At 41.6% G+C, this 115,343-nt stretch carries 81 protein-coding genes and 1 tRNA gene (2 of these 82 only partly in view); 32 read left to right on the top strand and 50 right to left on the bottom strand.

Annotated features, from left to right (window positions below):
• The 6 genes from QJ048_RS06040 to QJ048_RS06015 all read right to left on the bottom strand — a co-directional run.
• Window positions 1–1,236, bottom strand: the 5' portion of a protein-coding gene (locus QJ048_RS06040; protein ID WP_282333436.1) for an ABC transporter ATP-binding protein. It extends 519 nt beyond the left edge of the window; the window shows 1,236 of its 1,755 coding nt (coding positions 1–1,236); the start codon lies at window positions 1,234–1,236; its stop codon lies off the left edge, out of view.
• A gap of 380 nt (window positions 1,237–1,616) precedes the next feature.
• Window positions 1,617–2,324: a DsbA family oxidoreductase gene (locus tag QJ048_RS06035; protein ID WP_282333435.1), complete on the bottom strand. Its 708-nt coding sequence runs from the start codon at window positions 2,322–2,324 to the stop codon at window positions 1,617–1,619.
• A 194-nt stretch (window positions 2,325–2,518) separates the two neighbouring features.
• A complete protein-coding gene (locus QJ048_RS06030) occupies window positions 2,519–3,091 on the bottom strand; it encodes a YceI family protein (RefSeq protein WP_282333434.1) in 573 nt (190 codons plus the stop codon).
• A gap of 161 nt (window positions 3,092–3,252) precedes the next feature.
• Window positions 3,253–3,792, bottom strand: a complete 540-nt coding sequence (locus QJ048_RS06025) for a YceI family protein (protein ID WP_282333433.1) — start codon at window positions 3,790–3,792, stop codon at window positions 3,253–3,255.
• 97 nt (window positions 3,793–3,889) lie between these two features.
• Entirely contained in the window at window positions 3,890–4,492 is a 603-nt protein-coding gene (locus QJ048_RS06020) for a TetR/AcrR family transcriptional regulator (RefSeq protein ID WP_282333432.1), read from the bottom strand.
• A gap of 209 nt (window positions 4,493–4,701) precedes the next feature.
• Window positions 4,702–5,199, bottom strand: a complete 498-nt coding sequence (locus QJ048_RS06015; RefSeq protein WP_282333431.1) for a DinB family protein — start codon at window positions 5,197–5,199, stop codon at window positions 4,702–4,704.
• Window positions 5,200–5,375: 176 nt separating this feature from the next.
• On the opposite strand from QJ048_RS06015, the gene QJ048_RS06010 reads away from it, so the two are divergent.
• Window positions 5,376–5,600, top strand: coding sequence for a hypothetical protein (locus QJ048_RS06010; RefSeq protein ID WP_282333430.1), 225 nt, complete (start codon window positions 5,376–5,378; stop codon window positions 5,598–5,600).
• A 109-nt stretch (window positions 5,601–5,709) separates the two neighbouring features.
• Here QJ048_RS06010 and QJ048_RS06005 read toward each other — a convergent pair whose 3' ends face one another.
• Complete coding sequence (locus QJ048_RS06005) at window positions 5,710–6,837, bottom strand: LBF_2804 family protein (protein ID WP_282333429.1); 1,128 nt, start codon at window positions 6,835–6,837, stop codon at window positions 5,710–5,712.
• A 119-nt stretch (window positions 6,838–6,956) separates the two neighbouring features.
• A complete protein-coding gene (locus tag QJ048_RS06000; RefSeq protein ID WP_282333428.1) occupies window positions 6,957–7,553 on the bottom strand; it encodes a diheme cytochrome c-553 in 597 nt (198 codons plus the stop codon).
• A 197-nt stretch (window positions 7,554–7,750) separates the two neighbouring features.
• Between QJ048_RS06000 and QJ048_RS05995 the strand changes: the two genes are divergently transcribed.
• Window positions 7,751–10,813, top strand: a complete 3,063-nt coding sequence (locus QJ048_RS05995; RefSeq protein ID WP_282333427.1) for a sensor histidine kinase — start codon at window positions 7,751–7,753, stop codon at window positions 10,811–10,813.
• A 281-nt stretch (window positions 10,814–11,094) separates the two neighbouring features.
• Here QJ048_RS05995 and QJ048_RS05990 read toward each other — a convergent pair whose 3' ends face one another.
• The 3 genes from QJ048_RS05990 to QJ048_RS05980 all read right to left on the bottom strand — a co-directional run bounded on the left by QJ048_RS05990 (window position 11,095) and on the right by QJ048_RS05980 (window position 14,194).
• A complete protein-coding gene (locus tag QJ048_RS05990; RefSeq protein WP_282333426.1) occupies window positions 11,095–11,874 on the bottom strand; it encodes a LytR/AlgR family response regulator transcription factor in 780 nt (259 codons plus the stop codon).
• Between the two features lie 140 nt (window positions 11,875–12,014).
• On the bottom strand, window positions 12,015–13,049 hold the full coding sequence (locus QJ048_RS05985) for a sensor histidine kinase (RefSeq protein ID WP_282333425.1): 1,035 nt from the start codon (window positions 13,047–13,049) through the stop codon (window positions 12,015–12,017).
• 218 nt (window positions 13,050–13,267) lie between these two features.
• Window positions 13,268–14,194 (bottom strand): NmrA/HSCARG family protein, encoded by a 927-nt coding sequence (locus QJ048_RS05980; RefSeq protein ID WP_282333424.1) that lies wholly within the window; start codon window positions 14,192–14,194, stop codon window positions 13,268–13,270.
• 239 nt (window positions 14,195–14,433) lie between these two features.
• On the opposite strand from QJ048_RS05980, the gene QJ048_RS05975 reads away from it, so the two are divergent.
• Together QJ048_RS05975 and QJ048_RS05970 are read left to right on the top strand one after the other, a co-directional pair.
• Window positions 14,434–14,865: an SRPBCC family protein gene (locus QJ048_RS05975; protein WP_282333423.1), complete on the top strand. Its 432-nt coding sequence runs from the start codon at window positions 14,434–14,436 to the stop codon at window positions 14,863–14,865.
• Window positions 14,866–14,978: 113 nt separating this feature from the next.
• A complete protein-coding gene (locus tag QJ048_RS05970; RefSeq protein ID WP_282333422.1) occupies window positions 14,979–15,881 on the top strand; it encodes a helix-turn-helix domain-containing protein in 903 nt (300 codons plus the stop codon).
• 283 nt (window positions 15,882–16,164) lie between these two features.
• Here the strand turns inward: QJ048_RS05970 and QJ048_RS05965 are convergent, their stop codons facing one another.
• The 4 genes from QJ048_RS05965 to QJ048_RS05950 form a co-directional block, all read right to left on the bottom strand.
• Window positions 16,165–18,342: a beta-glucosidase gene (locus tag QJ048_RS05965; RefSeq protein WP_282333421.1), complete on the bottom strand. Its 2,178-nt coding sequence runs from the start codon at window positions 18,340–18,342 to the stop codon at window positions 16,165–16,167.
• A 720-nt stretch (window positions 18,343–19,062) separates the two neighbouring features.
• Complete coding sequence (locus tag QJ048_RS05960) at window positions 19,063–20,790, bottom strand: glycoside hydrolase family 9 protein (protein WP_282333420.1); 1,728 nt, start codon at window positions 20,788–20,790, stop codon at window positions 19,063–19,065.
• Between the two features lie 109 nt (window positions 20,791–20,899).
• On the bottom strand, window positions 20,900–21,892 hold the full coding sequence (gene mgrA, locus QJ048_RS05955) for an L-glyceraldehyde 3-phosphate reductase (RefSeq protein ID WP_282333419.1): 993 nt from the start codon (window positions 21,890–21,892) through the stop codon (window positions 20,900–20,902).
• A gap of 156 nt (window positions 21,893–22,048) precedes the next feature.
• Window positions 22,049–23,791: an alpha-L-arabinofuranosidase gene (locus QJ048_RS05950; protein WP_282333418.1), complete on the bottom strand. Its 1,743-nt coding sequence runs from the start codon at window positions 23,789–23,791 to the stop codon at window positions 22,049–22,051.
• A 696-nt stretch (window positions 23,792–24,487) separates the two neighbouring features.
• On the opposite strand from QJ048_RS05950, the gene QJ048_RS05945 reads away from it, so the two are divergent.
• The 3 genes from QJ048_RS05945 (at window position 24,488) to QJ048_RS05935 (ending at window position 29,590) form a co-directional block, all read left to right on the top strand.
• Window positions 24,488–25,327, top strand: coding sequence for a glutaminyl-peptide cyclotransferase (locus tag QJ048_RS05945; RefSeq protein ID WP_282333417.1), 840 nt, complete (start codon window positions 24,488–24,490; stop codon window positions 25,325–25,327).
• Window positions 25,328–25,732: 405 nt separating this feature from the next.
• The gene (gene gcvP / locus QJ048_RS05940) at window positions 25,733–28,639 is read left to right on the top strand and encodes an aminomethyl-transferring glycine dehydrogenase (RefSeq protein ID WP_282333416.1); all 2,907 of its coding nucleotides are present in this window, start codon (window positions 25,733–25,735) and stop codon (window positions 28,637–28,639) included.
• Window positions 28,640–28,948: 309 nt separating this feature from the next.
• The gene (locus QJ048_RS05935; protein WP_282333415.1) at window positions 28,949–29,590 is read left to right on the top strand and encodes a hypothetical protein; all 642 of its coding nucleotides are present in this window, start codon (window positions 28,949–28,951) and stop codon (window positions 29,588–29,590) included.
• A 95-nt stretch (window positions 29,591–29,685) separates the two neighbouring features.
• Here QJ048_RS05935 and QJ048_RS05930 read toward each other — a convergent pair whose 3' ends face one another.
• The 4 genes from QJ048_RS05930 to QJ048_RS05915 all read right to left on the bottom strand — a co-directional run bounded on the left by QJ048_RS05930 (window position 29,686) and on the right by QJ048_RS05915 (window position 34,110).
• Window positions 29,686–30,120: a hypothetical protein gene (locus tag QJ048_RS05930; protein ID WP_282333414.1), complete on the bottom strand. Its 435-nt coding sequence runs from the start codon at window positions 30,118–30,120 to the stop codon at window positions 29,686–29,688.
• A 354-nt stretch (window positions 30,121–30,474) separates the two neighbouring features.
• Complete coding sequence (locus tag QJ048_RS05925) at window positions 30,475–31,233, bottom strand: class I SAM-dependent methyltransferase (protein WP_282333413.1); 759 nt, start codon at window positions 31,231–31,233, stop codon at window positions 30,475–30,477.
• Between the two features lie 165 nt (window positions 31,234–31,398).
• Window positions 31,399–33,531 (bottom strand): elongation factor G, encoded by a 2,133-nt coding sequence (locus QJ048_RS05920; protein ID WP_282333412.1) that lies wholly within the window; start codon window positions 33,529–33,531, stop codon window positions 31,399–31,401.
• A 195-nt stretch (window positions 33,532–33,726) separates the two neighbouring features.
• Entirely contained in the window at window positions 33,727–34,110 is a 384-nt protein-coding gene (locus QJ048_RS05915; RefSeq protein ID WP_282333411.1) for a hypothetical protein, read from the bottom strand.
• A 285-nt stretch (window positions 34,111–34,395) separates the two neighbouring features.
• On the opposite strand from QJ048_RS05915, the gene QJ048_RS05910 reads away from it, so the two are divergent.
• From QJ048_RS05910 to QJ048_RS05900, 3 genes are all read left to right on the top strand, one after another.
• On the top strand, window positions 34,396–35,637 hold the full coding sequence (locus QJ048_RS05910) for an ABC transporter permease (protein ID WP_282333410.1): 1,242 nt from the start codon (window positions 34,396–34,398) through the stop codon (window positions 35,635–35,637).
• Window positions 35,638–35,769: 132 nt separating this feature from the next.
• Window positions 35,770–36,774, top strand: coding sequence for a tRNA (adenosine(37)-N6)-threonylcarbamoyltransferase complex transferase subunit TsaD (tsaD, locus tag QJ048_RS05905; RefSeq protein ID WP_282333409.1), 1,005 nt, complete (start codon window positions 35,770–35,772; stop codon window positions 36,772–36,774).
• A 165-nt stretch (window positions 36,775–36,939) separates the two neighbouring features.
• Window positions 36,940–37,659, top strand: a complete 720-nt coding sequence (locus QJ048_RS05900; RefSeq protein WP_282333408.1) for a tRNA1(Val) (adenine(37)-N6)-methyltransferase — start codon at window positions 36,940–36,942, stop codon at window positions 37,657–37,659.
• Window positions 37,660–37,772: 113 nt separating this feature from the next.
• On the opposite strand, the gene QJ048_RS05895 is transcribed toward QJ048_RS05900, so the two are convergent.
• Entirely contained in the window at window positions 37,773–38,855 is a 1,083-nt protein-coding gene (locus tag QJ048_RS05895) for an alpha/beta hydrolase (protein WP_282333407.1), read from the bottom strand.
• 272 nt (window positions 38,856–39,127) lie between these two features.
• On the opposite strand from QJ048_RS05895, the gene QJ048_RS05890 reads away from it, so the two are divergent.
• A complete protein-coding gene (locus QJ048_RS05890) occupies window positions 39,128–40,609 on the top strand; it encodes a DUF1254 domain-containing protein (RefSeq protein WP_282333406.1) in 1,482 nt (493 codons plus the stop codon).
• 91 nt (window positions 40,610–40,700) lie between these two features.
• Here QJ048_RS05890 and QJ048_RS05885 read toward each other — a convergent pair whose 3' ends face one another.
• Window positions 40,701–41,873, bottom strand: coding sequence for an acyltransferase family protein (locus tag QJ048_RS05885; protein WP_282333405.1), 1,173 nt, complete (start codon window positions 41,871–41,873; stop codon window positions 40,701–40,703).
• Between the two features lie 844 nt (window positions 41,874–42,717).
• On the opposite strand from QJ048_RS05885, the gene QJ048_RS05880 reads away from it, so the two are divergent.
• The 5 genes from QJ048_RS05880 (at window position 42,718) to QJ048_RS05860 (ending at window position 46,147) form a co-directional block, all read left to right on the top strand.
• A complete protein-coding gene (locus QJ048_RS05880) occupies window positions 42,718–43,062 on the top strand; it encodes a hypothetical protein (protein ID WP_282333404.1) in 345 nt (114 codons plus the stop codon).
• Between the two features lie 281 nt (window positions 43,063–43,343).
• Window positions 43,344–43,427, top strand: a tRNA-Leu gene (locus tag QJ048_RS05875).
• 420 nt (window positions 43,428–43,847) lie between these two features.
• Entirely contained in the window at window positions 43,848–44,795 is a 948-nt protein-coding gene (locus tag QJ048_RS05870; protein WP_282333403.1) for a hypothetical protein, read from the top strand.
• Between the two features lie 185 nt (window positions 44,796–44,980).
• A complete protein-coding gene (locus tag QJ048_RS05865; protein WP_282333402.1) occupies window positions 44,981–45,715 on the top strand; it encodes an energy transducer TonB in 735 nt (244 codons plus the stop codon).
• A gap of 114 nt (window positions 45,716–45,829) precedes the next feature.
• Window positions 45,830–46,147, top strand: a complete 318-nt coding sequence (locus tag QJ048_RS05860) for a hypothetical protein (protein ID WP_282333401.1) — start codon at window positions 45,830–45,832, stop codon at window positions 46,145–46,147.
• 797 nt (window positions 46,148–46,944) lie between these two features.
• Here QJ048_RS05860 and QJ048_RS05855 read toward each other — a convergent pair.
• The 8 genes from QJ048_RS05855 to QJ048_RS05820 form a co-directional block, all read right to left on the bottom strand.
• Window positions 46,945–48,723 (bottom strand): RagB/SusD family nutrient uptake outer membrane protein, encoded by a 1,779-nt coding sequence (locus tag QJ048_RS05855; protein WP_282333400.1) that lies wholly within the window; start codon window positions 48,721–48,723, stop codon window positions 46,945–46,947.
• A 42-nt stretch (window positions 48,724–48,765) separates the two neighbouring features.
• Complete coding sequence (locus tag QJ048_RS05850) at window positions 48,766–51,936, bottom strand: SusC/RagA family TonB-linked outer membrane protein (RefSeq protein WP_282333399.1); 3,171 nt, start codon at window positions 51,934–51,936, stop codon at window positions 48,766–48,768.
• A gap of 27 nt (window positions 51,937–51,963) precedes the next feature.
• The gene (locus tag QJ048_RS05845; RefSeq protein ID WP_282333398.1) at window positions 51,964–53,448 is read right to left on the bottom strand and encodes a fasciclin domain-containing protein; all 1,485 of its coding nucleotides are present in this window, start codon (window positions 53,446–53,448) and stop codon (window positions 51,964–51,966) included.
• A 35-nt stretch (window positions 53,449–53,483) separates the two neighbouring features.
• On the bottom strand, window positions 53,484–55,217 hold the full coding sequence (locus QJ048_RS05840; RefSeq protein ID WP_282333397.1) for a fasciclin domain-containing protein: 1,734 nt from the start codon (window positions 55,215–55,217) through the stop codon (window positions 53,484–53,486).
• A 6-nt stretch (window positions 55,218–55,223) separates the two neighbouring features.
• A complete protein-coding gene (locus QJ048_RS05835) occupies window positions 55,224–56,726 on the bottom strand; it encodes a RagB/SusD family nutrient uptake outer membrane protein (RefSeq protein ID WP_282333396.1) in 1,503 nt (500 codons plus the stop codon).
• Window positions 56,727–56,741: 15 nt separating this feature from the next.
• The gene (locus tag QJ048_RS05830; RefSeq protein WP_282333395.1) at window positions 56,742–60,029 is read right to left on the bottom strand and encodes a SusC/RagA family TonB-linked outer membrane protein; all 3,288 of its coding nucleotides are present in this window, start codon (window positions 60,027–60,029) and stop codon (window positions 56,742–56,744) included.
• A 20-nt stretch (window positions 60,030–60,049) separates the two neighbouring features.
• Complete coding sequence (locus QJ048_RS05825; protein WP_282333394.1) at window positions 60,050–62,266, bottom strand: fasciclin domain-containing protein; 2,217 nt, start codon at window positions 62,264–62,266, stop codon at window positions 60,050–60,052.
• A gap of 546 nt (window positions 62,267–62,812) precedes the next feature.
• Complete coding sequence (locus tag QJ048_RS05820) at window positions 62,813–63,025, bottom strand: hypothetical protein (protein WP_282333393.1); 213 nt, start codon at window positions 63,023–63,025, stop codon at window positions 62,813–62,815.
• 128 nt (window positions 63,026–63,153) lie between these two features.
• Between QJ048_RS05820 and QJ048_RS05815 the strand changes: the two genes are divergently transcribed.
• Together QJ048_RS05815 and QJ048_RS05810 are read left to right on the top strand one after the other, a co-directional pair.
• Window positions 63,154–65,046 carry a rhamnogalacturonan lyase gene (locus QJ048_RS05815; protein WP_282333392.1) on the top strand — a complete coding sequence of 631 codons (1,893 nt, stop codon included), beginning with the start codon at window positions 63,154–63,156 and terminating at the stop codon, window positions 65,044–65,046.
• Window positions 65,047–65,058: 12 nt separating this feature from the next.
• Window positions 65,059–65,850, top strand: coding sequence for a rhamnogalacturonan acetylesterase (locus tag QJ048_RS05810; protein ID WP_282333391.1), 792 nt, complete (start codon window positions 65,059–65,061; stop codon window positions 65,848–65,850).
• A gap of 430 nt (window positions 65,851–66,280) precedes the next feature.
• Here QJ048_RS05810 and QJ048_RS05805 read toward each other — a convergent pair whose 3' ends face one another.
• From QJ048_RS05805 to QJ048_RS05795, 3 genes are all read right to left on the bottom strand, one after another.
• Window positions 66,281–67,615, bottom strand: a complete 1,335-nt coding sequence (locus QJ048_RS05805; protein WP_282333390.1) for a glycoside hydrolase family 88/105 protein — start codon at window positions 67,613–67,615, stop codon at window positions 66,281–66,283.
• Window positions 67,616–67,852: 237 nt separating this feature from the next.
• Entirely contained in the window at window positions 67,853–70,843 is a 2,991-nt protein-coding gene (locus QJ048_RS05800; RefSeq protein WP_282333389.1) for a DUF4982 domain-containing protein, read from the bottom strand.
• A 113-nt stretch (window positions 70,844–70,956) separates the two neighbouring features.
• Window positions 70,957–73,851 carry a glycosyl hydrolase 115 family protein gene (locus QJ048_RS05795; RefSeq protein ID WP_282333388.1) on the bottom strand — a complete coding sequence of 965 codons (2,895 nt, stop codon included), beginning with the start codon at window positions 73,849–73,851 and terminating at the stop codon, window positions 70,957–70,959.
• Between the two features lie 402 nt (window positions 73,852–74,253).
• Between QJ048_RS05795 and QJ048_RS05790 the strand changes: the two genes are divergently transcribed.
• Both QJ048_RS05790 and QJ048_RS05785 read left to right on the top strand, forming a co-directional pair.
• Window positions 74,254–75,363, top strand: coding sequence for a tyrosine-type recombinase/integrase (locus QJ048_RS05790; RefSeq protein WP_282333387.1), 1,110 nt, complete (start codon window positions 74,254–74,256; stop codon window positions 75,361–75,363).
• Between the two features lie 181 nt (window positions 75,364–75,544).
• On the top strand, window positions 75,545–75,934 hold the full coding sequence (locus QJ048_RS05785) for a hypothetical protein (RefSeq protein WP_282333386.1): 390 nt from the start codon (window positions 75,545–75,547) through the stop codon (window positions 75,932–75,934).
• Between the two features lie 100 nt (window positions 75,935–76,034).
• On the opposite strand, the gene QJ048_RS05780 is transcribed toward QJ048_RS05785, so the two are convergent.
• Window positions 76,035–76,223: a hypothetical protein gene (locus QJ048_RS05780; protein ID WP_282333385.1), complete on the bottom strand. Its 189-nt coding sequence runs from the start codon at window positions 76,221–76,223 to the stop codon at window positions 76,035–76,037.
• A 156-nt stretch (window positions 76,224–76,379) separates the two neighbouring features.
• Between QJ048_RS05780 and QJ048_RS05775 the strand changes: the two genes are divergently transcribed.
• The 6 genes from QJ048_RS05775 to QJ048_RS05750 all read left to right on the top strand — a co-directional run bounded on the left by QJ048_RS05775 (window position 76,380) and on the right by QJ048_RS05750 (window position 83,080).
• Window positions 76,380–76,949 carry a hypothetical protein gene (locus tag QJ048_RS05775; protein WP_282333384.1) on the top strand — a complete coding sequence of 190 codons (570 nt, stop codon included), beginning with the start codon at window positions 76,380–76,382 and terminating at the stop codon, window positions 76,947–76,949.
• A gap of 191 nt (window positions 76,950–77,140) precedes the next feature.
• A complete protein-coding gene (locus tag QJ048_RS05770) occupies window positions 77,141–77,689 on the top strand; it encodes a hypothetical protein (protein ID WP_282333383.1) in 549 nt (182 codons plus the stop codon).
• A gap of 232 nt (window positions 77,690–77,921) precedes the next feature.
• Window positions 77,922–78,407, top strand: a complete 486-nt coding sequence (locus QJ048_RS05765) for a hypothetical protein (RefSeq protein ID WP_282333382.1) — start codon at window positions 77,922–77,924, stop codon at window positions 78,405–78,407.
• 246 nt (window positions 78,408–78,653) lie between these two features.
• A complete protein-coding gene (locus QJ048_RS05760; RefSeq protein ID WP_282333381.1) occupies window positions 78,654–79,283 on the top strand; it encodes a hypothetical protein in 630 nt (209 codons plus the stop codon).
• A 375-nt stretch (window positions 79,284–79,658) separates the two neighbouring features.
• Complete coding sequence (locus QJ048_RS05755) at window positions 79,659–80,735, top strand: fatty acid desaturase family protein (RefSeq protein ID WP_282333380.1); 1,077 nt, start codon at window positions 79,659–79,661, stop codon at window positions 80,733–80,735.
• 1,064 nt (window positions 80,736–81,799) lie between these two features.
• Window positions 81,800–83,080: a carboxymuconolactone decarboxylase family protein gene (locus tag QJ048_RS05750; RefSeq protein WP_282333379.1), complete on the top strand. Its 1,281-nt coding sequence runs from the start codon at window positions 81,800–81,802 to the stop codon at window positions 83,078–83,080.
• A gap of 237 nt (window positions 83,081–83,317) precedes the next feature.
• On the opposite strand, the gene QJ048_RS05745 is transcribed toward QJ048_RS05750, so the two are convergent.
• The 6 genes from QJ048_RS05745 to QJ048_RS05720 all read right to left on the bottom strand — a co-directional run bounded on the left by QJ048_RS05745 (window position 83,318) and on the right by QJ048_RS05720 (window position 92,549).
• Window positions 83,318–84,220 carry a DMT family transporter gene (locus QJ048_RS05745; RefSeq protein ID WP_282333378.1) on the bottom strand — a complete coding sequence of 301 codons (903 nt, stop codon included), beginning with the start codon at window positions 84,218–84,220 and terminating at the stop codon, window positions 83,318–83,320.
• 61 nt (window positions 84,221–84,281) lie between these two features.
• On the bottom strand, window positions 84,282–85,412 hold the full coding sequence (gene nagA / locus QJ048_RS05740; protein WP_282333377.1) for an N-acetylglucosamine-6-phosphate deacetylase: 1,131 nt from the start codon (window positions 85,410–85,412) through the stop codon (window positions 84,282–84,284).
• Window positions 85,390–86,586, bottom strand: a complete 1,197-nt coding sequence (locus QJ048_RS05735; RefSeq protein ID WP_282333376.1) for an AGE family epimerase/isomerase — start codon at window positions 86,584–86,586, stop codon at window positions 85,390–85,392. Before QJ048_RS05735 ends, nagA begins: the two co-directional genes overlap by 23 nt.
• Before the next feature lie 19 nt (window positions 86,587–86,605).
• The gene (locus QJ048_RS05730; protein ID WP_282333375.1) at window positions 86,606–88,684 is read right to left on the bottom strand and encodes a GDSL-type esterase/lipase family protein; all 2,079 of its coding nucleotides are present in this window, start codon (window positions 88,682–88,684) and stop codon (window positions 86,606–86,608) included.
• Window positions 88,685–88,864: 180 nt separating this feature from the next.
• Complete coding sequence (locus tag QJ048_RS05725; RefSeq protein WP_282333374.1) at window positions 88,865–89,605, bottom strand: sialidase family protein; 741 nt, start codon at window positions 89,603–89,605, stop codon at window positions 88,865–88,867.
• Window positions 89,532–92,549 (bottom strand): SusC/RagA family TonB-linked outer membrane protein, encoded by a 3,018-nt coding sequence (locus tag QJ048_RS05720; protein WP_282333373.1) that lies wholly within the window; start codon window positions 92,547–92,549, stop codon window positions 89,532–89,534. The genes QJ048_RS05725 and QJ048_RS05720 overlap by 74 nt, the downstream gene beginning before the upstream one ends.
• Window positions 92,550–92,825: 276 nt before the next feature.
• Here QJ048_RS05720 and QJ048_RS05715 point away from each other — a divergent pair, with 276 nt between their 5' ends.
• Window positions 92,826–93,533: a FadR/GntR family transcriptional regulator gene (locus QJ048_RS05715; RefSeq protein ID WP_282333372.1), complete on the top strand. Its 708-nt coding sequence runs from the start codon at window positions 92,826–92,828 to the stop codon at window positions 93,531–93,533.
• A 43-nt stretch (window positions 93,534–93,576) separates the two neighbouring features.
• Window positions 93,577–94,131: a hypothetical protein gene (locus QJ048_RS05710; protein WP_282333371.1), complete on the top strand. Its 555-nt coding sequence runs from the start codon at window positions 93,577–93,579 to the stop codon at window positions 94,129–94,131.
• A gap of 171 nt (window positions 94,132–94,302) precedes the next feature.
• Here QJ048_RS05710 and QJ048_RS05705 read toward each other — a convergent pair whose 3' ends face one another.
• Complete coding sequence (locus QJ048_RS05705; protein ID WP_282333370.1) at window positions 94,303–95,730, bottom strand: arylsulfatase; 1,428 nt, start codon at window positions 95,728–95,730, stop codon at window positions 94,303–94,305.
• 101 nt (window positions 95,731–95,831) lie between these two features.
• Window positions 95,832–97,001 (bottom strand): glycoside hydrolase family 27 protein, encoded by a 1,170-nt coding sequence (locus QJ048_RS05700; RefSeq protein WP_282333369.1) that lies wholly within the window; start codon window positions 96,999–97,001, stop codon window positions 95,832–95,834.
• Window positions 97,002–97,356: 355 nt separating this feature from the next.
• On the opposite strand from QJ048_RS05700, the gene QJ048_RS05695 reads away from it, so the two are divergent.
• From QJ048_RS05695 to QJ048_RS05685, 3 genes are all read left to right on the top strand, one after another.
• Window positions 97,357–97,899, top strand: coding sequence for a hypothetical protein (locus tag QJ048_RS05695; protein WP_282333368.1), 543 nt, complete (start codon window positions 97,357–97,359; stop codon window positions 97,897–97,899).
• Between the two features lie 90 nt (window positions 97,900–97,989).
• A complete protein-coding gene (locus QJ048_RS05690; protein ID WP_282333367.1) occupies window positions 97,990–98,598 on the top strand; it encodes a DUF502 domain-containing protein in 609 nt (202 codons plus the stop codon).
• 92 nt (window positions 98,599–98,690) lie between these two features.
• Complete coding sequence (locus QJ048_RS05685) at window positions 98,691–99,617, top strand: alpha/beta fold hydrolase (protein WP_282333366.1); 927 nt, start codon at window positions 98,691–98,693, stop codon at window positions 99,615–99,617.
• 128 nt (window positions 99,618–99,745) lie between these two features.
• Here QJ048_RS05685 and QJ048_RS05680 read toward each other — a convergent pair whose 3' ends face one another.
• Window positions 99,746–100,081 carry a LytR/AlgR family response regulator transcription factor gene (locus QJ048_RS05680; protein WP_217789506.1) on the bottom strand — a complete coding sequence of 112 codons (336 nt, stop codon included), beginning with the start codon at window positions 100,079–100,081 and terminating at the stop codon, window positions 99,746–99,748.
• Between the two features lie 180 nt (window positions 100,082–100,261).
• Here QJ048_RS05680 and QJ048_RS05675 point away from each other — a divergent pair, with 180 nt between their 5' ends.
• Window positions 100,262–100,723: an Lrp/AsnC family transcriptional regulator gene (locus QJ048_RS05675; RefSeq protein WP_282333365.1), complete on the top strand. Its 462-nt coding sequence runs from the start codon at window positions 100,262–100,264 to the stop codon at window positions 100,721–100,723.
• Between the two features lie 442 nt (window positions 100,724–101,165).
• Here the strand turns inward: QJ048_RS05675 and QJ048_RS05670 are convergent, their stop codons facing one another.
• The 8 genes from QJ048_RS05670 to QJ048_RS05635 all read right to left on the bottom strand — a co-directional run.
• Window positions 101,166–103,478 (bottom strand): GH92 family glycosyl hydrolase, encoded by a 2,313-nt coding sequence (locus QJ048_RS05670; protein WP_282333364.1) that lies wholly within the window; start codon window positions 103,476–103,478, stop codon window positions 101,166–101,168.
• A 50-nt stretch (window positions 103,479–103,528) separates the two neighbouring features.
• Complete coding sequence (locus QJ048_RS05665; RefSeq protein WP_282333363.1) at window positions 103,529–105,856, bottom strand: family 20 glycosylhydrolase; 2,328 nt, start codon at window positions 105,854–105,856, stop codon at window positions 103,529–103,531.
• Between the two features lie 50 nt (window positions 105,857–105,906).
• Entirely contained in the window at window positions 105,907–108,135 is a 2,229-nt protein-coding gene (locus QJ048_RS05660) for an alpha-L-fucosidase (protein WP_282333362.1), read from the bottom strand.
• A 67-nt stretch (window positions 108,136–108,202) separates the two neighbouring features.
• Entirely contained in the window at window positions 108,203–110,200 is a 1,998-nt protein-coding gene (locus QJ048_RS05655; RefSeq protein WP_282333361.1) for a glycoside hydrolase family 2 protein, read from the bottom strand.
• A 63-nt stretch (window positions 110,201–110,263) separates the two neighbouring features.
• Window positions 110,264–112,441, bottom strand: coding sequence for a glycoside hydrolase family 3 C-terminal domain-containing protein (locus tag QJ048_RS05650; protein WP_282333360.1), 2,178 nt, complete (start codon window positions 112,439–112,441; stop codon window positions 110,264–110,266).
• Window positions 112,442–112,569: 128 nt separating this feature from the next.
• Entirely contained in the window at window positions 112,570–113,697 is a 1,128-nt protein-coding gene (locus QJ048_RS05645) for a glycoside hydrolase family 18 protein (protein WP_282333359.1), read from the bottom strand.
• Between the two features lie 141 nt (window positions 113,698–113,838).
• Window positions 113,839–115,275: an alpha-L-fucosidase gene (locus QJ048_RS05640; protein ID WP_282333358.1), complete on the bottom strand. Its 1,437-nt coding sequence runs from the start codon at window positions 115,273–115,275 to the stop codon at window positions 113,839–113,841.
• A 9-nt stretch (window positions 115,276–115,284) separates the two neighbouring features.
• A protein-coding gene (locus QJ048_RS05635; protein WP_282333357.1) for an ROK family protein crosses the window boundary here: on the bottom strand, window positions 115,285–115,343 show its final stretch. It continues 1,189 nt past the right edge of the window; the window shows 59 of its 1,248 coding nt (coding positions 1,190–1,248); the start codon falls outside the window, past its right edge; its stop codon occupies window positions 115,285–115,287.

Here is a 115,343-nt window from a genome sequence, read left to right as displayed (position 1 = left end):
AGGCTTCTTATCAACATTCAACTCAACCGACCTTGGCAAATACAAACCCCGCAAAAGCGCCAGCAGCGTGCTTTTTCCGCTACCACTCTCTCCTATCAAGGCAATCTTTTTACCACGTTCTATATTCAAATGAAGGTTGTGCAAACTCTGCGGCACATAATCGTTATCGTAAACAAAACGATGAGAGAAATCCAGGTTCTTTATTTCGACACATCGCCAGTCCGCAGGCAATTCTCCGGGCTCCTCCGCACGTTGCAGTTCTGCATAAGAAGTGTTGATGTTTGAAGCCGTCCTAATGGCCGTATCGAATTGTACAATTTCAGTGTATTGAAAAGCGATCGTTTGAAACACACTTGTGAACTGGTTAATATAGCCGAGCAGCATCACCAAACCCGCTACATTGAAGACTTTGCCCGGTTCATAATGCTGATACACATAACCTCCTGCAACAATGCAATAGATCAATGTTATCAACATTTCTGAAGCGAACCATTTCCATTCGTTTACGGTTGCATTCTTGCGAAATGGAGGCAATATTCTGCTTACTTTTTGCAACAAACCAGACTCCATACTTTTCTCCAAACGCAGAGCAATTACCGTCATGATGTTTGACAGGCTATCAAACAAAGTTGCAGACACAACATGCTCTCTTTCATTAACCTCTGACAAGGTTTTGATGAATGGCTTGTCAAACCGCGTGATTGTCCACACCACCAAACATCCCATCAACACTGCGATGCAACCGAATATGGGCGAGAAATAAATGATCGCGGTAACAGAGAAAACAAACTTGGTAATGGCATATAAATAAATAAACCCTCTGTCAAAAAAATCACGCAGCGCTTCATAGGCTTTGCGGATTCTGTTGATCGTGGAACCGCTGTGGTGGTCCTGGTGCCATTTTACCGGAAGGTGCAGTACCTGGTGATAGCGTTCCATCAAAAAATTTCTGCTCAGGTAAAAGGCCAGCGTCCGTTCCATTACACGGGCGGGCCCATGAAAGCACCATTCGAAAAGCTTTAATAAAAAATATCCCGCAACAAACATGGCCGTATAACGCAACACGTTATGTGCATCATTTTGCAATTTGCCCACAAACCACCCCAACAATAACGGATTCAAGGAAAAAATAAGATTGGCACAGATGAACATAAAATACACGAGAATGTATTTCTTTCGTTGCTCTCTGGCATACTTCCATCCGGTGGTTAAGAGCGATATGTATGGGTGAGACATGGAGCTAAGTTAATTAGGAATTAGGAGTTAGAAATTAGGAATTCTTCATGGCTGTAGTTTCCGTTGTTATCTGCAGCAATCCTTGTTCCGTATTCAGTGCCGTTTAAGTAAGCATTTTTCCAAGCCAGCGATTGCCGCAACCCATACACAAATACGCTTGTCATCCCGACGAAGGAGGGATCTGCGTGCATACCTTCGGAGAGTGTTCGCAAGCGCTAAACCCAGATCCCTCCTTCGTCGGGATGACAAGCAACATTCTTTCAATTTGTCGAACAGCCTGACTATGCGACCTTAAATTACTAATCCAAGGCTTCTAAAAACAAAAAAACAGAAGCACGACTACTTCTGTTTTCCATTTCTAAAACCGTAAAAAATAAACCCTATATGCACTCACCATCGGCGCTGCACACAGTTCCTTCGCTATTGTTATTAGATATAATTTCTATTGCAGGCTGTGTTTCTTTCCAGCTTGTTTCCAACGCTTCGAGAAACAATTCAGATGGTTGCGCACCTGAAATGCCGTATTTATTTTCGATCACAAAGAATGGAACGCCATTGACACCTATTCTTTGCGCTACTTGTCCGTCAGCTTTTACTTCTTTGGTAAATGCTGTGCCTGCAAGCACTTCAGCAGTTTCCTGTTTATCCAGACCGATCGATTCACCCAGTGCAATCAGCACGGCATGATCGGCAATATTTTTCCCTTCGGTGAAATAGGCTTTGAATAGAACTTCTTCCGACTCATCACCTAGTCCTTTTGTTTTGGCAAACTGGATAAGCCTGTGTGCATCAAATGAATTGGCAATTATGGCTTTATCAAAATCGTAATGCAAGCCAACCTCCGCTGCAGACTTCGTAACATGCTCGTGCATTTTTACTGACCACTCACGACTCTGCCCTTTGATCTCTGCAAGATAATCGTACACATTTTTATCAGTGTCCGTTACCACCGTTGGATCCAGCTCGAAGCTGTGCCATTCTATTTCCACCTTATCCTTATGTGCAAATTTCTCCAGGGCATTTTCAAACTTGCGTTTACCTATGTAGCAAAAAGGACATCGTACATCTGACCAGATATCTATTTTCATAATTATTTTTTTATAGTTGAGAGTTGAGAATGGAGAGTTGAGAGTTATTCTTTGTCGCAGATTACAGGATGCATGTACTCATATGTTACATTTCTTTCGAAGGCCGAATGTCCAAAATCGTTAATTATTTCCAATCTTTAGCGCCTGCGATTTGCAACCAACTCTCAACTCTCCATTTTCAATTTTCAACTTCATTAGTCTTGCGCGAACTCGCCGTCCGCAGTAATCGTCACTTCTTCACTCAACATTGCCGCAGGAAACTTGCCGCCAACTTCGAAATCAGAACGCTTCAAAGTACCTGTCAGTTTGAAACCAGCATCTGGTTTTTTAGTCATAGGGTGAGAAATTGTACCACGGTACCAAAGATCCATTGTTACTGGTTTTGTAACACCATGAATAGTAAGATTACCGGTTAATTTATATTTTCCTTCACTTACTTTTTTAATGCCAGTGCTTTTAAAAGTAATGGTTGGATATGTTGCCACATCAAAGAAATCAGCAGATTTCAGGTGCGTGTCTCTTTGTTGAATACCAGTGTTGATTGACTCAGCTTTGATGCTCAGATTAAATACGGCATCGCTGAAGTCTGCTTTAGCAGAAGTAATGTTTACATCAAAATCTGTGTAAGCACCAGAAACGGTAGAAACGCCAAGGTGCGTAATGTCGAATTTAATTTGCGTGTGCGCTTTATCAGCTTTCCATACGTTTTGAGAGAAACCTGCAAATGATGCAGCTACAAAAAGAAAAAATAATGAAATCTTTTTCATGACGAGTTTTGTATAATATTTATTAGTTAGACTTTGGGAAGAGTGAAGTCAAAAGTAAAAATTCAAAAGTCAAAAGCTCGTATTGCAGTCAGCTCGATGAATAGCGAGCTGACGAACAACCAAACATTTTTTGAATTTTTACTTTTGACTTTTACTTTTTCTTAGTTTGCTTGTGCTTCAGACAACTGGATATTCGCTACCAGTTTGATGTCTTCACCAAGAGCAAGGCCGCCTGTTTCTGTAAGTGCGTTGTAAGTCAAACCAAATTCTTTACGGTTGATCTTACCTGTTACTTCGAAACCATATTTCATGTTGCCATAAGCGTCTTTCTCAGCACCACCGAACTCAGCTTCAACTTCCACTGGTTTGGTTACACCTTTCATTGTAAGCTCACCAGCAAGACGATACACGTCATCTTTAACCTTTGTGAAAGAAGTTGATTTGAAAGTGATCGCAGGATAGTTAGCTGTATCAAAGAAATCAGCAGATTTCAGGTGACCATCTCTTGCTTCCTGGTTTGTGTGGATGCTGTTTACGTCGATGTTGAAGTTGATTTCAGCATTTTCGAAACCGTCTCCGTTGGTAACTGCATCGCCTTCAAATTTGTTAAAAGCACCTGTTACGGTAGAAATTACAAGGTGTTTTACTTTAAAATGTACTTCTGAATGCAGGGGGTCGATAACCCATTTTTTAGTTGACATATGTGATGTTTTTTATTGTTTTTTAAAAATTTATTTACATTAAATTAACATTGATATAAAATATAACAGTGTTAGATATTAGATAAAAAAAGAACTTTTAACCGCCTATTCCTCTGACGAATCCTTCGATTGCGTCTTGTAAAACTTTCTGTTTAAACTCATCGGGATACGCGTTTTTTTCAATCATCTGGATGGCTACGAGGCCATGAAGAATTGACCAGTACGCGTGATATTTCATAAATACCTCAGCATCAGGGTTCTTGCTCTGTGCAATTGCAGCCGAGATACTTGAGATCATTACCTCTGTAAAGGTTTTCATTTCGGGTACGGTGTTTACCATTTCACAGGCCGGCATTCCAAGACCAAACATTAACTGGTAATACTCTTTGTTTACAAACGCGAAGTTCCAGTAAGCTTTGGCCATTTTCACCAACTGACATCCGTGCTCTTGTTCGCTTTCCTTTACTTTCAATAATTCCTGTGTCAACAGGGTAAAGCCCTCTTTGGTGAATTCGAGCAGGATTGCTTCCTTGTTTTCAAAGTGACTGTAGATTACGGGCACGCTGTACTCGATCGCGTCTGCTATCTTGCGTATGGAAAGTGTTTGCCAGCCCTCTTCGGTGGCAATTTTCCAGGCAGATTGCAGGATCGCTCCCCTCACTTGCTCTTTGTGTCTTATTTTTCTTTCAGCTACTCCCATTTTGTTACTCCTTATTTTCTATCAGCGTCTGCTATTATTCCTAACAGCGTTAGCAAAGATACAGTTACAACATTGATATTTCCAAATAAATCACCGTTTAAACATTAAATATTTTGTGAAAAAAATTACCGCATTGATAATCAATGCGGTAATAGCATGATGATTGTGCCCGTACAGACAAGGCAATGCCTTGTCTGTACCGAATATCATTACAGTCCCAATTCATCTGCACTAGGCCCATAGCTTCCGGGAATTGGCACGTTCAGCAAACGCAGGAACACGCCCAATTGTGCACGGTGGTGAATCGTCTGGCTCAGCGACGCCCTAACCGTTCCCCCTTTTGTTCCTTCATCATAGATCTGCTCGCCATTTCTCAAAACCCATGGTATATCCAGAATTTCATCGTCCGCGTCTGCCAGGTACTGACGGCTATCTGCAAACGTTTTTTCGAAATATTCCAACAACTCTTTCGTGTTGCCGATTGCCTCCTGTTGGTAAGGATTCGCAGCAAAGTCCAACCCTTCTGTGGTGAAGCCAAGTTTTACCCAACCCGGTAACTCGGCGATATGTGTCGCAAGTTCACGAACTGACATACTTTTTCGATGAGGTTTCCAATCGTATTTATCATCGGGAACTCTTGAAAGCATTTTGCGTGTGATAGCTGCTTCCTCATCAAACTCTTTCAGGAAAATGTCTACTCGTGTCATAATGTGTTGTTTTATGAATACAAAGTAAATTAGTGGTTGTGCCAACCCTATGTCAGTAAGTTTGCAGTACATCAAAAAAGATTTATTGATAGAGACAGGGCAATGCCTTGTCTGTAAATAATTGATGATACATTACATTTGCCACTTTACCCCATCAACAAACTACGACTATATATATGGAAGATTATGTGATTTCAGTTAATAAGATCGAGGATCTTCAAATGACAAAAGATACAGTAGCACTGGATATTATTTTTCAGCGTGCAAAATCCGCTATTGTGGGCGGTTGTGCGATGATTCTCGTTCGCGAAAACCGTGACGGCAGCAAGGATAAATTTGAAGAGTTTACTTCGCTGGAAGATTTGGAGGCGTATAAGAAAAGAGTGTACAAATTTTTGTAGAGAGTTGTTAGTTTAGTTGTTGGTTGTTAGGCTTCAGTTTTGAATATTCGTCATTAAAGCCCAACAACTATCAACGAACAACTATCAACTGATTTCCCTCTGTCACAACCTATGCAACATTCGCCTTATACTCCTCTCCCAAATATTTTGTCAATAATTCATCCAACCCCTTCCCATACAAAAAGTCGTGTGCCCATTTCGAAATATTCCTTTCCGTTTCCACAAACACACCGAGCCTGTTCATTTCGCGAATGGTCTGTTTTTCACGGAAGGAAATTTTTCCATCAAGTAAAAAACCCGTGATGATCAAAAGCAGGACAATATTCTTCTCCTTTGCTTCCAATGATTTCACACGATCAAGATAATCGTCTGTTAAAAGATGCGCATCTTTTGCTGTTATGTTGTACAAAGCAAAAAGGTTCTTTGCAAGCAAAAAATGATTTTCGTGAAAATCGCGTTTGCTGATAGCGATGAATTGCAACGTATCGTACAAAATCGTTTTAAACTCATGCGTTTCGGGCTGCACTTTATAGATCGATTGTGAAATGCCTTCAATAAAATTTTGCCCCATGATAATGATCTTCGCTTTGTTCAAAATGACGTGCGTTCCGTACGCGTTCCAGAATGCGAAAATGGGAATGCCGGCCATGTCCTTCACCATCTGTATTATATATCGGCCAAACACACGCTGAATGAATAATTTAAACACAAAGTTGGAGAGCGTTGCTTTCAGCATGAACATGAGGTTCCATACAAGGATCACCTGACGGTTTGCTTTCTGCAAAGGATCGATACCATATTGAAGCACTTGCTTGTTTTTTTTCTCAAGCCCAATGTCAAGCATCAGGTTGCGCTTATGTTCTGCGCTTTTATTTGAATAGTTTAAAAAACCAGTAGCAACGGCAATTTCGTGGGCTACCCAAATATTTAGTAGCGTAAGTAAAAGCAATTCGATATACACAAGCACGATGCTGTATATCCAAAAGACTAGTGGGAGTGCAAATGTTTTGCCGAACAATGTAATATTTGTAGCCGGAAAAAATTGCGGAAACAAATGCTGCGGAATTACCAATAATACAACGCCCATCGCTCCGAAAAACGCAGCCGCAATGATGGCGGTTCGTTCACGCTTCTTGATCAACGCTACTTCTGCATCGTTTAACAGATAGAGTTCATCATCTGTCTGTACATTTTTTATGGGTAGGATGTTATAAAATAAGCCGTATACTTTCCGCATACATAGAAATTATTGCGGCAAAAATAGGGTTTAATGCCTAACGCCTAACGTCCAATGCTTAACGCTTAACGCCTAACGCAGGATGCAGCGTTAGGCGTTAAGCGTTCAACGTTTAGCCTCTATTGAAAATTAGTTGGTGGAATATGCGATGGCACCACATTGTGCACGGGCTTAGTAGATTTAAGAAAAGCGAAAATATCTCTCAGGTCTTCGTCTTTTAGGTGCACATAATTTTGCCATGGCATTGGTGGCAAAATGGAACGATTACTATCCAGTCCTTTAAACTTGCCCTTGGTCAAGGCTGTTTTGAATTGATTAAAACTCCAGTAACCAATTCCTGTTGGATCGGATGTGAGATTGCCGGTGAATGAAACACCCCACGGTCCTGCGATTGCGGTATTTGTGTGATTAAACATTACCCAGTCTTTCAATGCGTTGGCATCTACATGAGGCACCGGCACTTGCATCGGGTGACCGCTTAAAAACCTTGAAGTATCTGGCTCCGGTCCCATCGGTCCCATTTTTAACGGCGTGTGGCAATCGCTGCAACCCATTGCCATCACAAGATATTTTCCGTGCTCTGCCTGCTCCTTTGTGTAATGAAAAGCCGGCCCATTATCATCGCTTACTGTTTTTGCTGTACTGCTATTACACGCCACTATTGCTCCTGCCACCGCTACGGCAATGAATGTAATTGCCAATGTAATTTTTTTCATCGTAAATTTTGGTTATCCCTTAGGGGTTTGTGTTATTGTTTAAATCTGTTGCAAAACAACAACAGATTCTTTCCGCTTTGAAGCGGTAAAGACATGAACTGCATTTTTTGCTGACTGAATTGTTGGTGTGAAAGACACCTTCAATTCATTACTGAAAATCTACAATACATACAAGGGAACACTAGTATTTTCAACCATTGCATATTATATTTGAGCAAAGCAACCCATCACCCAAAGACGTGCGCACTTTTCTATTACTTTTACTTACCAGCTTCCAATTGATTGCCTCCGCGCAGGAGCCCGAGCAATACATATTTTCCCACATTGGTATTATGAATGGTCTCATCTCAGACGAGGTAACACATGTACAGCAGGACACCCTTGGGTTTGTCTGGATCGGAACACTCAACGGCATACAACGGTACGATGGCAAGCGTTTCGTGTATTTCAGGCATGCGGACAACAATCCATTTTCTCTCCCTAATGACAAGATCCTGTGTATGCGGCTCGACAACAAAAACAGGTTGTGGGTTTTGTGTGCCGAAAACAAAATTGGTTATATCAATGTGACCGATCTTAAATTTCACGAAGTGGCCATACGTCTTCCTGATTTTGTGGTGAAGAAGACGCCGGGCAGTATTTTCATTGACAAACAGGGAAATGTCATTTTCATTTTAACAGGCAGTGGTTTATTCGCTTACAGTGAAAGCAAGAATGAATTTGCAGACCATAATAATTTTGTCCAGTTGCCGCCACACTGGAAGCCCTTATGCATCACGCAAGATAAGATTGACAATAACTATTGGATCGGCTGCGATTCAGGCTTAGTAAAATACAATAGCGAAAAACATATACTCTCTTACGCTTTGAACAATCCTGGCAAAGACGCGGCCATCATTGGTTTGAAAGATGTCCATAACATTACACACATTCTTGTTGACAGAAAACAAAGAAGTTGGCTCATTGCCGAAAACAAACAACTTTTCAGTTTCGATGGGTCTTCACATATTGTTCATTCATGGAACAGATCCATTACTGATATTGTAAAAAATGCGGTCTACGAAATTCAAACATTAAATGAATTGAGCGACGGATCCATATGGATCGGTGGAACAAATGTTTTCGCAAAATTCGAGACTGTGGCTAAAAAATTTGAAAACATTCCCAGCGACCTGCCAGGTGAATACAGCATACGCTATGATGTGGTGAGAAATATTTCTGAAGACAAGGAAAACAATGTGTGGACTTGTACCAACAAAGGATTGTACCGTTTCAACACGATGGCACAACTGTTTCACGCAGTTAGCAATCGCAAACCGGGCAACGACAAAAAATATACCGCAGGCGTTTCTTCTATTACACAATTGAGAGATGGCTCCATTATCGCCGCTACACTCGGCGACGGTGCTTTTTCTTACGACAGCAATTTCAAACCAAGACACTCATCGTTGCTTCCATCTCCGCGTGCATTGCAGGCGTGGTGCATATTTCAGCAAAGCAGTGGAGATGTTTGGGAAAGCAATTCTGACGGGTCTTTGCTCATTCGTCATGTCGCTAACAGCCGAGAAGAAATGGTTCCGGCTTCTACTTTTGAAGGAAGCGCCGTGCGGCAAATGGTGGAAGATAAAAATGGTAACGTTTGGCTGGGCACACAAAACGGGGCGCTTGTGCAATGGAACAAAGCTTCAAAAAAATTCATATTGAAGCACAGGCTAAATAGTATGGTCCAGCGACTATTCGCCGACAGTGCAGGGACAGTGTGGGCAGGAACCGCTACCAGTGGTGTTTACAAAATAAACAGTGCTGGTGATATTGAGGACAACTATACTTCATCCGGCAAAGCGAATAAAACGCTGACGTCTTCTAACATTACGGATATCCTGCAATACAATGACAGCCTGTATATTTTTGCAGGAGACGGACTTAATATTTTCAACATCAAAGCAAACAGCGTTCAACATTATAATATTGAAAACGATCTTCCCAGCAAATCCATTATCAATATTGTAAAAGATAAAGCGGGTTATTTATGGCTAACCACGCAAAGCATGTTGTGCAGTATCAATTTTCAAAAACAGGTTGTTACTACTTACTCTCCCTCCGATGGCGTTTATACAAGCGCCTTCAACATGGGCTCTGCTTGTTTGCTGAGAGATGGGCGCATAGCCATTGGCACGGCACACGACATGATGGTGTTTGACCCCGGTGCCATCGCAAGAAATGGTTACGCCGCAGCACCAGACATTTCTATTACAGGCTTTTCTGTGATGAACAAGCCGATGGATCTTGATTCGCTTTTTAAACGTCCGGTTATTGAACTGAATAGCGATGAAAACTCTGTTACAATTGAATTCTCCACACTTACTTACCTCAATATTTACGGCGTCTTTTATAAGCTGGAAGGGCTTGATAAAAACTGGCAGCTTACGGGAAGAACGCACCAGGCAGTGTACAGTTATTTACCTCCGGGCAATTATACTTTCAAAGCTTATTGTGTAAACGGTGATGGCATTCCTTCCAAACACACGACAGAGCTTACCATAAAAATCAAGGCGCCTTTCTGGAAAACCTGGTGGTTCCTGAGTTTCATGGCTTTTGTGGTAATAACTATTTTATATTGGCTGGATAAATTTCGCATGCAAAAAATACGAGCCACTGAGAGTATCCGATCACGTATTGCAACAAGCCTGACAGATGATTTGAGCAGTTCTTTAAGCAGTATCAACATTATTAGTGAACTGGCGAAGAACAAAGTATCAACTGACATCGATCGCACAAAAGAATACATTGCGCAAATCAGCGACACCAGCAATCGCATGATCGATTCGATGTATGATGTGGTGTGGAGTGTAGATCCAAACAATGATTCAATGGAACAAACAATCAACCGCATGAAAAATTTCACGGCGGAGATGGAGTCTTTGTATCCCGTTGATATTGTTTTCGAAATTGATAAAGCGATCTACAAATTGCAGCCGGATATGGAGAACCGCTACGAACTGCTTTCTATTTTTAAGGAGGCAGTCTGGAACGCCTGCAAGCATTCAAGAGCGAAACACATTTTCGTAAATATTTCTTATAAAAAACAAGTGCTGTTAATTACTGTGCAGGACGACGGTATTGGCTTTGAAACCGAAGCTGTCAAACTCGGCAGAGGAATCAATGAAATGCGTCGCCGCTCTAACACGATCGATGCATCGTTTACTATGCAGTCAGAGATTAATACGGGGACAGTGATCAGAGTGCAGAAGAGATTCTGAGGAGCGCCTTGCGGCGCTTGAGTTTCACCACTAAGGCACTTAGAATACACTAAGTTTCACTAAGAATTTTTCTAACCACAGAGTCAAGGAGATTTTTTTCACAGAGGAAAGGAGAAGTTAGTTGCGGAACAAATAGATTGCTGCAAAACAAAGTGGGAAAAGAGTTGAACTTTATTATTTCTGGACGTTGCCGAAAGCTACAATTCATTTAATAACCATCCTTTCCTCTGTGAAAAAAACTCCTTTCCTCTGTGGTAAAAAATAAGCGCCAACGGCGCTTTCTATTTTCCCATCCATTTCTTGAATTCCGTTACTTTTTCTCTGCTTACAAGGCTTTCTTTGTCTACTACCGGAGTCAGTTGAAGAATGAGGCGATTGCCAAAATAATCATCAATCTTTTCAATGCTTTCGATGGATACAAAGAAGGATCTGCTGATGCGGAAATATTTTTCGGGATCGAGCATTTCTTCCAGTTCATCCATGGTATAATCGACCACGAATCTTTTGTTATCCTTAGTTTTAAAGAAGTTCAATCGACCATCGCTGTAGAAGTATGCGATATCGTCTGTTTCAATACTTATCAATTTCTGTCCGAGCTTTACGAGGAAGCGCTTGCGATATTCTTTAGGTTGCAATTTCTGTTGAAGCTCCTTCACAAGGTTTTCTACATTCAATACCGTCATGCTGCCGGCATTGTTATACAGGGCTTTCATCTTGCTAAACTTGTCCAGCGCTGATTGCAGGTCTTCTTTCTGGATGGGCTTCAGTAAGTAATCAACGCTGTTTACTTTAAAAGCCTTGAGTGCAAATTCATCATACGAAGTAGTGAAGATAACAGTGCTCTTAACTTCCGTTCTTTCGAAAATTTCAAAACTCTGCCCATCGGCAAGTTCAATGTCCATCAGAATCAAATCAGGTGTGGGATTACTTTGCAGCCACTTTACCGACGCATTGATGCTATCTGTAACACCCACCACTTCTGCAGAATCATCTACACTTGCCAGGGTTTTCTGAAGTTTTTTTACTGCAAGGTCCTCGTCTTCTATAATTAGCACTTTCATGTTATCAGGTTTATGTTGGTCGCCATCAAGACAACCTTATTCTAAGTTACTATGATTAAAGCTGTTGTAACAGCGACCGGTCGTCATTTGTTGATCCGGATGTATGAATTGTTGTTTTTGCTGCATGAATTGTGTTACCCTTACGGATGGATCAACGGAACCGTTACTGCAAACTCTTTCCCATCATCGTGCACGGCCACTTCTTCTTTTTTCATGAGCTGATACTTTTTGGCAATGTTTCCCAGGCCCACTTTGTTCGACATCACGTTTCTCGTTTTACGTTGCAAATTGTTACTTACCACCAGCTTGCCACTGTTCGACGTCATGATAAGAATGCGCAAAGGGCTGTCTTTCAAAATCATGTTGTGTTTCACCGCGTTCTCTATTAGCATTTGCAGTGTAAGCGGCGGCAACTGATAGTGCATGAATCGAGGTTCAATCACCGCCTCCATTTCCAACGCATCGCCATACCGGGTTTTCAACATGTGGAAGTAAGAGCGTATAAACTCCATTTCTGCTTCCAGAGAGGTAAGGCCATCTTCATTATTACGGAGCATATACCGGTACACTTTGCTCATTTCATCAAGAAACTTTTCCGCCTGCTCTGGTTCATCTGCTATCAGCGAGGAAAGGGAATTTAGACTATTAAACAAAAAATGCGGGTTCACCTGTTCTTTCAATCCCTCTAATTGGCTTTGCAAATTCTCTTTCTTTAAATTCTCCGCCTCATCTACCATTGCCCTCCAACGCTCATAAAAAGCAGCCCCCTCATTAAAACTTGTTGCCAGTAAGTTAGAGGCGACACCAAATACTACCGCCCAGACGTACTTGTGGATATCTAGCTGATAATCTAGGAAATGAACATAATCGTACCCCCAGAAAATGATAGTCATTGCAGCAATCATTATCAAAATGTAGCAGATCAAACTAAGCCCTATGCGTTTAAACGTTTGGCTGTACAATGGAAACCTGTTCAGCATTAAGCCGGCAACCATTCCGCAAAAAATGTACACCAGCATAAGGACAGCGAGCGTAGGAAATGTGCCCAGCAGAAATATCTTCGGATCTGTAAAGTACTTGCCGCCAAACAAAAAGTAATTTATCACAATTGCGATCGGCGGCATTATGATAAACATGATCAGCCATTCTTTCTTGGAATACGCCAGGAATTTCATTTTGTGGGTTTTCGTTACGGTCCTATACAAATTACTCAATTAATCTTGCTATCGCATAAGGAACCGAATAGACTGGGTTTTACTTTTAATGAATCGTAAAAATTAAAGGTTGAAAATAATTATGAAATGACTGGTTTGCAAGCTTTTTACAATAATGCTTCAAAACAAAATGGCCATCCAAATTAATGGACAGCCATTTGCTATATTGATTGCCTGTTCTAATAGATTGAATATTCTGCTTCTTTTTGCTGCGCAAAAAAGAGATGCTTATTTTTTTCAAGCCAGCTTTCAAACGACTGCATTCCGGGATGCATAACCAAACACTCGTCCAAATGATGCTGGCGGCTTGGAATATGTAAGCGCTGTACCTCAAACATATTGGCCAGCTCTTCCGCTCCCGGAAATCCAAATGAAGCATAGGTATCACGCTCAATGTAATTGTAACGAATATTTATTCCCAACACTTTCGACATCGTTGCTGCATATTCACCGCAAGCACTGTCCTCGCCCACTACGCCAACAGTGCGATTTTTATACAACTGCGGATTATCGAAAACTGCTTTCACAATTGGCCCCATGTCTTCAGCAGAAGCCATGGCGAGCTTAGTTTCACCCTGCGGAAAACCAAAATAATAGTTACCGTCTTCGGCGGCCTGCGGAGGAAAAAATGTAACGAAGTTTTCATAATAAAATGCAATGTGCATGAAGGTTGTGGGGATCTGTAGATATTTCGCATAACGTTCCAACTCGGCTTTCATGTCGCAATGTGGCACTGCAAACTTTCCGTTGCTCAATGCTTTATAATCAGGTAAGCTGCTGAACACAAAATGTTGTACCACTTTCTCTCTTACCACATTGATAAGGTTTTTACCCTGCTGGTATTCTTTTTCAAAATGCTCCCAGAAATTGGTCACGCCGAAAACGCCATAACATCCGTCAACGGCGGCTCTCAGGCTATTTATATCATTTAGATCGCCTTCTACTACTTCCGCTCCCATTGCAGCAAGTTCTCTTGCTTTTGGAGAATTTGCATTTCTCGTAAGACACCTTACCTGAAATTTTCCATCGCGTAACAATGCACTCGCTACACCATTGCCTTGTGCACCCGTAGCCCCAGTTACCAAAATTATTTTTTTCTGATTCATATGTGTTGTTGTTTGAGAGAGCAAATGTAGAGAGCGGAAGAGCGCTTGAAAATGAGAGTGTGTATGAATTGTGCAAACAGACGGATAGGCTGTTATTAATAATTAATAATTAACAATTAATAGAGCAACATTCACTACCTTTTTTGAGCATATTGCCTTCTTCAAACACGTTCGGGTGTGGCACCTATTAATTCTTAATTATTAATTATTAATTACCTTAGGTATCTAAACAAGAAACAATGCAACCATCGCCCATCATTATAGAAAAAACATACGATGCCAGTGTTGAAAAAATATGGAAAGCATTAACCGACAAAAATGAAATGCGTAAATGGTATTTCGATGTATCGGATTTTAAACCCGAAGTTGGTTTTGAATTTCAATTTTCAGGAAAAGGCAGCGATGGTACAGAATACGTACACCTTTGTAAAGTAACGGAAGCCATCACAAACAAGAAGATCGCTTATTCATGGACCTACAGAGATCAGGGTGGCGATTCATTAGTCAGTTTTGAATTATTTGGCGAAGGCGACAAAACCAGATTAAAACTTACACACGTAGGCCTGGAAACCTTTCCTACTAATCTTAAAGACTTTACAAGAGAAAGCTTTGTGGGCGGCTGGACATATTTTACGAGCGAAGCGCTACCGAAGTATCTTGAAAACAATTAATAATTAATAATTAATAAGGTACCAGTTATTACTTTTGTTGGACGTACTAGCAGTTAAAAACTAAGGTGTGGCACCTATTAATTTTTAATTATTAATTATTAATTGCACAGCACATGATTTCCCTCGAAGAGTTTTACAAAGACACCAAAGCGCTTATTCCAGAGGACATTAATAAAGAGATCGGTCACTTCAATGTCTTCAAAATAGATGAGCTAAATGCGCAGCTGAAAAAGAAGCCGAAAACCATGCCTTACAACCGCCGTGCTTATTATAAAATCAGCATGATACGCGGTCGCAACAAGGCTGAATATGCAGACAAAGTAATCGAGATTGAAAGAAACGCGTTGCTATTTGCCACACCGAGAATTCCTTATAACTATGTTCCCCTTGATGAAAATCAGGGAGGCTATTTTTGCATTTTCACACCCGAATTTTTAATCAAAAACAAAAGCGGCGTTGTGCTCGATAGCTTGCCCATTTTCCAACCGGGTGGTTATCCTATTTTCCAGGTTTCAGATGAGGAAGCAGAAGATATCACCGCCATTTTTAAAAAGATGTACCAAGAGTTGTCATCGGATTATGCTTACAAGTATGATCTGCTGCGAAACTATGTGCTGGAATTGATTCACTACGGACAAAAGCTGCAACCCGCTACAGCATTATATCCTACGCACACTGCATCGGAACGAGTTTCATCATTGTTCATCGAATTATTGGAAAGACAATTCCCGATAGAATCACCACAACAGAAGTTGGCACTGCGCACAGCAAAAGATTATGCCGACCGCCTGGGTGTGCACGTAAACCATTTGAACAAAGTGTTGAAAGAAAATATTGGCAAAACAACAACCGACATCATCAGCAGCAGATTGGTGCAGGAAGCAAAGATCCTTTTGAAGCAAACAGACTGGAACATCTCTGAAATAGCCTACAGCCTTGGCTTTGAGGAAGTGGCGCATTTTTCTAACTTCTTCCGCAAACAAACAACATTGTCTCCGGTTAATTTCAGGGCGTAGGGAAATGTTTGAATTTTGCAAACTCTCAAGCCACACTAAAAGTTTTTAACCACAGAGGAAAGGAGTTTTTTTTCACAGAGTAAAGGAGTAGTGTCTTCGGGATAAGAGACTATTCAACCGAAAAAAGAGAAAAGGGCCTTGTATTAATCTCCTTTCCTCTGTGGTTAAAAAAACTGCCGACAAAAATTAATTCGCCGGCAGCTAACTTAAACGATTGGTCAACTCACCAAGTTTAATAAGATACGATTGCAGATCTTCTTAATAAAGCCTAGCCCACACCATTCTACAACACCGCAGATCCTTTCACTTTAATATTATCAGATGCGTTACCAACCAAAATGGTAAACTTGCCCGGCTCTAATGTCCAGTCGTTTTTCTTTTCATCAAAGTATTGGAACGCATCTTTATTCAATGTAAGTTTCACCACTTTTGATTCTCCTGCTTTCAGGAAAACTTTTTCAAAACCTTTCAACTCCTTCTCTGGTCTGTCAACAGAACATTTGTCCTGGTGAACATACACTTGCGCAACATCACCACCCTCTTTGCTTCCGGTATTTTTCACCGTCACATTTACAGACACAGTGTTATCGCTGTTTTTTGTCACAGTCAAATTGCTATAGCTAAAAGTTGTGTACGACAAACCATGACCAAATGCAAATTGTGGCTGCACTTTGTAGGTATCGTAGTAGCGGTATCCAACATAAATACCATCTTTGTATTCTTCATGAAGATTGTTGCCATAATCACCCAGTTTATGAGCAGGCACATCTTCTAATACTTTCGGGAAAGTAACAGGCAGTTTTCCGGACGGGTTAATTTTTCCGTACAACATTTCTGCAATAGCGGTACCACCTTCCATGCCACCGTACCATGCCTGTACAACAGCTTTTGTTTGACCGATCCATTTCGTCATATCAATTGGACCACCACCAATCAACACCACGATTGTATTTGGATTTGCTTTCAAAACTTCCTGTATCAACTTGTCCTGGCCAAAAGGCATTTTCATGTCTTTCTTATCAAAACCTTCCGCATCAAAAGCATTGTCGCTCCATTTTGAATAATCGCTGTAACCGTGCGTCCATCCGCCAAATACAATTGCAACATCGCTTTTCTTAGCTGCAGCAACTGCTTCTGCGATCAGCTGATCATCAGCATCAGCTTTTCTTTCAATTTTATATCCCTGGCTATATGTGAAGTTCACTTTATCTCCCATCAATGTTCTCAAACCTGCAAGCGGTGTGATCTCATACAAAGCCTTGACTTGTGAGCTACCACCACCCATTGAATTCTTGCGGTTTGCGTTCATGCCGATCACTGCAACATTTTTTACAGATGCAGAAAGTGGCAACAAGTTCTTTTCGTTTTTGAGCAACACGATACTTTCCTCAGCGATTTTCAATGCAGTAGCAGCGTGTTCTTTTGTTGCATATGATCCCGGTTGGCGTTGATCAAACATATGTGTGCGATACATGATGCGCAGGATGCGACGCACTTTTTCATCAATTATAGACTCAGGAACTTTGCCGTTTTTTACTAGCAGCAGTGCAGAATCCGCCATGTAGAATTTATTATAATCAGGATTCGGCAACATTTTCAGATCAGTTCCCATTTCAAGGTCACAACCGTTTAGCAATGCTTCTGATGCTACGTGTACCGCGCCCCAATCGCTCATTACAAGCCCGTCAAATTTCCACTCGCCTTTCAATATTTTGTTGATGAGGTAATCATTCTCCGTACAGTATTGTCCGCGGAAAAGATTGTACGATCCCATTAGCGTATTCACTTTACCAACGGTAACCGCCGCTTTAAAGCCCGGCAGATAAATTTCACGCAGCGCTCTTTCGCTCATGTTGATGTCAACAGTGTTGCGGTTTGTTTCCTGGTTGTTGGCAATAAAATGTTTCACACAAGCCGAAACACCCTGGTCCTGCACACCTTTAATATAACCCACCACCATTTGTGAAATCAGGTACGGATCCTCACTTTGATATTCAAAATTGCGGCCGTTCAACGGCGTTCTCATGATATTGATTCCAGGGCCAAGAATTACATCTTTGCCTCTTGCATTCGCCTCACTTCCCAACACACTACCGAAAGCATAACCCAGCTTGGGGTTCCATGTTGATGCAAGCGCCACGCCTGTCGGCAAATAAGTGCAGGAATCATTTACGTCTTTGTCAAGTGTCCAGTCACGACCATGTTCGGGGCGTACACCATGCGGACCATCAGAGGTCATAAGTTCCGGAATACCCAGGCGCTTTACTCCGCCAGATGTAAATGAGGAGCTTGCGTGGATCATGGTCACTTTTTCTTCCAGCGTCATTTGTTTGATGAGGGCCTCGATTTTCGCCTCATCGTTTTGAGCAACCGTAGTAGCCGGTGCCGACGTTTGTGCAACCGCAGGAGCGCTCATTGCCAAAACCGAAAGCACTGCCAGTGTAATTCTTCTCTTTGTCATATTGAGATATTTCATGTTTGCTGATCAGGGTTATCCATAAAAAAATCTTCCTGCGCCATACGCTGGAAGATTCGTTATAAGGTAAATATTATTTTAGCTCGTTTTTCTTTCATATCGGCAATCAATTATAATAGAGCAATTATTGGGTGCAATCTACTCTCCCAACCTCAAGAAAATGGTAGCCACTTGTTAATCGTTAGGTGACTATTTGTTAACTCCGCACAGTAGCAGCCTGTATTTCGCCTGCAAAGAACAGGATTTGGGACGTTGAAAGGATATTTTCTCCTACTACTTTAGTACGCCGAGAGGCGAATTAATAATTAATAATTAAGAATTAATAGGGCTGGCAAGCTTATGAAAACCGATTCGCAAGTAGGTGTAAATATTTTTTGGAGACGGGCATTTGTTCGTTGGTTGAACTCGTTGCGTCGTCCCGATTCGATTCCTCATCGGGGTTCCGATACGAAGTAAAATCGGAACCTCAGCAGTAGAATAAAGAGTGGCAATATAAAAGCACTTTCGGGGTGCCAGACCTGACAGTTTTTTGAAACCTGTCAGGTCTCGAACACCCGTAGTAATTTCGAACTCTTGCTATGATTAAACAGATTAAATAACCCATGTAGATAAAACAACCCTCCGCGTCGCCGCTCCGTTGCGTTCGCCCCGTGAAACGAAAATCCGTGTTAATCAGTCTAATCCGTGTCATCTGTGTGCAACCTCTCACAGCTTGTCCTGCAGCGCCTCTATCGCATTGGAGAGGTACACCATCGGAGCATTCCAGTTGATCGCGATCTCGTTACTCGCGTATGAACAGCTTTCATCCAGGTAGCAGGTTTCGGGTTCCAGGAATTCATATTTGCATCCGTCTTGCCTGCCCGGATTTGGGCCACCGGCCAGCAAACCCGGTACAGGTTCCACAATCCCATCCGCCACCGATGGGCGATGATGCGGATTCATTGTCGACTTCGTTCCAACACCCGTCAGGAAACAATAACCGGTCGCATTTCTGCCGAGTATATAATCAAGATTGGTCAGCGCCGCATCGAGGTACTTCTTATCCTTACTTAATAGATATGCATTGATCAACGCTATTCCCTGGTTGGCCGCGTTTGAATTACTACCCCAGTTAAAATCGGCTTTACTTTTTCCCATCACAGTTTTAAAAGCATTTGATGGGATAGCCTCTACATAGGCATTTGCGAAGCTCAAGACTTTTCTCTTCAGCATTTCGGTTTCCGAAGAACTAAGATCCAACGCCTTGCTATTTCTCAACAATGTATAAATACCAAGTCCGGAAACATTTCCCCAATTGGGAAGCGTCATCGGGTCATTGATATATTTCCTCAACTCATAAAGGTATTGTCCGTCTTTTGTGGTGGCAAACAATTCCGCCGCGGCCCAGCACCCCTCATCAACAAATCGGCCATCCCCGTAACCGCCGGTGGTTATTTTAGGAGAAAATTGTTTGTTGATGGCATTTTGATCGTAGCGAACATTCGGGTTTTTTAGCGCCCACTGCCATGCAGCAAGGGCGGCTTTCTCGCAGCTATCTGCAAGACCCGGTAACTGTGCTGAAAATTTTTTAAATATCCTGGCAGCCTGTGCGGTCACCGCTGCAAAATCCAGTGTGGCCGCCGTTCCTTTCTGCAGCACATATCGCGGTAGCTTCGTAACACCCGGCATTACCATTCCATCAAAAGCTGCGTTGGTACACTTATTATAAACACCGCCATCGTTGGGATCCTGCATGGTAAGCATCCAGCGCAGGTTGTAAATGACTTCGTTCAAAATATCCGGAACACCGTTGCCTTCTTCCGGAATGTTTGTCTTCAAAGTATCAAAGTAACCTGAAAAATCCTCATAGGCTGAAAGCAGCGTCCCCATTGTGATACCCGAGTTTACAATGTATTTGTTGTAATCTCCCGCATCATACCAGCCACCCGGGCAAGAGATCACGGTTCCTTCGGGTCGTTCTGTTGTGGCTGCCGAAGCATGTATCAACACTGCCGTATCCGGATGGCCTGCAGGTCTCGCCCATTTACCTGCATACTTTTCATAAAGCGGCATGGAAACACGCTGATAATAGTAGCCTTTTAATGATGCAACCGCGGCAACATAATTCACATTTTTCGAAATAGTAAACGGATATGAATTCTCGACGCCTTTTACCGCGACAAAATATTTTCCCGGTGTTTTAAATTTGCTGAAGTCCGCAGTTCGTGTTTGCAAAGATGAGTTGGAAGAATGTTGCAAGGCGGACAATTTACCGTTGTACACTACCTTGTTGTTGCTTGCAGAAACAATAGTAAAACCTGCGTCTGCAGAATCTTTTGTTACAACAATGGCCACCTTTGGTGCATTGGGATAGAAACCAAGTTGATTCATCCGCACCTGCGACTTTGCAATGACTGACATCATTAAAAAGAAAACTATGAGCGCATGTTTCATGGTGAAGTATTTAAAACCAGAACGCTGATTTTCATGATTATCATGATTTTTTATGATCTGAACAAAAAATCATGACAATCATTACAATCATGAAAATCTGCTTTCTTCTTTATGTCAAAATATCCTCAATCGCTTTCAACTCGCTTTCACTATAGTCGATATTATTCAGTGAATCGATATTGTTATCCAGCTGCGCAACAGAACTTGCACCGATCAGCACCGTTGTAATGCGTTTATCTTTTAGCAGCCACGAAAGTGCCATTTGCGCGAGCGATTGATTTCTTGTTTTAGCAAGTTCATTCAGCTTTTGTATTTTCTGCAAGCGTTCCGGTGTAATATCTTTTTCCTGTAAGAAGCCATGCTCTTTTGCTGCACGTGATCCTTCGGGAATGCCTTTCAGGTATTTGTCTGTGAGCATACCTTGTGCAAGCGGCGAGAAAGGAATACAACCCACACCATGTTTTTCCAGCACATCGAGCAAACCGCCCTCTACCCATCTTTCAAACATTGAGTATTTCGGCTGATGTATCAGGCAAGGTGTTCCCAAACTTTTCAAAATCTGAATAGCTTTGTCTGCCTGTTCTGCATTGTAATTTGACAAACCAACATACAATGCTTTTCCTTGTCTTACAACCGAATCAAGCGCCATCATTGTTTCCTCAATGGGCGTTTCAGGATCGGGACGGTGAGAGTAAAATATATCAACATATTCAAGTCCCATTCGTTGCAAACTTTGATCAAGACTTGATATCAAATATTTTCTTGAGCCCCAGTTGCCATAAGGGCCGGGCCACATGAGGTAACCTGCTTTTGAAGAAATGATCAATTCATCACGCAGATAGCCAGGGAAATCTTTTTTCAGGATTTTGCCAAAATTCTCTTCCGCTGAACCCGGTTCTGGTCCGTAGTTATTTGCCAGGTCAAAATGTGTAATGCCTCTGTCAAATGCACGGTGCACAATATTTCTGCCATTATCAAACACATCCACGCTTCCGAAATTGTGCCACAGGCCAAGTGAAATAGCCGGTAATAACAAACCGCTATTACCACAACGGTTATACTTCATTGAATCATATCTCGATGCTGATGGAACGTAGCTCATTGGTGTTTTTTTGAGAATGGAAGATAGGAATTTGTGTACGAAGTACGATGTACGGTGTACGAAATTCGTTGGAATATAAACCCATAAAGACTTTTGTATATCGTAAATCGAAAATGACGCTCTAATTTCTAACTCCTAATTCCTAAATTCTAATTCCTATTTCGCCTCCACCACCATTACCACCGCTCCTCTTGCCGGCACTTTCACTTTAATGCCGTTGGCCGTTGTGGATGAATATGATTGCAATGTATTATAGTTTGCAGGGCCGCCGGAAACACCTGAAGATCCGTTGCCGTTCACATATACTTTTCTTGAAAACTCTCCGTTATCAGATCCGCCTTCAAGACTGTACCAGTAGTAGCGATCGCCTTTCTTGAAGTTCTTTGTTGTAATCTGAATTTCTTGCACACTGGTTGACTTATTCACTATCGTTACACTCATTTGTCCCGACGTAAAAGAGGATGCATACGTTAATATGTTGCTGTTTGAATTTCCAGCGCTGATCATTCTGTCGCCGAGGAGTTTTTGAAAATAATACATGTAGTAAAACGACGGACGCGGATCCCATTTGTTTGCCCCGGGTTCGTCTCCTATATTAAATAACCCGTGATCATCACCATTGCTCCAACCATTGGCGAGGTCCCAGCGACTGGTCATTGCATATTTGTTTTTAATCGCCTCGTTTAGCAAAATCAAAGCATGAAGACCGTTAATATTTGACACCGCTTGTTGCGAACCTTGCGAAAAAATATTCCATTCTGTCAAAGCAACCGGCTTTGTCGCAACGCCATTTGACGTCATATTGGATGTAATGTAATTCATCATGTTGCTTGTCACAGAAGACGCACTATCCATGATTGCCTTAGCTGTGGAATTTGTATTGTAAGGCGTAAAGTAATTGTGTACAATGTAATAATCTGCAGCCGTTCCTGTATTACCCATTACACCGCTGTTCCAGTTCTTCTGCGTATCACCCATGTACGACGCAGGCGCAGCCTCCATCACAACCGCACCAATGTAAATGGTCTTGCCTATTTCCTGCGCCGCTTTGCGCATGGAATCTGCAAACACTTTAAAATGCTGGCCATATAAATAACCTGTATTCAGCAATGGTTGCCCATCTTTGTTAGTGGTTTGATCAATACGATAACCCGCTTCCCAATCGCCGTAGCTTTCGTTACCTATTTCCCAATATTTTGTGCGGCCATTATCGTAGCGAACCCAATCTGCTGCCATGTGCGCAGCTGCTGCAACGGGATTGTTGCTTGTTCCATATCGCGCATAACCGTAGTTCACCGTAATGATCCCCTGGCTACCAGTTTGCTGTAAAAGCTGGTAATATTTATCAACGCTTATTGTCCAGTCATCCTGGTTTTGTCCTGTCCAGTAGCCAGACGCAGCGCTCTTGCCGCTTGCATCTACGAGTGTGGCGGGTGCGTCTGCCGGAAACTTATTTATCGGCGCATTCCAGAAATAAATATCGCTGATGCTGCCTCCGGGAAAGCGTACAATGTTTGTTTTTAAGTTAGAAAGATGCGTCATTAAAGCCGGTTGCGACACGATCCCTGTCATCCAGCTATTGGCGTTGTTTCCAAAAATGGAAGGGGAAATTTTCGTGATCACATTTGCAAAATCAACAGTGACTGTCGATGGATTCGATGTAACAATAGTCGTGTCTTTATACGTTGGCGCGGTAAATGTTTTCGCTTTCCAGTCGTTCATAAAAATACCAATTGTTGAGGCCAGAGAAGGGTCAATCTGCGGATTGATCACTTCTGTAACAACAGTGTCTGTGGGGGGCGTTGGGGGCGGATTTCCACCACTGCTGCTGTCTTTTTTACAGGATAAGAATAAGATCGAGGCGCACAAAGCGAAACGTCCGGGAAATGTTTTCATCATGGCTAGCTTACTTTATTTTAAAAAATGAGGGTATAGCCACAGAGACACAGAGAAACGCAGAAATAAAAGGCATCATGTTTTATCAAAAACGAAAATGATTCTCTGTTCTTCTGTGCCTCAGTGGCAACAAAAAGGCCTGCTGACACCGCTGCATAGAAATACAGCGGTCCGCAGGCGTCTCATTTTTAATTACTACTTATAAAACCGAGTTTAAATTATTACTATTTGTTTGAGAATACTATGATTATTGAAAAAAAGGTTTTCAAAATCAATGCAGCATTCGACATCAAACAGCATTTTTGTTAAAAAAAATTGATACTCTATTATCAGATGTTTGTTTTGAAAATGCCTTAATTGGCGTGTACCAAAGAAAAAAATGTGGCTCAGGTACATTTGACCGAAGCGATATTGAAGCAATATCCGGCAATTAGCAAAGCAATCATCAGGTAATAAGGCTATTTCAAAAGTAACTACTTAATGTACTGGGGAATAATACTTTTTTGATATTTATACGTTGGTTTTAAACCAATAACTGAATAGACTGAATAACTGAAGGGTTGAATCATTGAATAATTGAGATTAAGAATGCAAGTGGTCGTTCAACTTCAGTTATTCAGTTATTCAGTTATTTGCCCTCTATTTTTAACGTCCACATTTCATGATTTTCCCTTACGTTTGCCCCGAACTTATATAACCATGAAAAGATTTTTTTTGCCTTTAACCGCGTTGGTGGCTATGTATCTGACGGCCTGCAACGGCGGTTCTTCCGATACTCCGGCCAATGACAACGCTGGCAATACACCAACCATTGCCGAACCTCCGGCTTTGAAATATACTATCGTTAAAGACTACCCGCACGACACACTTTCCTTTACGCAAGGATTGGTAGTGTATAATGGTAAAATGTATGAAGGCACCGGCGGCTCACCCGAATATTCTATTTACAAATCATGGGTAGGAACCGTAGACATAGAAACCGGCAAAAACATTCAAAAAGTGCCGCTAGACACGATCTACTTTGGCGAAGGCATTACCATTTTGAAGGATAAAGTTTACCAACTCACATGGAAAGGTCACAAAGGCTTTATCTACGATGCAAAAACATTGAAAAAACTGGGTGAGTTTCCTTTGAAAACAGAAGGCTGGGGCATTACGAACGACGGCACTAACCTGATCGTTTCCGATGGCTCCAGCAACCTGTACTTCCTTGACGCAAATACTTTCAATACAGCAAAAATTGTGAGTGTAACGGATAATAACGGTGGCGTTTCCGATATCAACGAGCTGGAATACATCAACGGTTTCATATTTGCTAACAGATGGGAAACCAATTACATCTACAAGATCAACCCGTCTAACGGGCAGGTAGCAGCCAAAGCTGATTTTACTGGTGTCATCGAGAGGTACACGGAAGGATTTGATGCTGAAACAAAAGGCGATGCAGTTTTGAATGGCATTGCGTATGATTCCGCTAGCAAGAAAACCTATATTACCGGCAAATTGTGGCCAAAGCTGTTTGAGGTAAAATTCGAGTAGTGAGCACACTGACGACGCTGATTAGACTAATTTTCACGGATTTTGTTCAAAATAAATAGAAGATACGGATTAGGAGGCAGTTTTTCCTGATCCGTATTTTTTTGGGCAGGAAGAAATCCGGGTTCCCAGACGCATTCAATGCGTCTCTACGGGGCCGCCGACCAACCAGCTGTACCGTTAATTCCTAATTTCTAATTCCTAACTCCTAATTCCGCCTTAAACGGCATCTAAAAACAGCCTCCCCCGCTCAGACTTTTTCCAATGTTTTTAATGTTTTATTAAACTTTTTACAACGTCTTTGGGCTTATCCACAGTTATCGCTAGTTTGTCAAGAACCCGTTGAATTATATTGGTTTCGTCCTAACTTTGCGCATCTTTTCAAATAGTACAACCACACTAATATTTATGAATTTATTTGAAGCGCAATCCGGTGAATTTAAAGGCAGGCACATTGGGCCAACAGAAGCAGATTCTACTCACATGCTACGTACAATCGGCGAAAATAGTCTTGAAGACCTGGTAGGAAAAACTGTTCCCGCAGCTATACGCATGCAACATGAACTGAACCTTCCTAACGCGATGAGTGAATATGAGTACTTGCAGCACATTAAGGAGGTTTCCCTTAAAAACAAAACTTTCAAAAATTATATAGGTCAGGGTTATTATGACAACATTACCCCTTCGGTTATTTTGAGAAATATCTTCGAAAACCCAGGTTGGTACACACAGTACACTCCGTACCAGGCAGAAATCGCACAGGGTCGTTTGGAAAGTCTTTTGAACTTCCAGACAATGGTAAGCGACCTGACTGCTCTTCCAATTGCCAACGCCTCTTTGCTTGATGAAGCAACTGCAGCAGCAGAAGCAATGACCATGTTCTTTAACGCACTGAACAAGGACCACGATCACATTTCCCGTCCCAAATTCTTTGTGGATAACGATACATTCCCGCAAACAAAGGATGTGATCATCACAAGAGCTGTTCCTGTTGGCATTGAAGTGGTTTTTGGCGATTACAAACAAGCACAGTTTGACGAAACATATTTCGGAGCACTTGTTCAATATCCAAATGACAAAGGTTCTGTAGAAGATTACCGTTTATTTGTCGACAATGCACACAAGGTGGGCGCATATGTGGTGATGACGACGGATCTTTTAGCGCTTACATTATTAACACCTCCGGGTGAGTTGGGTGCTGATGCGGCTTGCGGTGTGGCGCAGCGCTTTGGCGTTCCTCTTGGCTTTGGGGGTCCTCACGCTGCTTTCTTTGCAGTTAAAGATGAGTTCAAACGCAGCATTCCAGGCCGTATCATCGGTGTAAGTATCGATGCACAGGGCAACAGAGCTTTGCGTATGGCATTGCAAACACGCGAACAACACATCAAACGTGAAAAAGCAACTTCTAACATTTGTACTGCACAAGCGCTGTTAGCTAACATGGCAGCAATGTACGCAGTTTATCATGGACCAGACGGTTTGAAAAACATCGCACAACGCGTTGCTTTGTTAACTCAAACATTGGCAAACGAACTGCAGGAAGAAGGTTACGAACTGGTTAGCGAATATTTCTTCGATACCATTACCGTAAGAACTTCAGAAGCAAAAAGCCTGATCGCAAAAGCAGCTGAAAGACAAATCAATTTCCGTTTCATCGACAATAGCCACTTTGGTATTTCTTTGGATGAAACAACTACGCCAAATGATTTGCTGGACATCTTATTGGTGCTTGACAGAGAAAATGACAACGATGTTGCGGCCTTTAGCATCAATCACGAAGATGTATTGAGCGCTATTCCAAGTGCCCTTACAAGAACTTCTGAATTCCTTACACATCCTGTGTTCAACGCTCACCACAGCGAAACACAAATGATGCGTTATATAAAAATGCTTGAAAACAAAGATCTTTCTTTGAACACCAGCATGATCAGCCTTGGTAGCTGTACAATGAAATTGAACGCTGCCAGCGAAATGATTCCTTTAAGCTGGAGCCATTGGGCAAAAATGCACCCATTTGCGCCGGCAGATCAAACAAAAGGTTACCAGCAAATCGTGGATGAGCTTTCTGCTTATCTGTGCGAAATCACCGCATTCGATGCGTGCAGCCTGCAACCAAACAGTGGTGCGCAAGGTGAATACGCTGGTTTGCTAACCATTCGCGAATACCATGAAAGCCGCGGCGAAGGACACCGTGACGTTATGCTGATCCCTATTTCTGCACACGGTACAAACCCTGCAAGTGCGGTAATGGCGGGCATGAAAGTGGTTGTAGTAAAAGCTTTGGAAAACGGATACATTGATGTAGCGGATCTGAAAGCGAAAGCGGAGCAACACGCAGCTAACCTTTCCGGTATCATGATCACTTACCCGAGCACTTACGGTGTTTATGAAGAGACCGTAAAAGAAATTACTGATATCGTTCACCAACACGGTGGACAAGTGTATATGGATGGTGCAAATATGAATGCACAGGTTGGTTTAACCGCTCCGGGTCTTATCGGCGCTGACGTTTGCCACCTGAACCTGCACAAAACATTTGCAATTCCTCACGGTGGTGGTGGCCCTGGAATGGGACCAATCTGCGTGAAAAAACACCTTGCTAAATTCTTGCCTGGTCACGTTGAAGATACCCAGAACACAGTGGGCGAATGGAACGGCACCGAAAAACATGCTGTTTCTGCAGCACCATTTGGCTCTGCTTCTATCCTGTTGATCAGCTATGCATACATCCGCATGCTGGGCGCAAATGGTCTGAAGGCAGCTACAGAATTCGCTATCCTAAACGCAAACTACATGCGTGCAAGATTGGAAAAACACTACGACATTCTTTACACAAACCACAACGGTCAGTGTGCGCACGAGTTCATCGTAGACCTTCGTCCATTCAAAAAATCTGCAGAAATAGAAGCAGAAGATATCGCGAAACGCCTTATCGACTTTGGTTTCCACGCGCCTACCATGAGCTTCCCTGTTCCGGGCACGATCATGATCGAGCCAACAGAAAGTGAAGACAAAGCTGAGCTTGACCGCTTCTGCGATGCGTTGATCGCCATCCGCGAAGAGATCAAAGCAATCGAAGAAGGTACTGCAGATAAAAAAGAAAATGCGTTGAAAAATGCACCGCATACTCAATTTGCAGTGATCAGCTCTGAGTGGTCAAAACCATACAGCCGCGAAGCGGCAGCGTTCCCGCTTCCATATGTGAAGGAAAACAAATTCTGGCCTTCTGTAGCCCGTGTAAACAACACGTTCGGCGACAGAAACCTGATCTGTACCTGCGAGCCAATCGAAAGCTACATGGAAGAGCAAGTATAATCGCTTATTAACTTTCGACTATAGAGTGGCAGCCCGAAAAGGCTGCCATTTTTTTTGTGTTACACCTTCTCGCTGTTGGCGCGGACATGCAGCACGGCTATCGCAGCAGGGCGTGTCTGTGCCGGCATTACCACGCTGTCGGCACACCAGACCAGCTATTGCACGCACACGAAATCGTTGGCACGGATACGCATTCGCACAAGCCATGCTGCATATCCGCGCCAACGATTGTAGCTAGCTTCAGGCACTGTCTTATGGAAATTGAAGAATATTTCATCTATAAGAAACCATCCTCAACCAAAATCAACTATGCTTAAAAAATCCCTCAAATACCTGCTAATCATTCTCATTAACTTCCTGATCCTAAACCTGCTCCTTCTGTGGTGGACAGACGATATAGAACTTATCACCGGCTGGGCCAGGCCGGTTGAATTCCTGAAATTGTCGGGCTTCAGCTTATTAGCTTGTGTCCTGCTTCGACTTCTTGTGGTTTACTTCCGGAGAAAAAATATTCAACCGGTTTCCAAACGCTTAAAGATCGCGGCGATCGTAACTATTTTACTATCGTCCTACTTTTACGTGCATTACTTTTCTAAAATAAGAACTAACAGGTTTCTCAACGGACAGGTAAGAGACAGCGCTGCAAAAAAAGTAAGACTATCCTCAAAGATGGTGTCAGGATATAAGGCAGATAATTTGACGATTCAAGAATACAATGAACTAATTAAAGCAACTTGGTTCCCCTCCTTGCCTAAGGAAGCAACAGCAATACAACTTAGCTATGACTATTACATCTTCCCGCCTGATTATGTTTTTAGCTTGTCATATGATTTGCCTCCAACAATAAAAATAGATACATTCACTTATCACGACAAAAACTTTGAAAAATCCCAACATACGTACATTGAAAGCAACGTGCAAAAAGTAGATTTCGAACAAATGCTTTATTAGCAAAAATGCGATGCCGAAATCCATTTGCATAGCAAATCATTTCGCACACCGCACCTCATTAATCCAAAACCAAAAATTTTCAATTTTCAATTCCCCTACATCTTCGGTTTTCCAATATCCGCCATTATCTCATCACTGTGTTTATTCAGGTACTTACCAAAACGGGTCCAGTATTTTTCTCTTGCTGCTTTGTCGGTTATCGCAGCATCAATTAATTTATCAGCTTCTTCCATTGCTTTGTTAATGCTGTTCCAGCCGTCCACTTCATAGATCATTACCACTTCCATGTTATTACTTCCCCACCAATGGCGCAACATGCGATAGTTCTTTATCATTGCATTTGGTCTGATACCCTTGTCCACATACATTGCCATCAGCGAATCAAACTCGGACCGGCGCGCATCATCCGGAAGGGTAATCTGAAATCTTGTAACGATTACCGGATCAGGTTCTTTTGCCGGGGACATTTGTGCAGATAGTTTAGTGGTGAGCAATGCGCATAGCATTAGCACAGCAAAAAGGAGTTTCATTTTTTACTTTTTTAAATTAGATAATGGCAGTCTTTACAGAATACGTAAGGATTATTGGAAGTCTTGTCTCGTAACACTTTTGTGGAATTACTCAGAATGAAGAAATGCAGATCGCCGCACAGACAGGATAAAGCAAGCGATATATTTTAAAGAGGTAAGTAAAAATAACTATAGATTTTACCGATTCAAAGCAGTTGCGAAAATATTTTTTAAAAACCGAAAGACTTGGTTACAGAACCACACGGTGAGCTGTGTACGATGTACGGGGTACAGTGTACGAATTTCTTTATGATATAACACCATATTGCCTTTCGTACGCCGTACATCGTACATCATAAATGCATAGTCGAAGTTTTAGCTAAAAAGGCCAACAAATAATTTGGTATCGTAGTCGATTTTGATCAGGTTGTTTTCTTTATAATGATCAAACAGCACTTTAAGATCGGCGATCATTTCTGTATATCCATTATCATTTACAGATGGCACGTAGGAGGACGAAAGCAAACGCCCCTTTAATCCTTCGAAATCAAATATTTGGAAGTTATAAAAGACTTTCAGCTCACATGTCGCGGGTGCGAAAAATTTGTCGATATCAGTTTTGCTGATGTTGCGATGATCCACTTTCACATAATCCTGGGCATGTTTGATGATCAGTTCGTCGTATTCTTTTTCAAACGGAGAAAGTGTCAACCGTTCGTTCCATATCAACGCCACAAGTCCCTTTGGTTTTAATATGCGTTGAAATTCTGCTTTTGCTTTCACTACATCAAACCAATGAAACGCCTGCCCGGAGATGATTACATCAATGCTTCTTTCTTTAAGCGTGGTATCTTCAGCAGTACCGTTTATTGCCGTAAAGTTTTTGAATGGTTGCAACAATTCAACTGATTTTTCACGCATTTCTTTGTTGGGCTCAATGGCTGTTACGTGGTAACCTTGCTTTAAAAACAACTCGCTTGAAATGCCTGTACCCGCGCCAATGTCAGCTATTTTCTTATCAGTTGTCAATCCATATTCGTCTTCGAGAAATTCTACTACTTGTTCCGGATAATTCGGTCTGTAGCGTACATAGTCTTCTACCCTGTTGCTGAATCTTTCCGTGCTTTTGGACATGGCTTTGAGAGTTGTTTGTAAAGATAAAGATTTTACCGCTTTAGCATAAAGATGTACGGTGTACGTGGTACGATGTACGAAATAGTTAGAGTGAAACACTCGAATGACTTTCGTACATCGTACCTCGTACACCGTACATAATATGCGCATAAAAAAGCTGATAATCTACGACATTGCTGCCTTCTCCTGCTTATTATAAGCATCCGCCAATGCACGTTGCACTTCAAACGGCACGGGAACATAATCGTAAAATATCATAGAGAACTTTGCTCGTCCTTGTGTAAGTGAACGCAACGCAGACGAATAGCCATCCATTTCTGCCAGCGGAACTTTTGCGGATACCTTCTGGAAATGTCCCGCAGCATCAATGCCTTCCACCATCGCACGCCTTGTTTGCAAGTCGCCAATTACGTTGCCTGTTTGCTCGTCTGTGCATAATATTTCAACATTATAAACAGGTTCCAGCAACTGCGGATCAGCCATTTGAAATGCCTGGCGGAATGCCTGTAAACCAGCTATCTTAAAGGAAATATCGTTGCTATCTACCGGATGCATTTTACCATCGTACACACTCACACGCACATCCCGCACATACGAACCCGTAAGCGGACCATCCTGCATTTTTTCCATTACACCTTTTAAAATGGAAGGAATAAATCGTGTATCAATCGCGCCGCCAACGACGCAATTATAATAAACGAGTTTGCCGCCCCAGTCAAGCGGAATTTCCTCCTTACCACGAACGTTTAGCCCCTTCGGATCGGGCATATTTTCGGTCCATGGTTCTATGCGCATAAACACTTCAGCAAATTGCCCCGCGCCGCCACTTTGCTTTTTGTGGCGATAACTGCTTTCGGCCATTTTACGGATCGTTTCCCTGTAGGGAATGCGTGGCTTTTCAAAATGTACCTCGAGATTATACAAATGTTCAAGCTTCCATTTGATCACCTGCAAATGCAATTCTCCCTGGCAATGCAAAATGGTTTGCTTTAGTTCCTGAGAGACTTCCAGAATAATCGTAGGGTCTTCCTCCTGGAGCTGATGAAGGGCTTGTGACATTTTCTCTTCCTCGCCTTTATTTGTGCTGATCGCCATGCTGAGGTTAGGCTTGGGAAACTCTATCGGCATCATTTCATAGTTTCTGCCTTTTTCGTGAAGTGTATTGTTTACATGCGTGTTCTTTAGTTTTATCATAGCACCAATATCGCCGGCAACAAGTTCCTGCACCGACACACGATCATGCCCTTCTACCACAAACAACTGGTTTACTTTTTCCACTACACCTGTTGTTTCATTCGTTAGTTCCATGCCTGTTCTTATAGTACCCGAATAGACTTTAAACAAAGACATTTCTCCTACATGTGGTTCCGTAATTGTCTTAAACATGAAAATGCAGACAGGACCCTTTGCATTGCATTCGAGTTTGCCACCGTTCTTCATGGTTTGGGGTGGCATTTCATTGGCGGATGGGCAAACATTGTCGATGAATCCCATCAACCGGCCGCTTCCCATATTGCGCTCTGCAGAAACACAGAACAAAGGAAACAAGTCATGATTGATCATTGCTTTCTTCAAACCTTCTCTCATTTCATCTTCTTCCAATGTTCCTTTGTCAAAATATTTTTCCATCAACGTTTCGTCGTTGCCTGCGACCAGCTCTACAAGATCTTTATGGAGTTGGTCCGCTTTATCTTTTTCATCGTCAGGAATAGGTAGCTTTTCGGGCTTTCCTCCTGCATCTTTAAATTTATACATCACCATATTCAATACATCAATGATGGCGTGAAAACCTGCACCCTGCTGCATTGGGTATTGTATCATGGCAATCTTGTTACCGAAGTGTGACTTTGCTTCGCGAACGGTTCTGTCGAAGTCCGCTTCATCGCTATCAAGTTTCGTTACGCAAAATATCATGGGAGTTTTGAACTGCTCGGTGTATTCCCAAATGATGTCGGTGCCTACTTCCACACCCATATCTGCATTCAGCAACATTACGCCGGTATCGGCCACACGAAGTGAAGCGATCACTTCGCCAACAAAATCATCATAACCCGGAGTATCGATAACATTTATTTTGTAGCCGCGCCATTTGGTGTGAAGTAAAGTAGAGAAGATGGAATTGCTGCGTTGCTGTTCGAGTTCGTGGTAGTCGCTTACTGTATTTTTTTCTGCAATTGTTCCGCGGCGCGTGGTAAGACCTGCTTCATAGAGCATGCATTCCGCTAATGTCGTCTTACCGGCGCCGGCGTGGCCCAGCAAGACAATGTTTTTTACGTGTAAAGTATCGTATTCTGCCATGGCAAACGTTTTTGGTAATTAATAATTAGTAATTAATAATTAATAATTAAAAGAGTGACAAACTTGACAAAAAACATACTGCAAATTTGCTTAAGAATTTGTCGGCAACATTCAATAACCAATGCAGCCCTATTAATTATTAATTGGCCATTAAAATTGTAACCTATGGAGTACGGAGATGAGATGGAATTAGTATTATGCCGTATACTGATGAGAGAACTTTTTAAAATCTTCCTGCAAATTATCAAGCACATTTTCTAAATAATGATAGCGGTCGTTAAGATCTTCATGCTCGACGTAAGTTGCTTCGCTGAAATGTCCGTCACTTCTGTTCATTTCCCACTCAGCAAATTTTTCATGGTTCTTAATATCATGCTTAAGATCATGCACATTTAAAAGCTGGATGCGAAATTGATTTTGAAAATGTTCGATGTCGTGTTGCGACTCTCGGTCCGTTAGATGTGGAGCCATCTGAAGTAATGATCTTTCGAGTTGCGTAAGTCTGTCGCGGTTGGAACGAAGTGTATTTTTCCAATTTGTACACTCCGTAGAGAACTGTGTTGTGTCTGTAGTAACCATGGGAATAAATTTATAAAAGTGAAGAAATGAAACCTCCTTCCCAGGGGGCGTTTACTATTCCTAAATTAATATAGTTTATTTGAAAAAGCCATGATTCTGGTGTTAAAAAGTGAGCATTTTTTGAAGATATTATGAATCAAGGTTTTGAGTTTTGAGTAATGAGTTTTAAGTTAGACGCAAAAGTTTGGAGGTGAAATAAGTTTGGAAATCTAAACAGCTACCACCCATAAGTCATTACTCATGACTCACTACTAATTCAAGATTTTTTACTAGGTTTGAATTACCATGCGAAGAATCTTCGAAATTATAGGCAGTAGTTTTAAAATGGCTATAGATGAGTTCAGGGCGAATAAACTAAGAACCTTTCTTTCCCTGTTTGGCATCACCATTGGTATCTTTTGCATCATTGGTGTACTGGCAACGGTAAACAGCCTTGAACGCAATGTGCAAGGCGATATCAAAGCACTGGGCAGTAATTCTATCTACGTGCATAAAACAGATTTTTCGCAGCAAAATCCCTGGTGGAAAACGATGGGATACCCGAATGTTACTTATCAGGAAATGGGTCAACTGAGACGCAAAGTGCCGGCTATTAAAAATGCGACTTTCCTGCTGAATTCCAATGACAAGATCGATTATGAGAGTGAAACAATGACCGGGGTTAACTATTATGGTATCACGGAGGATTTCAACAATATCCAGAACGTAGAAATTGTGTCCGGCAGATACCTTCAGCAATCAGACTTTGACCGGGGCGCCAATTCTATCGTAATGGGCAACGATGTGGCCGAGCAACTTTTCGGCTCTGCCGAGAGAGCTGTTGGAAAAGAAATTGAGATGAAGGGTAAGAAAGGATTTGTGGTTGGCTTGATCAAGAAGCAAGGTAAGAGTATGATCGGTGGGTGGGATTTCGACAATTCTATGATTATGCCCTACCAGTTTTTACGCGGATTGGTGAATGAAAAATCTGTGGAGACGACCGTTATTGTACAGGGACAGGAAAAAATTCCGGTGACTGAAATGCGCGATGAATTGACCGGTGCCATGCGCTCCATCAGAAGACTAAAACCTACGGAGAACAACAATTTTACTTTAAACGATATAGACTCCTTCAGCAGTTTTGCTTCGGGCATTTTCTCCGGTATTAACCAGGGCGGATGGGCCATTGCAGCACTTTCACTGATCGTAGGCATGTTTGGAGTGGCCAATATTATGTTTGTGACGGTAAGGGAACGTACCAGCCAGATCGGACTTAAAAAAGCCATCGGTGCCAAACGCGGCGTTATCCTGATGGAGTTCTTAATGGAATCGGCATTCTTGTGCATTCTAGGCGGCCTCATCGGCTTGGCCCTGGTTTTCATTTTGACCAAAGTCTTTTCTTCTATGCTGGGCTTCCCAATCTATATTTCCCTTGGTATATTATCGCTGGCCATTGGCATTTGCATATTCGTTGGCGTATTGGCGGGCATTATTCCCGCGACGATTGCTGCGAGGATGAATCCGGTGGTGGCGATTAGAAGCAAGTAACAGGCCGCAAGTCGTAACTCGCAGGGCCGGACTGGTAGAGTTTATGAAACCTGTATCCGCCTACGAACAGCAACATGCAACCTGCATCCTTTCCCCGCTTTTTCCTACCTTCGCACCTTAAATTTTCCGACTTTGAGCGTTACAATTCTGGCAATTGAATCTTCGTGTGATGATACTTCGGCCGCTGTTTGCAGAGATGGTGTGATGTTGTCCAATCTTATTGCGAGCCAAAAAGTGCATGCGCAATATGGCGGCGTGGTGCCGGAGCTCGCATCACGTGCACACATGCAAAACATCGTGCCTGTGGTAGATACCGCTTTGAAGAACGCAAATTGTACGCTGGCTGAAATTGATGCAGTTGCCTTTACACAGGCACCAGGCTTAATCGGTTCCTTACTTGTAGGTGCCCAGTTCGCTAAATCATTGTCGCTGGCGCTAAATAAGCCGCTTATTGCGGTTCACCACATGCAGGCACATGTGCTGGCAAACCTGATTGACGAACCGCGTCCAGCATTTCCTTTTTTATGCCTCACTGTGAGCGGTGGTCACACGCAAATCGTATTGTGCGAATCACCGGACAAATTGAGCGTAATCGGCGAGACAACGGATGACGCAGCGGGTGAAGCTTTTGATAAATCGGCAAAGCTATTAGGGCTTCCCTATCCTGGCGGCCCATTGATCGACAAATACGCGAAGAACGGCGATCCGAAGCGTTTTGCATTTCCAGAACCACAAATTCCCGGACTGAATTTTAGCTTCAGCGGACTGAAAACCGCCATCCTGTATTTCCTGCAAAACGAAACAGCAAAAAATCCAGCTTTTATAGAAGAGAATATGGCTGATATCTGCGCGTCCATTCAGCACCGCATCGTTACCATTTTGCTTAACAAACTCAAAAAAGCTTCAGATCAAACAGGGATTAAAAATGTCTGTATTGCTGGTGGCGTTTCAGCCAACAGTGGCCTTCGCGACGGTCTTACCGAGCTGGGCAAAAGAAAACACTGGAATACATTCATTCCTCCGTTTCAATACTGCACCGATAACGCCGGCATGATCGCCATTACTGCGTATCATAAATTCCTCAATAAAGACTTTGCGGATTTGAGCGTGGTGCCGAGTGCAAGAGCGGAGTGGTAATTAATAATTAATACTAGATATTCAAAAACGATGAACATTCACGTGGTAATGCAATCGTTGTTTTATTCATTATTGAATATTAAATGACCCTACACTTTTAACCGGCTCCAATGAACTTTCAGTGACACACTATTAATTACTAATTATTAATTATTAATTCGTCATATGGCCAACACTTTCTTCCGCTTCAAACAATTCACCATTCACCAGGATAAATGCGCCATGAAGGTTTGTACCGATGCCTGTGTGTTTGGGGCCTGGGTGGCAGAGAAATGGAAGGACGGGAAAGAGGAAGTGAGTGTGCTGGATATTGGTACAGGAACGGGCTTACTTACACTGATGTTGGCCCAAAAGCTAAATGCTTCTTTTGATGCGGTGGAAATAGATGATCAAGCTTTTGAACAAGCTTCAGAGAATTTTGATGAGAGTGAATGGAAAGATCGTATTACTATCCAACACAACGATATCACGCAGTTTTCTGCTGCGCAAAAATTTGATCTGATCGTTTCCAACCCTCCTTTTTACGAGCGGGATTTAAAGAGCGATAAACACAAGATCAATCTTGCACGACATGATAGCTCTCTGACCCTTTCAACGCTTTTACAAACCTGCAATACTTTGCTCGCAAGTGACGGCAGCATTGTGTTGCTTCTGCCTTATCACCGCCTTGCTGATCTTGAGAAAGAGGCGCAAGCAAACGGATTACACATTGTCCATTTGCTACAAATGAAACAAACCACTACACACAGTTATTTTCGCATTGGCGCTGTTTTGCGTAAGCAGTTTGCAACATGTGTTGTGGAAGACATCGCGATTAAAGATGCGTTGCAAAAATACACCAATGAGTTTGTAGAGTTGCTGAAGGATTATTACTTGTATTTGTAAAACAGGAATGCAAATTTTTATGATTGTGAAGCGTTCATGATTGTCACGTTCTCCAACACTTTTAATCTCAAATCACTACAATCATGAAAATTTTGATAGTCTTCGTTCTCACTCTATTCAAACTTTAAATGCGATTCGAAGAATGGCAGCATAGCCGTGTATACCCGGCCTTTCTTGCCTCCTATTTTATCGGAATGATGGCCAGCATAGGTTTCTGCTTCGTACTTTACACCGTAACTATCCAACTTTTTTTCCAGCTGCACACATGTAACAGGTATATGTTTATTTTCCTCCAATGTACCCCAATCAAACTTCAGCCCGCTCAAACTTTTTAAATCTTTCACATGACTGTCAACAAGATTGAGTGTAAAGTTTTGCTCCCACAGTTTTTTGACGTCATCGTGTACAGTAATATTATCACCGTTATAGGTAGCGGGCATTTTGGCCTGGAAAGGTTTTTTGTTTTCCGAAGGCGAATAGGTTCTGCCCAGGTCAATCATCAGTACTGTGAAAAAGCCTGTCATTGTAGTATCTGCAAAGGGATTTGTCAGTACTTTTTTTAACGGCGTTTCATCCTTTAATGTGTCGATTATCCTAAATACAGGATTCTCCACGCTTATTTCGTTTGACCAGCTCAAAACAGCGGGACTCAATGCATAAACTGAACCGAAGACTTCTGAATACAACATTCCCACCTTCAAGGCGCCATTTCCACCCATCGAATGTCCTGCAAGGCCGCGGCTGTTCTTGTTAGGGATGGTACGGAAATTTTTGTCGATATAATTGACTATATCCTTACCAATAAAATCGGCCCAATTGCCGGTTAAAGCAGAGTTTGTATAAAAACTGCCCTTGAAATGTGTCTCGCTGTTGGGGAAAACTACGATGACAGGATGTATCTTTTTTTCCTCAATTGCCTGATCAAGTAAATCCTTAAATGAAGTAAACAGCAATTGCAAGCTGTCATTCATATAAAAACCATGGAGGAAATAAATTACCGGATAGTGTTGCCTGCTTTCATTATATCCTGCGGGCAGATACACAGAAACAGAGCGCATGGGATCTTCGCCACCGTGATTACCCTTTATTGAAGGTGCAAGAAAATGTTTAACTACGATTTCTCCTCTGTGACCGTCGCCGCCGCGTGCAGCAAGGGAAATCCATGATGCCAGAAGCAAAATTATTAATGATCGCATATACAGGAAGGTTTACGTTGCTAAGTTTGGTTGGACATTGAAAACAATTTACTGAAGAGGGTGCACATAATGTTTCCAGAGAGTAGTACTTTAAATGTAGCGTTTATAACGAAGGTTTACAAGCCCATTTTTAACAGGTAATAAAAAAATCAGTCGGTTTTAAACTAAACGGCTTCATTTTTGTTGTCTAGTTCTGTGTATTTCACCCACAAGCCCAGGCCGATCCCCAACGTCCCTGAAACGGAGATCATACTTAATTCAAAACGACTTTTATGAAACTGCCGGGCATTTGCGCATTCGCTCTTCTTCTATTAACCTCCTGTCATCACGGTGCCACAACCGAACAAACTATTATAGCCGACGACGAGAGTCCGGACAGCATTATGGCTCGAGTTCGCAGATTGAAAGATCCGGTAGCGGGTCTTGCAGCAACCGCACAACCTATCAATATGGGCAATTATGCCGGTGCAAGAGCGCTGGGCGTACTGGCTTACGAGTGGGGCTATGCGGTGGTAAAGATGGAACAAACCATCAGGGAAAATATCGGCACTCAGCGAAACTCCATTGAAACAAACCACCGGGCGCCGCTAAATGCGTTGGGTTGGTCGCGGGAACTACCCACACCTACTGACAAAGGTGCGGCACCACCTGACTGTGACGCTTATCATGTGAGCGCTGTTATTAATTTGGACGAGCCTTACATTCTACAAGTACCAAAAACGAACGGCCGTTACTATGTGATCAACATAATGGATATGTATCACAACTACCTTGACTGCATCGGTAAAAGAACAACCGGCACGGAAGGCGGTACATTTGCCATTATTCGCGAAGGTTATAATGGTGAACTTCCAACTGGCGTTAATAAGACAATTGTTTCCAAAACACCAAAGGTATTGCTGTATGGAAAACTAAGGGTTTTGGAAGGGGAAAACACAATGGCGGTACATGATCTGCAGGATCAGTTTGTCTTAAAATCCCTGAGCAATTTCGAGGGTCGTGTAAATCCGGGTTCGGTCGCTTCACTTCCCGATCTGCCAATTTATTCTATCGCTGATTCGTTCCGCTTTTACAAGCAACTTGCACTGGCCGTTCAGTCCAACCCGGCGATGAACGAGGATAAAGTTTTAGCAGCTCAACTTGAAAATATCGGCATACGCAATGGAAGCTTCAATCCATCCTTATTGACAACTGCTCAACTGCGGGGCCTTAAAGATGCGGCAATGGATGCTCCGCTGGCAATTGTTGCTTCACAAGCAAAATTTGCACGTCAGGTAAATGGATGGTCATGGGTTTCCAAACCGGAAGACTTTGGCTACAATTACTCCTACCGTTCTTTTGTAACGGCTCAGTATATGGAGAGTCTGCCGGACAAAGAAGCCCTGTTTACTACTCGCAACACCGATGATGAGAAATCAGTTTTTTCCGGTTATAATAATTACAAACTTCATTTTGACGGACCGCCGCCTGTCAACGGCTTCTGGTCACTCACTTTGTACGTTTCCGGTTCGAACCAACTCAATGGCAACGAACTGAAGCGCTACAAGATCAGCAGCGAAACAGCAGGATTGAAATCAAATTCCGACGGTTCGTTTGATATTCTTATTCAGCATGCCAAACCGAATGAGATCAGTAACTGGTTACCTGCACCAGAGGGTCAGTTTTATCTTGTCTTTCGTTTGTATGAGCCCAGGGACGAGGTTCTTGCGATGCAATACAACATGCCGCAGGTAGTGAAGACGAGGGTTTATTGAGAATGATGTACGATGTTAGATGTACGAAATTGTTTAGAGTGTTGCATTCACATAAATTTCGTACATCGCACCCGTACACTGTACATTTCCCTCACACCTTAATATACACCTTCTTCCTGTCCAGCCAATAAGCCAGCATCCAGTAAAATAATACAGTGATGATCGCATAGATCAATGAACCGATCTTTAAATTGGGAGAAAGCGGCTTGCAGATATGCTCATAGAACCATGGAAACGAGCTTGTGTAAAGCTGTTTACCATCGCTGCTTAGCCCCGCCGGCCATCTGAGGAGACCGAGCACCCTTGGCAAAAAACCACTAAGTACAAAAATGAACAATGGATTTTTTCCAAACACTTCAAAAAACTTCAAGCCCTTTGCAGGCTTATTTTTAAGCTCTATCCAGTATAACAAAAAACAAATGGTAATAATGGCAAGACCACTCGTATACACGGTATAAGAGCTGGTCCATATTTTTTTATTAATGGGAAAGATCATATCCCAGCAATAACCGATGAACACTAATGCGCAGCCTGCGAGCAAGAGCGTTGTCACCATTTCGAAAGTTTTGCCACGTTGTATGATAAATCTTCCCGCGAGATAACCGATGATGACTTCAACGGTTGAAGAAAGCACACCAGCAAGGCCCTCCGGATCAAACAATATTTTTTCGCCCTTATAAAGATGCGGCACACCAAGCACAGATTGATCAATGGCGTTTCCAAAATAGCCCGCCATGCTATACGGATCTGCAGCGTCGCCAAGCTTGTAGGTAAGTATCCAGTAAACTAAAAGCAGCACCGCTCCAATGATGGCCGCAACTTTTGGTTTGGCATAATAAATAATGATGGAAGCAAAAAAATAACAAAGAGCTATGCGCTGCAAAACCCCAGTGATCCGCACGCCGCTTAAAGGATTGTCTGGATTGACCCAATGTCTGAATACGAGCACATCATTTTCCCACCGCACAAATGGTGACCAATTGAGGAATATACCGATCGCAAGAATCAATAGAGTCCGCACGGCAACTTTCTTCCAGAAGGCCTTATCTCCTGCTTCGCGCAAACGATCCATTACAAAAGCCATGGCGTTTCCCACCGCAAAAAGAAAGAAAGGAAATACAAGGTCCGTGGGCGTACATCCATGCCATGGTGCATGATCCAGGGGAGGGAAAATAGCGGACCATGTACCGGGATTGTTTACCAGTATCATAAAGGCAACGGTTGCACCGCGGAATACGTCGAGGGAATAGAAACGTTTATTCATGTTTCGTTGAGTTGTTAGTTGACAGTTATTAGTTGCTAGACTTTATGCGACTTCTTAACAAATAAACGATCCGGATATAAGACAATTTAACACTTAATAGAGACTACTCGAGAATAAAGGCTAACAACCAGCAACTATCAACGATCAACTAAAATAACAGGTCAAGACTTCAAAAGCAACCCCCGCCCTATTTTAGTTTGAAAAGAAAATCATCTTGTGGCTAATGGCCTATGCTTAACTTACGATTTGTGCGGTTTTCAAATACAATTAATCTTCAACCTGCGGATTACTTTTTTGTGTTTGCAAAAGATCATTTTCCATAAGTTATGGTGGCAAGTGATTGATACATTGCTTTTAACAAATCATAAGTACGACTCACAGATATCATGTTGTAAATTTGCATCTCTAAATGAAACAGTTTTTTGCATTCATATTATCTCTTTCACTTGTAGTTGTTGCGTCAACAAACTGTAAAGCTGCAACCTCATTTACATGCCATGCAGTAATTGCAAAAAACACAGTTTGTAAAAGCTATAATCACAAAGTTTTTGCCCATACAAATACAAACGCTCATCAACAGCCGGTTGGGAAAACAAAAGTTTCCAAATCTTCTTTTAGTGGTTTCGTAAAAGAAAATTTTTCAATTTCGTCTTTGGTCAATACACCAACGGCCGAAACGACTTTCACCAGTTACCAAAATGTTCAGTCTGCACAACGGCTTTATGTTTTACACTGTTGCTATCTCCTATAATAGATTCCTGGTAGCGATCTTTCTTACACACATTATACTGTTAACTCTAATTATTAACTACAGGCACCTTATTGCCTCTACAAAATATTATTTATGAAAAAGTTCATTATAGCATTTGCATGTATCGTTTTGGGTTATAGTTATTCATTTGCACAGCAAAAAACACCCACAGTACAAAAAGGATATTATAGCATTGGTAATAATGTAGAAAAACTGGAAAAAACTCAACCTGCTATTACATCTCTCGATAGGCCGACAAAAGGTTACTACGCGATGACCGATAAAGCAAGACCTACTTATGTACCAATTATAACAATTGGTGTTACGACGCCACCGGCGAAGGGCTACTACACTATCGGCGACAATCACAAAAAGTTAGCGTCCGCCACAGTAATTGCCAATGCTGAATACGCAGTGAACGAATATACGATCCATTAAATCCAATCAGGAATTAAAATCAGGAGTTGGAAGTTAGGAACTGATAGCACACTAACATTTATTATTCTAGTTCCCAATTCCTGAATTCTGATTACCTTGTACTATCAATCAAGCAGCAATGTGGAAGAAAATCTGGAACATAATAAGAAGCGTGCTGATGCCTAAAAAGAGCTGTTGCAAATAATTTTTTAAGTTTTTTAAAAAATATTTGAAAAGATTTTGGTTGGAAACAAATCGCAACGTAATATTGCACCCCCAACGGAATAGTTCTTACAGGTAATGCCCAGGTGGCGGAATTGGTAGACGCAGCAGACTCAAAATCTGCCATTCGCAAGGATGTGCTGGTTCGATTCCAGTCCTGGGCACGAGTTAAAAAGAAAAAGCCTTGATAGCATTAGCTTTCAAGGCTTTTTTCGTTTTCAGGGGATGAAACATCTTATCAAACTTTATCCATTTTCTTCTACTCATTATTTTGGAAAAAACAACAAGAGTGCCCCTGTTTCATCACGACGATCAACATGTAATTTTTTGTGTGGAAGCGGGGTATACATTACCAAATTTTCCAATTGACGAAAGTCATATTAAAATTAATACACTTTCGTATATTGAAACATAAAATTAAAAATCAACAACCTGTAAATATTGCCGCAAGTTTTCAAAGGAGATAACATGCGTATATTTATGAGTTGTATGAAAATAAATCAACCACCTCAATGACGTTAGCTAAAATATTTTTTTCATTTCTAGTTTTTTTAGTGTGCGCATGTAACGGCCAAAACAAAAAATTGGAAAAGTCAGTTAAATACAGTAACCCTTCGCAAGAATTTATTATAGAATTTCCACAATCGCCATTATTGAAAACAGAAAAAGAAACGAATCAATTTGGACATATCAGTTGGAATATCGCCTATCTAAACAAAAACAACAATAATGAATTTTATTTCCTAATTAAGTATGCAGATTTGCCAGCAGATTTTATTACATCCAATTCCTTGCCATTGCTGGACAGTTTCTTTTTAAATACTCAGCAAGATTTGACCGAAAAAAAAATTCCATTTAATTTAAGAATAACTAATAATAAAAAATATCCTGGAAGGGAATTTCATTTTCTTGACAGTAATAATAACATATCATATACACGGGATGTGTTTTTAGTCAATAATCGTTTGTACTTTTTAGAAGTAAAATGTAATATCAATAATGATTATAGAAATGAAATTGATGCGTTTTTAAAAAGTTTTTCTTTGACTGCCGTTACAGAGAATAGTAATCCCGAAATTATTGAGAAACAACAAACAAAGAAGTTTACCATTAAATTCCCAGCAAAGACAACCACAACCACTCAAACTAGTTTTAATCCATTTTTTGGCAATCTCACTATAACAAAAGAATCATGTGAAACCGATTTTGGATTATATTGTATTAACTTTTCAGAATTACCCAAAGATAAACTTCAAAAAATTACAAGCGCCGAACTTCAAAAATTTATTACAGAAGCATTTACTTCAAATGTTTTAAATACTAATGGGAAAATTATTTCTAAAAAACAGATTGAAATTGATGGACATTCGGCATTTGAAGGAATAGGAAGTATTCAGGACGGCGAAGCACTTATACATCTTAAATCTGTAATCATTGATAATTACTATTATCAGTACTTTGTGATATATGCAATGGATGGAGAGAACAATCCAGCCACAAAAGACTTTTTAAATTCCTTTCGCATAAACTAGGACTCAATTCGTACAACAGAAGGTTTTCTGCTATGCTGGCTGACACTTCACACTTCAACATTTGTATTTCTATTTATATTTAGTAGCTTCTTCTGCTGACGGAACGCTAATAACCGCACAGCAGAAAGCCGAAACCGTTAGCGGTAAGCGTACGGACACTTCTTAAAATTCAACGTTTCGAAAAAATGAAATCACAAACTCTACTCTTCGCCTTGCTAGTATTAACCTCAGCAAAGGTTTTCGCTTCAGATACTTTATATTTCCGGCTATCAAATCCTTGGAATACAGTAAAAGATCCGAAAGGAATATATCTAAGAAAATGTGTAAAGGAAAACGACTATTTTCATGTGTGGGATTATAACAATAAAAACGTGCTTGTAACGGAATCCTTTTATTCAGACACAAACTTTACCAAAAAGCTTTTCTGTCACAAGTATTATGACGAAGAAAAAAAATATTTAAGTCAGACAAGATGTTACGACGGAGGAAGACTTCACGGATATTTTGTTTCCTACAATGAAAAGGGTGATACAACCGATTATGACATTTACGAACATGGAGATGTAATAAAATCATGGAGTTTGCATCCAGAGGAAGAAGAAAGACTAAATGCTGAGTTCGCTAGAAATGAAGTTGCAGCCCAGTTTCCTGGTGGCGAAAAGGCATGGTATAAATACTTAGGAGACAATTTGAAAATTCCTAAAGAGCTAGAAAATCAAAATATAAAAGGTGTAGTGATTTTAAAATTTACAATTGCACCAACAGGGAAAATCGAAGCCGTTGAAATTATTAAAAGTTTAAATCCTTTACTTGATGAAGAGGCTGTCCGAGTTGTCAGAAAATCACCTAAGTGGAAACCAGCTAAACAGAATGGAAAAAAGGTACAAACGACCATAACTCAACCAATAACATTCGGCTGAGAAAGCCTACCGCTAGCAAAAGCTGGGCAGACGGAAGCTGTGACGCATCTTTTGCAACTCTATTTAATACTCAATTTGCTTTATTGTAAACATTTTCGATGTGTTACCGAACTCATGGAAGCATTAAAAAAAATAAGCTTGTTTTTAAAGCAAGACGAAAGGCAAAAATTGCTTGCACAAATTGCGCTTATTGTAGCGACACTTGCATCAGTTTTACAGTTTATTTACATACGACAAAACTCATACACATTAGATAGTGTAATTATTCCAAAGACAATGATTTGGGAAGTTAACAAGCAACATATTTTTTTCGCTTTCATTTTGACCATTGGTAATTTATGTGGACTTATACTTTTTTTTTTACAACGTTACTTATGGACAGTTGCAGTTATTTTAATTTCGTTGATTGCTATTCGTTATGTTTATGTTTAAAACTCATTGATGAATAAATAAAACTACTTAAACAAAAAAGAGGCTATCTCGTACTGGTATGTGACTAGAAAGCAGGACATATCTTTAAATTGACAAAATAATATGAGCATCAGCAATAAAAAGCCCATATATTTCTATCTTGCATTTTGTTTCTTGACAATTTACACTCTAACATCAGTAACGGAATGTGAGGCATACTGGATGCACGATGCATCAATCATAATAACAAAACTGAAATTATTTACGGCCATCTCTTCTCTATTTTTGCTGCCTGCCCTCATTGTCATAGCTCAACATTTTTTAAAAATAGCAACCTCAACAAAACTTTTTTTTACACAATTCTATATGTCAATATCATCGATGTTGCTGTTATTTTTTGCAATTAACAAGCCCTGTGAAGACCTAAATGACGGACACTATATGTTTATTAGTACTCTAATGACAATGCACATTATTTACTGGAGGCGATAGGCTTAGTTCTGATCGGCATTATAACAATTCAGATGATAATTTTAAAGTATAAGGCCAACAAAATTGAACAAGGGTAAAACAGTAAAATGCCACAATCAGCTCTTATTGTTTTCTATTTCAGACCCGAATAAAAAGAGGCTGACTCATATTTGAGACAGCCTCCTGGAATTTCATAATTATTGACGACTTTCAAAAATGACGCAAGCCTTTGGTATTGCATCAAAAAAATCCACGCCGTAGAAACGGCGTGGCATCGATTGCTTGTGTGTCCGGAACGAACTCTGCCAAGTCCACCCGAACAGCAACAATATCTAACAAATCATATCTTATTTCCACTTAAATGGCAAATACCAATTTTTGCTCAATAGTTTTGCTCTTGCAGCATCCGCTCCTGCTGTGTTATCTTTGGAAAGTTTAGCATATATTTTATCTGCCAGGAACGATGGATCATTTCTTCTAATGGCTATGCGCAACAAATCGGACCAGCGTTGACCTTCATAAGCCAATTCCAGGGCTCCTTCATCCGTTAGCATATTTTCTACTTGCGTAGTACTGTCACTGCCTACAATCGTGCGAGCTTGCAGCGAAGCCCTTCCCCGAAACCCGTTCATATCTCTCCAAATCGCTCTGTATTGAGGATTGTCTCCATTTCTCGCATCAAAGTCGTAGGGAGCCGGCAGAAAAGTTTGCATAATATTAGTCACATCTGTTGGTGGCGATGGTGGTGTATAAGTAGTTTTAATACCATAGTTTGTAATAGCATAACCTAGTTTCGGATATCCATCCCTGTTAGCTGCTTCTCCAAAATGCTGCCATACTGAAGCTGCCCGGTATAGCCACCACTCTCCGCTTCTTGCATTGGCGTTAATCGATGGGATAAATGAATTTCCATCCATGTAATAATACAGGTACTTCATAATAACCGGTTGACCGTTTATTGATTTGTAAGTAAACTTGCCGCGTGCATCGAACGGAAAAAGATTGACTTGTTTTTGACTGTTCCAGTTATCTACGGCCACTTGAGAAGGCTTCACAAGATAGCTTCCATTGATATTGGAAAACAAATCTATGAAGGGATTTTGCGGGGAGAAATTGGAGCTGAATGGCAACACCCATATCCATTCCCAGTCGAACTGCTGATCGTAATTGACCTTGCCGCGTGAAAACATGGAGCGCCAGCCTTCCGTGTTGCTTTCGTACAGGCTGTTGATATCATTTTCACGATAGCGAACATATTGTACAGCGAGTTGGTTACCGGTGGAAGGATCGGGAGCGCCTATTAGTTTCCAGTAGTTTTTCTGAGTGAGGTCACTACCCTTGTCATCATAATAAGACAAGATCTGCCTGTACATTGTAGCGGCCTTACGGTATGACGAAGGATCATAAGCGGCATTCCATAAATACAGATCGCCCAATAAAACTTTTTTATTGACAAAAAATTTGTCGGTCCTGTATTGATCTACGTTAGTAATAAGTGTTGTATTGCTTGAATACATCTCCTTTGTGGGCAATTTCTCCATGGTCTTGATCAGTTCCCCCAGCAATTGCTGGAAAGGCAGGTACCTGTAATTCGAGTCATTTTTTACATCAGCAATAGTGGTGAGCGGATTAGTGATATAAGGAATACCGACAGTACCTTGCGGATCCTTACTGAAATGAATACCCAATTGCAGGTAAACCCAGCTACGAATTGTTGCCACATCAGCATAACGCTGGTTGTATTCATCAACTTTTAGTTTTTTATCAGCAAGCATTTTATCGAAATTCACCATCACATCGTTGCAGTTCAGAATGACCTGGTAAAAAGGCGTTGGGTCGATATAAGGGTTATCATCAGTGGCGGTATGATCGTTTAACTGCTGAAGAAAACGATCGGCATTGACAGTCGGCGACATCAGGTCGGCCCGAAGCTCGTTCAGCAATACATAGGGTTTCGCAAGGCTCATAAATTTACCATAGACGCCCAAAACGGCTGCGTCTGCATCATACACATTGCGGTATGCCTGCTCTCTGCTAAGCACACTTTCGGGTTGTACATCAAGTAGTTTTTTACATGAAGGCAGAACCAATATTGCAGCCAGCGCTGATATTATAATACGTTTCATTAAAAAATTAAATTTCATATGTAAGTTTTCTGCTTTAAAATTTTATAACCCAAACCTTACCCCAACCTGAAGCGAGCGATATTGAGGTTCCAGCGTTACATCGACGCCCTGACCCAGTACGCTGTTTGTTGAGCTCATCTCAGGATCAAAGCCGAGGTATTTAGAAAGTGTAAACAAATTATTGCCGGTGATGTATATCACTGAATATCTCAGGAAGTTGGAATTTATTGGCAAATTGTATGAAAGGGTTGCGGACCTCAGTCTGAAATAAGAACCATCTTCAATCCATCTGTCTGAGAAACGGCTATTGCCCAACGGGTCACCATAGGAGGCACGCGGCACAGTTGTAACCTGGCCATTATTTCTCCAACGGTTAACTACAGCCTGCGTTTGGTTCTCGTAACCGGATTGTGATTCTAACATCCGGCGGGTATAGTTGTATATATCATTTCCTTTTGAAAAGGTAAAGAGGGCGTCCAACGTAAATCCTTTCCATTCAATCCTGTTGGTAATGGAGCCAACGTAATCAGGATTAGGATTTCCAATAATCTGCCTGTCCCTGTCATCGATTATTTTATCATTATTCAAATCTGCAAAACGAACGTCTCCGCCTTTAAATGGACGTAACGTGCCATTTGCATTAACAACGCTCAGCCCTGCCGCATTTGCTTCAGCATCTGTGCTGTATACACCATTTGTTTTGTATCCATAAAAGAGGTTCGAAACTTCTCCCACGCGGCTTAGAATGGTACCGCCGGCATATTGTGTGATTATCTCGTTGGCAGGTAATTGTTCTATTGTTGATTTATAAGTAGCTATTGTAAAACCCAGATCCCATTTGAATGCCCGGTGATTAATGATCCTACCCGTTACAGAAGCTTCGGCGCCTGTCGTTTTCATTGCACCCGAATTGGTCAAAGCGTAACCTCCGCCAGCCGCTGTAGGCAACGACTCCAGCACCAGCATTTTATCTGTTTTATTCCGGTATACATCAACACTAAGGTTCAAGCGTTCCTTAAACAATCCAGCATCCAGGCCGGCATTTAGTTTGGAGACGCGTTCCCATTGTAATTGATCATTACCAAAATTGGCTCTAACCAATCCTTGCGTACCCAAAAAGTTTTGAGAAACGTAGTATTGTTTTCCTGTGTAATCGCCAATATCATCGTTGCCCGACACACCGTACGAAGCTCTTAGTTTAAGCAGATCTATGAGCCCTTTGCTGCCATTCATGAATTTTTCTGATGAAACAAGCCAGGCTCCAGCAATGGAAGGTAACACAGCATAGCTTTTCCCGTTAATTGATGGTGAGCCCGGTACGTTATTGCCGAAACGGGATGAACCATCCATGGCCGTATTGAAGGAAATAAAGTATTTATCAAGCAAAGAATAATCTGCATTAAAGTATCCGTTTAACCACCTGTATTTTCCAAGGCTACCATCTGTATTTCTCAGGGCGGCCACGCTATTGTTTACACTACGCAACTGGTCAATGGCGGAATTGGCACCTGTACTGATATCCTGTTCTGTTTTGGATTGCAGAAAACGAAAACCGGCACGGGCAGACAAATGATGGACCTTACGATAGGTGTGGTCATATGAAAGGTGCGTATCATTATAAAAGCTTTGTATTCTTTTTGTCTGAGCACCTAGACGACTATATTCAATTGTTCCGTTCTCTAAAGTATCCGGCACCACGCCTTTTCTTGGGATAAATAAATTCTCGCGGATTTTGTCAACTGTAACGGACACGGTAGTGCTCACGCTTATTGCACTTGAAAATGCATAATTGAAACCTACAGAACCTACGAAACGATAATTCTTATTACCGGCCTGCATTGTATTGATTAAAGCCGCGGGGTTACTTACTCCAAAAGTGTCAGTAGCAGTAATATCGGGAGATTTAGTTCCACTGGATGACACTTGATTTACTCCTATCAGCGGAGATTTTATGAGCGATACATACAAAGGATTTGTTGTAGGAGCAATGCCCTGGTCCTTTAACTTCTGGTCATTGGATGTAAAGCTGATGTTGGTTGTAGCCGTCATGCGTTTGCTAAGATTTAAATCAGCATTAAACCTGGTATTGTATCGGCTTAAACCGGTATTGGCGATTACACCTGAGTTGGTCAGATAGCCAAGTGACAATGCATATTTTGCAATGTTATCACCGCCTGTTACTTTAAGATAGTAATTTTGGAGAGAGCCGTTTTTGAAAACCTGCCTTTGCCAATCCGTATTATTGTGATAAGTATAATAATCAGGATTGGACTTGTCGTCATTCATGTACGGATAACTCTTTATCTTGTCAGTTGTGGCGCCTGTAGATTGCAGAATATCTGAAAGGTATGCCCTGTATTGATCTGCATCTAAAACAGGCAGATTTTGGGGCGCAAAATTTACTCCACCATATATTCCTGCATCTATTCTTGTTGCCAGTTCTTTTGCTCTCGCTGTAGTAATAATAATTACGCCGTTCCCGCCCTTTGTTCCATAGGTTGATGAGCCGTCTTTGACAACGGTGATGTTGTCAATGTCTTTGATGTCAAGATAGGCCAGGGCATTTGTATAGTTATTTGAAATAAGCGAGGTCCCATAATCTTTGGTATCGTACAAAACTCCATCGACAACGATCAGTGGCTGATTGGTACCATACAAAGATGAAATGCCGCGCAGGAATAAATTTGCACCACTGTTAGGTGTACCCGAACGACGAATAGCATTTAAGCCGGCCACTTTTCCCTGCAAAAAGGCGTCAGGCGTTTCAGCCGTATGTGCCCAGCTTCCTGTCGTTTGAATAGAAGTTGTTGCAAAAGGTATGCGGTTCATTGGCTGGTTTCCGAAAGGAAGACCGGCTGCATCATAAAAAGAAGTATAAGAGTCTTCATACAGAGCGGCAGACACCTTCTTCTGGCCCTTCAAGGCAATTTCTTTTGTTTGAAATCCCTCTCCCTTTAACACAATGGTTACTTTATTGTTTGGCACTTTCAATGCAAAATGACCAAGGCTATCGGTAATGGCTGCAGAATAATCCTGGTACGACACGCCGATGGCACGCAATGGCTGATGGGTAGCAGCATCGGTAACAAGCCCTTGTATCTCTACTTCAGGTTTTTTAGGATTTTTTTGCGCGTTTGCGTACAGACACGTCAATGATAACGCGGGTAGCAATATATTTTTAAAACGATTTATTATGACTGTCGGTATTTGCATGATGGTAGTAATATGGGTTAATCGTTCTTATTGTATGTCGGGTACCAGTTTTATATAATCCAGGTTCAAAGTATTTGTGCCGGCACCGGTAGAAGCGTTCGCAGTGAGAAACATATCCAGGTTGCCATACATTGCCTGTACATAATCGCCTATGTATGCTTCTGTGTAAGTGTTGATAGGCATTGCCATGCCAGTGGCCGGTGTAGTTGGAAGAAAATTAGCACCCCTCACTCCCATTGCCAGCCTTTGGTTGAAAACAACAGGATTGACAACACCGTTAAGTCTTAGCGTATCATTGGGCACTACCCAGTACACTTTGTAATTCACGGAAGGCAATCTTCTCGCTGTGTATTGAGCACTTAAAGCGCTGATACCATGATTATACGTGAACATATCCACGAACTGCACATTTGAAGGATTTAAGCGTGTTCTGATAAACACTGCGGACACGTTGTTTTGCCGTGGTGTTACAGCCAATCCGTTGGCATCAAAAAAACGCAAGTAATTTTCCCCTTCTACAATTACGGTCGGAATTTTTTCTTTCACATTAAAAGCGACTCTGCCAATTACATACGCAATACCATTACTCATTTTGCGTGTTGCCACAATCTTACTTACATCAATCGGAATTTTTACGCCGGATTTGGATACAAGAACAGACGGGAGCTGATTTATTGCGTAGACGCCTTCAACAATAAGATCCTTAACAACTGCAAACGAGGCGAGATTTTTTGTACTGTCTGCTGTACTTGTTTTGAAATAGGTATTCAGTTTGCTGACCTCTGAGTTGAGACCAGTGTCGCTCATAATAAAATAAGTATACTGTTTGTCCTCACGCTGCAGATCATACACATCGGTATTGAAGCTGTTTTTGATCACACTATCGGTGCCGGGCTTGTAGACAGGCAATCCGGTTTGCGAATTAATACTATCGACAACAGCATTGGTCGGATCGAACACTTTTCGTGTAAGCGACAGGATAAATGCGCTTTGCTGATAAGTCGTCTTCGTACTGTCCAGTAACTCCCAGGCATTGGCGTAAACCGGAGCGACTTTATCTATCACCTGCAAAACGCCGTTGCTTACAAATTTATCTGCCTCTGTGATCGTGGCATCATCAAATTTTGTATTGGTAAAACTCACCCATTTGCCATTTAGCATGGCTACTCTTGGTGATGCAGCTGCGTCTTTCGTAAAATATGATTGATATGCAATGTGATTAGACATGAACCGTCTCAGTTTAGCCGTATCATTTACGATAGCTGCATCAAGGTTTTTGAGGGCCTCGTTTACGGGTGCCCATACTGTATGGGCCTTCGAAGAAGCCAATTCTTTGTCAAGCCCGGTCTTTTGCAGGTATTCATAAAACTTGCTGAGATTGGGGTGCTGGCTGATCTCATCCGTCAGTGTCTTACTCACATCCTGGTTAGTCACCTGGTTATGCTCATCCCATTTTTTACAACTTACGGCGCAGAGCACAAAAAAGAGTGCCCAATAAAATGTTGTTTTCAAACGCATCTTGTTTATTTTATGAGATAGTTATTTTATTATGGAATTATGCTTCCATCTCTCCCAAAAATGGGACGTTGTTGATTATCGTTTACAGGAATGAACTGGATCATGTCGAGATAATTCAGCTCCTGCCCTGTTGAATTCGCAAGGAATGTAATGCGCACAAGGTGCCTGTCTGTTGTTTGTACGTCAACAGTGCCAAGTAAGCGAGACACGTTGTTTAAATCCTGCCCAGTGTTAGTAGTGGCTACTTCGGTATATTGTTTATAACCCAGCGCTTCCAGTTCGCCTGTAGTACCTGTAGGCTTTTGCGCAGAAAAATCGAACGTTCTTTGCATTGGCTGGCCGTCAAAATCAACACGGTTGGGGAAAGCCGGGTTATTAGCCGATGCTTTTCCGCGGTAGTAACTTATCCATACTTTGTACCTGCCCTTCACCAACAGCGGGGTACGAAGCTCTACCCATAAATTTCTTGAAGTATTACCCATCGGGAAGCGTAAATAATCCGCCCGCCATCCATATTGGGTGGTGGAAGTGGCTGCTATACAGCAATAAGAGATGGTGCTGGTGGTCGACGTGTTTGCGTTCCAGGTGATGTCAGCAAACGCTCCTTTGGCAAAAACGGTTCCTCCGCCGGTAGATGTGATGGCGTTGGCTGTGGTCACCTGACGGTAAACATTGGTGAGTTTTCTTAATTCGGGTTGATCTGCAACGTCAAAATCTACTCTTACCGGCACCCTTATTTTTACGGCAAAATGTGCCGTCGAAGAATGTACAACTCCGTTGCTTGCCGTAACGTCGCTTGTTGAACGCTGAAGCTTAACGCCGGGCTCATATTTTCCATTAAAAGAAATATCGTTCAGTAATACGTCCTGACCATCGAGCTTTGTTGTAACCACTTCAAGGGGCTGCAGCGTAGGAATAGAAGGACTGGAAATAATATCCGCAAGGTATCGTGCATCGGTGAAAATGTGATAAGCAACATACATGTGCAAACTGTCGTCTGCTCTTTTTGGGTCGCCGGTTTTAGAGTATTTGGCTTTCAAAGCCGCATAAGTGGTGATACCGGAATCTGCCAGAGCTTTATTGGTTTCAGCCACCACAGTAAGAAAACGGCGTGTAGTATCAGGATTGTTCAGAATATTGAGCGAGTCGTAATAGCCCGTCTCTTTTAATGCCTGTGTAAAAATAGAAAAGTCAGTACTGGCTTCCACTGTTTGAGCAGCTGTTTTGGTAGCCGCTTTCAATACGTGGTCAATCACGTGCACATTACCGTTAGATAGAAAAATATTGGGTTGCAGAATCAATGCCTGCCTGTTTACCGTATAACTTGACACGCCGTTTTCATTGGAAACACCAGTTAGCAGGTATTGGCCGAGCATGGTAACATGTGGCAACTTGCCATCGGTAAATACGCTCGTGTTTATTGTATCCTTTATGAGGTGCAACTTTACAATGTTTTGCAACTCCGCTGCTGTGAAAGCATCAACGGAAGCTTTGCCTGTTTCCGTCAGGAATGCTTTAACACCATCGTTGGTAGGCGCAAAAAGCGTATAGGTGCCATATGCATTTAAGAAACCGCTGTAGCCGGCCTTGTCAACCATCTTGGCAAACTCAGAGAACTGGTCGGGATTTTTGAGCAGGTAATCATAAATATTTACATCGCTGGTGGTAGCGGTTACGTAAGTCAGCTTTTTACATCCTGAGATGTAAGCCAGTGCAAATACGCAAGCTATGGCTGTTATGATAAAAGCGAGTTTTGGTTTCATGTCAGATTATTTATAAAAAGGATTTTGCACCAAATTTTTATCTGTCTGCAGTTCATATGTATAGATGGGGAAATAATGACTGTTAGCATCTTTGAATTTTGCTATTGCCGATTGCTGAAGGCTACCGGACACTGTTCTCGATACCATTTCAGTTAATATGTCCTGACGCTTGTAATTATTTCTTTTCGCGTGTCGTAACACATCGTACCATCTTTTTCCCTCGTAAGCAAATTCACGGGCTCTTTCTTCTAAAATATAGTCGCAAACTGCTTCAGCATCGGTGGGGTCAACAACACGTGCCGTTTGTGTCAATGCTTTGGCGCGTTGACGAATGGTGTTTACGAGGTCAAGCGCTTCCGGGCCTTTACCCGTTAATGCAAGAGCTTCGGCTTTCATCAGCAAAATATCAGCGTAACGATAAACGATCCAGTGCGCGAATGATTCTTCAGCCACACGCATAGTGTTGTCATCAACACCAATGTATTTCCAGATAAGCCCGTCACCAAAACGTGCTGCGGCGCCATCTCCGCGTATATCTTTTTTCGTGGGATCAAGTACATCGGCCATATAAATACCATTGTCCGGGTCCGTTATTATACTAGAGGCAATAAAGCGGGGCCTTGTACGGAACATCGGGTAAAAGCTGTTTAATTTTGTACGATCAAACTGGATCTCAAAAATGCCTTCACTTGAATTTCCGTTTACGAACACATTAGTAAACCATCCCGTGTTGCCGGATACCAGGCCAAATTTTTGTGAATTGATAATCTTATTGCAGGCAGCAAGCGCTTCCGGATATTTTTCCATCCACAGGTAAACATCTGCCTGTATGGCATAGACCGTATAACGGGTTATTCTTCCCTTGTCATCAGCGTTGCTATTATATGTTAAGGGGGCCGCTGTTTCTGCTTCAGATAAGTCCTTTATAATTTGCTGAAGAACTTCTGCGCCTGAGGTTTTTGTTAGCTGTTGCAACTGGTCGTCGCTTGAAGTGGATTTTACCACAAGCGGCACATCTCTGAAACTTCTAACCAAATAAAAATACAGGAGTGCCCGTAAAGCTTTTACCTCGGCAAGCGAAGCATCCAATGACTGCTGTGTAAGCGTTTGGTCCACTTTTAATACACCTGGTCCAAAATCAATAACTGTGTTACAATAATTGATGGTCCTGTATATGGCCCGCCAGTTGGTAAGGCTATTTGTCGCAAGGATATTTACATTCATGATATCCGTCTCTTCACTCGTAACACCTGTGGAAGGTGTCAGCAGGTCCGCTCTCAACTCTCCCCAAAGAAACATATATTCAGGTATGGGGCGGTCTGAACCACCAAGTAAGGAAGCATAGCAACCATCTACAGCAGCCTGCAACTGCTCCTTTGTTTTCCAGAAGTCTTCGCGGATGATTCCATCCTGCGGCTTTAATTCAAGGTACTTGCCACAGGAACATGCAGCCGTCGCAATGAAAAGCACGCAAATTATTTTTAAGTATCTCGTTTTAAACTTTTGCATTCTTTAATTTTTTCTTTAGAACGAACCGGTTAAACCAATCGTAAATATTTTCGTCGCAGGTGTCACTGACTGGTCGGTGGCCACGCGGAAAGGATCGCTACCACGCATGCTCACTTCAGGATCCTGACCAGTATAATTTGTCCATGTGTATAAGTTCTCTGCGGTCAGATACATACTAAGATTCTTAATCTTCAATTTGCTAAGTGTATTTGGCGCAAGCGTATAGCGCAGTGTGATGGTCCTGAACCTTAGGAAAGAAGCATCCTCAACATACCTGCTTGAACCAAGCCAGTTATAACCCGAGCCAAACAATGCACGTGGAATATCTGTTACATCACCTGGTTGGCGCCATCTTCTTAGAACAGCGGTACTTTGGTTATCGTAGTTATACATGTTGGAAGTGGTCATTTTCGTGCCGTTCACTACATCGTATTTATAGCGATAATTGAAGAAGGCAGTAATTTTTAATCTCCCTTTGAAAGTAGCACTGGCTCCAAAACCACCTGAGAGTTTCGGGTTTCCATTACCGAGGTAAACGACATCCATGTAATTGATGTTTCCATCGTGATTGACATCTTCATAAATAGCATCGCCTGCATGGAAAACATAATCAACCGAAGGATAATTAAAACGCATTTTAACCGGGGTTCCGTCGGGATCTAAAATTGGTTTGCCATCTGCTCCTTTTGCGACGGTTGCACTTTCATCCTTGTACACACCTTTGTAACGGAAGCCATAAAATGAACCAAACGGATTGTCTACCTGCATGTAGGTTTTATATTGGCCGTTTGCAGTAATGTTTCCTTTTTCTGTCGGATAGAAAGGAGATATTTCGCGGATTATATTTTGGTTACGTGCAATATTGAAATTAACATCTATTGCCAGGTTCTTACTTCTATAAGGAGTGAAATTCAAACCAATCTCCAATCCCTGGTTATCGAGTGTACCAACGTTCATATCAACATTGTTAAACCCGGTGAAGGAGGAAATCTGCAAGTCATTAAAGAAAAGATTTTCTGTACGGTTCTTGTACATTTCGATATCGAGGTTAAACCTGTTTCTAAACATGATGAGGTTAACGCCCACGTTCGTTCCCGTGATGGTTTCCCAACGCAGATTCTTTAACTCCATATTGGAAGGATATACGGCTGACCGTCCCAAATACCCCCAGTCAAAATTGGAATAGGTATTGTAGAAGGTATAATCTTTACGGGGCGCATTACCGCTAATGCCATAGCTTGCTCTTAAACTTAAATCATCCAGCCAATTGTGGAACTGTCTCATAAAAGGTTCGCCGGATAATCTGTATCGCGCAGATACAGACGGAAATGCTGCGAACCGGTAACTAGGGCCAAATCTTGAGTTGCCATCGGCACGTACACCAACATTGATGATGTAACGGTCCAGGTAGCTGTATTGCGTGCTAAAGGTCGCACCCAGGCTGTGTGTTTGATAGTTGGCCGAAGCAATACCAAGGTCGGCACTTTGTACACGTGATGGATCTGAAGGATCGGACAATATTGTAGTGGCCGCATTGGACGTCCGCGCCTCTTGTGTAACGCTTTTATTGTCGTACGTGAAAAAAATAAGCGATGACATCAATGAGTGTTTCACATTCTTTATTTGCGGCGTAAAGATCAGGCTCGTCTTTGTTTGTAAATTATATACATCCACATCGCCATCGTATGCGCGGTTCACAGAAGTCTCTGTCCACGGGCGCCCGGTAGCTGTTTGCGGTAGAAACGATTTGTTCTTTGTGTTGTTGATATCAAACTGAACATCAAAAACGGACATCAGCACATTTCTTATGATGGAATACTGGAGATTGAAATGCGGCGTAATTCTGTCCGTGGTATTATTGTACCGCGCATCTGTTGCCATGGCTACAGGGTTTACAGTACCGACAATTTTGTTTTTGGTATCTATGCCAATATACTGTCCCTGGATATTAGATGCGGGTGAGAAAAAGTTTGGTGTCTTGTTGCCAAATTCATCATATTCATAAATGCTCATGTTAGGCATTTTCTTGTACGCAACCTCTCTTAAGTTATCTGCATAGTTACGGTCGTTGCTCGTATGAGAATATGATAAATCGCTACGGAATTTTATCCTTGTCGACACGTTAAAATCGAGGTTGATGCGGGTACTGATACGCGTTAGGTTTGTACCAATTGTTGTACCCTGCTGCTGAAAGTAACCAAGTGAACTATAATACCTGGCCTTTTCACCACCACCTGTCATGGAAATATTGTGATCCTGCACCCAGCCTTGCTGGCTAATGGCATCTACCCAATTGGTGTTTTTACTGTAGTTGTTGTACCAGTACGGATCGTTGGGATCGTATTGAAACTCTTTCACTGATTGTGTATTCAAAGGAGTACCATTACGGTTCATATACTCTTCCGGAATAAGTGTTGAATACTGGTCGCCGGTAAGCATTGGAATCGTTGGCGGTTGCTTTGTAATAGAACCTTTGAAGGTATAAGTAAGAACGGGTTTTCCTACAGCACCTCTTTTGGTAGTGATCAGCAATACGCCGTTAGATGCCCTGGAACCCCATACTGCTGTAGCAGCCGCGTCTTTTAGGATTGTAATGTCTTTGATATCAGTAGGCGCAATATTGAGCAAAGAAGCGTATCCCAACTCATCGGCCGTACCAAAGTTAAAGTCAGACGGAATTTGTGTTTCATAAGGCATACCGTCTACAACAATCAGTGGATCGTTGGACGAGTTGATGGAAGATGTACCTCGAATTCGTATTTGCATACCTGCTCCCGGGTCGCCGGAATTGGCGGTAATATCTACACCGGGCAAACGTCCCTGCAAGGCCTGGTCGATGGAGGCAGCTTGCATTTCTTCCATTTCTTTTGCATTGATTTTTGAAACGGCGGTAGTCATATCCCGTTCAGCTATAGGCATAATCCCGTTGTCTACTTTTTTTGCCGATATAACAATTACTTCACCAAGTCCGGAGTGGGACGTTTTCATGGTTATATTAATTGTAGTTCTGCCGGCAATCGCCTGGGTGATGGATTCAGTTCCTATAAAAGAAAAGGAAAGGGAGTCACTTTTTTTATTGATGTGAATAGCATAGTTGCCTTCCACGTCTGTTGTTACAGCCCTTATGGTTCGCTGGTCCGCGTCTATTTCAGCAACTGTTACGCCCTGCAACGGTTTCTTCTTTTGATCAAGCACCTTCCCCTGCACGGTTGTCGATGGTTGGGAGCCTTGCGCCTTTACAGCGTTATGTAAAACAAGTAACAAAATACACAGGCTGATTACTTGTTTAATAAAACTTTTCATATAACTGTATGTGTAGTTCATTAATTTGTGTATTTCAGGTAATTGTCAATGAGATGGATGACTGTTCTGTTGGAAAGATTGTTACTGCTGGCAACAATTACATTGGCTTTTCTGCCATTCGCGTCAGTAATCTGCATACTGCCTGCCTGACTGATAACGGTGATTGGTACGACTTCGCCTGCAGCGTTTTTCAGCATCGATTCAAAGGCGCCGGATTCTTTGCCATTCGGCACCAGTGTTTTTTTGGCAAGTATGTGATACAGCACAAAATTGTCTACCTTTTGCCGGTCCGCCGCCGTCCACGTTGTGGCTGTCAGGTTTGGAATGCCGGTAGCGACATTACCTGGCAACATGCCATCTTTTACAGCTTGCATTATCGCATTATTGTTCGGTACAAAAACAGTATATAATGTTCCGGCCACTGTACCAGTTATTTCACCGGTTGTAGCATTATAGTTGGAAGAGTTAATCAAAAAATTGGCGAAGTAATTAAAGTCAGAAGCTGTCGAAGTGCCACCAAGATTCTTGATGTGCGTACCAATATTAACCGTGGTAAATTTCAACAGACCATTGAGATAATATACTTTACCGTTTTTAGTAGTTCTTGAGCTGTCTACTCTTACGATCTGCACGGGGCTTGCATCCTGTGTACCTGCAGATATAACCTGGTTAGTGTTCCACTTGATAAACTCACCGTTATCAGCCTCTGCAATGCCCGAACCGGAAAGGTCCGGTAGGTCACCTGGAATAACACTTGTACTCAGGATACGCAAGAGTTCCTGGCGTATCGATTCGCCGGATGTAAGGACTCCGGTAGAAGAAGTAAACGTATAAAGATTGGAGCTTGTGTTAAAATCATATCCTGCGGCTCTTAATACAGCATCAGGCATCATGAACATTGTATACTTTGAATTGAGGTTGGTAATGGAGAATTTGAGATCAGTGTTCAGCAAGCGGGTCATGATGGAAAACTTCGGATCGAGATAAGCGCGGGAATATACGCTTGAAAAAACATTTGACTCCTGCACTTTACCTGTTCCGTAAAACATTCCATTACTGAGTATTCTGTGATCAATTACGTCGGTTTGCGGATTGAAGCGAGCCTCTTCTCCAACAAAATTCATAGTTGATTTAAACTTGGTTGGCCATACCGGAGTTTGCCACATATGAGCATTCAGGAAATCCAGTATGATAGACGTTGGAACGTTATCGAATGATTTATAATACTCCAGCAACACATTCTTTTCATAGTCCAGTAAAGCATCATTCTTAGGCACAAAGAGGGTCCAGCAATTTTGCTGTCCGTCATTGTCCGCCAGCTTCAGATAATTTTCATTGTTGAGGGAAAATGCGAGGCCACTGTTAAAGGCTTTTACATAAACATTCTGATTATCGCCCGACAAAAGTTTGTATCGATTGGTAGCATCTGCATTAAGAATGAAGGTCGCCAAATATTTATCGAATAGCTTTTTGAATTCGCTGTATTCAGGTTTACTGCGAAGATATTCTTCAATAGATGCAAGCGGCGTAATTACTTTATCAATCTCATGTATCGTACCGTTTTCAGCGGCAATGTCTTTCGTTACCACTTTCGCTTCCATAACATTGAAGCCTGTATATTGAGAAGAAGGATAAAAATAGTTATAATCAGCAGCCCCAAGTCCACGGCTATTAAAATATACATCAGTAAAATAAGAGATGTACTTGTTATTGTTGTCGGTGGAAACATATGGCGAACCGTTTCCGTTTCTGTTCGACTGGATAGCTTTTACAACCGTTCCGTTTTGCATCGTGTCATTGTAAAAACCAGTATAATAAGTTGTACGGCGCCTGAAAGCCTGGTCAACTACCCAGCCGCCTGACTGAGACTGATAGTCATCTATATTGGCTTTAGTAAAGGAATTGTACACTAACAGATATTGAACCATTGCCCTTGCTTTGGTCGAATCTATTTTATCAATAGAAAGATTATTGGCTGCATAATACTGTTGAAACGCACTGTCATTGGGTGCAAACATAGTCCAGTAACCGGCTGCATTAAGAGTTGCAGCATAACCGGCTTTATCAATGACAGCCAGCAATTGTTTGAATTTTCCTTTTTCCTGCAGTTGCTGATAAATAGGATGAACAAGGCTATCGGGCCTCGCATAATATTCATCAAACTTTGTTTTATGGCATTGACAAAAGCATGCGGCAAGTAAAACAGGAATAAATATACGCAGCGCAAATTTATTCATAATGGTATGAAGATATTTCAGTGTTAAACAAATAGAATTGGCATCAGCCGGCAAGCCAGCTTACCTCACTACATTATTGTTCCCAGTATGTCGTTGTTGTTGTTGTTGTAACCGATGATTATTGATGAAGTCAGTGCGGATAATCGTTTGCACAAGCATAAGCACTATCAATAAAATAATAACCAGAGGAAGAAATAAAAGTGTAGTACAGATCGTGTACTGTGCGACTTGCGCGATTAGCGCATAAATTTTGGGTAATAGGCATGGCAGTAAGTTGGGTTGTGGTTTTGACCTGGAAAAAGCACTTTAAGATACTTGATTCATTTTTCAAAACCAATAAATCGTTAGTAAATTAGGTTGTTGTATCAAATATAAAACAGTGTATTATATTAACTGTCCTGACGTATCCTGCCTCTAATTAAAAATATGCACACTCTCCGGCGTCCAGTTTGACTTTCGATTGAATACTTTTTTTGACATCCTGCATTTGGGATGATTTACTTTAAGCAGCGTATTTCATTTCCTTTGAAAAAACATATCAATCGTCTAAACAGGATACATCAGGATGGGCACAATGATCGCAAACATTATCTTAGAAAGATATAAACGATTGTCTGCTATGCTCATTACCTTCTCTACAAAAAAACTGACACGTCTTTTTTGCATGTGCAACATGTTGTTTCCCGCGCATGCACCCGAACCCGTTGGCATGGATCTGGATACATAGCGTACGTATATATACGCAAACAATTTTTCCATTTAATTTATTTAATTCAAATAGACCGGCATAAAGCTTTATAACATACAATTACCGGACACAACCTTGGGTGTTGACCGGTCAATAAAAACCTCTTGCAGCCACCATTATGATATACAAAACAAACCGAATGAAAAAATTTCTCTTTGCAATTTTTTGTCTTTTTACTCTTGTAATTTTTGCAGCAACATCCGCTTTTGCACAACGACAGATGGAATACCTGAACAGAGGATTATATGCTGTAAGTGCCGGAAACGGCAAGGCTTTTGTGAGCTGGCGCATGCTGGCAACAGACCCTGATAACAGTAGCTTTAATCTTTACCGGGTAACAGGTAAAAGCAAGCCGGTAAAACTTAATGACCAACCCATTATTCAAACCACCACCTTCAATGACGAATCGTTGGATACAACGATAGACAATGTCTATTATGTAAGAACAGTGGCGGGCGGAAAAGAAGGAGAAACCAGTAACCGTTTTCTATTAAAAGCGCACGCGAAACCATATCTCTCTATACCATTACGTACTCCGCCAGGGTATGCACCCAATGACGCATCAGTTGGCGACCTGGACGGGGATGGCGAATACGAAATTATTTTACACCAAGTCGGGCGCAGCCATGATAATTCCCAGGCGGGAATTACAGACCCTCCAATAATTCAGGCATATAAACTTAATGGCGACTTTTTATGGCAGATCAACCTGGGAAAGAACATACGTGAAGGTGCACACTATACTCAATTTATTGTGTATGATCTGGATGGTGATGGCAAAGCCGAGGTGGCCATGAAGACCGCAGACGGAACAACAGATGCAAAAGGGAAAGTAATTGGCGATTCAACGAAGGATTGGCGCAATGAAAAAGGTTACATTTTAGCCGGCCCGGAATACCTTACTATTTTCAATGGACAAACCGGAGAAGCAGAGGCCACGGTTGACTATATAGTGCCCCGCTACCCTTCTACACAAACGCCTACTCCGCAGCAATTGAAGGAATTGTGGGGTGATGGCTACGGGAACCGGATGGACAGATTTCTGGCTTGTGTTGCTTACCTCGATGGTATTCATCCTTCACTGGTTATGTGCAGGGGATATTATACCCGTACAATTCTGGCCGCGTGGGACTGGTCGGGAGCTTCTAAAAAGTTAACCTCAAGATGGGTGTTCGATACCGACAAAGGTAATAAGGCCTTTGCGGGACAAGGCAATCACAACCTCACCGTTGCCGATGTAGATGGTGATGGCAAAGATGAAATTGTATATGGACAAATGACCGTTGATGACAATGGCAAAGGATTGTACAGCACAGGCATTGGCCACGCAGACGCTTTGCATGTGAGCGATCTTGATCCATCACGTCCCGGATTAGAAGTCTTTAGCACACAGGAACGCTTTGATGATGCCGGCGCCAATTTCCGCGATGCGAAGACCGGAGAAGTAATCTGGAAAAAAGCATCTATCAAAGCAGGCGACGACGGTGAAGGGCCCGGCCGTGCGCTCGCACTCGATATAGATCCCCGCTATAAGGGCTATGAATGCTGGGTTGCAGGTGCAGGGATCACTGGTGTGTTTGATTGCAAAGGCAATTTAATTGCGCCGAAAGCTCCCGCATGTAATATGGGTATTTACTGGGACGGAGATGTGTTGTCAGAAATATTAAACGGCGCCAATGTGGGCAAATACAATTACATCGACAATAACACAAGCACAATATTTGACGCACGTAATTTCAATTGCGTTTCCAATAATGGCACTAAACAAAACCCGTGTTTGTCGGCAGACTTGTTTGGCGACTGGCGCGAAGAACTGATCTATCGCACTGCCGACAACCAGGAATTGCGCATTTTTTCTACCACCATTCCTACAGAACGCCGCTTTTATACTTTTATGCAGGATCCTCAGTACCGCCTGAGTATAGTGTGGCAAAACGTTGCATATAACCAACCTCCGCATACCAGTTTTTATGTTGGTGAAGGAATGGACACGCCTCCCAAACCCAATATAAAAGTTTTAAAACCCCGATAGAAAAACATATTTATGAAAATATCAGAAAGCCGTAGAAGATATTTCCTTAACGTATTGTGGCTGCCCGTACTGGTGCTGTTCCTGACAGCATTTTCACTCCTACAAAGCAAGCCGGTTCTGTATATAATAGGCGACAGCACCGTGCGTAACCAAATCACAAATGGGCAATGGGGATGGGGCTCGCTGGTGGGCGATTATTTTGACAGCATCAAAATAGACATCAGTAACCAGGCAATGGCCGGCAGAAGTACCCGCACTTTCATAAAAGAAGGACGTTGGGATAAAGTGCTTTCCACATTAAAAGCCGGCGACTTTGTTATTATGCAGTTCGGCCACAATGAAGGTGCAAAGCCCGATACTTCGCGTGAAGGTTACCGTGGTGTACTTTCGGGTACTGGCGATGAAACCATTTCGCTAACCTGGAAGGACAGTACTAAAGAAGTGGTACATACCTACGGATGGTACATTAAAAAATTTGTGAACGACGCAAAGGCTAAAGGAGCAACGGTTATTGTTGCATCGATGATACCGCGGAACATCTTCAAAGACGGGAAGGTTGTTCGCGCTGATAATAATTTTGGTAAATGGGCAGCCGAGGCTGCAAATGCAAGTGGTGCCTATTTTATTAACCTGAATGCAATTACCGCAGATAAGTATGACGCAATGGGTCCGGAACTGGTAAAAACATTTTTTCCAGGTGATCATACACATACAAATAAGGAAGGCGCTGCAATCAACGCGGCCTCTGTAGTGGAAGGATTAAGGAAGATAAAGGACTGTTCGCTCAATAACTATTTAAAATAACATTTCAAGATTCAAAATTCTTGGTATACAAATCAATGTCGTTTCCGTAAGGGTACATCTTCTGAATGAGATTGCTTCGCCCATTCTTGTTTGTTTATCTTACTTGTTATAATTCAGTCATTTATCCTCTACAGGGGCTCGCAATGACGTGCCAGTTTCGAATTCTGCAGTAGCAGGTTGTTGGCTAAAGTTCAAAATAGTAGCGCCGTCATTGCGAGACTCTGTAGAGAATAGAAATTGTAAAAGGAAAACATTTCTGAATTGCGGGGAATGGGTCGAAGCAATCTCACCTAAGGAAGTTATTCTTAAGGAAACGGCGCTGATGCATAGATGATGATAGTTATGCTGGAGATTCCGGAAACTCAAACCCCACTTAGTCGTTGTTTAAACAACGGCTAAGTGGGGTCAACTTTTTTTAGGATAGATGACATTATTTATTGTCATCTATCATTGTAGCGCTATCATTTACCTGAAATTTTACTGTGTTCAGCAAATGAATAATTTCGGCTCCTGCTAATAACACCGGACCATATCCGTGAGCAGCATATAAGTTTGTTGGCCTGTAGTAATAAAATGCCGGATCGAATCCCATTCCGGTACCAACACATGTACCTTCCACCTGGCCCTTGTCATTTATTTTAGTCGAAATAGCGTTCCATGCAAGCAGTACCATTGGTGAGTAGGCTTTTGCATCCAACCAACCCTGGCTGATCCCGCGGGCAATACAATAAGTATATATTGCAGATGCTGATGTTTCCAGGTATGAATCATTTTTGTCCAATAACTGATGCCATAATCCCTGTGGCGCCTGCAGAGCAGCTAAGCCTTTTACATGAGCCCGATATTGCTCTAAAACATCTGCTCTCCCTTTGTAATCCGCAGGAAGCACATCAAGTAATTCCGTCATAGCCATTAGCGCCCATCCATTTGCACGGGCCCAATGAAATTCAGGATGTGGAGACATTCCTTCTATCCAGCCATGCATGTAAATATTGAGATCCTTGTTGAACATTCTTTTGGAAAACTGAAGTATCTGACGAATTGCATCATCATAATATGTAGACTGACCAGAAAGCTTACCCATTTGCGCCAGCGCCGGCACACTCATGTATAGATCATCCAGCCATAATGAATTCATCAAGGGCCGTTTCCTCGCAAACGTTCCGTCGGCAAGACGGTACTCGTTGTTAGAAATATATTTTATAAAGTTGTCAATTACAGGTTTCAGGGAAGCGTTTTTCGACAAACTATATGTTTTGATCGTAGCTGCGCAAATCGCTCCCGCATCATCCAGGGCATGCGGCGAAATGACTGTCCGCAAAGGATTCGGGCTTTTTGGGAATTGTTGGTTGAGCGCTTGAAAAGCGGGAACGGCATCAGCGATCAGGGCCAGTCGTTTAATGGTATACTCAGCATATCGATTATCACCTGTTTCTTTGGCTACCTGCAACATGCCGGAATATGTTACGCCCCATTCGTAACTTGTCAATCGAAAATCTCCTGCTTTGAAAACGATATTTGTATCAGCTATCGATACTTTCGAAAAAGATGCTGATGTTTTTCTGTTCTCGAATTGCGATGGAGTGGCTTCATCTAAGTAGTTAAATACTTTGTCAAGAATTGCTTTAACGCTTCCTTTAGCAGGCGCTCCATATGGAACAGGATAGGCAGGTTGCAACGCGTGTAATGGGGTCGTAACGTCATTCGCTTTTTGTCCATACACAACATTGAACGATAATGAAAATAGCAACAGGATTTTTTTCATAGCAAAACAATTTTTCAATTTATCAATACAATGTCGTTTAGTTGAGCGGTTTGAAAAATTAAAAGCATCTCGCTTGTCATCCCGACGAAGGAGGGATCTGGGTCTAACACTAGCGAACGCTACGCTTAAACAATCACGCAGATCCCTCCTTCGTCGGGATGACAAGCGGTGTTTTCTGTGGATTACAACTACCATTGTTTTAAAAATTCGTTAACTAAACGACATCAATACACCATTCTATTTTTCATAAAAATCCACTTCAATAATACTTAGCGTTTCTCCGGAGCTGCCGCCTTTTTCCGCCAAACCATCATCCAGTTTTTTCCCATTCACTTCCACTCCTTCTTCTTTCTCTTTATGGTTTTCACCTTTCAACAATTCAATTTTTACTTTCCTTCCTTTCTTGTGTTTGCACTGCATTGTGTAATAGCCTAAAGAGGTTTCAGTAGCACCTGCGAAAATCTCCTTGCCATCCAAAGTAACTCTTAAATTATAAGATTTGGATCTGAATTTATTCAATTTAATGCCGATCTCAGATATTGTTGCTTCTTTCTCCAATGTATATTCAATCCATGCTGTATTCAACTTTCCATCATTGGACCATCCTGATAATTCATTATCATCATAACTAAGGAACGCACTATCACTATGTGCCCCAGCTGACACTGAAGAAACATTCACTGATCTTCGAATGTCGACATATGATGGTGAAGCTGGTGTTGCGCCGCGTGAAAGATTAAGAGGAAGCCCTTCTGAAGGTAAAGAGAGAGAAAGCCCATCGTCGGCGATTAAAGCCTTCGTTGATAAAGACAGTGTGGAAGTCTTTAAACCATCCGCTGTAGCAGTGATTGTAATAGTGCCGGGCTGCGTTGTCGATCTCAGAAGAAATCTGTTTACGCCACCCTCTACCGGAAATGTTTTAGCAAGAATGTAATTATCGGGCCCCATTGCTATTCCACCTCTCCACTCTGCCGGACCTTGCAGTTCATAATGAATCATATTTAATGCTGTAGGACATCTGTTTCCCAAAGCATCTATCACTTCAACTTGTATCAACGCGACATCATGCCCGTCTGCTACAAATGGTGTTGGTCGCTCAACGCTCGTCAATCGCAATGCCACAGGCACGCCTGTAGTTATGATTGAATCTTCAGCGACAACCTTACCTGATGAATCGTAACCTATGGCTTTTATCGTACCACTCTCCCATTTCACGTTGTGAAACACAAACAGAAACCCATCACTATTTATCCCCTTGCCCAATGACCTGCCATTCACCTTTAATTCGACATTGGTTGCTGTAGAAACTACATAAATATCTTTTGTTACGCCGGGAGAATAATTCCAATGACCAATAATATGTAGGTGCTGCTTCTCAGGCACTACCCAGCCATCCCACATTACCTGGTTTGAATAAAAATTTTGCTTCTTTATACGCATGGCGTCAACCTCTCCACTCCTTCTGAAATTTTCCTCACCACGGTGATGAGTATTGCTTTCTGACCAAATAATGTTAACGCCACCACTGCTTACCCGTGCTCCTGTACCGGGCCTTTCTTTCCAGAACTCATACCAACGCTTAACATTTTCCACCGCATGACTTTCCATGTTCCGGTTATACGCAGCCGCATCAGGCCTTTTTACCATTGAGTTTGTCGCTGCTGACCAGTATTCTTTGGGCCCTTCTCCATCCTTGTGAAACGGCGGTGTATAGTCATCCCAGTACTTTCTGGAACCTTCATCGCGGGAATATTCCATCGCCCACATTGGTATATGGGCGCTTTTATTGGTGTAAAGCATTTCACCTCCATACTCCGCATTTTTACTATCAAGCATTTCCCTGCTGCCAATTGCACGTCCTCCATGTGCATCATATAAATCACGCACTTCCTTCATCTCTTTCATGTGACTCTCGCTGATGGATTCATTGCCGCATTCATAAAAAATGATGCTTGGATTGTTTCTATTGTAAACAATCGCATCCCGCATTAAGGCAACTCTCTGGTTCCATCGGGTACCTTCAACATCATGTTCAGCATCTCCTGCCTGCATTGCTTGCATGAGGCCCACCCGGTCGCAACTTTCAACATCCTGCTTCCATGGAGTTATATGCATCCACCTTACGAGATTACCGTTTCCTTCAACCATAAGGCCATTGCTATAATCACTCAGCCACGCAGGGACAGATTGACCAATTGCGGGCCATTCATTTGTTGTGCGCTGCGCATATCCATGAACCATGATTACCCGATCATTCAAATATATCATGCCATTTTGAAAGGCAGTTTTGCGAAATCCCGTAGTGGTCGTTACAACATCCACCGGACTATTATTGACTTTCAATGTCGTTTGAACTTTGTACAGATAACCATATCCCCAGCTCCAAAAATTTAATCCATTAATCAAACTTGAAGCCTTAAGAACTTTTGTTTGTCCGGGCGTTAAAACATCAGCTGGACCCGAGAACCTTTTCGTTTCTTTACCATCTGCATCAACAACGGATACTTCTAAAGTCACTTGCTGATTGGTGTTCGTTTCATTTTTCACCTCTGATTCAGCATGAATAACAGCGGACCGTTCTTTAATATCATAGTTGTCCCCATATACATACACGCCGGTGCTTTTCAAACTAGAGAACAAGGGTAATGTTTGATAAATTTTGGGAGTAATGTGCAGGTAAGCGTTCTTCGTTATGCCGCCATAGTTAACATTAAAATTTTTGTCTTCCCACTGAAACTTTGTCTTAGTCTCTCTTTCCCTGTAGTTCCAATCATTGTCAATTCTAACAGCCAGAACATTCTCTTGATCACCAAAAGCTACAATATCCGTAACATCGAAGCCAAACGACATCACACCGTTTTCATGTAAACCAATATACTTTCCATTCAGATAAAAATCTCCTGATTGGCGTATGCCTTCAAATTCTAAAAAAATCTTCGACCCTTTAGCTGATGCTGGCAATTTAAAATGTTTGCGATACCAGGCAATTCCTGTCGACATATCAGCAATATCTTTCTTAAAGGCCTCATCTTCATTCCAGGCGTAAGGCACAGTAATAGCCTTCCATGACGCATCGTTGAAACCTGCATCCTTTGCCGATTCGAGGTCTCCTACATAGACTTTCCAGCCACTATTAAAATTGAATTTTGTCCGCTGAAATGCTGTTTGCGCATTAAGATTGAGAGAAGAAATTTTCAGTAGCAAGAAAACCAGCAGCAGTTTTTTCATCGCAGTTGAATCGTTGTTTAAAACTAAATATGAGATGTTTGAGGGGTTAATCCATCCTGTACTATCATGATACTATTTTACAGACTAACAATACCATCTGGTTTGTAGAAGTACTATTTGTTCTCAGACAATGTTTCCGGAATAGCGCTGTAGGCTTGCTTTAATCCACCGAGATTAATTGCAATTCTGTCAAGAATAAATCCAGGATCTACTGCGAATATTTTGAGCGTATGGCTGCCCGGTTTCATGCGATTATATGACAACTTTCGAATAGCATTGTTCCTCAAAACATTTTGCTTCCATTCCTCCGTTCGTGCAATGCTGTTCGATTTGAAATCTACTAATTGCAATGGGCCGTCATCAATTGTAAAGGCACAACGCAAGCTGTAGTTTTTGTTAATGGGATGAACAGGTATCGCATAGAGTAACAATTCAGGAATTGTATCCGTAAAGGAAACGAAATCATAAGCGAGAAATGATCCCGTCTGTTTTAGCATTGTTGCGTCAAATCTTTCTACCACAGATGAAGCAATTGAATTCATTACTGATCTTCCGGTATACCCCAGACCGTCAATTATCTCCCATTTATTTTCTGACCTGTTATTGCAGGCTGTGTAATGTTGAGCATACATCGAAACGATCCCATTCGACTCGACAAAACCGTTGACTTTGCCGGCGGGACGAAATACGTTAACCTTTACTTCGTATTTATTATTCAGGCTCTTGAAATCTACAATTCCGGTGCTATGTTCTGTCTTCGGACATTTGCTCCAATCTACATCTATCCAGACTCTCTTTTGATTTTCATTCCTCGCGGGAGCCAGGTTACCGCTTTTTGTTGACATTTTGATCCAATCAGCAGACGGCACAGCCGACCATTGAATGGATAACGAATCAGTTAAAAAAACGTCCACAAAATAATGTTGGTTAACACCTTCAAGAAAAGTGGGTAACACAAGATTTTCTGCTCCACTCGTGTCGGTTCCCTCGGGTGAAATATTCCAACCCACCTTCTTATCCAACTTTAAAGCGGGAAGTCCCGGCATTTCAAAAACCGGAAGTGCTCTTGGTTTCATACTCATCATATCTTTCCACTTGCCATTCTCCAATACCTTATTATAATAGTCCGTTTCTCTTTGAATGGTGCCATAAGCATCCTTTGCAATTGCCGTATAGTCATATGCACTAAGACGGTTCTGTTTTGAATAGATATATGCATTGTCGTGAAACAAAAACTTTTTATTCATTTGCGAAGCGCCCACTACAGGGTAATACACCAACTGATAAAATGCAGGAAATGCAGTCGAATCAATTATTTTTCGCAACCCGTTTACCTGATCCTCGAGCTGATTGTATTTGTCAATTCTGTGCTGCGCTTCATCGCCATAACTGAAATGGTTATACGTTGTAACTTTTGTAGGCGTTGTTGGTTCAACCTGGCTCCATCCCATAAACTCTGGTCTTCGTTCAAAAGCAAGATTGTAGTAGTCCCATAAAATTTCTGCTATGACTGATCCATTTTTCCCAAACACATTTTCGTTCCAATCAGTTAAATGTTTCTTGGTATAACTACTTTCTTTAAACGGCGTTGCGTTATAAGCCATGTCCATGAAGAACTGTATATCATACTCCAAAGGCTTAATGTCACCAACGTTCAACACCCACAAACGATCTGCGCCTGTTTGGTACGCCTTCATCATTTCTTCCCGGATCAGCGCAGGATGCGTTGTACCTAACCATAAATAATCATGTGGCCTGCCCCAGTAAGAAGCGTGATAATAAACACCTGACCGGCCGCTTCGTTTCTTTTCCTCTTCATTGCTTAACCGCTGGATATACCCATAGTTATCATCCGGCCAAACGAGTGTGATATCATCCGGCACTTTCAAACCTTTTTCATAGAACTCCAGTACTTCTTTATATGGCGTCAGTGCCTGTGGAACGGCGTCAATACTTTTATGATGGTATTTTTCTAATAACTCCCGTTGCTCTTTGATAATTTTTTCTAAAACCGGAACTGCTTCGGCCGCAGATTTTACCCCTTCCATTTGCCCATCATGCACACCTCTCATGCCCATCGTATATACCACTTCATTATCTATACTTTCTTTTACGCGATCTTCCCAATACTTATCGACTTTTTCTTTGTTAGTGAAATAGTTGAAATCACCCATCGTTTTTTCATTCCACTCTCCTACGTTGTTGCGTAACATTGGCTCCGCGTGAGATGAGCCAATAATGATTGAATACAACGCAGCGACTTCTTTATTTCCAGGCACTGCAAAAAAAGCCGTTGTTCCGGGATGCATGGCGGGCCAAATAAAATTTGCATTCAGGCGCAGTAATAATTCAAAGATCTTTGCATAGGTTTTGGGACCTATGTTCTTCACCGTCGGTTCAAACGTATTGGCCGCCCAGGGACGCAGTCCCCAATCTTCATCATTCAAAAAAATGCCACGATATTTTACGGAAGGTTGAGTTGAAATATATTCAGGTTGATGGACCGTTACATCAGATGATTTTTTCACCGGAACGTCTGCCCACCAATACCAGGGCGACACACCGATTTTCTGTGATAAGGTAAACACCCCATACGCAGTTCCCCTCGCATCGCTACCGCTTATTATAAAAGCCTTGTCAATATCAGGCTTTGGCCTGTCTATTACTTTGAGCGCAAAACATTCCCACTTGCCTTGCAGACTTTTGTGTATGGCCGATTTTTTATCGATGAATGATTGTATAAGATTCGATTGATGATTGCCAATTACAATCACATTACCTTTCGACTGATTTATATCGGTTACGATAACGGGACGGCGACTGGTAACACGTTCGATGTCATCCGCCAAAAGACTAGCCAAAAGAGAATCCATTTGAGGGCCATCTTTAGTGTATAGAACCATCACCGGCTTTCCATTTGCAGAAAATGAAAAATCCTGTGCATCTGCCTTCGCATTGCACAACAATATGAAAACCAAAATACCGGTGTAACGGAATAAAACGTTCATTACTATTTGTTTTTTTCAAGCGACGCCAAAATAAAACATTACATACACATCACCAATCTTTTGAATGAACAGCTATTTAACGCAATTGTATAGACGATCTTCCTTAAGCAGTATGACACACTGGACCAGAAGTCAAACACTCAAATTGGTGGTATAAAAAATGCCACGATTTTCTTAAAAAGATTTCGATTTATGGGAAAAAATATTAAATTCACAATTGACCTTAAACCCTCTCCATGTGACAGAGGTGGCGAAGCATTGGCTGACTCGCCAAATTGACAATAACCTTTGCACGCAAACACAATCCTGTTGGATTATTTCCCTTAGACACGTTTTTGACCTAACGCTGAATAGTTACAAATACTGCCTGTGACTGATGCATGCCTTAACAAACCTAAATATATGATGGCAGATTTTGGCTTCGAAATTATAAAGCACAAAGGAGAAAACAGGATTCGGTTAAATTTCCCACACATTACAAAAGCCAATAATAAAATAAGGGCTATTGCCGGTGCCAGATGGAGCAGTTCCTTAAAATGCTGGCATATTCCCGACACTCCGGAAAACAGGCGGAACTTTTGTGGAAAGGATTTTAATGTGCCTATCGGCAAGACTTTGGCTGACGTCAATCAAAAAAAATCACAAAGTTATTGCTCCCCGGAGAACCAGGCTGAATTACAAAAATATGTAACGCACCTCCGGCTAAAGGCTTATAGCGTAAGTACTATACGAACCTACCAAAACGAGTTTAGGCAATTGCTGCAAACGATCGGCAACTACCGTGTAACCAGACTTTTGCCCGATGATCTGCGAAGGTATATGCTGTATTGCATCGATAAAGAAAAGCTGACGGAAAATACAATACACAGCCGGATAAATGCGCTGAAGTTTTACTTTGAGCAGGTTTTACACCAGGAAAAAATGTTCTTAGAAATTCCGAGGCCCAAAAAGCCTATCTCGCTGCCACACTATTTTAACCAGGCAGAAATTACTGCAATAATAAAGGCTGCGGGCAATTTAAAACACAGAGTAATGCTAATGCTGGCATACAGTGCAGGCATGAGAGTAAGCGAAGTTGTTGCCATTCGAACAAGGAACATCGACAGCAATAGAATGTGCATTTTGGTAGAACAGGCCAAGGGCAAGAAGGACAGGCTTGTGGCGCTAAGCCCGGTAATATTGGTAATGTTGCGCGAGTACTGGAAAGCATTTAAGCCAAGCACTGATGGTTATCTGTTTGACGGACAGCAGAAAGGTCAACCCTATAGCAGCCGCAGCCTTCAGTTAGTGCTACAGTCGGCCAAGCAGAAAGCCGGCATACTGAAACCAGGTAGTGTACATGCGTTGCGGCATAGCTTTGCGACACACCTACTAGACAAAGGAACAGATGTGACCATGATAATGAAATTGCTTGGCCACAACGACCTAAAGACGACATTGCGATACTTACATGTAACAAACAGGGATCTTCTTCATGTAGTAAGCCCTTTAGACGACTTGAAACTGGATTAGCCAAATTTGTATTTGCGAAACTCGTATTATATAATTCTCACTTGCGTAAATTGAAATACTTTGTTAAATATCAATGGTTAAAAAATATTTCCGCAAGTATGAAGGGATGAGAAACATGCGTATATTTATGAGTTGCCTGCAACCCTATCCAGACTCCGAAACTTAAAATAAAACTAACGACATGAAACAACTCGTTCTCTTGGTTTTTATCCTAACCTCTTGTACGACAGTAAAACAACCTCCGAGTAAAATGATAGTTGGAAGTTGGGCTTACTTAACTGCAGAGCGACTAGGCGACGGCTCACAAAACGACCCGGCATCAATTGCTGAGTTTGACAAAAGAATGCTAGGAAAAATATTCATTTTTAATAGCGACGGGACTTGTAAGACAATTGTAAAGCAAGACACTACTGAAGTTGTCATCCAAGAAGGAAAATACACTATCGCACAGGACGGGCAATCAATGCAAATTTTTAATAATGAAACAATCAAAACCTCCTTGACAGATTCTATTTTTAAATTCTATTCGCAGAACAATGGTGCATTTGTTTGGCGAAAAATTAAACCATAATAGGGACTTTCACTTTTAACCTGACCATTATATTTGCTCTGGGTTGACAATACGGCAAACTTTGAATGACTGACCTTTTGGTAAATACATTAAGGCGAGACTAGAAATAATCTAAACGTATTAAATATAAATTTTTGTCTTGATGAACATTGAAACCCAAAAGCAGGGCAGCAGGCAACAGCAGGTTTGGCGTTATGTCGGCGGACTCGGCGCGGTGCTTCATCTTCAGCTCTTTGTTGGGCTTTAGTTCCGGCAGAAGAATAAATCCGGGCGGCAGAATTTTAATCATCAACTTTTAGTAATTTTATTCATCAACAGTTACGGGCCGACGGTTTTCAAATGCCGCCACAAACGCCAAGCCCGGGCACGTTGTGCGCCACTATATGACAGCCCCCCTTAACTAGAAAAATAATTGACGTTTACTTTTCTGCCAAATAATTTATAAATGCTGACTACCCGACAAAGACTTGAAATCCTAGAAGAAATCTTCATTCAAAACAACTCTCCTATCCTCAAACATTTAAATCCTGGACTGGACAAATCTGAAATTGAGTTATTTTTTAAGGAAAATAATATTTACAATAATAGACAATTACTTTCCGTGTATGAATGGCATAATGGTGTAAAAAGTGTCTATGGAGTACTTGACCCTTTATTGGAGCTCATCCCTTTTGGTAAACTATTCAACTTGACAGAACTTTTGCAGATTAGGAATATTTTTTTCGAATGGGGACAAGAAGATTTTCCAGGACGACCATTGGAGGACTATCTTCCGTTTATTGGTTCTGGCGAAAGTGATATGTTTTTACTCAACCTAAAAACTGGACAAATATTCTGCTATCAGCCGATGATACAAATCTTTGGTGAGCTAGCATTTAATTCCATTGACAAAATGTTAGACTGTATTATAGAATGCTATTCGACATCCGCGTTTACAACTGACCCTGTATCCGGCCTTGAGATGGACTGGAGAAAATATGAAATTATCTCACAGAAACATCTCCTAATCGAATAGCGGCGCACAACAAGGGTTTTGCAAAATACGGGCGACAGAATAGCGCCAATCAGCATTTGTAATTCTATTGAACTTTAGTACTTTGGCCGTAGTAAATCAAAAGTTACGGCCAAGCAAGCAGCGGTAATTCTAATTCCCGTACTTCGCAAAGCCCCGAACGTTGGCTGCAACCCATTTTAACACGCTAAAATTTGAAGAGACGAACTAAAATATTCCTTTGGACATTTATAATTTCGACTGTAATCATTTTAATAATAGTTATCGGCATTCCAACTCGGCTTATTGATAAAAATATTGATGAAAAAACTTTTAACGAAATTAAAATAGTTCAAAAAATTTTATCCGCTACGAAAGACAAAATTTCGTTGGACAGTATGAAAGGAATTTCTCCGTTAGCTCATGATGAATATGGCTATATAAATACACCGCAAGAAGTTGATAAACTTTTTTCATTCTTACCAAACGACCAACGACAAAAAATAAAAAATCTTTTTGCAAATGGACAAGTGAAGCGCATTGACATTATGAGACCAAGATGTATTCAATTTTATATAAGGAGTTCACCAAGAAATTTCTTTTTTACAAGTAGTTGGCAAACCCTTTTATTAACTTATAATGACAGTTGTGTTTGTACTTGCCAAGATAATTTAGATGCAGATGGCGAAATAAAAATTGAGGACTTAAAAGAAGGCTGGTATAAAGTACTAGCTATTACTAAAAGACGTTTACCCGAATGCTAATCGGGTATGCAGCCAACAAAGCGGTTTGGCAAAAAACTGGCTGACATAACGCAACAGCAACTTCTATTTGGCTACTCAGCTTTTGTTCTCAGCCTGACATTATAAATTTGGCGACATCAATGACAATGAACTTTTAATTATAAATTTAGCAGCAGTTCGGGCTGGACGAATTTCAAATACCAGTTCTTCGCCAAGCCCTGACGTTGCCTGCTACGCTTTGACAGACCAAACAATGGAACAAACTGACGACATTGACATTATATTGACTCTTAATCCACACGGCTGGAGCACCTGCTATTTTTATATTAGCGACAAAACTTTTGAATTTACAATAACTCACGTTTTTAATGACCCATACACAGACTTGATTTCTGCTTTATCAGCATTGTTAAACGGACAAGACGATGTTTCTTTCTTTTGGTTAGGTGAGCCAGGTGGACAAAGAATTAAAATAAGCAGACTTTCTTCGCAGCAGCACAAAGCACTGGTGACAATCGAAGATTTTGGCGAGTCTTTTCATGAAGAACCAAAATCATTTGACTTGAAGCTGGAAATTGAAATGAAAATAAAACAGTTAATTACACTCTTCTATTTTCAGTTGTGTAAGACTAATGCTTTACTGCAAGACACACGGTTTGCAAAGGACAGGGCTAAAGAATTTCCATTTCAAGCTTTTCATCAATTTGACAGACTTGTAAAATCTTACATGAACATTTGACAAACGGATCACGACACAGCAGGCAACAAAAAGTTTTGCGTCAGCGGGGCTGACTCAGGTCGAGCCCAAGCATCGGTTTCATTTTTCGGCTTCGGCTCCGGGTCGACCCAACTCAACCCGCCAGTAGAATGTCTTTAAACTTTTAATCTAAATTCGGCTTCAGTTCCAGGCAGGAAGAATTAATTTCCCCGCCGAACGCAAAGCCCTTACGTTAGCGGTCAGCTTAAAACGACATCCTTCACGACATTGATAAATAAAGAACTTCTCATAACGACAATTGTTTTTTTCCTGATAGTTAATACAACATACTATTGGAAAGGCAAGTTGGGACTATTTGCATTTCCTGCATTTGCAATTTTGGTGCTTGTTTATTTTGGACTTGCGATTGCATTGCTTAGACAAATTTATTTTGCAATCAAAGAAAGACTTGCAGACAAAAAAAGTTTTTTTATTATTGGACTTATAACAATTGTGTTGGCTTTGACTTTTTTCAAACCATTCGGACTTATAAATTTTGACAGGCTTGAAGGCGATAATGTTTTACTTGCAGAAAGAGAAGGTGCAGCAAATTGTATGACAACTTTCAAATTAAAAGATGACTTCACATTCAAAGAACAAAACGTTTGCTTTGGAGTGACAGAAGTTAGTGGAAAGTATCATTTACAAAACGACACGATTTATTTTGACAATGTAGAATTAGGCAGACACGAAAATGAATTTTACAAATTTGCTGTTATCAAACCTTCAAAGTTTGACAATTCAAAAATACTTGGCGACTTGATAAGATACAAAGACTTGACCGACACAGTTGGACACGAACTTTGGATAACAAAAAACGAATTAAACAAATTGCAGGACAAAAAGCCGAACCGCTAACATGGGTTTGCTGCAAGTGTGGCTGGACGTTGGCAGCATCGGCAGCAGCTCTTTACTCGGCTTCAGTCCGGGCTTGGCGGAATGCTATTGGGCTTTTAGTTTTTAACTTGTACTTTTAGTTCATCAATCAGCAGCGACACCGGTCAGACGGAACACGGAATGCCGCCACATCGCCAATGCTTTCCGTTGGCTGCAAAGTTAAAAGGTACATTCGACAAAAGTGATACATGGCTGAATTTTGGTGACAAATGGCACGTCATACCATATCGAGGACATTGTCAACGATGAAAAGAAAAAACTTGTATTAGGTTCCTGCTGAAAAACACCAGGGAAAATAATAACTGCTTGCTAATTGCAAATACAAGAAATGATTTTATGAATAAAATAAAATTTCCGACTGGGTCTTCTTCTATGTTTTTTATTTCACTCAATGAAGATGTAGAAAAGATGTTTGCCAAAACAAGTTTGCTAAAAAAAAGAAAGAGGTTATTGTGGTTAAAGATGGAATTTTATTTTGGGGTTCACATAAGTTCCTATGTTATTCTTTTCTTGGTTCATCCCCAAGGAATAATTGGTCCTTTGATGAATTATATATTTATAGGCATCTCAGGAATGCTGCTGGCATTTAATGTGTCACATGATGCTTGCCATGGAACATTTTCAAAAAATAAGACGGTAAATTATTGGCTTTATCACCTTTCATTCAATATGCAGGGCACTAATGCTTATCTATGGAAAATACGTCACACGACTTCTCATCATCTTTTTCCAAATGTGGATGGGTGTGATGCAGATATTGATAATAACCCTATCATCAGGCTTTCTCCTCAGCATCCACTAAGAAAATATCAAAAATATCAGCATATCTATTCTATTTTAGTTTATTGCATATATACGTTACATTGGTTCTTGATCAAGGATATTTTATATTTTTTCAAAAAGAAGATTGCTAACTTACAAAACATAAAACATCCAATAAGAGAATCAGGGTTATTTATTTTTTGGAAGCTGCTGTATTTATTTGTTCTCATTTATTTGCCTGTCAAATCAGGATATTCATTTCATATTATTATTTCATGTTTTATACTAATGCATGTCATAAATTCTCTGTTTTTTATTCATACACTTATCGCAACGCACTTATGTATGGAAACTCAGTTTCCTAAAACAGACCACAATGGTCTTTTGCCTTATGATTATTACGTTCATCAGTTGGCTACGTCACTTGATTATTGTCCAACAAATAAAATTTACAATTGGTTTCTTGGAGGATTCAATTCGCACGCAGCACATCATTTGTATCCAAAACTACCCCACACAGTTTATCCGGAAATTTCTATGCTTATAAAACAAAAGGCAAAAGAATTTAATGTCCAATATAATCAACTCAGTTTATTCAATAGTATCAAATCCCATTACAGGTATTTGAAAATGATGGGAAGTACAACATAAGCCTAGCTACTTTAGCCAGGACAACCTAGTCAAAGGCAAACTCTGCAGCCAACCTCGCATTGCCAAAAGTCAGTGCAAGACATTGAAACTTGTACATCAGCAATATGGCAGCAGTGGTTCGGGGCTTGACTTTATCAATTGTGCTTTAGTCGTTAATTTCAACCTTATATTTCCAATTTTGCATCAGCACCAAGCAAGAGCGCATCGAATCCCCTGCCTTTCTGCAATGCAAATACGTTGGGCGAAACTTAAATTAATCTAAATGCTTCGGAAAAACTTTCTTGACTTGCCTATAACAGCGGTCTGGCAAAAGGCGGGCTGATGTGCTTCGTAGAAACATTTGAGCAAGATTTAGCTTTTTTGCTTCGTATGAACTTTAGTGCTAAAAATCCCGGCCTTCGCCAAGCCGCGAACCGTTGTAGGCTATGCTGACAGACCATTACAGTAATTTAAGCTGACAATATTCACCTTAGTAGAATTCAAATACAATTGCTTGGACAAAGCATATAAATATTTGGGGTATTTTTTTCTTTTGTTGATACCATTGATAATCGCTGGATTTTATAAAACATACATTGTTCAGTTTCCAAACTTTAACGAAAGGATTACTTATTTCATCCACATACATGCCTTCATAGCAACGGTATGAATTGGAATATTAATTGCCCAACCTTTTTTAATAGCAAACAAGAAATTCGCTCTTCACAGAAAAGCTTCATGAGGAAGGAATTAAAGATGGTTAAGCTTACTGATGTAGATTGGACAAAATATGAAACTATCAAACAGAAATATCTCTTATTCGAATAGCGGCTTACAGCAAGGGTTTTGCAAATACCGGCTGACGAACATCGCCCATGAACATTTGCAATTCTAATCAACTTTTGTACATTGGCGGTACAAAATAAAAAGTTAGGGGCCAAGCGAACAGACGGAATACTAATAACCAACCTTCGTAAAGCCCGGAACTTTAGCGGCAACCCCAGACAACAACGTTAGATCACAAAAATTTCGGACGGCCTGGAAAAATGAACTGAGTTAAAGTGCAATAACATTAACAACAATAAATGGCAAAGACCCTTGCAGAAAGCTTAAAACCTGTTTCAATAGATTGGAACACGCTTCACAAGAACTATAATCCCCTATTAAATTTAGTAAGAGAGCTGATAGGCATTATTCCCAATTGCGACCCGACACTAGAAATATGGCAACCCGGTTTCCGTACCTACAACTTACTGGTGCCAAACATGTTTAACTTACCAAATACGCTTTTCAGCAGCAAATCTTTTAAAGCCTCGATGGGCCTTGCCATGTATGCTTCCAGCAAAGCCGCATGTGCATATTGCACAGCCCATGCCTGTTCTTTTGCCTTGCGAAGAGGAGCACGCAGTGAAGCTATTGCCGGCTCTCGCACTGAAAAGGAACAATCTGTGGTAACACTGGCTGAAAAGTTGGCGCACATTCCGTCATTGTTATCTATTTCTGATGTTGAAGCAGTTCGTAAGCACTTTTCAACAGCCGAAACTGAATGGTTGGTATATTCAATAAGTATGATGGGCTTTTTAAATAAATTCATGAATGCTATGGGGGTGGAATTGGAACAGGAAGCCATTAATGATACTGCTGAATTGCTTTCTAATACAGGCTGGAAGCCGGGAATACATGCAAATAATGGCTACAGTATTACAAAACCGTTTTCCCCTCAACAGGATAACTTATTTACCTATTTGCGGGTAATGCGCCAGGCTCCCGGAGCAGTGCTTTGGGAGAAAAAATGGACAAAACGAGTTCCCTCTGACTACGAAACAGCAAGTAATTTTCTTAAGAACCAAACGGGCTATTCATTTCCCATTCTTAAACCTGTAAAGCAAGGCAGAGTAGTGCGGACGTTGACTACCGCTCTTCGAGACAACCTGGATAATAAACTCACAGTAACAGGATTGAAAATTAAAATGTATGCAGGGTATGTTTTCAGCATCCTGGTGCATAACGATATGCTTAAAACGGAAATCAAAAATGTATCTGTACACACAGCACCCGAGTTGAGTATCGAATTGTTTAACCAGTTGGAGGAAATAGCTCTTAGGGAAATCCCAACGGATATCACTAATTGTAACAAAACAATTGCTGAACTTCAGCAACAACTTTCATTGACAGAGAAAGAAGCTGGTATATTGTTTTTAGCAATTGCATCATCCCATAGTCCTTCACAGGTAAATGATGAGGTAATAGAAACAACATTGAAATTGGTAGAGCCGGCAGGTGTAGTGGAAATAGTTGTGTGGCTATCTGTCCTTCAATTACTAAATAGATTGAGCTGTTATTATACTCTTATCGAAGCATATTAGTTATTTGCCAACTTAATTTAAACGGTTAAAAAATGATTAATAACACATGGGACACACAAATAGAAGTGAAAGATAAAACAATTTTAAAGTGTGTATTAACGGAATAAAAAAGCTCTGAACGTTACGCGCAATTAACTGTATATTCAACGAAACATTTCGCTTTGTAAACACATGGCTTACGAGAACTGTACAGCGAAAATCCGTCGGATCGCCTCAGGATGAATTATAAATGAATGTTTAATCAAAGACAACTTCACTCTTATTCTTTTTTCTTGAGATCAGTAATCCCGTTATAACAAGAACCATTCCGGTGATGGTGTACATGCTTATCACATCCTTCAGCCACCAAGCGGCAATTAAAAATCCAAACAAAGGACACAGGAACAGCCAAAGCCCTGCTCTAACAGGGTTGATGGATAAAAGCCATAGCCACAACTGCACGGCAACAATTGACACGGGAACAGCCAGCCAGGATACTGACAACCAAAATGTTTTGGTAAAATGGTTTTGCTCCGGCTTATAAAAAAGCAAAGCAACCGGCAACAAAAACAAGCCGCCCAATAAAGTTTGCCATCCATTGATAACAAGCAAAGAAAGGTTGTCCCATTTTCTCGAAGAGAAATAAATGGCCGCCCCGGAATAACACAGCATGCTAAACAATAAAAGCAGCAAGCCGCCCGCCGTTACAGATGCATTGCTGAATAGAGGCCACGCAGCGCAACCAACGCCGATAGTACAAATCAATAATGCCAAGATAATGCGCCATCCCATTTTTTGTTTTAAGAAAATAACAGAAAGGAAACTGATAAAAACAGGATTGGTTGCAACTGCCAGCGAGCCGATTCCTGCTGTTACCGTTTGCATGGCGACTACATAACAACCCAGATAAATGCTGATGTTCAGCAATCCATAAATAGCAATTTGTTTCCACTCCTTGCCCGCCGGCAATCTCTTACGCTGTATTACATGTGCAATAAACAAAACTATGCATGCAGCCAATGCAAACCGTACGATGGCAATCACCAAAGGCTGCGCCACTGCCAGCCCTGCCTTGGTAGCTGTACTCGCAGAGGGCCACAGTATGGCAAACAATAATCCGGTAACCAACCATTTTATACCGCCAGCTTTTGATGTTTGCATTATTTTATTGTTGCAATAATTGTTTTCTGTAAAAGGTGATTATCTGTTGCCTGCAAGTATTCTACAATAAAACACAAGAACCTTCAGACTGATCAAGGGCAACGAGTTTTGCTTTGTAACCCTTCTTAATTTTTCCCAATTCACGATCTAGGCCCATCAACCTTGCAGGATATAAACTGCACATGCGAATCGCCTCTCCCATTTCAATACCACAATGATTCACCAGGTTCAACATTGCCTTATGCATGGTTAATGCGGAACCGCTTAAAATACCAGCGGCTTCATATTTGTCTCCTGCGAGTTCATGCTGGTAGTGCCCCTTATCTGTTTGCGTAACCGCATCGGTAATAACAAACAACCTGTTTTTCATAATGGCCTTCGCTATTCTCACGGCTGCAAAATCAACATGATGACCATCCGGAATAATACTTGCCATTACCGTATCATCATCCATTGCCGCGCCTGCAAGACCGGGTTCACGATGTTGTAACGGGCTCATAGCATTGTACAAATGGGTAACAGCTTTTATGCCACGACCGAAACTTTCCGTGGCTTTTTTGTAAGTAGCATTGCTGTGTCCGGCAGAAATAACAATACCATGGGAAAGAATCAGATCAATCACTTCATAGCTACACTGCTCGGGAGCCAGTGTTATTATTTTAATTACCCCATTTCCGTAATCCAATATTTCCTTTACTTCATCTACTGAAGGCGAACGAACGAGCGATTCAATATGTGCACCCCGTTTCACAGGATTGATCCATGGGCCTTCGAGGTGTATTCCTAAAACGCCCTCACCTCCCCGGTTCCAATAATTTTTAATGGCATCTGTTGCCTTCTTAAAAACATCGTAATGATTGGTAGCAACGGTTGGCATGCAAAAGGCTGCACCTCCATCCCGACAATATTTGTTCAAATCACTTAATGCTTCAGGCGCGGGATATTCAGAAAGCAGTTTTCCATTTGCTCCGTATATCTGCAAATCGATAAAGGCCGGAGCAATGATTGGATTGCAAGGGAGATGCGTTTTGAGGTCGGCAGGAAGTTCGCTTTGCGAAACCACATCCTTAATTATTTCTCCATCAATAATAATGGCCTGATCAGTCAGCCATTCCTCACCAGTAAAAATCATTTGCCCAATATGGACCTTGTAATTATACAATTGTGTATTACTGTTTGATTGCGTGTTCAAGATGTTGATTTAATATTTGCGTACAATACCATTCCTGTCTCGGCAGGTGAAACGGCCCTTTGTACAGATTACCTTTCGCCGTTTGCGCCACGGTTCCATCCCTGTGAAGATAGCCAAACCATTCGCCGTTTTTTGCGTCATGAAATTTCTGGTAAGCATAATCGTGCACCAGTTTGTGCCAACCTGCATACTTTTCATTGCCGGTCATTAAATACGCAAGCAATGTGGCGATGATCACTTCGTTATGCGGCCACCAGAATTTCATATCCTGCCAATATTCCTGCACAGGCTTGCTATAAACATCTCTAAAGTACAGAATTCCTCCATACTCTTTATCCCAACCTCTCTCCCACATATAATCCAGCATTTTACAACCAAGAGATATCAAATGTGGATCGTTGTTACGATACCGCGCCTCGTGCAGGATAAACCATGCACCCTCTATAGCATGTCCCGGGTTGAGCGTGCGCCCATCAATATGATCAATGATGCTACCATCAGGCGCAACATGCTCCATCACACATTTGATGTCGTCCTTCACAAAATCTTTTTCAATTTCTGCAATCCATTTCTGAATCCATTCATCACAGCGCGGATCGCCGATGGTTTCTCTTAATTGCTGCGCGGTATTAATCATGATCATAGGAACGCCAATGCCTTTTGACCTTCTGGTTTCTGTAAACTTCGGAAGCATTTTCTTTTCACCGCTTGCATAGGCTATACATTCGCCAAACACGCGTCTCGCTTTCTCTGCAGCTTCTTCATTGCCACTTGCCTTTGCATAGGTGGCGGCAGCAATTACATAAAATGTTTCTGAAAAAAAATATCGCCTCTTTCGGATCGGCTTCCCGTCCCTCGTTACATGAAAAAACATTTGCCCATCTGTATCGAAACAAAATTTGTTGAGGAAATCATAACCGAGTTTTGCACCCTGCAACCACTCTTCTTTTTTCTCTACAGTATTATATAAAGTTGACAGCAACCATGTCGCACGCCCCTGGATCCACACGGCTTTGTCATCATCAATTAATTCGCCATCTGCGCCTCTCATAAGCAAAAAACCACCGTGCTCACGATCAAAGGACCGGGGGAACCAAAATGGAACGGTGTCGTTCAACAACTGCTTTTTATAAAAGTCCTGCAAAGCAATTAAATCCTGTTGCGAATATTTCATCATTTATATGTTGAAGAAGTCAATTAATATCTAGTTTAAAAGTAGATGCCGGCAATGCTGCTCCATTCTCCAGATTAGCGTCAGTAAAAGGTTCCCACGCGTACAAAACTGTTTTGGGTGTTGCCTTTGGGTCAATATGAATAACAACCTCATTTGCATTAATGAAAGCCTCCGATGGAACGGGACGACCAAATTCGTCGAGGATTTTAAATCCTTTCAGTGGTTCTTTTTTTCTTGTTTGTAAGTGATCTGCATACTTAAACGAAACAATTATATGATCATTTTCCCGCACAGCTTTTACAGGCAATGGTCCATAAGGCACCACATCTTTTCGTCCATAATAAAAATTCAGCGCCAGATTTGCAAGGCGCTCTCCTACCGGTGCTTTCAAAGGATAGTGTACATTCAACGAATCTCCGAGGTCGCTTGTTACTGCCATGCCTGTATTTGGGATAACTTTTAACATTTGCAACTGGCTGTAACGAAAAGAGGGCCACGAAGGTCTGTTGATGGATGAAAGTTGTACGTAATAAAACGGAAAGTCATAACCCCATTGGCTTCTCCAGCTTTTAACAAGTGCTGGAAAAACTGCTTCATGCAGTTCGATATTGTGCGCATTGCTTTCGCCCTGGTACCAAATCACTCCTGCAATAGGAAAGCCAATAAAAGTTTTTATGCCTGCCTCGAAGTTATAACAAGGCTCGTAAGGATGTCGCTGTTTGGGATTGTCTGACTTGCTCAAATTCGTATCTGCACGTTCCCTTACCCATGGTTGAAAAAAATCTGACTTGCGCCAATTCGTTAATTCATTTACCAACACCGGGTCGTGCTCCATTGTGTAGCGATCAATCCATGATTCAGTGGTTGAACCGCCTACCGCTACCTGTATCAAACCTATAGGAACCTTCAACTCCGACTGCAATTTCTTACCGTAGAAATAAGCAACAGCAGAAAAATATTTTACAGCCGTCGAATCACAATGCTGCCAGGTACCGGAAAAATAGGATAGTTCATTTACTTTTTGAAGTACCGGTTGATCCCATGCATTATTATCAGTTTCAGCAAAAGGCTGCATTCTCAGTAGCCTGAGCGTGCTGTTTTTTTCTGCAGCAGACATTTCGTTTTTATCCATTATCGCATCGCGTACCCTGAAATACATATTGCTTTGCCCCGAACAGAGCCAGACCTCTCCCACCAAAATATCTTCCAGTGTCACGGAGCCGGAAGAAGAAATAAAAGTTGCAGTGTAAGGCCCGCCCGCTTGCATGGCAGGAAATTTCGCATCCCATTTTCCATCTTCGCTTGCGGTACAGGTTTCTTTCTTTCCATTAAAACTCACAACGATTTTTTCATTTACATTGGCTGTGCCATAAAAATGTATCGCTTTGTTTCTCTGCAGCACCATGTGCGATTCAAATACAGGAGCTAGCTTAAAACCTCCAAAATTGCCCGATAGCTTTTGATACACTGTGTTTGCAAGTATCAACGCTCCAGCCTCGTTTGGATGCAATGCATCTGGGAATAAATCCGGCCGCGAATAAAGTGGTGAGTGAAAATCAATTAAACCGGTTTTGTTGACTGTAGCAATCTGTGGTATTAAATTTTGTATTTGCCAGAACCAATCCCGCGTACCGGATTTAAATATAGGATGATCGCTGAATATGGGTGTCATTTTGCAAATGAAAATTTTAACTGCGGGGTTTGATTTACGCAACGTGTCGATGAGCCATGAATAATCTGGTAAAAATTCGTCGCGATAATTTGGCCAGTTACGTGGATCCGTATCATTTAGTCCGAGATCAATGATGGCAATGTCGGGACGAAAATTAATGGCGTTGGCAAACTCTTTTGTCTTACTGTATGGATTGTGTCCATGGCGCAAGAGCGTGGCTCCGCTGTGTCCAAAATTCCTCACGAGATAGCCAGCACCTAACAATTGCTGCAGTTGAACAGGGTAAGATGTTTTCGATGGCTCTTTATGAAGATATCCATAGGTAACAGAATTGCCTAAACACGCAACTTTGATGGGTTGTTGCGAAAAAATAAAATTACAGATCAGGCTTAACAGAAGTGTTACGAAGAATCTTTTACCGAGCATTTAATAAACTGTTTAAAATATGCTTTTATCGTTTAAGAAGTCCTGTGGAAACGCGTTGAACGCGTCTCTTTTGCACGGATTGCGGTCACATAAAAAATGTACAACCGTGTAACTTTTTGGTGCATTTCCATGGTGCCTACAGAGACACATTCAATGCGTCTCTACGGGTTACCCAACCATTTACCTTACAATATCACTTACCGGCACTTTTACAAAGTATAAATCCCTGATCCCTTCATACAAAATCCCAATGGTGTTGTCATCAATTTTCGTTAAACATGAATAGCCGTAACATTGCCTTTCATCAACCAGCAATTCGTTTGCATTCAACCACGTTACGCCCATATCCAGACTTGCCTTAATGGTCATGTTATATCGACCGGATTTTGTTGCAGGATTGCTAAAGAACAAAACGTCTTTCATTTTTCCATGTACCATTACCCTCGCCCTGATCAAACTTCCCATGCATACAGGATCCACCAATGCGTTGTATGAGGATGAATGTTCGATCCACGACTGACCCATGTTTGCAGAGGTTGCAACACTTCTGTAAGAGCCTTTATTGTCTCTCATGTTTAGCATCAATACGCCCGGTGATGTTTCTATTACCTGGCTTTCTGTTGTATTCGATTTTGGCCCGGCCAATTTTCCCTTCCATGTAGTACCATGATCATCGCTGTAGATAATGGTTGAGTAAGGAACATTTTTAGCGTCCCAGTATTGTGCAGGGAAAACAAGTTTTCCATCATGCATCATAATGCCTTTTCCGGGTCCTTGGAAGAAAAGTTTCCAGGCAGGATCCTTAATCTGCGCTGTTATATTTATTGGTTCGCTCCATGTGTTGCCGTCACGGTGCTGCCACCTGGTCGGCGTAATAAACTTTAGGAATGTCAGTATTTGTGTTGGTAGGAGACCATGCATTCTTTTGCCAGTCGATGTAATTGAATGTGCCTTGATAGTTACCCAATGTCCTTGCTACGAGATCATTGTAAATCGTGTGACCCAAAGCAAACTCAAATCGTGCAGACAAACTAAGCCCTTTATAACTAACGTTTGCTGAGAACCCGCCTGTCCATCTTGGGAAGATGTTACCAATGTAAACCTGGTCACGAGAATCGATGGTGTCGTTTTTGTCAACATCACGCCAGTTAACATCTCCCGGTGCTATTTTACCTGTACCGTAGTTCACTCCAGGCCCGCTTATTTGCGCTACAACATCTCTCCTGTTGCCGGCCAGTTTTGTAATTTCTGCGTCACTGGTAAAGATTGACTCCTGTTTAAACGCATAGATCGCGCCAAGCGGCTGTCCTTCCTGCAATCCGGAGACCCAAACAAGTTGCTTTGAATTAGGATCATAAATTTGAATCAGGTTTGCTGCACCGGCGCCGTTTTGCCTGTTATTCGGCTGCCCGTTATATGGCAGTTGAAGAATTTTATTTTTAACGTAACTGGCATTTGCACTCACATCTATTCTTAAGCCGTTGGGGTTGTTAAGCACGTTTGCATTTACCGTAAATTCATATCCTTTATTTTGATAAGTACCTAAATTCGTTCTTACTGAACTGAAGCCGGTGTAACCGGGAAGCGCAAGATTGGTTAAAAGATCACTGGTTCTTCTATCGTAATAATCGAAGATGATAGTTACCCGGTCACGCAAAAGACCAATGTCAGCACCTACGTCAGTTGTTTTACTTTTCTCCCATCGCAAATCCGAATTCACAACGCTCGTATTTAAGAAGCCTGCATTGTTATTGTATAAACCTACACTGCCATAAGTGCCTTGTACTTCATACCTGTCAAGCCCTGCTATATTTCCGTTCTGCCCATAACTGATACGCGGCTTAAGTGTAGAAACGACATTGCTGACTTTTGAATTACGGAAAAACTTTTCGTTTTGCATGTTCCATCCGGCAGAAACACCAGGGAAGAAACCATTTCTGTTGTCTTTCGCCAGGCTTGACGCCGCGTCCATTCTAAACGAACCATTGATGATAAAACGCTGATCAAATACATAACCTACACGGCTAAGTGCAGATATCATCCTGTACTCTGATTTTGTAGAATAATTAGAGCCCGCAACAAAAGTTGTCGAAGCATTCACTGTTGAAATATCATCGGTCGGCGCATTGGTACCGGAAACCTGCATAACCATGTCTTTTATACCATAGTATTCAGCACCAACCATTGCAGTTACATGATGCTTTTTTGCGAAGATTTTGTCATAGTTCAGATTACCTGTGAATTGTTGTTGAAATGATCTCGAATTGTATGCAACAGAAGCCCTTGCCGTGTTGCTATATGAAGGAGGGTTGGAAAAAATATTGGTATATGTTTGCGTTGCACGCTGAAAACTTTGATCAATCTGTTCAGCCAAATAACCTGAACCTGTTGCTTTGAAATAGAAGCCAGGAAGGAAATCCCATTTAACTGAAGCATTGGCTGTTATTCTGTCTATCTCATCGCTTCTATCCTGTTTACCCAGCCAATACAAAGGATTACCATCGTTCACGCCATTGCCCGGATTGGGTTTGGTTTTAGCGGAATCCAGCCAAGGATTCATGGTTGGCCATATGCTTAGGTTCCGGTAAAGATTGTTTACCTCTGAGCCATTTACACCCAACTGTGAAGACGTTGATAAATTCACACCTGTCGATATCTCTATGTTAGGCTTTACTTTATAAGAACCATTCAACACACCGGAATAACGTTTATAACTTGAACCTACGATAACACCGGGCTCATTGTAGTAATCAAAACTGGCGAAGTACTTGCCTTTATCGTTACCACCTGTAACGTTAACGTAATGATCTTGCGTGTAAGTATTTCTAAAAACAAGATCTTCAATCTCTCCACCATGATCTTTAAAAATAATCGTTCCGCCATAAGGATCACCCACGGTGTCCCAGCCTTTAGAAAATAAATCATTCATAGAGGCATCATATTTCCTGATGTCGAAAATGGCAAGATCAGCAGCGCCTGTACCGGTGGTCACACCGCCAACGCCCGCAGGTAAACCATAACCTCTTGATGTATTTACCTGGCTAAGTGTTCTGCCTGAATTAAAATTGCCCAACCTGTTGTAATAAATATAATCGTGCGCATTTAAGTAAGTATATCCTTTTCTTCGTTGGTTGTACCCTCCTGTAAACTTATACGAGATCTGCGCTACTCCGGTCTTGCCCTGTCTTGTGGTAATTAAGATTACACCATTATTTGCTCGTGCCCCGTAAATGGATGTAGCAGCAGCATCTTTCAACAACTCAATTGAAGCGATATCTTCCGAGGCGATATCGTTATAGGAACGGATGATACCGTCTATCACCACAAGCGGAGATCCTGGGTTATTGATAGATGCACCTCCTCTTAACAAAATCAATGGAGAGGCGCCCGGTTGTCCGGTAGCATTCACCACCTGCAAACCCGAAATTGTTCCCTGCAATGCACTTCCAACGTTTGCACGTGGTGCATTTTCCAAAACCTTATTATCCAGTTTGGCAATAGCACTGGTAATATTTCTGCGGTTTTGCGTTCCATATCCCACCACTACCACTTCACTCATTTTATCGGTGGCCTGAGTCATGACCAGATTCAGTCTCGACTCCGTACCAACAGTAACTTCGAGCACCTGGTAGCCGGTGTAAGAACACACAAGAACATCTTTAGCATTTGCAGCAATAGTAAAATCGCCGTTTGCATCAGTAGCCGTTCCACGTTTTGTTCCTTTCAGTAAAATGTTAACACCATCAAGCGGTTTGTTCGATTCGCCAGCAAGGATGCGGCCCGAAATCTTTGCTTGAGAAAAGCCAACAATGGCAGATAGGAAAAAGGAAATAAACATTCCAATTCGCAGCCAGGCAAGTTTCATAAAAGCAGTTTTATTTTAGTATTATGTATGACATAATAAAGTTAGATAGAATTTTACATTCCACCCAAAAAAAGTTTTGGCTTTTTTGGGAGAGTCTTATTTTGTAGCCGCGGCAGTTAAGGAACCGAAACTTGTAGAGACACATTGAATGCGTCTCTACAGGCGTTGAACGCCGCCAGACAACGAATAGCATCTTGAAAATTATGTTTGACTTAATAAAAGCAGACATATTATCTTTGGCCGGACGTTTAATATGTACCAATAATTAAAGAAAAAGTGAAGGAAGTATTTAAATCAATCGATACACAATCACTGGTTGACAAAGTAGAGGACAGCCTGATCAACCTTTTACATGAGCGAAAACTCAAAGTAGGCGACAGCATTCCAAAAGAATTAGAACTTGCGTCTGCACTCGGTGTGAGCCGGACCGTTGTACGCGAAGCATTAATGAGGCTAAGGATGATGGGGCTGATTGATACACGGAAAAAGAAAGGTGCAGTTATAACCAGTCCCGACATTTTTGGCAACCTGGCAAAGAGTCTGAATCCATACATCTTAAGCGATGATACTTTAAAGGAAATTTTCGAAATACGCCTGGTACTTGAAGTAGGAATGGCGGATCTTTTATTCAGCCACGTTACAGATGGTGACATTAAGGAACTGAAGGAGATCGTAAAAAATGAACCGCTCTCTGCTAAGCACCGTATGTTTGAAGCATCATACGAAATTGCGTTTCATGGAAAATTATACCAGATCACAAAAAATGAAACGCTTAAAAAATTCCAGGGATTGTTATTACCAATATTCGATTTCGTAGAGAAGAGTTCAATTTTTAAACCCATTCCAGGCACACAAAAATTCACTTCGCACAAACAACTTATAACCATTCTTGAGAAAGGCACACCGGAAGAATTCAGAAACGGCATGCGCAACCATCTTGAGAATCATTTTGCGCGGCTACGATTGAACAAAGGAGGGAAATAAGTTCCTTACACGTTTTAAAAACTATCAACTTAGATAAAACCCAATGAAAAAAATTGCATTTGCTTTTGCCCTAATAATTGTCCACTCATTATACGGTAAGGCACAGACAGTTGACAACAAGAATTACTATAGTTTCCAACAAAAGGTCGGAAGCACAAACTGGTTACGCATATGCGATGCCGTTCCCACTATAATTGATGAACTGTTGAAAAATAACATCGCCTATCACACTATAAGTGTTGGCGAACTGATGAAAATAAATGACTCTACCCGATTGGTTATGACAGTTTCATTTGAAAAAGGAGATAAAAGATTCGGCTTTTTGTATGAACCATCACATGGCATTCCACTCAATGTTAAAGACCGGGATTTCTTAACAGACAGCAAGAAAGCCAGTTATTCACAAGTCGAAAGGGACACTAAAGGCCGTGTGCACTATATGAGAATTGATCCGCTTCCTCAAAATGTGTTACTTCTTAAAGAAACTTGCTATTGGTTCCAATTCGGCTCTAGTGAAACCAATTATGCGGTTTCAAAAGAAACAGCTCAAAATATTCTTCGACAAGACATCAGAGACTACTTAACGAAGATTAAATAAATTAAGCGAACAATGCCGCATTTTAATGTATTGTGATTCGTGCAACACGTAGTTCTCATCAATAGCAAAAAATGGACAAACAGATTTTTTTTAATTTGTCCATTTTTATCTATCAACCTTTGTGGAGAATTTATAAAATCATATCAAACGCTTGCGTATTTCTTATAAAAACTATTTGCTTTCATACGCAAACGGAAACTCATTCGATTTGCTGTGTGCTTGGTTCATCAGACGGATCGCTTTATCTTTAATATCCTTGTGCTGCCCGGCTACGTTATTTTTTTCTTCTTTATCGTTGTCCAGATTGTACAATTCTACTGTTGTTTTCGATGGATCATCCACATTCAGGCGAACGCATTTCCATTGATCAAATCGCACTGCCTGCCTTCCACCACTTTCATGAAATTCCCAATACAAATAATCATGCGACGCTTGTTTTTTACCAGTCATGGACGGGAGAAATGATATGCCATCAATGTATGTAGGAACAGGTTCGTTTGCTATTTGCGCCAGCGTTGGCATTACATCCCAAAAGCCACCAGCATAATTATTGGTGGAGCCTGCTTTCACTTTGCCTTTCCATTTTACAATAAACGGCTCACGGATACCGCCTTCGTACAGATCTCTTTTTTCACCACGCAATCCACCGCTGCTGTTGAAGAACTTTGGATCAGCACCTCCTTCGATGTGGGGGCCGTTATCACTTGTGAAGATGATTAAAGTATTATCGTCAAGGCCCAATGCTTTTAATTTATTCATCACTTGCCCTACATACATGTCAAGCCTCGTAACCATTGCAGCAAATGTAGCCCGTGGATATTGTTGCGATGTATAGCCTGATCTCTTTGCTTTGTTGCCATAATCGATGCCACGGTACGGCGTCTCCGTAAACCTGCCTTTGTACACTTGAAACAGACTATCATCAGGCACAAGTAATTCTGCATGAGGCAAAGTATAAGTCAGGAAAAGTACAAAGGGCTTCGACTTATTATCATCAATGAACTGCAATGCTTTTTGCTGGATGAGTTCCGGGGCATAGGTAACCGTCTTAAGCAGGCTGTCATTGCCTTCAAGATCTACTCTTGTTGTATTATCCCAAAGATGCGTGGGATAATAACGATGCGCCTCTGCCTGGCAGTTAAATCCATAAAATTTATCGAAGCCTTGCTTTACCGGATCACCGTCGCTGCCTGGAAAACCCAGTCCCCATTTACCAAACAAACCTGTCGAGTAACCGGCCTTCTTCATTATTTCAGCAATGGTTACAGTGGAATCCGGTATCGGAACCTGGCCCTCGGGCAACACTTCTTTATTGCCACGGATGGGCGTGTGGCCTGTGTGCTGTCCGGTCATCAGCGAAGAACGCGAAGGCGCACACACCGAGGTACCGGCATAGAACTGAGTGTATTTCATACCCTCTTTGGCGAGTATGTTTAAGTTGGGCGTTTGAATCAATTTTTGACCATATGGCTGTATATCGCCGTAGCCAAGATCGTCTGCTAAAATGAATACTATATTGGGTTTACGGTTTTGCTGCGCAACTCCTATTTGTGAAAAAAATATTACGAGGGCTGATAAGCATATCGATCGTGTAAGCATGGTCATTCATTTTTTCTAAACATGACGAAGATATAAATACATTTCTTTTCTCTATTGATAAACTTGTACAACGATTACCCGCGATTATATTAAATGACATTCTATTTTGCCTGATAAAGCCTGAGCACAACAATACCATGCTTCGGAATTGTGAAGCTTTTATTGTCATCCAATTTTCCTATTTCTTTATGAAGCCACAAGTCTCTCATTTTGTAGCGGGAGTCAAGTCCAAGTTTGGCAAGATCAAGATTGTATGTATTGATATCTTCACCACGGTTAAGGATAGCCACCGCTTTTTGATCGCCATTTCCCAATTGTTTAACCCAAACTTCTATATCGCCATCTTTAGAAATTCTTCTCGCCTGCGCAAAACCCTTGTCCTGGTTTAAAGCAATTACATCTTTGTTTGTAAGAATCTCAATAGTTTCTTTTGTCATATTGCGCAAGTCATTACCAGCCAACAACGGAGAGTTGAGCATGCACCACATCGAAAAATGGCTTTTGTCTTCATCGTAACTCATACCCTGTCCTACCTGCAACATATCCATGTCGTTGTAATGCCCCGCGGAGGAATAGCGGTACAGGCCGGCATTTAAATCAATAATGCCAAGAATCGATTTGAAGGTTTCCCTTATATCACCAGAGATTCTCCAAGAATCTGCTTTTTTGACGGCCCATTCGCCCGGAAACTTCCAGCGGCACACATTAAAAACAATATCAGGATCAATCGATCTTACGGTATCAATAATTTTAAGGTATTCCGTTGCCTCATCAAGATGTTGCTTCTCTCCTCCGCACCAGTCGACCTTTAAAAAATTATACCCCCAGTCTTTAAAAAACAACTTACAATCATTTGCCCAGTGGCCATAGATCCCTGAACCTACACCAAGAGAATCTTTATCCCAGATAGAACCACAAGTGTTCATTCCTGCATCGGTGTAAATGCCGGCTTTTAAGCCCTTGCCATGTATGTAGTCCGCCAGCGCTTTCATTCCGGATGGAAATTTTGATTTATTGATAAGCAGTTTGCCATTCGCATCTCTGCCCCCAAAATAACCATCATCGATATTTATGAACCGGTATCCGGCGTCATACATTCCGGATGATATCAATGCATCGGCTTGTTCCCTGATCATTTTTTCATCGATGTTTACGCGAAAATGGTTCCAGCTGCTCCAACCCATTATCGGAGGCTTCGGTTTTTGAGCATATAAAAATTGAGTGGTGGTTAATAACAAAAAGGTAATAACGGGCGCAAGAATCTTCTTCATTTTATTTGGTGCTTTTTTGATCAAATCTGTTTATAATATTACTTAATTGTTTTGATGTGATTGAAACAATACTGCTATGAGTTACAGCTTGCTATTTGACTATGAAAATATTTTGACTACATTGAGTGAGCGATTTAGGTTCACGCGACAAAAATATGCGTCATGAACTTAAACCCATAGCCTTAAACCCTTATCCCACGGCCATTTGATACGCCCGTATTACCTACTGAACAATAGTTGAAAAAAGCTGCAAAACCGCATTTCGAAATACCCTGAAAATCAGCTGATCTGCTGAGCGTGGACGGTGACGCATCAAAGGATATTCTCTGTTTATTCACTCACCAAAAAATATATCATGAAAAAATTGACGTTCTTTTTTTTAACAGCTCTCGCCTGTTCATGCAACAATACGCAAACAACCACAAAAGAAGCTGCGAAAGACTCCACATCCTCAACAACTGCAAGTACACCCACGTCTATGAATTACCCCTACACAATAGAACATCCTGACAATTGGGAAGTAGGAAACACTGCAAACACAATGACTTCATTAAGTGCATTAAAGGCCTGGGAAGACGGCAAGCTGGATGAATCGCTGAAATATTTTAGCGACTCTGTTCGCTTGCAGTTCGATGGTCTGGATAAAAAAATGTCGAACGATAGTTTAAAGGTGATACTGACCAATGCAAGAAATATGTACAAAACGATAAAAGTAAAAATGTACGATTGGGAGTCTGTTATTTCAAAAGATAAAAGTGAAGAATGGGTAACCCTTTGGTATTCCCAAACGTGGGAAACGCCAAAAGGTGTAAAAGACTCTGCGGATATTATTAATGATCTGCAATTAAAGAACGGCAAGATAACAAGGCTTTCAGAATATACCAGGAAGCTGCACTAGCAGCGGCTTTCTGGTAAAAGGCAAACTGATGTCCGGTTTGCCTTTTTCGCTAATGCAAACAATAAGCCCGGGCACTTTAAAATATAACTTATGAAAAAAGCATTTTTAAGCACAAAGCGATCATACAAGATTATTCGTAATCATGTAGTTACCGGTTTTATTTTCCTTATGCCGGTGCTTATTGCAATTGCAGTTTTGGGTAAGTTTTGGAACCAATTGCTGGCGCTGGGAAAAAAAGTCTCCCGCTTCCTTTATATTGATACAGTGTTGGGCGCTGCGGGAGATGCAATTATTGCAGTCATTCTTCTTCTGCTGTTTTGCGTGATAGCGGGCTTCCTCGTTAAACTTTCAATATTCAAGCGAATGAGTGACTGGCTGGATGAAAAACTGGCCCGCTTTATTCCCGGCTACAACGATCTTCGAAAAGAAACAGAGAAAAATATTGGCGTGGCACCTAAGGCTCCGAAGGAAGAGGTTTTTGCAACCTGCATGATACAGACGCAAGGTTACTGGATGCCGGCTTACCTCATCGATGTGGCAGACAACGGTGACGCCACAGTGTTCATCCCGATGGCGCCCACTTACAGCACGGGCCAGGTGGCGATCATTTCTGAAAATTCGTATAAAAAATTGCAGATAGATTCAAAAGCACTCAACGAATACCTGGTCAAATTTGGGAAAGGAATTGCCATCGCATAATTGTGATGCCGGCGCCATGATTCGGAGTATTAAAGACAAAAATTGGAGAAGAGATCATTAGCGGTAAATTTGACGAACATTTACCAAAGTATATGCAGATAAAACGACAGTCACATTTTAAGGATGAAAAACAAGATTTTTTATTTCTTAACAATTGGGTAAGTAAATTAGAAAAAGCCAACGACAGGAAATTTGAACGGATTGAATTAGCCACCGCTTTGGGGAAAACACACGTGTGGGGAATAAACACAAAAGAGAACGCAGAAACCCTGGTAATCTTTCCAGGTGCGAGAACGACATCGCTGTTTTGGGATTTTGACAAAGGTCTTGACAACATAGGTTTAAACCTCAGTATCTTTATGGTAGAAACGAATGGGCTTCCGAACTTCAGCAATGGAGCAACGCCTGACATAAAAGCGTTGGACTACGGACATTGGGCAAATGAAGTTTTGGATAAATTGAACCTCAAAAGCGTTTATGTAGCAGGCGCATCTTTCGGCGGGTTAATTTGCATGAAACTGGGTATTACGAACCCTGGCAAAATCAAAGCAGCGTTTCTTTTAAATCCCGGATGTTTACAGCCGTTTTCAATGAAGTGGAGCAATCTTTATTACAATCTGTTGCCAATAATAAAACCGACTGATAAAAATGTTCTTGCGTTTTTGAATAAAGCCATTTTTTCAAAACCAAATCATCAACTGTCGCCACAAGCGGAAAAGCTAATCATAGAATATGAAGTGTTTGCCCTGACACGTTATAAGGACAATACACAGAAACCGTATTATATGGACAAACAACTGGCCGATGTTAAAGTTGACGCCTATCTACTTGAAGGCAATAAGGACCTTCTGTTTCCTTATCAAAAATCAATTGACAACGCAAACAAAAACATTAAAACACTAAAGGACGTAAAGGTTTTTGAAAACGTTGGGCACGGAATAGAAACTTATAAAGAGGCTATGAAATATATTGGAGAAACGATAAAAAAATTGTCGGAGCCTACAAACAACATTGTATAAATCCAACTTTACCCGCATGATTCCTGCGATACCGGATGGCACAAAAAAAGGGACGTTATAAAAATAACGGTCCCATTACACATCACGAGAAAAAACAAACGATCGAAAATATATGTACAGCAGCGCTGTTAATTGCCAATTGAATATTTGGAAATAAATGAATTCACATCTTTTCTGAAAGTTTCTCCGATTGGAAAGAAAAGATCCTTGTCAAGATAAACCATGTGGCCACCCATCTTTTGAATTCTGTCGAGTGACACGATGTAAGACTTGTGAATTCGCATGAATTTATCCTTTGGTAAAAACCCTTCAAGATCACGCATGGATGTCAGCGTCATCACCTCCGCATTTGAAGAATATATCTTGCTATAGTTGCGAAGACTTTCAATATACACGATGGAATCAACCATAATTTTTTGAGCCGTTCCACCACTTCTTACAAAGAAAAAATCATTTGATGCCATTTTTTAAAAGTTTGTCGGTTGAAGGAATACTTGTTGTGAACTCTTAACAAACTTCAACAATTCCGGATATATATACAATCATTTTCTTTTTTTCCGAAAATTTTATTGAAATTCACAAATCCATTAGTACTTTTTTCAGAAATAGAAGATTATTTAGTCATTTCCCAAATATTATTTACCATGTACCAACCCGACGATACTGATTACGAAATACTGAGACTGCTGCAACGAAACGGAGAACTCACCAACAAGGAAATTGCCTTTTCCATTGGAAAGTCAATTGCAACAATTCATGAGCGTGTGAAAAGATTAAAAGAAGAGAAGTATATCAAAAGAACAGTTGCCATTCTCGATCGTAAAAAGATCAACAAAAACCTCATCGCCTTTAGTCACGTACTGCTTAGCGACCACGCGTTTGAAACCCTGAATACTTTTGAAAAGGAAGTTTCAAAGTTCCCCGAAGTAATGGAGTGCTTCCAGATGACAGGAACCTTTGATTTTATTCTCAGAATAGCAACGAGCGATATGGATAGCTATCATGAGTTCTACCGGCATAAACTTGCCAAGCTTCCAAATATTGCAACGGTACAGAGCTTTTTTGTATTGTCGGAAACGAAGAGTGACACGGCTTATCCGTTGTGATGAGAACACAAACTTTCAAACCTTTGTACAAATATTGTAATATTTCATCAACATGATTCTTAGAAAAATTTTGCAAATACTTTCGTTAGGGATCTTCTTTTATTTGCTTGCGGACAATTTCTCACACATTGATTTTGCGGCGACTAAGAACAACACTTTGATGTCAATGAAAAAAATAGAGATTGACTCAATACAAAGCATCGACACAGTCAAATACAAAGCAAAAGAATACATTGATGCGGCTCGAAAAATACACAACCAGTATTCAGTAAAATCTATGACGACATTTTGGCTTTTAACGATACTTCTGCTTTTCCAAATAGTTCTAATAAAAGTAAATCAACCTACAAAAAACAAGCAATAGAGAATGCGTATAACTTGACACAAAAAAAGGACAAACCGAATTTAGCGGTTTGTCCTTTTTTATTTTCATGCAACAATATTAATTCAACGGCGGCCTGTTAGCAACAGCTTCGCCAAATGCTTTATTAGGCTTACTACCCATCACAAATATCAACACGCCTCCTTTCAAAATATCCTCATGACGAATAAAACTCTTCGTGTATGGTTTACCATTTAAAGTAACACTTTGAATGTAGATGTTGTCTTTGCTGTTGTTGGTAGTTTGGATAGTAAAAGTCTTTCCTTTACCTACATTTATCGTTGCTCTGTTAAACAAAGGACTGCCAAAAACATACACGCCATTTGCAGGATTAACAGGATACATTCCCAGTGAGGACCAGATAAACCAGCTGCTCATGGCGCCACAATCTTCATTACCTGCAAGACCGTCCGGTTTGGTTGTATAAAATTCATTATTCACCTGGCGCACTTTCTCCGCAGTCTTCCAGGGCTTACCGGCAAAAGAATACAGGTAAGTAACGTGATGGCTCGGTTCGTTGCCATGAGCGTACATGCCGATGAGACCGGAGATGTCGTTTGAGGCCTGCGCACCCATATCGCCCTTTACACTAAACAAGCTATCGAGCTTGGTTGTAAAAGGTTCATCGCCTCCCATCAAATTAATTAAGCCCTGCGGATCCTGTGGCACGAGCCATGTGTATTGCCAGCCATTACCTTCTGTAAAATCTCCGTTCTCATGAATAGAGTTAAAAGGATCATACGGTGTTTTAAACGAACCGTTTTCCAATTTTGGCCTTACGAAATGAATATTGGAGTCAAAATAATTTTTATAGTATTGGGCACGTTTAGCATAAAGAGCAGCATCACTTGTTTTCCCTAGCTGCTTTGCCAGTTGTGCAATGCACCAATCATCTATGGCATATTCCATACCCTTTGAAACAGATTCATGTTCTTTTTCTGCCGGAATGTATCCTTTGGACACAACATAGTTCAAACCAAACTCACCGTTGTTTGCGGTTGCTTTCATTGCTTCTAATGCTTTCTCCCCGCTGAAACCGCGAAAACCTTTTTTGTAGGCATCTGCGAGTAGCGGAACCGCATGATACCCCACCATACAGTTTGTTTCATTTCCCATCAAGGGCCACACTGGCAACTTGCCTTGCTGTTCGTGTATAGCCAACATGCTGTTACAAAAATCATTGATCTTTTCTGGTTGAATAAGCGTTGCAAGGGGTGCACAGGAGCGATAAATATCCCACAATGAAAACACTGAGTAATTGTTGAATCCGGGATTGCGATATACTTTTTTATCAGTGCCGCGATAATCACCATTGTGGTCATTAAACAATGCAGGCGCTATCATGGTGTGATACAACGCGGTATAAAAAACTTTTCGCTGATCCTTATCATCAGTGCTGATCTTAACGCGTGACAATGCCGCGATCCATTTTGTATTTGCCGCTTCAACTGTTTTTTCAAAGTTCCAGCCCGGCAGTTCTGCCTGTATATTATTCAACGCACCGTCGCTGCTTACCGGTGAAATGCCAATTTTCAATTGTACAGTACCTGCATTTGCAAAAGTGATCACTCCTTTTGTATCTACTGCCTTAAGCGACTTACCGGCAAACGGCTCATTGTTTTTAAGTAATTCTAATTTACCAATAGGCACATCGCTTTTTATTGCAAACCACAAACGCTGATCAACAGCCCAGCCTTTGGAGAAACGATATCCTACTAATGTGTAATCATCTTTCTGCACAATATAAGTGTCCGTAGCACCATCCCAACCAATGCCTTGTTGCAGATCGATCAACACTTTTGCAGTTTTGTCTTTTGGAAAAGTATAACGATGCAGTGCTACACGTTCTGTTGCTGTGATCTCTGCTTTAATAGCATAATCGAGCAATTGCACCGCGTAGTAACCTGGACGTACCACTTCCTGCTCATGTGTATATGTAGAACCGGGATGTGAGCGGCCTATTATTTTTTTACCAGAAGAAGAATCGTCCGGTGCCTTGTAAATCCTGGGTTGATCAGTGTAAGGCATGATCATAACATCACCCAAATCTCCAATGCCGGTACCACTCAGGTGAGTTTGCGGAAAACCAATCAGTACGCTGTCGGAATAATGATAACCTGAGCACCAGTCCCATCCTTTCACAATATTCGTTGGCCCGGCCTGCACTGCGCCATAAGGTACACTCGCACCCACAAACACGTGACCGTGCCCGCCCGAACCAATGTAGGGATCAACAAAAGTCAGTGGAACCGCTTCCTGCACAGGACTTTTAAATTGCGCATGTGCAGATGAAATCGCACCACCTGTAAGTACACCCGCTATCGAAAGGCGTGTAAGCATCAAAATAGGAACGCTGATTTTCATGATTCTCATGATTAGTTAAGATGTTTTGTTCTGCCTTATTTATTCTTAATTATTAACTATTAATTCTTTTTAAACCACGCCGCCGGAACCACCTTCGGTTCACCTCCCTTATAACTGTATTTAAGTTCAAGGGAATACCCTCCGCCATATTCTGAAAAATCAACGGCCAGCGAATGTAATCCTTTTTGCAGCGCTACCTGTCCTCCTATTGTTTTATCAGGATGTAAACCGTCGTTGTCTATTATTTTTTTATCGTCGATAATTAACACCCCTCCATCATTGCACATGAGATAAAAAGTGTAAATACCTGTTTCCGGCACTTCAATATATCCCTTGTATTTCAAACCAAAAGCAGGGGCTTTGATCGATTCAGGCACTTTAATGCCGTCTGTAACAAACACACTATCAGGAGTTCCTTTGATGGCAGTTGTAACAGCAAATGCTCCCTTATAATATTCAGCGGCAAGGCCACTTTTAAGATTGGGAATGCTTTTGTTTTGTGCCAGCTGTTGCTCACTGAAGTTAAGTGTGTACACATCACCCCTTCTTCCTGAAGGTGTAAAGAGCGCCAACTTCATGACCGCTGAATGCTCGAGTGTTACAGGCCTTTCCATGATTGGCGATGCAGCCACCGGTGCAGAACCATCCAAGGTATAATGCACTTTGAATCGCGAAACAGGAGACGCGGCAAAGAACGGCGTTTTGCCCATCACAACATAATTACTTACAAGGTTGTTGATATCAGGCAACCGATAATTAACATTCAATTTGTCGAGCCGTTCATATTGTACACTTAATCTTTGCAAATAGTCTTTGTAGCTGTATCGATGGGTCCACCCAACTTCCGAAAGTGCTGTAAGACGCGGCATAATCATATAATCCGCTCTTTTTTCTGAAGCTATATTTTCTGTCCATAAGTTGGCCTGCACTCCCAGAATACTTTTTTTCTCCTGATCGCTCATATGATACTTGCCGGCATCAGATGGATCATAGTTATATACAGAAGGCAATGTTTGCGCATCTTCAATGGCATCAAAATAATAGGGCCCATCTGGAGTCATCACAAGCTTGTTCCCATTCTTTACAGCTTCTAAGGGCGCTTTTGGTGCCCATGTGCGCCAGAACATCACCACGGCAGATGAGTCAATTTTTCCTTCAATGATCTCATCCCAGCCAATCATTGTCTTTCCTTTCGTTTTGAAAAAGGCCAGCATATAATCATTGAAATAACTTTGGATCTGCGTTATATTGGAAAAGCCTTTCTGCCTCATGAAAGCTTTTACAACGGGTGATCTTTCCCAATATTTCTTGTTTACCTCATCCCCGCCGATATGAATGTACGTTGATGGGAAAAGATCCGCTATCTCAGTAAAAATGTCTTTTGCGAACTCCAGTACACGCGGGTTGCACGGACATATGGGATTGGAAAAATCATATTTGTTGCTCACTATTACAGTGTCGCAGGTTAGCTCCGGATAAATTCTTGCAGCAGCCATCATGTGACCGGGCATGTCTATTTCCGGAATCACTTCTATATGGCGACTGGCAGCATAGCGTATGAATTCACGCATTTCATCCTGCGTATAAAAACCGCCATATAAAGTTTGTCCGTTCCTCTGCACTGTATGTTGTGCTTCGGGCCTCCAATCATCGTTGCCGGTAGCTTCTGCCTTTGCAATGCAGGCAGAATCATGATTGTCAAATGTGCGCCACGCTCCCTCACTGGTCAGGCTCGGATACTTTTTTATTTCGATACGCCAACCTTGGTCGTCCGTTAAATGCAGGTGCAGCTTGTTCAACTTGTACAGCGCCATCATGTCGGCATATTTTTTCAGGTATTGTATTGAAAAAAAATGGCGGGACACATCCAGCATCATGCCTCTCCAGCCGAATGCCGGCTGATCGGCTATTTGCAGGCAAGGCACTGACAAGGTATTTCCTTTTCCCCCTTCAACAGCTGCAGGCAACAGCTGACGCAGAGTTTCAATTGCATAAAACATTCCCGCACCGTCTTTCGCAGCAAGCGTAATAGTTTTTGGAGTAATGGTTAGCGAGTAGGCTTCTGCCTGTTTTAAAGACGCATCGTACTTTAACACAATCGCATTGGCTGTAGCACTCTTTTGGAATTTCAGCGCATTTACTCCAATATAATTTTGAATAAGGTTTCTTAAAAAACCTGTTTCATTATAGAATGAATTGTCGGTAGGCGATACCAAAACCGTTTTATTGCTGATCACAAAATTTCCCGGCTGCGCTTTAAGTTGAGCCGGTTGCGGTATGATGTTGTATGACCTTTGCGTCGTCTGCGCATGCATTCCGAGACAGAAAAAAATAAGAGTCTGCAAATACAGAAATGACTTGAACCCTTTTCTAATGAACCTGTTCATTACTTGATATTTTTTATTTTAACACGTAGAGGCAAGGCATTGCCTTGTCTTTAGAGAAAATCCAATTCGCCAATCGTTAAAAATTTTCCTTCACCTTCTAACGCCGTTGCTTCAACCCTCACATATCTCGCTGTTACGGCCTTTGGAAAATTGAACGTTCGTGTGGTTGGATCATTTACAAGATTACCAAATGTAAAACGGCCCGCATCTTTCCATGATTTGCCGTCATCGCTTACTTTGATGGTTCCACTTGCCATCATACCACCACGTATTTTGGTTTGTGGTGTATAGGCAAAACTTTTCAGTGTATAGCTCTTTCCCAGATCAATGGCAATGAACTGAGGCAACCCATTTTCATTCGACTGCCACCATGTATTATTGTCTGCGTCAAATGCGTTTATCGCCTGATGTTTCGCCTCTTCGCTGCTTACATTTAACAATATCCACGATTCTTTGCTGATGCCAAATTTCCGGCTGGCAGCGGTGCCTCTCTGCTGTGCTTCTATCACGACAGCCTTTACTTCTCCTCTCTCAAACTTAAAAGGTTGTGTATATAATTTGGAAGAAGATGAAGGTTCTGACCCATCCAGTGTATAATAAATTTTGATGTCGCTATTCAGGTTCTTCAACGCATTTTCGCGGTGGGGATTCCAGCCAAAATTGTCTTCTAATGGCGCTATGGTGACTGTGCCTTTTGCGTCGCGGTTTATCTGCAATTGCGGTGGTCGTGTTTTATATTTATATGCCGCAACCGTTGCTATAACAGGATCAAACCTGCTTGCCACAATACGCAATCTGAATTTAGTAGATGTCACTTCCGGGAACCGCAATATGCGTTTATAGCCGATATTGGTAGCGGAAGCAATCTCCTGCCACTGACCATTCACCCACGCATCAACGGCATGTTTTTCTACGCGTTCACTATGTGTAGGAACAGCTTCCTGTATCACAAACCTATTGATGGTCACAGGTGAAGCAGTTGTAATGATTATTTCTTTTGCCGGGTGATCCAATAAAACATAAGTGCTCAAATCATTGTCCAGCACTGCCCTTAATCCCGAAGCTTTGCTAAACAAATTATTTCCGTAAGTCTCACTTAAGCGCTTGCCTGTTTCATTCAATACACTTACATCTTCAACAGAAAATTTGCCGTCACGATTCGGGGGAATGTTTAACAGAAACGTTGAGTTGCCACCTGCTGCACGCTCGTACATATCAAACACATCATCCGCGCTGCGTACTTTCTGTGAAGTATCATCACGATAAAACCAACCCTCTCGAATGGACGTGTTTGTTTCGGCCTGCTCATAATGTAAATACTTTGCACCGTACAGTTTTTCGCGGCTTCCAAGATCCACTGCAGTCATGTCGTGAAAGTAATTCGAAGTATCAGGATTGTGGGAATAAGCAACCACGTTCCATTCTGTGTCGCGTGTTCCGCCTGCTTCATTGCCGCACCAGCGCACATCTTCCTTGCCAAATATTACAGCTTGTGGTGCCAGTGTGTGAATGAGTTTTTTCCAGGCAATGTAATTGTATTGCTGACCACCTTTTGTTTTTGGAGTGGCTCCGTCAAACCAGACTTCGCTTATCGGGCCATATTCCGTGAGCAGTTCAAACAGTTGGTTCAAAAAATATTCATTGTAGTCATCTACGTTAAACTGAAATTTTGTTTTGTTTTGAAACGGCCTGCCCGGCACTTCTCGCGGTATGGTGCGTGTGGTATATTTACTAAGATTGCCATACAAACCTTCAGGGCTTTCAATTTGAAAAAGGTCTGCGGGAGAAAGATAAATCCCGAGTTTCAATCCATATTTTTTACAGGATGTTGCAAGCGCTTTCAGTACATCTCCTTTTCCATTTTCGAAGTTGCTTGACATAACGCCATGTGTCGTATAACGGCTTTGCCATAGCACAAATCCATCGTGATGTTTAGCGGTGAAAATGACCATCTTCATTCCGGCGGCTTTCATTGCTTCGCACCATTGATCTGTATGTAATTCTTTAAGATCGAAAACTTTCGGATCCTCCATCCCTGTTCCCCATTCTCTGCGGGTAAAGGTATTGGGACCAAAATGTATAAAGGCAATGAATTCATTTTTCAATGCACTTAGCTGATTGTCTGTTGGTACTACATGCACTGCCTTTTCAATGATGAGGTCTTTGCTATCGTTGCCGTCAATGCGAATGGTGTTCGCCAAAGGAATATTTTCAGTTTGAGCTATCGCTGTAGCTGAAGCCAATGCTAATACGATAAGGGATGAAAATCTATTGATCATTGTTTTAATTGCGAATTAAGAATTGAAAGTTAAGAATTAAGAATGCTTTCCGTGTTGCCTTTGAAAATTATTGTTTCTTTATGTCATAGTATGACTTCACTTTAACCTTCACACTACCTGACAATGCTGATTTATCAAAGGATATTTTTTTCTGCTTGCCAGGCATGAGATCGAAATAATTATCACTAAGCTTACCTGTGTATCCTTCGATGTCGACGAACACGTACTTCGCGAATGTATCAGCTGAAAGAATAATATTATCTTCTTCAACTCTCCATTTGATATGCGGGTCAGACAATTTCAAATTGATTGGTCGCACACTGTCTCGCGCAGGCCTAACATCATCCCTGTAAGCTTCTTTTACGGCATACCATGCAGCTTTTGGTGTCCGGTTATAATAATCAGTGATGCTCCAGCTTGCAACAGGCCAGCAGTCATTCAATTGCCAGAGAAGCGTTCCCATGTTATAGGGCTCATGACTTCTTTGTATGAGAATCATATTTTTGAACCCATAGTATTGCACGCACTGCGTTACATACACATAATCTTCAACCGAAAGCTTGTTGATCTTTGCAGAGTCGATCATGTATTTTTTTAAATAGCCCTCGAGTTTTCTATATCCATTGCCTGCTTTTTGATGATCCTGCAGTATATCTGAAAATAAGTAACGGTCCTGCGGTTGCGTGAATTTCAAAACGCTTGCATAGCCAGGCATTGCTTCCATTCCGTATTCGCTTATAAAGCGGCCCGTCTTAGTTTCAAATACTTCGAAATCATCACCACCCCACCATGTTCCCCAGTAATGACTGTCGCCTTCTGTGAAACTTCTTTTGTCGCCCCAGCCATACTTTGGAGAAGTGGTTATATAAGGTCTGCCGTTATCGACTTCCTTCAACCATGTTGGGATGCTATCATGAAAGAGCCTTACATAATCGTTCCATAATTTCGCAGAGTCTTTTGCGGAGAGCCTGAATTGATCCTGCCATCCCCATCTGTGAAATGCCTCATCATCTTCGTTATTACCGCACCACAATACGATACACTTATGATTTCTTAACCTCTTTACCTGGTATTGTATTTCTTTTTTAACGTTGGTAAAAAAATCATCATCCCCGGGAACCATCGTCCCGGCAAACATAAAATCCTGCCAGATGTAAATACCCAACTCATCGCACAGATCGTAGAAAGCATCGTCTTCATAAATACCACCGCCCCATACACGAAGCATGTTCATATTCGCATCCTTCGCCATCATCAATACTTTCCTGTAATCTTCTTTCGTCATTCTTGTAACAAACGCATCTGATGGAATGTAGTTTGCGCCTTTCATGTACACTGGTTTTCCATCAATTGTAAAATAGAATGAAGTGCCTTTTTCATCAGGCTTTTGCACGAGTTGTACATTTACCGGAGGAACGTATTTTTTTTCTTCGGGAGCGACATTATATCCTACCAATTTCACCTGCTTCCAAATACCGCAACCGGTTAGCTTGGGACCCCAATCCCAACCAAAATGAAACTGCGCCTTTCTTATATAAGCCCGCGGATTGTCAGGGATGACATATGGAAGATCAGATTTCGCTATTGAATCCACTTTGTTTTGAGCTGAATGAAAATAAATGCGCAACGAATTCTCTCCGCTGACCAGTCTGTTTTTTACATCTACCTGCCATTGGCGAAACATGTTGTTTGCCTGTAACACCAACATTCCATTGAGGTAGACATCTGCATAAGTGTCAAGGCCATCAAATACCAGGTCAACTTTCTTCTGGTTCAAAAGTAATGACGAAGGTTTAAAAGTCGTCTTGTATTCCCAATCCACTTTCTCGATCCACTGCACTTTCTTTTCATTGTTTCTGTAAAATGGATCGGGTATTAATTTATTGGCTAAAAGATCGGTATGTACTTCTCCGGGAACTTTTGCGGGGTGCCAGGCTCCTTCGTCTTTTTCATGAAATTGCCAGCCCGTGTTAAGCGACATTGAAATGTTCTGTGCCTGAGCCTGAAAGGTCATGGCTATGAATGATATCACGGTTGTCAGCTTAACTAAAGAAAAATATCTCATATGCATTAACATTATTCAGGTGAGGGAGACTCATTCAATGCGTCCCTACGGAATGCCTGATTTTTACTTTTTACTTTTTACTTCAATCTGTGATTTCAATTTCACATCCGTTGAACTACTGCCAACTACTATTGTGTACTCCCCGGCATACAATTTCCAGCGATGCTCTTTCAAATCCCATTTTTGCAATTCGGTCGCCGGAATTTTAAATTGAACGGTTTTTTGTCCGCCGCTTGCAATAGATATTCTTTTGAATCCTTTCAATTCTTTTAAAGGCATCCGTTCGATATTGGGGTATTTTATATACGCCTGCACTACTTCATCACCATCCATCTTGCCTTCATTTTTTACTACTACGGAAAATGTTACCGTGTCTTGCAATGAACTAACCGGTGTTGGTCTGCGATCCCATGCATAAGCAAATGAAGTGTATGACAATCCAAAGCCAAATGCGTATTGGATCGGGCCGTCGAAGTATCGATAGGTTCTCCCTTTCATGTTATAATCGCTGTATTGTGGAAGATCTTTTAAGGATTGATAAAACGTTAACGGCAATCTGCCTGAAGGAGAAACCTTTCCAAACAGAATGTCGGCAAATGCATTGCCGCCCTGCTCTCCCGGATACCATGCATAAACAATGGCATCAACATAAGGTTCAATTGAGGTAATATCCACATCACTTCCCGCACAAACCACAGCGATGATGGGTTGCTTGTTGGCTTTGCGCAACGCCTTTATATAAGCAATTTGCGAAGCGGGCAGACCCAATGAATTTCTGTCGCCGCCAGATTGTGAAAGAAATGCGTCGCCTTCTTCTCCTTCATATACAGGCGATAACCCAATCACAGCAATAGTTACGTCTGCATTGCCGGCCATCCACACGCCACCGAAATGTGCGGTGTCCGAAAAATCGCAACCCAAATCGTATTCCACCCTTGTGCCCGCGCCGACTGCTGCCGTAATGCCTTCGACAAAATTCACTGTCTTATCGCTCACGCCATGATAGTTCGCAACCAATGCATCCAGCGAAGCGGCATTGGGTCCAACAACGGCAATTGCGCCATATTTGCTCTTATCGAGTGGAAGAATGTTCTTATCATTTTTCAACAATACCATGCTTTGTTGCGCGGCTCTTCTTGCCAGCATTTTGTGGTATTCGTTAGCAACACTGTCTTCTCCAAATTTAGCATAGCGTGATGATACAGGATCATTGTAGAAGCCCAGTTTCATTTGTGTGCGAAGAATTGGCGCCAGGGTGCTGTCGACTTCTTTTGCGGTAAGCAGGTTTTGCTTTATGGCATTCATTACATCGTCCTGCAAAAGATTGCTGCAGTCAAGGTTAACGCCAGCTTTGATCGCAGCGGCGGCAGTTACTGCTGCATTTGGAAGCGCTTTGTGTCTTAACCAAACATCTTCGAGCGCCCAGCAATCTGTCACCACATGGCCCTTAAATTTCCACTCATAGCGAAGGATATTTTTAAGCAGCGCATCACCCGTACAGCAGGGCTGGTCGTTTACGCGATTGTAAGCGCACATCACCGACTCAACAGTTGCATCTACTAATTTCTTAAATGCATATAGATATGTTTCGCGCAAATCTTTTTCATCAACGATTATATTAGCGGTGTGACGGGTCGCTTCGGGCCCGCTGTGTACTGCAAAATGTTTTGCCGTCGCAGATGTTTTCAAAGAACCTGGATCATTTCCCTGCAAACCTTTTACGTAGGCGGTTCCCATAGACGCCGTGAGGAAAGGATCTTCCCCATAAGTTTCCTGCCCTCTTCCCCACCGCGGATCGCGGAAGATATTGATATTGGGCGACCAAAAGGTCAGTCCCATGTATTGTAAATGTCTTTGCAGTTGTGTAGAGAGATTGTATTTTGCCCTGGCTTCTGTTGAAATAACATTGGCAACTTCATTAAGCAAACTGTCATTGAAGGTTGCGGCCATTCCTATTGCTTGCGGAAATACGGTTGCTTTTCCGGCTCTCGCCACTCCGTGCAAACCTTCGTTCCACCAGTTATAAGCGGGGATGTCAAGACGAGGAACAGGTTTGCTATTGTAGCCCAATAAAGAAATCTTTTCTTCGAGTGTGAGGCGATTCAACAGATCGTTTACTCTTGCATCAACGGACGCGTTGCTGTTTCTATACAATTCTTTTTCCTGTGCATTGCTGAACAGCGCGAAGCAGCAAATAAACTGCAAACAAAAAATAGTGCGAGGCATGAAAAATTTTCTCATTGTTGTTATCTATTATGAAATATGGCACGCTGATGACGCTGATTAGACTGATTTACACTGATTATTGTCTATGAGGGCGAATGCGATTCGCCCCTACGATTTTCAAATTTTCAAATTGACTATCTTACCTAACGATCAAAACGCTTATGCACAGTAACCGCTTTTCCCGGAGGTAAGCCTTTCTTCGTTTCATCTATCACATCAAGTAAGCCATGCTGAAACGAATCGTCGGCCAATTGCCAGAACATCACGCCGTTCAGCTTTTTTTGCATCGCATATTTCGTTTTCAAGTGAACTGAAACTGAATCATCATAGGTCACAAAATACTTCAGCGAATCGTTGTACAGGTAAGGAGCCTCGGCTACTTTGTCCCAGTACTTCTTATAGCCGTTTGCTGCAGAGAATGTGCTGTCAAATTTTCGCCAGGATACGCCTCTGTAAAAATGCGTTGGCTGATATAGCCCATCATTAGCATTTGTTGAATTTGCAAATATACGTGCGTAAAATGCGGCGCCAATAGCGATCTTATTTGCAGGAACTCCCCATTTCAGCAACCGCTTTACTCCATCATCTACAGATGAATATTGCTCAGGTGTTGAATACAAAGCGGTATGATGCCCACTTACCGTATCATAACCGCATACCAAATCATAACTCATGAGATTTACGCGATCAGCATATTTCATCACCTGCTTCCATTCAAAGCTCGAATCTATGTGTTGTTTTAACCCGCCTGCGGCAAAACTGAGCTCCGCATCAGGGCCTAATGCATCGCGTAGGTCGCGCATCAGTTTTGTAAAGTTGGCTCTGTCTTTGGTCATATACTGATGGCTCGGATAGCCTACTACCGCCGGGTATTCCCAATCTATATCAATGCCATCTGTGTGAAAATAATCGGTTAGATTTTTTGCTGTTTGGGCGAATGTTTTTCTTTTGGCACTGTCTGCAAAAACAGATGAGCAATATTGGCAGCCACCCCAACCTCCCATCGACAACATGACTTTCAGTTTGGGATTTCTGCTTTTTAATTTGACCATGTTTGCTATGGTTACACTGTCCCTTGCGTTGCCAATAACCATGCTGTCATTGCGCAAGTGAGCGAAACTAAAAATAAGATGCGTGATCTTTTCAATGGGAAAACTGTCGACCATAGTTGGACGCCCCGCATAATAAGCAATAACCGCGAGCTTCTTTTTCTGCGCTGTAACACAATTGATCAAAACCAATGTGAATATGGTGGCGAGGAGTATTCTCATGATTTTCTAATTGAAAGTTGAAAATTGAAAATTGAAAATGAGGAAACGTTGCAAGTTGGTAGTTGCTAGACTTAAGTTTTGAATAGTCTTTATTAACGCTAACAACCAACAACTATCAACTAACAATCAAATTTTCAACTTTCAATTTTCAATTCTAAAACAAACGGCATGCTGCCCTATAATTCTGTCTTGCAACTTCTTCGGAACACTGATCACAAGCTTATCTCCGTCTTGCTTCCAGCTTAATTTGTCTTTGTATCCAAGCAGCGTAATCTTTGCTTTTTTCTGCGGAGCATATCCTTCTACAGTCACTTTATCGGAAAGCGTTACATTATCATTTTCGGATAAACTGAAAGCATATACCGCGTTCTTTTTTGTTGATTGTGTGAAGAAAATATTGCCTGAAGAATAAGGTGCCAATGGCTTTGTATTATAAATACCCTCCTGGTTTATCTTCATCCATGCTCCAATTTCTTTTAATCGTGCATATGCAGTATCTGCAAAATCACCCTGAGGCGAAGGTCCGATATTTAATAAAAGGTTGCCACCTCTTGACACTATTTTAACCAAAAGCTGCACGAGTGTTTGTGTGCTTTTATAATGGTCGTTAGGAACGTAGCTCCATGAATCGCCCATGGTAATGCAGGACTCCCATGGATGGCCCAATGGTTTAGCAGGCACTTGCTGTTCGGGGGTTACATAGTTTTCATATTCGCCGGCAACGGTGCGGTCCACCACGAGCAGGCCGGGTTGATTGTCTCTTGCCATTGCCGCAATTTTTGGCATGTCAATGTCCTGATCATAAGGAATTGTCCTTTGCCACTCAACATTTTGATCGATCGTTTTGTGTGGTCTTACCCAGCCACCGTCGAGCCAAAGGATATCCATCGCACCGTACCCTGTCATCAGTTCCTGGATCTGGTTGTAGGTAAATTGTTTAAACGCGCTCCAATGATCCGGATATTTTTTAGGATCGTAGTTCACGTTTCTGTTTTTGGGCGGAAAGTATGACCACCAGTAGTTTTCAGTGTGCCAGTCAGGTTTTGAAAAATAGGCTCCGATGAGAAAGCCTTCTTTTCTGAACGCATCAAAAACCTCTTTCGCAACATTGCTTTTGGGGTTGGTAGAAAATGGCGTTTTAGGAGACGTTATTTTGTAGTCTGTTTCTTTGGTATCAAACATGCAAAAGCCATCGTGATGTTTTGTGGTAAACACCACGTATTTCATGCCTGCATCTTTTGCAGCAGCGGCCCATTTGGAAGGATCGAATTGCGTGGGATTAAATGTTGTCTGTAAGTTTTCGTAGGCTTTTTTGTAAGTATAATAATCTGCTGCATATGGTCCGCGACGCTCGCACCAGCCTTCGTCTTCAGGACAGATGCTCCAGCTTTCCACTATTCCCCACTGGCTGTAGGTGCCCCAATGCATTAGCAGTCCAAATTTAATGTCCTGCCAGTGCGAAAGTTTTGCACGCACCAAAGTATCAGATGGTACAACGTAGTCGTTGGATGTATTGTGTTGCTGCGCATTCGCAAATAGTACTGAAAACAACAAAAAGATGCTGATGTATTTTTTCATATCTGAATTCTATTGGAGACTTATTTTTCTTTTAATTGCTGAGCTGTAAGTTTTAGCATGTGTTATGG

Origin of the sequence: Pinibacter soli, from assembly GCF_029961145.1 — a bacterium.
Lineage (GTDB): Bacteria > Bacteroidota > Bacteroidia > Chitinophagales > Chitinophagaceae > Pinibacter > Pinibacter soli.
This window is presented reverse-complemented; position numbering and strand designations above follow the sequence as displayed.

Bases quoted from the DNA above. Each gene is read 5' to 3' on its own strand.
- QJ048_RS06035 (WP_282333435.1), bottom strand. From the start codon at position 2,324: ATGAAAATAGATATCTGGTCAGATGTACGATGTCCTTTTTGCTACATA.
- QJ048_RS06030 (WP_282333434.1), bottom strand. From the start codon at position 3,091: ATGAAAAAGATTTCATTATTTTTTCTTTTTGTAGCTGCATCATTTGCA.
- QJ048_RS06025 (WP_282333433.1), bottom strand. From the start codon at position 3,792: ATGTCAACTAAAAAATGGGTTATCGACCCCCTGCATTCAGAAGTACAT.
- QJ048_RS06020 (WP_282333432.1), bottom strand. From the start codon at position 4,492: ATGGGAGTAGCTGAAAGAAAAATAAGACACAAAGAGCAAGTGAGGGGA.
- QJ048_RS06015 (WP_282333431.1), bottom strand. From the start codon at position 5,199: ATGACACGAGTAGACATTTTCCTGAAAGAGTTTGATGAGGAAGCAGCT.
- QJ048_RS06010 (WP_282333430.1), top strand. From the start codon at position 5,376: ATGGAAGATTATGTGATTTCAGTTAATAAGATCGAGGATCTTCAAATG.
- QJ048_RS06005 (WP_282333429.1), bottom strand. From the start codon at position 6,837: ATGCGGAAAGTATACGGCTTATTTTATAACATCCTACCCATAAAAAAT.
- QJ048_RS06000 (WP_282333428.1), bottom strand. From the start codon at position 7,553: ATGAAAAAAATTACATTGGCAATTACATTCATTGCCGTAGCGGTGGCA.
- QJ048_RS05990 (WP_282333426.1), bottom strand. From the start codon at position 11,874: ATGAAAGTGCTAATTATAGAAGACGAGGACCTTGCAGTAAAAAAACTT.
- QJ048_RS05985 (WP_282333425.1), bottom strand. From the start codon at position 13,049: ATGAAATTCCTGGCGTATTCCAAGAAAGAATGGCTGATCATGTTTATC.
- QJ048_RS05980 (WP_282333424.1), bottom strand. From the start codon at position 14,194: ATGAATCAGAAAAAAATAATTTTGGTAACTGGGGCTACGGGTGCACAA.
- QJ048_RS05975 (WP_282333423.1), top strand. From the start codon at position 14,434: ATGCAACCATCGCCCATCATTATAGAAAAAACATACGATGCCAGTGTT.
- QJ048_RS05970 (WP_282333422.1), top strand. From the start codon at position 14,979: ATGATTTCCCTCGAAGAGTTTTACAAAGACACCAAAGCGCTTATTCCA.
- QJ048_RS05965 (WP_282333421.1), bottom strand. From the start codon at position 18,342: ATGACAAAGAGAAGAATTACACTGGCAGTGCTTTCGGTTTTGGCAATG.
- QJ048_RS05960 (WP_282333420.1), bottom strand. From the start codon at position 20,790: ATGAAACATGCGCTCATAGTTTTCTTTTTAATGATGTCAGTCATTGCA.
- mgrA (WP_282333419.1), bottom strand. From the start codon at position 21,892: ATGAGCTACGTTCCATCAGCATCGAGATATGATTCAATGAAGTATAAC.
- QJ048_RS05950 (WP_282333418.1), bottom strand. From the start codon at position 23,791: ATGATGAAAACATTTCCCGGACGTTTCGCTTTGTGCGCCTCGATCTTA.
- QJ048_RS05945 (WP_282333417.1), top strand. From the start codon at position 24,488: ATGAAAAGATTTTTTTTGCCTTTAACCGCGTTGGTGGCTATGTATCTG.
- gcvP (WP_282333416.1), top strand. From the start codon at position 25,733: ATGAATTTATTTGAAGCGCAATCCGGTGAATTTAAAGGCAGGCACATT.
- QJ048_RS05935 (WP_282333415.1), top strand. From the start codon at position 28,949: ATGCTTAAAAAATCCCTCAAATACCTGCTAATCATTCTCATTAACTTC.
- QJ048_RS05930 (WP_282333414.1), bottom strand. From the start codon at position 30,120: ATGAAACTCCTTTTTGCTGTGCTAATGCTATGCGCATTGCTCACCACT.
- QJ048_RS05925 (WP_282333413.1), bottom strand. From the start codon at position 31,233: ATGTCCAAAAGCACGGAAAGATTCAGCAACAGGGTAGAAGACTATGTA.
- QJ048_RS05920 (WP_282333412.1), bottom strand. From the start codon at position 33,531: ATGGCAGAATACGATACTTTACACGTAAAAAACATTGTCTTGCTGGGC.
- QJ048_RS05915 (WP_282333411.1), bottom strand. From the start codon at position 34,110: ATGGTTACTACAGACACAACACAGTTCTCTACGGAGTGTACAAATTGG.
- QJ048_RS05910 (WP_282333410.1), top strand. From the start codon at position 34,396: ATGCGAAGAATCTTCGAAATTATAGGCAGTAGTTTTAAAATGGCTATA.
- QJ048_RS05900 (WP_282333408.1), top strand. From the start codon at position 36,940: ATGGCCAACACTTTCTTCCGCTTCAAACAATTCACCATTCACCAGGAT.
- QJ048_RS05895 (WP_282333407.1), bottom strand. From the start codon at position 38,855: ATGCGATCATTAATAATTTTGCTTCTGGCATCATGGATTTCCCTTGCT.
- QJ048_RS05890 (WP_282333406.1), top strand. From the start codon at position 39,128: ATGAAACTGCCGGGCATTTGCGCATTCGCTCTTCTTCTATTAACCTCC.
- QJ048_RS05885 (WP_282333405.1), bottom strand. From the start codon at position 41,873: ATGAATAAACGTTTCTATTCCCTCGACGTATTCCGCGGTGCAACCGTT.
- QJ048_RS05880 (WP_282333404.1), top strand. From the start codon at position 42,718: ATGAAAAAGTTCATTATAGCATTTGCATGTATCGTTTTGGGTTATAGT.
- QJ048_RS05865 (WP_282333402.1), top strand. From the start codon at position 44,981: ATGAAATCACAAACTCTACTCTTCGCCTTGCTAGTATTAACCTCAGCA.
- QJ048_RS05860 (WP_282333401.1), top strand. From the start codon at position 45,830: ATGGAAGCATTAAAAAAAATAAGCTTGTTTTTAAAGCAAGACGAAAGG.
- QJ048_RS05855 (WP_282333400.1), bottom strand. From the start codon at position 48,723: ATGAAACGTATTATAATATCAGCGCTGGCTGCAATATTGGTTCTGCCT.
- QJ048_RS05850 (WP_282333399.1), bottom strand. From the start codon at position 51,936: ATGCAAATACCGACAGTCATAATAAATCGTTTTAAAAATATATTGCTA.
- QJ048_RS05840 (WP_282333397.1), bottom strand. From the start codon at position 55,217: ATGAAACCAAAACTCGCTTTTATCATAACAGCCATAGCTTGCGTATTT.
- QJ048_RS05835 (WP_282333396.1), bottom strand. From the start codon at position 56,726: ATGCAAAAGTTTAAAACGAGATACTTAAAAATAATTTGCGTGCTTTTC.
- QJ048_RS05830 (WP_282333395.1), bottom strand. From the start codon at position 60,029: ATGAAAAGTTTTATTAAACAAGTAATCAGCCTGTGTATTTTGTTACTT.
- QJ048_RS05825 (WP_282333394.1), bottom strand. From the start codon at position 62,266: ATGAATAAATTTGCGCTGCGTATATTTATTCCTGTTTTACTTGCCGCA.
- QJ048_RS05820 (WP_282333393.1), bottom strand. From the start codon at position 63,025: ATGGAAAAATTGTTTGCGTATATATACGTACGCTATGTATCCAGATCC.
- QJ048_RS05815 (WP_282333392.1), top strand. From the start codon at position 63,154: ATGAAAAAATTTCTCTTTGCAATTTTTTGTCTTTTTACTCTTGTAATT.
- QJ048_RS05810 (WP_282333391.1), top strand. From the start codon at position 65,059: ATGAAAATATCAGAAAGCCGTAGAAGATATTTCCTTAACGTATTGTGG.
- QJ048_RS05805 (WP_282333390.1), bottom strand. From the start codon at position 67,615: ATGAAAAAAATCCTGTTGCTATTTTCATTATCGTTCAATGTTGTGTAT.
- QJ048_RS05800 (WP_282333389.1), bottom strand. From the start codon at position 70,843: ATGAAAAAACTGCTGCTGGTTTTCTTGCTACTGAAAATTTCTTCTCTC.
- QJ048_RS05795 (WP_282333388.1), bottom strand. From the start codon at position 73,851: ATGAACGTTTTATTCCGTTACACCGGTATTTTGGTTTTCATATTGTTG.
- QJ048_RS05790 (WP_282333387.1), top strand. From the start codon at position 74,254: ATGATGGCAGATTTTGGCTTCGAAATTATAAAGCACAAAGGAGAAAAC.
- QJ048_RS05785 (WP_282333386.1), top strand. From the start codon at position 75,545: ATGAAACAACTCGTTCTCTTGGTTTTTATCCTAACCTCTTGTACGACA.
- QJ048_RS05780 (WP_282333385.1), bottom strand. From the start codon at position 76,223: ATGATTAAAATTCTGCCGCCCGGATTTATTCTTCTGCCGGAACTAAAG.
- QJ048_RS05775 (WP_282333384.1), top strand. From the start codon at position 76,380: ATGCTGACTACCCGACAAAGACTTGAAATCCTAGAAGAAATCTTCATT.
- QJ048_RS05765 (WP_282333382.1), top strand. From the start codon at position 77,922: ATGGAACAAACTGACGACATTGACATTATATTGACTCTTAATCCACAC.
- QJ048_RS05755 (WP_282333380.1), top strand. From the start codon at position 79,659: ATGAATAAAATAAAATTTCCGACTGGGTCTTCTTCTATGTTTTTTATT.
- QJ048_RS05750 (WP_282333379.1), top strand. From the start codon at position 81,800: ATGGCAAAGACCCTTGCAGAAAGCTTAAAACCTGTTTCAATAGATTGG.
- QJ048_RS05745 (WP_282333378.1), bottom strand. From the start codon at position 84,220: ATGCAAACATCAAAAGCTGGCGGTATAAAATGGTTGGTTACCGGATTA.
- QJ048_RS05735 (WP_282333376.1), bottom strand. From the start codon at position 86,586: ATGAAATATTCGCAACAGGATTTAATTGCTTTGCAGGACTTTTATAAA.
- QJ048_RS05730 (WP_282333375.1), bottom strand. From the start codon at position 88,684: ATGCTCGGTAAAAGATTCTTCGTAACACTTCTGTTAAGCCTGATCTGT.
- QJ048_RS05725 (WP_282333374.1), bottom strand. From the start codon at position 89,605: ATGCATGGTCTCCTACCAACACAAATACTGACATTCCTAAAGTTTATT.
- QJ048_RS05720 (WP_282333373.1), bottom strand. From the start codon at position 92,549: ATGAAACTTGCCTGGCTGCGAATTGGAATGTTTATTTCCTTTTTCCTA.
- QJ048_RS05710 (WP_282333371.1), top strand. From the start codon at position 93,577: ATGAAAAAAATTGCATTTGCTTTTGCCCTAATAATTGTCCACTCATTA.
- QJ048_RS05705 (WP_282333370.1), bottom strand. From the start codon at position 95,730: ATGCTTACACGATCGATATGCTTATCAGCCCTCGTAATATTTTTTTCA.
- QJ048_RS05700 (WP_282333369.1), bottom strand. From the start codon at position 97,001: ATGAAGAAGATTCTTGCGCCCGTTATTACCTTTTTGTTATTAACCACC.
- QJ048_RS05695 (WP_282333368.1), top strand. From the start codon at position 97,357: ATGAAAAAATTGACGTTCTTTTTTTTAACAGCTCTCGCCTGTTCATGC.
- QJ048_RS05690 (WP_282333367.1), top strand. From the start codon at position 97,990: ATGAAAAAAGCATTTTTAAGCACAAAGCGATCATACAAGATTATTCGT.
- QJ048_RS05685 (WP_282333366.1), top strand. From the start codon at position 98,691: ATGCAGATAAAACGACAGTCACATTTTAAGGATGAAAAACAAGATTTT.
- QJ048_RS05680 (WP_217789506.1), bottom strand. From the start codon at position 100,081: ATGGCATCAAATGATTTTTTCTTTGTAAGAAGTGGTGGAACGGCTCAA.
- QJ048_RS05675 (WP_282333365.1), top strand. From the start codon at position 100,262: ATGTACCAACCCGACGATACTGATTACGAAATACTGAGACTGCTGCAA.
- QJ048_RS05670 (WP_282333364.1), bottom strand. From the start codon at position 103,478: ATGAGAATCATGAAAATCAGCGTTCCTATTTTGATGCTTACACGCCTT.
- QJ048_RS05665 (WP_282333363.1), bottom strand. From the start codon at position 105,856: ATGAACAGGTTCATTAGAAAAGGGTTCAAGTCATTTCTGTATTTGCAG.
- QJ048_RS05660 (WP_282333362.1), bottom strand. From the start codon at position 108,135: ATGATCAATAGATTTTCATCCCTTATCGTATTAGCATTGGCTTCAGCT.
- QJ048_RS05655 (WP_282333361.1), bottom strand. From the start codon at position 110,200: ATGAGATATTTTTCTTTAGTTAAGCTGACAACCGTGATATCATTCATA.
- QJ048_RS05650 (WP_282333360.1), bottom strand. From the start codon at position 112,441: ATGAGAAAATTTTTCATGCCTCGCACTATTTTTTGTTTGCAGTTTATT.
- QJ048_RS05645 (WP_282333359.1), bottom strand. From the start codon at position 113,697: ATGAGAATACTCCTCGCCACCATATTCACATTGGTTTTGATCAATTGT.
- QJ048_RS05640 (WP_282333358.1), bottom strand. From the start codon at position 115,275: ATGAAAAAATACATCAGCATCTTTTTGTTGTTTTCAGTACTATTTGCG.